General features: G+C 73.4%; 99 protein-coding genes, 1 tRNA gene, 3 pseudogenes and 1 riboswitch. Of the genes and pseudogenes, 19 read left to right on the top strand and 84 right to left on the bottom strand.

Annotated features, from left to right (window positions below; translation table 11 throughout):
• Positions 1 to 83 precede the first annotated feature (83 nt).
• Positions 84 to 1,583, bottom strand: a complete 1,500-nt coding sequence (locus IE225_RS24765) for an SCO1417 family PLP biosynthesis transcription factor (protein WP_190059807.1) — start codon at positions 1,581 to 1,583, stop codon at positions 84 to 86.
• Positions 1,584 to 1,682: 99 nt separating this feature from the next.
• Here IE225_RS24765 and yczE point away from each other — a divergent pair, with 99 nt between their 5' ends.
• From yczE to IE225_RS24745, 4 genes are all read left to right on the top strand, one after another.
• Positions 1,683 to 2,336 carry a membrane protein YczE gene (gene yczE / locus IE225_RS24760; protein ID WP_190059806.1) on the top strand — a complete coding sequence of 218 codons (654 nt, stop codon included), beginning with the start codon at positions 1,683 to 1,685 and terminating at the stop codon, positions 2,334 to 2,336.
• Positions 2,333 to 3,109, top strand: a complete 777-nt coding sequence (locus IE225_RS24755; protein WP_190059805.1) for a glycerophosphodiester phosphodiesterase family protein — start codon at positions 2,333 to 2,335, stop codon at positions 3,107 to 3,109. Before yczE ends, IE225_RS24755 begins: the two co-directional genes overlap by 4 nt.
• Before the next feature lie 56 nt (positions 3,110 to 3,165).
• Positions 3,166 to 4,515, top strand: a complete 1,350-nt coding sequence (locus IE225_RS24750; protein ID WP_190059804.1) for an MFS transporter — start codon at positions 3,166 to 3,168, stop codon at positions 4,513 to 4,515.
• 278 nt (positions 4,516 to 4,793) lie between these two features.
• Positions 4,794 to 5,168, top strand: coding sequence for an RNA polymerase-binding protein RbpA (locus IE225_RS24745; protein ID WP_190059803.1), 375 nt, complete (start codon positions 4,794 to 4,796; stop codon positions 5,166 to 5,168).
• A gap of 232 nt (positions 5,169 to 5,400) precedes the next feature.
• On the opposite strand, the gene fxsA is transcribed toward IE225_RS24745, so the two are convergent.
• The 4 genes from fxsA to IE225_RS24725 form a co-directional block, all read right to left on the bottom strand.
• Entirely contained in the window at positions 5,401 to 5,979 is a 579-nt protein-coding gene (fxsA, locus tag IE225_RS24740; RefSeq protein WP_190059802.1) for an FxsA family membrane protein, read from the bottom strand.
• Positions 5,980 to 6,062: 83 nt separating this feature from the next.
• Positions 6,063 to 6,878, bottom strand: a complete 816-nt coding sequence (locus IE225_RS24735; RefSeq protein ID WP_190059801.1) for a polyprenol monophosphomannose synthase — start codon at positions 6,876 to 6,878, stop codon at positions 6,063 to 6,065.
• A 555-nt stretch (positions 6,879 to 7,433) separates the two neighbouring features.
• Positions 7,434 to 9,038, bottom strand: a complete 1,605-nt coding sequence (locus IE225_RS24730) for an amidohydrolase (RefSeq protein ID WP_190059800.1) — start codon at positions 9,036 to 9,038, stop codon at positions 7,434 to 7,436.
• Between the two features lie 43 nt (positions 9,039 to 9,081).
• Positions 9,082 to 9,522, bottom strand: coding sequence for an Lrp/AsnC family transcriptional regulator (locus IE225_RS24725; RefSeq protein WP_190059799.1), 441 nt, complete (start codon positions 9,520 to 9,522; stop codon positions 9,082 to 9,084).
• Between the two features lie 268 nt (positions 9,523 to 9,790).
• On the opposite strand from IE225_RS24725, the gene IE225_RS24720 reads away from it, so the two are divergent.
• Positions 9,791 to 10,219, top strand: coding sequence for a hypothetical protein (locus IE225_RS24720; protein ID WP_190059798.1), 429 nt, complete (start codon positions 9,791 to 9,793; stop codon positions 10,217 to 10,219).
• Positions 10,220 to 10,404: 185 nt separating this feature from the next.
• On the opposite strand, the gene IE225_RS24715 is transcribed toward IE225_RS24720, so the two are convergent.
• The 4 genes from IE225_RS24715 to IE225_RS24700 all read right to left on the bottom strand — a co-directional run bounded on the left by IE225_RS24715 (position 10,405) and on the right by IE225_RS24700 (position 14,480).
• Positions 10,405 to 11,577, bottom strand: coding sequence for an acyl-CoA dehydrogenase family protein (locus IE225_RS24715; RefSeq protein WP_190059797.1), 1,173 nt, complete (start codon positions 11,575 to 11,577; stop codon positions 10,405 to 10,407).
• Between the two features lie 242 nt (positions 11,578 to 11,819).
• On the bottom strand, positions 11,820 to 12,485 hold the full coding sequence (locus IE225_RS24710) for a TetR/AcrR family transcriptional regulator (protein ID WP_373303269.1): 666 nt from the start codon (positions 12,483 to 12,485) through the stop codon (positions 11,820 to 11,822).
• A 246-nt stretch (positions 12,486 to 12,731) separates the two neighbouring features.
• Positions 12,732 to 12,884: an SCO1431 family membrane protein gene (locus tag IE225_RS24705; protein WP_190059795.1), complete on the bottom strand. Its 153-nt coding sequence runs from the start codon at positions 12,882 to 12,884 to the stop codon at positions 12,732 to 12,734.
• A gap of 150 nt (positions 12,885 to 13,034) precedes the next feature.
• Positions 13,035 to 14,480 carry a C39 family peptidase gene (locus IE225_RS24700; protein WP_190059794.1) on the bottom strand — a complete coding sequence of 482 codons (1,446 nt, stop codon included), beginning with the start codon at positions 14,478 to 14,480 and terminating at the stop codon, positions 13,035 to 13,037.
• Between the two features lie 440 nt (positions 14,481 to 14,920).
• On the opposite strand from IE225_RS24700, the gene IE225_RS24695 reads away from it, so the two are divergent.
• Both IE225_RS24695 and IE225_RS24690 read left to right on the top strand, forming a co-directional pair.
• A complete protein-coding gene (locus tag IE225_RS24695) occupies positions 14,921 to 15,571 on the top strand; it encodes a uridine kinase family protein (protein WP_190059793.1) in 651 nt (216 codons plus the stop codon).
• A 428-nt stretch (positions 15,572 to 15,999) separates the two neighbouring features.
• Positions 16,000 to 17,877 carry an AAA family ATPase gene (locus IE225_RS24690; protein ID WP_190059792.1) on the top strand — a complete coding sequence of 626 codons (1,878 nt, stop codon included), beginning with the start codon at positions 16,000 to 16,002 and terminating at the stop codon, positions 17,875 to 17,877.
• Positions 17,878 to 17,917: 40 nt separating this feature from the next.
• Here IE225_RS24690 and IE225_RS24685 read toward each other — a convergent pair whose 3' ends face one another.
• The 9 genes from IE225_RS24685 to IE225_RS24645 all read right to left on the bottom strand — a co-directional run bounded on the left by IE225_RS24685 (position 17,918) and on the right by IE225_RS24645 (position 25,365).
• A complete protein-coding gene (locus IE225_RS24685) occupies positions 17,918 to 19,000 on the bottom strand; it encodes a hemolysin family protein (protein ID WP_190059791.1) in 1,083 nt (360 codons plus the stop codon).
• A complete protein-coding gene (locus tag IE225_RS24680) occupies positions 18,997 to 20,346 on the bottom strand; it encodes a hemolysin family protein (protein WP_190059790.1) in 1,350 nt (449 codons plus the stop codon). The genes IE225_RS24685 and IE225_RS24680 overlap by 4 nt, the downstream gene beginning before the upstream one ends.
• A gap of 231 nt (positions 20,347 to 20,577) precedes the next feature.
• Complete coding sequence (locus IE225_RS24675; protein WP_190059789.1) at positions 20,578 to 21,054, bottom strand: PH domain-containing protein; 477 nt, start codon at positions 21,052 to 21,054, stop codon at positions 20,578 to 20,580.
• Positions 21,055 to 21,073: 19 nt separating this feature from the next.
• Complete coding sequence (hisG, locus tag IE225_RS24670) at positions 21,074 to 21,922, bottom strand: ATP phosphoribosyltransferase (RefSeq protein ID WP_190059788.1); 849 nt, start codon at positions 21,920 to 21,922, stop codon at positions 21,074 to 21,076.
• A 45-nt stretch (positions 21,923 to 21,967) separates the two neighbouring features.
• On the bottom strand, positions 21,968 to 22,240 hold the full coding sequence (locus IE225_RS24665; protein WP_190059787.1) for a phosphoribosyl-ATP diphosphatase: 273 nt from the start codon (positions 22,238 to 22,240) through the stop codon (positions 21,968 to 21,970).
• Positions 22,241 to 22,274: 34 nt separating this feature from the next.
• A complete protein-coding gene (gene ribH, locus IE225_RS24660; RefSeq protein ID WP_190059786.1) occupies positions 22,275 to 22,760 on the bottom strand; it encodes a 6,7-dimethyl-8-ribityllumazine synthase in 486 nt (161 codons plus the stop codon).
• Between the two features lie 72 nt (positions 22,761 to 22,832).
• Complete coding sequence (locus tag IE225_RS24655) at positions 22,833 to 24,125, bottom strand: bifunctional 3,4-dihydroxy-2-butanone-4-phosphate synthase/GTP cyclohydrolase II (protein ID WP_190059785.1); 1,293 nt, start codon at positions 24,123 to 24,125, stop codon at positions 22,833 to 22,835.
• Positions 24,122 to 24,766, bottom strand: coding sequence for a nicotinamide mononucleotide transporter family protein (locus IE225_RS24650; protein ID WP_190059784.1), 645 nt, complete (start codon positions 24,764 to 24,766; stop codon positions 24,122 to 24,124). Before IE225_RS24650 ends, IE225_RS24655 begins: the two co-directional genes overlap by 4 nt.
• Positions 24,763 to 25,365 carry a riboflavin synthase gene (locus IE225_RS24645; RefSeq protein ID WP_190059783.1) on the bottom strand — a complete coding sequence of 201 codons (603 nt, stop codon included), beginning with the start codon at positions 25,363 to 25,365 and terminating at the stop codon, positions 24,763 to 24,765. The genes IE225_RS24650 and IE225_RS24645 overlap by 4 nt, the downstream gene beginning before the upstream one ends.
• Before the next feature lie 149 nt (positions 25,366 to 25,514).
• A riboswitch (FMN riboswitch) is annotated at positions 25,515 to 25,645 on the bottom strand.
• Positions 25,646 to 26,057: 412 nt separating this feature from the next.
• Here IE225_RS24645 and IE225_RS24640 point away from each other — a divergent pair.
• Positions 26,058 to 26,839 (top strand): annotated as a pseudogene (locus IE225_RS24640) (SDR family oxidoreductase).
• A 133-nt stretch (positions 26,840 to 26,972) separates the two neighbouring features.
• On the opposite strand, the gene IE225_RS24635 reads toward IE225_RS24640, so the two are convergent.
• Entirely contained in the window at positions 26,973 to 28,214 is a 1,242-nt protein-coding gene (locus IE225_RS24635) for an ROK family transcriptional regulator (protein WP_190059782.1), read from the bottom strand.
• A gap of 169 nt (positions 28,215 to 28,383) precedes the next feature.
• On the opposite strand from IE225_RS24635, the gene IE225_RS24630 reads away from it, so the two are divergent.
• Complete coding sequence (locus tag IE225_RS24630) at positions 28,384 to 29,604, top strand: MFS transporter (protein ID WP_190059781.1); 1,221 nt, start codon at positions 28,384 to 28,386, stop codon at positions 29,602 to 29,604.
• Here the strand turns inward: IE225_RS24630 and IE225_RS24625 are convergent.
• Positions 29,564 to 30,022 carry an acyl-CoA thioesterase gene (locus IE225_RS24625; RefSeq protein ID WP_190059780.1) on the bottom strand — a complete coding sequence of 153 codons (459 nt, stop codon included), beginning with the start codon at positions 30,020 to 30,022 and terminating at the stop codon, positions 29,564 to 29,566. The genes IE225_RS24630 and IE225_RS24625 overlap by 41 nt on opposite strands.
• 158 nt (positions 30,023 to 30,180) lie before the next feature.
• On the opposite strand from IE225_RS24625, the gene IE225_RS24620 reads away from it, so the two are divergent.
• Positions 30,181 to 31,686, top strand: a complete 1,506-nt coding sequence (locus IE225_RS24620; protein WP_190059779.1) for a uracil-xanthine permease family protein — start codon at positions 30,181 to 30,183, stop codon at positions 31,684 to 31,686.
• A 157-nt stretch (positions 31,687 to 31,843) separates the two neighbouring features.
• Complete coding sequence (locus tag IE225_RS24615; RefSeq protein ID WP_190059778.1) at positions 31,844 to 32,530, top strand: DUF5995 family protein; 687 nt, start codon at positions 31,844 to 31,846, stop codon at positions 32,528 to 32,530.
• Positions 32,531 to 32,656: 126 nt separating this feature from the next.
• Here IE225_RS24615 and IE225_RS24610 read toward each other — a convergent pair whose 3' ends face one another.
• Both IE225_RS24610 and IE225_RS24605 read right to left on the bottom strand, forming a co-directional pair.
• A complete protein-coding gene (locus IE225_RS24610) occupies positions 32,657 to 34,354 on the bottom strand; it encodes a flavin monoamine oxidase family protein (RefSeq protein WP_190059777.1) in 1,698 nt (565 codons plus the stop codon).
• Positions 34,355 to 34,440: 86 nt separating this feature from the next.
• Positions 34,441 to 35,229, bottom strand: a complete 789-nt coding sequence (locus IE225_RS24605) for a carbon-nitrogen hydrolase family protein (protein WP_190059776.1) — start codon at positions 35,227 to 35,229, stop codon at positions 34,441 to 34,443.
• Positions 35,230 to 35,492: 263 nt separating this feature from the next.
• Here IE225_RS24605 and IE225_RS24600 point away from each other — a divergent pair, with 263 nt between their 5' ends.
• A complete protein-coding gene (locus tag IE225_RS24600) occupies positions 35,493 to 36,005 on the top strand; it encodes a hypothetical protein (protein WP_229879999.1) in 513 nt (170 codons plus the stop codon).
• A 28-nt stretch (positions 36,006 to 36,033) separates the two neighbouring features.
• On the opposite strand, the gene IE225_RS24595 is transcribed toward IE225_RS24600, so the two are convergent.
• From IE225_RS24595 to fmt, 8 genes are all read right to left on the bottom strand, one after another.
• Complete coding sequence (locus IE225_RS24595; RefSeq protein WP_190059775.1) at positions 36,034 to 36,486, bottom strand: Lrp/AsnC family transcriptional regulator; 453 nt, start codon at positions 36,484 to 36,486, stop codon at positions 36,034 to 36,036.
• A gap of 27 nt (positions 36,487 to 36,513) precedes the next feature.
• Complete coding sequence (locus IE225_RS24590; protein WP_190059774.1) at positions 36,514 to 38,001, bottom strand: amino acid permease; 1,488 nt, start codon at positions 37,999 to 38,001, stop codon at positions 36,514 to 36,516.
• A 354-nt stretch (positions 38,002 to 38,355) separates the two neighbouring features.
• A complete protein-coding gene (locus IE225_RS24585) occupies positions 38,356 to 39,798 on the bottom strand; it encodes a GuaB1 family IMP dehydrogenase-related protein (protein ID WP_190059815.1) in 1,443 nt (480 codons plus the stop codon).
• A gap of 299 nt (positions 39,799 to 40,097) precedes the next feature.
• Positions 40,098 to 40,433 carry a barstar family protein gene (locus IE225_RS24580; protein WP_190059773.1) on the bottom strand — a complete coding sequence of 112 codons (336 nt, stop codon included), beginning with the start codon at positions 40,431 to 40,433 and terminating at the stop codon, positions 40,098 to 40,100.
• A 350-nt stretch (positions 40,434 to 40,783) separates the two neighbouring features.
• Positions 40,784 to 41,830 carry a sugar-binding transcriptional regulator gene (locus tag IE225_RS24575; RefSeq protein WP_190059772.1) on the bottom strand — a complete coding sequence of 349 codons (1,047 nt, stop codon included), beginning with the start codon at positions 41,828 to 41,830 and terminating at the stop codon, positions 40,784 to 40,786.
• Positions 41,831 to 41,966: 136 nt separating this feature from the next.
• The gene (gene rpe, locus IE225_RS24570) at positions 41,967 to 42,653 is read right to left on the bottom strand and encodes a ribulose-phosphate 3-epimerase (RefSeq protein ID WP_190059771.1); all 687 of its coding nucleotides are present in this window, start codon (positions 42,651 to 42,653) and stop codon (positions 41,967 to 41,969) included.
• 311 nt (positions 42,654 to 42,964) lie between these two features.
• Positions 42,965 to 44,383: an RsmB/NOP family class I SAM-dependent RNA methyltransferase gene (locus IE225_RS24565; protein WP_190059770.1), complete on the bottom strand. Its 1,419-nt coding sequence runs from the start codon at positions 44,381 to 44,383 to the stop codon at positions 42,965 to 42,967.
• A gap of 61 nt (positions 44,384 to 44,444) precedes the next feature.
• Positions 44,445 to 45,377 carry a methionyl-tRNA formyltransferase gene (gene fmt / locus IE225_RS24560; RefSeq protein WP_190059769.1) on the bottom strand — a complete coding sequence of 311 codons (933 nt, stop codon included), beginning with the start codon at positions 45,375 to 45,377 and terminating at the stop codon, positions 44,445 to 44,447.
• Between the two features lie 238 nt (positions 45,378 to 45,615).
• Between fmt and IE225_RS24555 the strand changes: the two genes are divergently transcribed.
• Positions 45,616 to 46,176, top strand: a complete 561-nt coding sequence (locus tag IE225_RS24555; protein WP_190059768.1) for a hypothetical protein — start codon at positions 45,616 to 45,618, stop codon at positions 46,174 to 46,176.
• A gap of 376 nt (positions 46,177 to 46,552) precedes the next feature.
• Here the strand turns inward: IE225_RS24555 and IE225_RS24550 are convergent, their stop codons facing one another.
• From IE225_RS24550 to pyrR, 14 genes are all read right to left on the bottom strand, one after another.
• Positions 46,553 to 48,703, bottom strand: coding sequence for a primosomal protein N' (locus IE225_RS24550; protein ID WP_190059767.1), 2,151 nt, complete (start codon positions 48,701 to 48,703; stop codon positions 46,553 to 46,555).
• Positions 48,704 to 48,838: 135 nt separating this feature from the next.
• Entirely contained in the window at positions 48,839 to 50,047 is a 1,209-nt protein-coding gene (gene metK / locus IE225_RS24545) for a methionine adenosyltransferase (RefSeq protein WP_190059766.1), read from the bottom strand.
• A 271-nt stretch (positions 50,048 to 50,318) separates the two neighbouring features.
• Positions 50,319 to 51,536: a bifunctional phosphopantothenoylcysteine decarboxylase/phosphopantothenate--cysteine ligase CoaBC gene (coaBC, locus tag IE225_RS24540; RefSeq protein WP_190059765.1), complete on the bottom strand. Its 1,218-nt coding sequence runs from the start codon at positions 51,534 to 51,536 to the stop codon at positions 50,319 to 50,321.
• A 205-nt stretch (positions 51,537 to 51,741) separates the two neighbouring features.
• Positions 51,742 to 52,014, bottom strand: coding sequence for a DNA-directed RNA polymerase subunit omega (gene rpoZ, locus IE225_RS24535; RefSeq protein ID WP_190059764.1), 273 nt, complete (start codon positions 52,012 to 52,014; stop codon positions 51,742 to 51,744).
• Between the two features lie 60 nt (positions 52,015 to 52,074).
• Positions 52,075 to 52,632, bottom strand: a complete 558-nt coding sequence (gmk, locus tag IE225_RS24530; protein WP_190059763.1) for a guanylate kinase — start codon at positions 52,630 to 52,632, stop codon at positions 52,075 to 52,077.
• Positions 52,633 to 52,669: 37 nt separating this feature from the next.
• Positions 52,670 to 52,993 (bottom strand): integration host factor, encoded by a 324-nt coding sequence (locus IE225_RS24525; protein WP_190059762.1) that lies wholly within the window; start codon positions 52,991 to 52,993, stop codon positions 52,670 to 52,672.
• 311 nt (positions 52,994 to 53,304) lie between these two features.
• Positions 53,305 to 54,207, bottom strand: coding sequence for an orotidine-5'-phosphate decarboxylase (gene pyrF / locus IE225_RS24520; RefSeq protein ID WP_373303268.1), 903 nt, complete (start codon positions 54,205 to 54,207; stop codon positions 53,305 to 53,307).
• A complete protein-coding gene (locus IE225_RS24515; RefSeq protein ID WP_190059761.1) occupies positions 54,204 to 55,310 on the bottom strand; it encodes a quinone-dependent dihydroorotate dehydrogenase in 1,107 nt (368 codons plus the stop codon). Before IE225_RS24515 ends, pyrF begins: the two co-directional genes overlap by 4 nt.
• A 66-nt stretch (positions 55,311 to 55,376) precedes the next feature.
• Positions 55,377 to 58,685, bottom strand: coding sequence for a carbamoyl-phosphate synthase large subunit (gene carB, locus IE225_RS24510; RefSeq protein ID WP_190059760.1), 3,309 nt, complete (start codon positions 58,683 to 58,685; stop codon positions 55,377 to 55,379).
• Positions 58,678 to 59,832 (bottom strand): glutamine-hydrolyzing carbamoyl-phosphate synthase small subunit, encoded by a 1,155-nt coding sequence (gene carA / locus IE225_RS24505; protein WP_190059759.1) that lies wholly within the window; start codon positions 59,830 to 59,832, stop codon positions 58,678 to 58,680. The genes carB and carA overlap by 8 nt, the downstream gene beginning before the upstream one ends.
• Positions 59,829 to 60,404 carry a PH-like domain-containing protein gene (locus tag IE225_RS24500; protein WP_190059758.1) on the bottom strand — a complete coding sequence of 192 codons (576 nt, stop codon included), beginning with the start codon at positions 60,402 to 60,404 and terminating at the stop codon, positions 59,829 to 59,831. Before IE225_RS24500 ends, carA begins: the two co-directional genes overlap by 4 nt.
• Positions 60,401 to 61,687 (bottom strand): dihydroorotase, encoded by a 1,287-nt coding sequence (locus IE225_RS24495; protein ID WP_190059757.1) that lies wholly within the window; start codon positions 61,685 to 61,687, stop codon positions 60,401 to 60,403. The genes IE225_RS24500 and IE225_RS24495 overlap by 4 nt, the downstream gene beginning before the upstream one ends.
• A gap of 5 nt (positions 61,688 to 61,692) precedes the next feature.
• The gene (locus IE225_RS24490) at positions 61,693 to 62,670 is read right to left on the bottom strand and encodes an aspartate carbamoyltransferase catalytic subunit (protein WP_190059756.1); all 978 of its coding nucleotides are present in this window, start codon (positions 62,668 to 62,670) and stop codon (positions 61,693 to 61,695) included.
• Between the two features lie 107 nt (positions 62,671 to 62,777).
• Positions 62,778 to 63,353: a bifunctional pyr operon transcriptional regulator/uracil phosphoribosyltransferase PyrR gene (gene pyrR / locus IE225_RS24485; protein ID WP_190059755.1), complete on the bottom strand. Its 576-nt coding sequence runs from the start codon at positions 63,351 to 63,353 to the stop codon at positions 62,778 to 62,780.
• 252 nt (positions 63,354 to 63,605) lie between these two features.
• On the opposite strand from pyrR, the gene bldD reads away from it, so the two are divergent.
• Complete coding sequence (gene bldD, locus IE225_RS24480) at positions 63,606 to 64,109, top strand: transcriptional regulator BldD (RefSeq protein ID WP_190059754.1); 504 nt, start codon at positions 63,606 to 63,608, stop codon at positions 64,107 to 64,109.
• Positions 64,110 to 64,367: 258 nt separating this feature from the next.
• On the opposite strand, the gene nusB is transcribed toward bldD, so the two are convergent.
• The 18 genes and pseudogenes from nusB to IE225_RS24390 form a co-directional block, all read right to left on the bottom strand.
• Positions 64,368 to 64,808, bottom strand: a complete 441-nt coding sequence (gene nusB / locus IE225_RS24475; protein ID WP_190059753.1) for a transcription antitermination factor NusB — start codon at positions 64,806 to 64,808, stop codon at positions 64,368 to 64,370.
• Between the two features lie 2 nt (positions 64,809 to 64,810).
• On the bottom strand, positions 64,811 to 65,377 hold the full coding sequence (gene efp / locus IE225_RS24470; RefSeq protein ID WP_190059752.1) for an elongation factor P: 567 nt from the start codon (positions 65,375 to 65,377) through the stop codon (positions 64,811 to 64,813).
• Between the two features lie 56 nt (positions 65,378 to 65,433).
• Positions 65,434 to 66,540, bottom strand: a complete 1,107-nt coding sequence (locus tag IE225_RS24465; protein ID WP_190059751.1) for an aminopeptidase P family protein — start codon at positions 66,538 to 66,540, stop codon at positions 65,434 to 65,436.
• Between the two features lie 163 nt (positions 66,541 to 66,703).
• Positions 66,704 to 67,591 carry a Pro-rich N-terminal domain-containing protein gene (locus IE225_RS24460; RefSeq protein WP_190059813.1) on the bottom strand — a complete coding sequence of 296 codons (888 nt, stop codon included), beginning with the start codon at positions 67,589 to 67,591 and terminating at the stop codon, positions 66,704 to 66,706.
• A gap of 181 nt (positions 67,592 to 67,772) precedes the next feature.
• Positions 67,773 to 68,864 carry a 3-dehydroquinate synthase gene (gene aroB / locus IE225_RS24455; protein WP_190059750.1) on the bottom strand — a complete coding sequence of 364 codons (1,092 nt, stop codon included), beginning with the start codon at positions 68,862 to 68,864 and terminating at the stop codon, positions 67,773 to 67,775.
• Positions 68,861 to 69,376, bottom strand: coding sequence for a shikimate kinase (locus IE225_RS24450; RefSeq protein ID WP_229879998.1), 516 nt, complete (start codon positions 69,374 to 69,376; stop codon positions 68,861 to 68,863). The genes aroB and IE225_RS24450 overlap by 4 nt, the downstream gene beginning before the upstream one ends.
• Complete coding sequence (gene aroC / locus IE225_RS24445) at positions 69,373 to 70,557, bottom strand: chorismate synthase (RefSeq protein WP_190059749.1); 1,185 nt, start codon at positions 70,555 to 70,557, stop codon at positions 69,373 to 69,375. Before aroC ends, IE225_RS24450 begins: the two co-directional genes overlap by 4 nt.
• 154 nt (positions 70,558 to 70,711) lie before the next feature.
• The gene (locus IE225_RS24440) at positions 70,712 to 71,551 is read right to left on the bottom strand and encodes a shikimate dehydrogenase (protein ID WP_190059748.1); all 840 of its coding nucleotides are present in this window, start codon (positions 71,549 to 71,551) and stop codon (positions 70,712 to 70,714) included.
• The gene (gene mltG, locus IE225_RS24435; protein WP_190059747.1) at positions 71,532 to 73,238 is read right to left on the bottom strand and encodes an endolytic transglycosylase MltG; all 1,707 of its coding nucleotides are present in this window, start codon (positions 73,236 to 73,238) and stop codon (positions 71,532 to 71,534) included. Before mltG ends, IE225_RS24440 begins: the two co-directional genes overlap by 20 nt.
• 120 nt (positions 73,239 to 73,358) lie before the next feature.
• Positions 73,359 to 73,823: a Holliday junction resolvase RuvX gene (gene ruvX / locus IE225_RS24430; RefSeq protein WP_190059746.1), complete on the bottom strand. Its 465-nt coding sequence runs from the start codon at positions 73,821 to 73,823 to the stop codon at positions 73,359 to 73,361.
• Positions 73,824 to 73,923: 100 nt separating this feature from the next.
• Positions 73,924 to 76,596 (bottom strand): alanine--tRNA ligase, encoded by a 2,673-nt coding sequence (gene alaS / locus IE225_RS24425; RefSeq protein WP_190059745.1) that lies wholly within the window; start codon positions 76,594 to 76,596, stop codon positions 73,924 to 73,926.
• Positions 76,596 to 76,964, bottom strand: coding sequence for a hypothetical protein (locus tag IE225_RS24420; protein WP_190059744.1), 369 nt, complete (start codon positions 76,962 to 76,964; stop codon positions 76,596 to 76,598). The genes alaS and IE225_RS24420 overlap by 1 nt, the downstream gene beginning before the upstream one ends.
• 105 nt (positions 76,965 to 77,069) lie before the next feature.
• A pseudogene (locus IE225_RS24415) lies at positions 77,070 to 77,504 on the bottom strand (DUF948 domain-containing protein); the annotation flags it as partial.
• A gap of 283 nt (positions 77,505 to 77,787) precedes the next feature.
• The gene (rpsD, locus tag IE225_RS24410; RefSeq protein WP_190059743.1) at positions 77,788 to 78,402 is read right to left on the bottom strand and encodes a 30S ribosomal protein S4; all 615 of its coding nucleotides are present in this window, start codon (positions 78,400 to 78,402) and stop codon (positions 77,788 to 77,790) included.
• A gap of 471 nt (positions 78,403 to 78,873) precedes the next feature.
• Positions 78,874 to 80,274: a replication-associated recombination protein A gene (locus IE225_RS24405; RefSeq protein ID WP_190059742.1), complete on the bottom strand. Its 1,401-nt coding sequence runs from the start codon at positions 80,272 to 80,274 to the stop codon at positions 78,874 to 78,876.
• A gap of 84 nt (positions 80,275 to 80,358) precedes the next feature.
• The gene (locus tag IE225_RS24400; protein WP_190059741.1) at positions 80,359 to 81,018 is read right to left on the bottom strand and encodes a vitamin K epoxide reductase family protein; all 660 of its coding nucleotides are present in this window, start codon (positions 81,016 to 81,018) and stop codon (positions 80,359 to 80,361) included.
• Positions 81,019 to 81,437: 419 nt separating this feature from the next.
• A complete protein-coding gene (gene hisS / locus IE225_RS24395; RefSeq protein WP_190059740.1) occupies positions 81,438 to 82,700 on the bottom strand; it encodes a histidine--tRNA ligase in 1,263 nt (420 codons plus the stop codon).
• A 13-nt stretch (positions 82,701 to 82,713) separates the two neighbouring features.
• Positions 82,714 to 83,427, bottom strand: a complete 714-nt coding sequence (locus IE225_RS24390; RefSeq protein WP_190059739.1) for an MBL fold metallo-hydrolase — start codon at positions 83,425 to 83,427, stop codon at positions 82,714 to 82,716.
• A 191-nt stretch (positions 83,428 to 83,618) separates the two neighbouring features.
• Between IE225_RS24390 and IE225_RS24385 the strand changes: the two genes are divergently transcribed.
• Both IE225_RS24385 and IE225_RS24380 read left to right on the top strand, forming a co-directional pair.
• On the top strand, positions 83,619 to 84,455 hold the full coding sequence (locus IE225_RS24385) for a peptidylprolyl isomerase (protein WP_190059738.1): 837 nt from the start codon (positions 83,619 to 83,621) through the stop codon (positions 84,453 to 84,455).
• Positions 84,456 to 84,610: 155 nt separating this feature from the next.
• Positions 84,611 to 85,840 (top strand): DUF349 domain-containing protein, encoded by a 1,230-nt coding sequence (locus IE225_RS24380; RefSeq protein WP_190059737.1) that lies wholly within the window; start codon positions 84,611 to 84,613, stop codon positions 85,838 to 85,840.
• A gap of 138 nt (positions 85,841 to 85,978) precedes the next feature.
• Here IE225_RS24380 and IE225_RS24375 read toward each other — a convergent pair whose 3' ends face one another.
• The 15 genes from IE225_RS24375 to pgsA form a co-directional block, all read right to left on the bottom strand.
• On the bottom strand, positions 85,979 to 88,519 hold the full coding sequence (locus IE225_RS24375; RefSeq protein WP_190059736.1) for a RelA/SpoT family protein: 2,541 nt from the start codon (positions 88,517 to 88,519) through the stop codon (positions 85,979 to 85,981).
• A 367-nt stretch (positions 88,520 to 88,886) separates the two neighbouring features.
• A complete protein-coding gene (locus IE225_RS24370) occupies positions 88,887 to 89,426 on the bottom strand; it encodes an adenine phosphoribosyltransferase (RefSeq protein WP_190059735.1) in 540 nt (179 codons plus the stop codon).
• A complete protein-coding gene (secF, locus tag IE225_RS24365) occupies positions 89,423 to 90,532 on the bottom strand; it encodes a protein translocase subunit SecF (protein ID WP_190059734.1) in 1,110 nt (369 codons plus the stop codon). The genes IE225_RS24370 and secF overlap by 4 nt, the downstream gene beginning before the upstream one ends.
• Before the next feature lie 3 nt (positions 90,533 to 90,535).
• Positions 90,536 to 92,344, bottom strand: a complete 1,809-nt coding sequence (gene secD / locus IE225_RS24360) for a protein translocase subunit SecD (protein WP_190059733.1) — start codon at positions 92,342 to 92,344, stop codon at positions 90,536 to 90,538.
• Between the two features lie 135 nt (positions 92,345 to 92,479).
• A complete protein-coding gene (gene yajC / locus IE225_RS24355) occupies positions 92,480 to 92,983 on the bottom strand; it encodes a preprotein translocase subunit YajC (RefSeq protein ID WP_268250017.1) in 504 nt (167 codons plus the stop codon).
• A gap of 176 nt (positions 92,984 to 93,159) precedes the next feature.
• The gene (gene ruvB, locus IE225_RS24350; protein ID WP_229879997.1) at positions 93,160 to 94,281 is read right to left on the bottom strand and encodes a Holliday junction branch migration DNA helicase RuvB; all 1,122 of its coding nucleotides are present in this window, start codon (positions 94,279 to 94,281) and stop codon (positions 93,160 to 93,162) included.
• A gap of 22 nt (positions 94,282 to 94,303) precedes the next feature.
• Positions 94,304 to 94,909: a Holliday junction branch migration protein RuvA gene (gene ruvA, locus IE225_RS24345; RefSeq protein ID WP_190059732.1), complete on the bottom strand. Its 606-nt coding sequence runs from the start codon at positions 94,907 to 94,909 to the stop codon at positions 94,304 to 94,306.
• The gene (ruvC, locus tag IE225_RS24340; RefSeq protein WP_190059731.1) at positions 94,906 to 95,439 is read right to left on the bottom strand and encodes a crossover junction endodeoxyribonuclease RuvC; all 534 of its coding nucleotides are present in this window, start codon (positions 95,437 to 95,439) and stop codon (positions 94,906 to 94,908) included. Before ruvC ends, ruvA begins: the two co-directional genes overlap by 4 nt.
• 121 nt (positions 95,440 to 95,560) lie before the next feature.
• Entirely contained in the window at positions 95,561 to 96,313 is a 753-nt protein-coding gene (locus tag IE225_RS24335; RefSeq protein WP_190059730.1) for a YebC/PmpR family DNA-binding transcriptional regulator, read from the bottom strand.
• An 87-nt stretch (positions 96,314 to 96,400) separates the two neighbouring features.
• Positions 96,401 to 97,009, bottom strand: coding sequence for a pyridoxal 5'-phosphate synthase glutaminase subunit PdxT (gene pdxT, locus IE225_RS24330; RefSeq protein WP_190059729.1), 609 nt, complete (start codon positions 97,007 to 97,009; stop codon positions 96,401 to 96,403).
• 34 nt (positions 97,010 to 97,043) lie between these two features.
• Positions 97,044 to 97,955, bottom strand: a complete 912-nt coding sequence (pdxS, locus tag IE225_RS24325) for a pyridoxal 5'-phosphate synthase lyase subunit PdxS (RefSeq protein WP_190059728.1) — start codon at positions 97,953 to 97,955, stop codon at positions 97,044 to 97,046.
• Positions 97,956 to 98,128: 173 nt separating this feature from the next.
• Positions 98,129 to 98,671 (bottom strand): LemA family protein, encoded by a 543-nt coding sequence (locus tag IE225_RS24320; protein ID WP_190059727.1) that lies wholly within the window; start codon positions 98,669 to 98,671, stop codon positions 98,129 to 98,131.
• A gap of 583 nt (positions 98,672 to 99,254) precedes the next feature.
• Complete coding sequence (locus IE225_RS24315; RefSeq protein ID WP_190059726.1) at positions 99,255 to 100,418, bottom strand: glycosyltransferase family 4 protein; 1,164 nt, start codon at positions 100,416 to 100,418, stop codon at positions 99,255 to 99,257.
• On the bottom strand, positions 100,415 to 101,389 hold the full coding sequence (locus IE225_RS24310) for a phosphatidylinositol mannoside acyltransferase (protein ID WP_190059725.1): 975 nt from the start codon (positions 101,387 to 101,389) through the stop codon (positions 100,415 to 100,417). Before IE225_RS24310 ends, IE225_RS24315 begins: the two co-directional genes overlap by 4 nt.
• Complete coding sequence (gene pgsA, locus IE225_RS24305; RefSeq protein ID WP_190059809.1) at positions 101,386 to 102,120, bottom strand: phosphatidylinositol phosphate synthase; 735 nt, start codon at positions 102,118 to 102,120, stop codon at positions 101,386 to 101,388. Before pgsA ends, IE225_RS24310 begins: the two co-directional genes overlap by 4 nt.
• A gap of 288 nt (positions 102,121 to 102,408) precedes the next feature.
• On the opposite strand from pgsA, the gene IE225_RS24300 reads away from it, so the two are divergent.
• Together IE225_RS24300 and IE225_RS24295 are read left to right on the top strand one after the other, a co-directional pair.
• Positions 102,409 to 104,607 (top strand): elongation factor G-like protein EF-G2, encoded by a 2,199-nt coding sequence (locus IE225_RS24300; protein WP_190059724.1) that lies wholly within the window; start codon positions 102,409 to 102,411, stop codon positions 104,605 to 104,607.
• 265 nt (positions 104,608 to 104,872) lie between these two features.
• Positions 104,873 to 106,546: an AbeC-like domain-containing protein gene (locus IE225_RS24295; RefSeq protein ID WP_190059723.1), complete on the top strand. Its 1,674-nt coding sequence runs from the start codon at positions 104,873 to 104,875 to the stop codon at positions 106,544 to 106,546.
• Between the two features lie 131 nt (positions 106,547 to 106,677).
• Here the strand turns inward: IE225_RS24295 and IE225_RS24290 are convergent, their stop codons facing one another.
• The 4 genes from IE225_RS24290 to IE225_RS24275 all read right to left on the bottom strand — a co-directional run bounded on the left by IE225_RS24290 (position 106,678) and on the right by IE225_RS24275 (position 111,149).
• Positions 106,678 to 107,235 carry an HIT family protein gene (locus tag IE225_RS24290; protein WP_190059722.1) on the bottom strand — a complete coding sequence of 186 codons (558 nt, stop codon included), beginning with the start codon at positions 107,233 to 107,235 and terminating at the stop codon, positions 106,678 to 106,680.
• 77 nt (positions 107,236 to 107,312) lie between these two features.
• The gene (gene thrS, locus IE225_RS24285) at positions 107,313 to 109,289 is read right to left on the bottom strand and encodes a threonine--tRNA ligase (RefSeq protein WP_190059721.1); all 1,977 of its coding nucleotides are present in this window, start codon (positions 109,287 to 109,289) and stop codon (positions 107,313 to 107,315) included.
• Positions 109,290 to 109,383: 94 nt separating this feature from the next.
• On the bottom strand, positions 109,384 to 110,586 hold the full coding sequence (locus IE225_RS24280) for a hypothetical protein (protein WP_190059720.1): 1,203 nt from the start codon (positions 110,584 to 110,586) through the stop codon (positions 109,384 to 109,386).
• Positions 110,583 to 111,149, bottom strand: coding sequence for a DUF4365 domain-containing protein (locus tag IE225_RS24275; RefSeq protein WP_190059719.1), 567 nt, complete (start codon positions 111,147 to 111,149; stop codon positions 110,583 to 110,585). The genes IE225_RS24280 and IE225_RS24275 overlap by 4 nt, the downstream gene beginning before the upstream one ends.
• Before the next feature lie 180 nt (positions 111,150 to 111,329).
• Here IE225_RS24275 and IE225_RS24270 point away from each other — a divergent pair, with 180 nt between their 5' ends.
• Positions 111,330 to 112,055, top strand: a complete 726-nt coding sequence (locus IE225_RS24270; protein ID WP_190059718.1) for a 3'-5' exonuclease — start codon at positions 111,330 to 111,332, stop codon at positions 112,053 to 112,055.
• A 147-nt stretch (positions 112,056 to 112,202) separates the two neighbouring features.
• Here the strand turns inward: IE225_RS24270 and IE225_RS24265 are convergent.
• From IE225_RS24265 to IE225_RS24255, 3 genes and pseudogenes are all read right to left on the bottom strand, one after another.
• Positions 112,203 to 112,274 (bottom strand) — tRNA-Val (locus IE225_RS24265).
• A 39-nt stretch (positions 112,275 to 112,313) separates the two neighbouring features.
• Positions 112,314 to 112,835 (bottom strand): SRPBCC family protein, encoded by a 522-nt coding sequence (locus IE225_RS24260; protein ID WP_190059717.1) that lies wholly within the window; start codon positions 112,833 to 112,835, stop codon positions 112,314 to 112,316.
• A gap of 26 nt (positions 112,836 to 112,861) precedes the next feature.
• Positions 112,862 to 113,860, bottom strand: a pseudogene (locus IE225_RS24255) (ABC transporter substrate-binding protein); the annotation flags it as partial.
• Between the last annotated feature and the right edge of the window lie 16 nt (positions 113,861 to 113,876).

Here is a 113,876-nt window from a genome sequence, read left to right as displayed (position 1 = left end):
GGCCGCCCACCCGCGCCGGGTGGGCGGCCGGCCCCGCGGGCGACGCGTTCTCTCAGGCTCTCAGGCCACGAACTCTCAGGCTCTCAGGCCACGAACGTCCGCGGCGCCTCCCCCGCCCCGCTCCCGCCCGTCCGCACCAGCCGCGCCGCCGCCGCCAGCCGCGCCACCGCCTCGTCGGCCACCGCGCCGCCCACGGTGAACGGCAGCCGCACGAACCCCTCGAAGGCGCCGTCGACCCCGAAGCGCGGCCCGGAGGGGACGCGCACCCCGACCCGTTCCCCCGCCTCCGCCAGCCGCGACCCGGACAGGCCGCCGGTGCGCACCCACAGCGTCAGCCCGCCCCGGGGCACCTCGAACCGCCAATCGGGCAGCTCCCGGCGCAGGGCGGCGACGAGGGCGTCCCGGTTCTCCCGGGCCTGGGCGCGCCGCACGCCGACGGCCTTCTCCCAGCCGCCGGTGTGGAACAGCCAGTGCACGGCGAGCTGCTCCAGCACCGGGGTGCCCAGGTCGGCGTAGGCGCGCGCGGCGACCAGGCTGCGGATCACGTCGGGGGCGGCCCGCACCCAGCCGATGCGCATCCCGGCCCAGAACGCCTTGCTGGCGGAGCCGACGGTGATGACGGTGGACCCGGCCGGGTCGAAGCCGCACACCGGGCGCGGCATCCGCACCCCGTCGTCGAGCCACAGCTCGCTCATCGTCTCGTCGGCGACCAGCACGGTGCCCGCGGACCGGGCCGCCTCCACCAGCTGCCGCCGCTGGTCCTCGTCGGCGAGCGCGCCGGTGGGGTTGTGGAAGTCGGCGACGACGTAGGCGAGGCGGGGGGCGGCCTCGCGCAGCACCTGGCGCCAGCGGTCCAGGTCCCAGCCGGCCAGTCCCTCCGCCATCGCCACGGGCACCAGGCGGGCGCCCGCCTCCCGCATCAGCTGCAGGATGTTGGCGTACGACGGCGACTCGACGGCGATGCGCTCGCCACGGCCGGCGAAGAGGTGGCAGATGGCGTCGATGGCGCCCATCGCGCCGGTCGTGACCATGATCTGCTCGGGCATGGTGGGGATGCCCCGCGCGGTGTACCGCTCGGCGAGCATCTCGCGCAGCGCGGGCAGCCCGGCCGGGTAGTCGCCGTGGGTGTGCGCGTAGGGCGGCAGCGCCTCCAGCGCGCCCTGCACGGCGCGCGTCAGCCACGGTTCGGGCGCGGGCAGGGCCGCGCAGCCCAGGTCGATCATCGAGCCCAGCGCCTCCGGCGGCAGCGGCTCCAGGCCGCGCGCGGGCAGCGGGTTCCCGGCGGGCACGGCGGTCCAGCTCCCGGCGCCGCGCCGGGACTCCAGGAAGCCCTCGGTGCGCAGCGCCTCGTAGGCGGCGGCGACCGTGGTGCGGCTGACGGAGAGGGCGAGGGCGAGTTCCCGTTCGGCGGGCAGCCGCGCGGCCACCGGCACGCGGCCCTCCAGCACCAGCAGCCGGATGCCGTCGGCGAGCGCCCGGTAGGCGGGCGGGCGCCGGGTGCCGGGGCCCGCGGGCCGCTCCTGCTGGGAGGCGAGCAGCCGGGCGAGCTGCGCCGCCCCCACCGCCGAGGTCCACCGCGCCATGCGCACCAGTCCACCTTCCCCGAATTGGCCGTGGATGGCTTTTCTTTCCGAGCCACAGAGTGACATGCGCCAGTCCATTGCGACACAGGGGGGTACCTCTTGGCCACGAACAGCCGTCTGGTGCGGCGGTTGACCCAGCTCTACGCCGGGCTCGTGCTGTACGGCGTGAGCTCCGCGCTCCTCGTCACGGCCGGCCTCGGCCTGGAGCCCTGGGGCGTGCTGCACCAGGGCCTGTCCGAGTGGACCGGCCTGCCGATCGGGCAGGTGTCGATCGTCGTGGGCGCGGCGGTGCTGCTGCTGTGGGTCCCGCTGCGCCAGCGCCCGGGACTCGGCACGGTCTCCAACGTGGTCGTGGTGGGGCTGGCCATGGACGGCGCCCTGGCGCTGCTGCCGGACGCGCGCGGCCTGGCCGTACGGATCCCCGTGCTGCTGGCGGGTGTCGTGCTGAACGGCGCGGCCACCGGCCTGTACATCGCGGCCCGCTTCGGCCCGGGCCCGCGCGACGGGCTGATGACCGGGCTGCACCGGCGCACGGGCCGGTCGATCCGGCTGATGCGGACGGCCGTCGAGGTCGCGGTCGTGGCGACGGGCTTCGCCCTGGGCGGCACCGTGGGTGCCGGCACCGTGCTGTACGCGCTGTCCATCGGCCCGCTCGCCCAGTTCTTCCTGCGCCTGTTCGCCGTCCCGACGGCACCCGGCGGCAGCACGGTCGTTTCCACCGGGCAACCCGAACGGGTGATACTGCGACCGTGACCCCGCAGACCCGGCTGCCCTGCCACCCTTACCTCGACCACCCCGGCCCGCTCGCCTTCGCCCACCGGGGCGGGGCCGCCGACGGGCTGGAGAACACCGCCGCGCAGTTCCGGCGGGCGGTGGAGGCGGGCTACCGGTACCTGGAGACCGACGTGCACGCCACGGCGGACGGCCGGCTCGTCGCCTTCCACGACGCGACCCTGGACCGGGTGACCGACGGTTCGGGCCGGATCGCCGACCTGCCGTGGGCGCGGGTGCGGCGGGCGCGCGTGGCGGGGCGCGAGCCGATCCCCCTGTTCGAGGAGTTGCTGGAGTCCTTTCCCGAGGCCCGCTGGAACGTCGACTGCAAGGCGGAGCCGGCGCTGCGCCCGCTGCTGGAGCTGATCGAGCGGACCGGCGCCTGGGACCGGGTCTGCGTCGGCTCGTTCTCCGAGGCGCGCGTGGTGCGCGCCCAGCGGCTGGCCGGGCCGCGCCTGGCGACGTCGTTCGGCACGCGCGGGGTGCTCGGCCTGCGGCTGCGCTCCTGGGGGCTGCCCGCGGCGGTGCGCCGCTCGGCGGTCGCGGCCCAGGTGCCCGTCTCCCAGGCGGGCATACCGGTGGTGGACGCCCGGTTCGTGCGGGCCGCCCACGCGCGCGGACTGCAGGTGCACGTGTGGACCGTCAACGATCCGCGGCAGATGCACCGGCTCCTGGACCTGGGTGTGGATGGCATCATGACCGACCACATCGGCACGTTGCGCAAGGTCATGGAGGACCGGGGCGTCTGGGTCTGACGCGCCCGCCGCCCGGGCGCCTGCGCGGCACCGGGACACAGAAGGCGAGGGCACGGGTGGGCACCGACACCGTGCGCGCCGCGGCGGCCGGCGACGCGGCCGCCGCGCGACGGCGCGAGCAGCGCGGCTGGTACTTCTACGACTGGGCGTGCTCGGCCTACTCCACGAGCGTGCTCACCGTCTTCCTGGGCCCCTACCTGACCTCGGTCGCCGAGGCGGCGGCGGACCCGGACGGGTACGTGCACCCGCTGGGCCTCCCGGTGCGCGCCGGGTCGTTCTTCGCGTACTGCGTGTCGGCTTCGGTGGTGCTGGCCGTCCTCGTGCTGCCGCCGGTCGGGGCGGCCGCCGACCGCACGGGCCGCCGCAAGCCGCTGCTGGCGGCCGCGGCCTATCTGGGGTCCGGCGCCACCGCGGGCATGTTCCTGCTCGACGGCGACCGCTACCTGCTCGGCGGCCTGCTGCTGATCGTCGCCAACGCCTCCGTGGTCGTGTCGATGGCCCTGTACAACTCCTACCTGCCGCAGATCGCCGCGCCCGAGGAGCGCGACGCCGTCTCCTCGCGGGGCTGGGCCTTCGGCTACGTCGCCGCCGCGCTGGTGCTCGTCGCCGACCTGGTGCTGTTCACGCGGCACGCCGCCTTCGGCGTCTCGCAGGCCGCCGCCGTGCGCATCTGCCTGGCCTCGGCGGGCCTGTGGTGGGGCGCCTTCACGGTGGTGCCCCTGCGGCGCCTGCGCGACCGCCGGACGGCGCCCGCCGGGCCGGCCGCGCACGGCTGGCGGCAGCTGGCCGCCACACTCCGCGAGATGCGGCGCACACCGCTCACCCTGGCCTTCCTCCTCGCCTACCTGGTCTACAACGACGGCATCCAGACGGTGATCTCCCAGGCCTCCGTCTACGGCTCCGAGGAGCTGGGGCTGGGCCAGTCCACACTGATCCTCGCCGTGCTGCTGGTGCAGGTGCTGGCGGTGGGCGGCGCGCTCGGCATGGGCCGGCTGGCGCGCAGGTACGGCACCAAGCGCACCGTCCTGGGCTCGCTGGTCGCCTGGACGCTGACCCTGGCGGCCGGGTACTTCCTGCCGGCCGGCGCGCCCGCCGGGTTCTTCGTGCTGGCGGCGGCGATCGGGCTGGTTCTCGGCGGCAGCCAGGCGCTGTCCCGGTCGCTGTTCTCCCACCTGGTGCCGCCGGGGAAGGAGACCGAGTACTTCGCGGCGTACGAGATGAGCGACCGGGGCATGAGCTGGCTGGGCCCGCTGCTGTTCGGCCTGACCTACCAGATGACCGGGAGCTACCGTGACGCGATCGTGTCGCTCGTCGCCTTCTTCGCCGCCGGTTTCGCCCTGCTCGCCCGGGTACCGGTGCGGCGCGCCGTCGCCGACGCGGGGAACCCGGTCCCCGAAAGGATTTAGCACTCGGGGCGAAAGGGCGGTAGTGTACGCCTTTGGCCTGCCAGGCGTACCGTTACTGCGCGACAAAGATGCCGAAACGCTGGGTGACATCTGGTAGCAGATGTGACAAACCGGATGTCGGTGGGTACTGCACTGGTTGACAAGGCTGCGGCTACGACGGCGACGCATGGCCCGGAACGGGACTCGGGACGGGAATCTTTACCGCCGACCGGACGTTGACCGGATGACGACGACAGCGACACCTGTCCTGTGGGCGACAAGCCCGGGAGGCACGATTCATGAGTGAGCGAGCTCTTCGCGGCACGCGCCTCGTGGTGACCAGCTACGAGACGGACCGCGGCATCGACCTGGCGCCGCGCCAGGCCGTGGAGTACGCATGCGAAAAGGGGCACCGCTTCGAGATGCCCTTCTCGGTGGAGGCGGAGATCCCGCCGGAGTGGGAGTGCAGGGTCTGCGGGAGCCAGGCACTTCTCGTGGACGGCGACGCCCCTGAGGAGAAGAAGGCCAAGCCTGCGCGTACGCACTGGGACATGCTCATGGAGCGGCGTACGCGCGAGGAGCTCGAGGAGGTTCTCGAGGAGCGCCTTGCCGTCCTGCGGTCCGGCGGGATGAACCTCGCGGTTCATCCGCGCGACAGCCGCAAGTCGGCGTGAGGCCCCGCGGGGCCGGGGCGGTTTTTCAGCGCACGTGAAACACCACGGGCGCCGTACGCGAAAGCGGCGTACGGCGCCCGTGGTGCGCCTGGGGCCGATACCCGTGGTGTGCCTGGGGCGGGTGGTGACGGCGGCTGATGCGGCACGGGGTGGCTGATGCGGTACGGTGCGCCTGGGTGCCACAGCGCGCCGCGAGCGCGGCGGGCGCCGCGGCGCACCGCCGGGATCTCCCTCACCGCGTCAGCGGCGGCCGGTCCTCGTGCGGGGTGTCGCCGTGCGGTTCCTGCCGGATGACCTCGCCCTGGACGATCCTGCCGCCGGGGTGGTGGATGCGGGCCTGCTGGAAGGCGTCGGCGAAGCCGCCGGGCGCCGAGGCCCGCAGCCTGCGCTCCAGGGCACGCTCCGTGCAACCCCGCACGACCCTGCGCACCGGCGGGAGCAGCAGAAGCAGACCGGCGGCGTCCGAGAGCACGCCGGGGAGCATCAGCAGCAGCCCGGCCAGCATGAGCAGGCCGTTGCCCTCGCCCTTGCCCTCGCCGTCGTCCGCGGGGGCGCCGCCGCGCCGCAGCGCCTCGTTCAGCCGCTGGAAGGCGCGCCGTCCCGCCCGCTTGACCACCACCCCGCCGAGCAGGAACCCGGCGACCAGCAACAGCAGCACGGCCGGCCCGCCGGCCGCCCCCGCGACCACGGTCAGCAGCCAGACCTCCAGCACCAGCCAGGCCGCGAGGCCGAGCGGCAGGAACGTCCGCGGCCGCGAGCGCCGGGGCCGTGCGGTGGTGGAGGGGGAAGAGGGCGCGGCGCCAGTCGTCATGCTCCCAGTGTGCCCGGACCCGGCTCAGCGCGGCGTAAGGGGACGGCCGGCACCGGCCGTGCGGTGCGGCCGCGGGGCCGGAACTAGCGTTCCCGCGCTTGCGGGCGGGTCTGGTCGGTGCGGTGGGTGAGGCGGGCGACGCGTTCCCCGACGCCCCACGCCGTGACCCGCCACAGGGCCTCGACGAGGATGTCGCGGCTCATCTTGGAGTCGCCGAGTTCCCGCTCGACGAAGGTGATGGGCACCTCGACGACGTGGTAGCCGGCCTTGACGGCGCGGCGGGCGAGGTCGACCTGGAAGCAGTAGCCCTGGGAGGCCACCTCGTCCAGGCCGAGGCCCAGCAGGGTCTCGCGGCGGAAGGCGCGGTAGCCGCCGGTGATGTCGCGCAGCGGCAGGTCCAGGGCGAGGCGCGAGTAGAGGCTGCCGCCGCGGGAGATGAACTCGCGGGACTTCGGCCAGTTCACCACCCGCCCGCCGGGCACCCAGCGCGAGCCGAGCACCAGGTCGGCGCTCTTCAGCGCGGTCAGCAGGCGGGGCAGCTCCTCCGGCTGGTGGGAGCCGTCGGCGTCCATCTCGACCAGGACGCCGTAGTCGCGCTCCAGGCCCCAGCGGAAGCCCGCGAGGTAGGCGGCGCCCAGTCCCTCCTTGCCCTTGCGGTGCAGGACGTGGACGTGGTCGTCCTCGGCGGCCAGCTCGTCGGCGAGCTTGCCCGTGCCGTCGGGGCTGTTGTCGTCGGCCACCAGGACGTGCGCCTCGGGGACGGCGCGGCGGACCCGGCCGACGATCTTCTTGATGTTCTCGGCCTCGTTGTAGGTCGGGATGATCACCAAGGCGGTGCCGAGCGGGCCGAAACGCCTCCCCTGGGCCGGTGCCGCGAGAGTCCCGTCGCCGTCGTTCACTGCTGCCCCTTCATGTCCGTACGCAGGGGTCCACCATAGTGGCCGCGGCCTGCGGTGACGCGATGACTCGTCCGTACGGGGGTGTCGATTCCGCAAGAGCGGGGTAAGAACGCGCTCTTCGGCGTCGCCGGGCGGCGGTGGCCGCCGCGCCCGGTGCCGCGGACGGGGCCCGGCGCCCTTCGGGCCGGCTCGGGGCGCGCTGGCTGCGGGTCCCGGAAGCCGTTGTCTACTGAGTACCGCGGCCCCGTCCGGGTCGCACCCTGCCGACCGGCCGGAACGTTCCCTTGCCGCGCCGGACGCTGGGCCTGGCTCCCAGCGACGGTGCCCGGCGGGGACACCGTCCCTGACCCAGCGGCGCTGCGGCGCGTGCCCGGAGGCTCCCCGGTCGGGCCTGTCGGTGGTGGACTGCGCAGAACCTACCGGTCCCGCGCAGTCACCTGTCAACAACCTTCTGACCTGCGGTTTCGCGAGCCCGGGAGCGACCCGGGCGCGGGATTGCGCAGGTGGCGCGCCGGAGGCTGCGCGGGCCGGCCGGCCGTGCGCCGCCCCCGGAGATCACTCGCCCGGCCGTACGTACACCGTCCGCCCGCCGACCACCGTGCGCAGGCAGACCGGCAGGTCACGGCCGGGCGTGAGGTCGGGCAGGCCGGGCGTGCCGGAGCGCGGGTCGGTGGACCAGCGGGCGATGCGGTCGTCGGGGGCCTGGACGACGAGCTCACCGGTACGCCAGACGGCGTAGTCGGCGGGGGCGCCCGGCACCAGGACGCCCGCGTCGTCCCGTCCCACGGCCCGCCAGCCGCCGCGCGTGTGCGCGGTGAACCCGGCGCGCACCGAGATGCGGTGCTCGGGGGTGCGGTGGAAGGCGGCGGCGCGGATGGCGCCCCACGGGTCGAGCGGGGTGACCGGGCTGTCGGAACCGAAGGCGAGCGGCACCCCGGCCCGCAGCAGCGCCGCGAACGGGTTGAGGGTGCGGGCCCGCCGCGCGCCGAGGCGCCGCGCGTACATGCCGTCCTCGCCGCCCCACAGCGCGTCGAAGGCCGGCTGCACGGACGCGGTCAGGCCCAGGTCGGCGAGGGCGGCGATGGTGTCGGCGGTGAGCATCTCGGCGTGCTCGATCCGGTGCCGGGCGGCGCGCAGGCGGGCCGGGCCGACCTTCTCGGCGGCCGCGCGCATGCCCTCCACGACGGCCGTGACGGCGGCGTCGCCGATGGCGTGGAAGCCGGCCTGCAGCCCCGCCTCGGTGCAGGCGACGACGTGGGCGGCGACGGCGTCCGCGTCCAGATGGGCGGTGCCGGTGTGGCCGGCGTCGGCGTAGGGCTCGTGCAGGCACGCGGTGTGCGAGCCGAGGGCGCCGTCGACGAAGAGGTCCCCGGCCGCGCCCAGGGCGCCCAGCTCCCGCGCCTTGTGCACGTCCCGCTCGGCCCAGTACCCGACGACGCGCGGCCCCGGTTCCTCGGCGGCCAGCCGGAGCAGGCCGGTGAAGTCGTCCTCGGAGGAGATCTCCGGTCCGCCGCACTCGTGGAGGGTGCCGATGCCGAGGGAGGCGGCGTGGGCCAGGGCGGCGCGCTGGGCCTCGGTGCGCTGGGCGGGGCTGACGGAGGCCAGCGCGGCGGCCCGCACGGCGTGGTGGGCGTCGCCGGTCAGGGGGCCGTCCACGGGGCCGGGGACGTGGCCCGCGAGGTCGAGCAGGGCCGTGGTGACGACCGCCGAGTGGACGTCGATGCGGGAGAGGTAGAGGGGGCGGCCGCCGGTGGCCTCGTCCAGCTCGGCCCGGGTGGGCGGGCGGCCGCCGGGCCAGCGGGAGGCGTCCCAGCCGTGGCCGAGCAGGACCCGGTCGTGCGGCCGGGCGGCGGCGAACTCCCGCACCCGGGCCAGGGCGTCCTCCAGCGAGGCGGCGCCGGACAGGTCCAGGCCGGTGAGCGCCAGGCCGGTGGCGGTGGTGTGCACGTGGGCGTCGGTGAACGCCGGGGTGACCAGCGCCCCGTCGAGGTCGACCACCTCGTCGACGCCGTCCGCGAAGGCGTCGGCGGCGCCCTCGGAACCGACCCAGGCGACGTGTCCGCGTTCGACGACCATCGCGGTGGCGAACGGGTCGGCGGGGCTGTGGATCTCCCCGCGGCGCAGGAGGACGGTGTGCGGCTCGGCGGTGCGTTCACTCATGACCCACAGTTTCGCCTGCCCGGCGGCCGGGTCCGCACCCGGGTCAGATGCGCGGCGGACGCGCCTCGTACGGGGTGGACAGCACCACCGTCGTCCGGGTCGACACGCCCGCCAGCGAGCGGACGCGGGCGAGCAGCTCCTCCAGTTCGTGCGGGGTGGCCACGCGCACCTTGAGGATGTAGTTCTCGTCGCCGGCGACGCTGTGGCAGGCCTCGATCTCGGGCACGCCGGCGAGGCGGTCGGCGATGTCGTCGGGGGCACTGGGGTCGAACGGCTTCACCGAGATGAACGCGGTCAGCGGCAGCCCCACCGCCTCCGGGTCCACGACCGCGGCGTACCCGCGGATGACGCCCCGCTGCTCCAGGCGGCGCACCCGCTGGTGCACGGCCGACGTGGACAGGCCCGTGGCCTTGCCCAGGTCGGTGTAGCTCATCCGCCCGTCCTCGACGAGCAGCCGCACGATCTGTCGGTCCAGCTCCTCCATGGCGCAAGAACCTACCGGGCCGCTGATCCCCCGGACAGCTCGGCGGCCCAGGCCATGCCCGGTTCGTGACGCACCGGGAGCCGTCCCGTGCGCGGTCCGGGCGGCGCGGCGGCCGCGCGGGGCACCTGCGAGCGGCATGTGACGAACGACACACCGTTCGAACGGTCTCCGTGATGGTCCCGTGATTATCACCCGGACGGGGCGGGAAGTGCTTGCTGTGGTCGAGGCCGCAGCGCCTTCACGGCCCAGCCCACAGGGGGAGAATCCCATGCAGAGTGCCAAGCGCCCTGGTCGTTCCGTGCCCAAGCGGCAGCAGCCGGTCGTCGAGCCCGAGCCGGAGGGCGTCGAACCCGGCGCCTACGAGGACGACGCCTACGACACCTTCGAGATGTACCGGGTGATCTGCCCGGACTGCGCCCAGCCCATCGCGCTGCTGGCGGACGAGGACGTCCTGCCGGAGCACGCGCTGTGCGCCTCGCCGTGGAACCCGTTCGGCCTGACGGTCTGCCCCGGCACCGGCCGCCGGGCGTCGGAGGCCCGGCCCGCGGACGAGTCCTTCGAGCCGCAGGAGCAGGACACCGCCCTGCTGCTGACGCTGCCTCAGGGCTTCGACTGGCGGACGCAGCCGTTCTCGCACGTCGGCGGACCGGGCTCGCGCCCGATCCGCGTGCCGTCGATGCGCCGCCGCGCCGCCTGAACCACGCCGCCTGAACCGCGCCGCTCGGCCGGCGCCCGGGCGCCGGCCGGGCCGCACCGTTCCCGCACCGGCCGGGCCGCGCGGGCGATCGCCGTGCGTCGCCCGCCTCCGCGGCGGCCTCCGCACCCCGGCGTCCGCCCGCCGCGGTGCGGGACGTTCCCGCCCACGGCGCGGTCGGCGGTGCGTCAGCGGCCCTCGGGCCCGACGAGGTGGCGGGCGATGACCATCCGCTGGATCTGGTTGGTGCCCTCGACGATCTGCAGCACCTTCGCCTCGCGCAAGTAGCGCTCGACGGGGAAGTCGGTGGTGTAGCCGTAGCCGCCGAGGATCTGCACGGCGTCGGTGGTCACCCGCATCGCGGTGTCGGTGCAGTGCAGCTTGGCCATGGCCGCCTGCTGGGCGAAGGGCCGGCCGGCGTCGCGCAGCCGCGCGGCCGCGAGGTAAAGGGCGCGGCCGGCCTCGATCTGGGTGGCCATGTCGGCGAGCATGAAGCGCAGCCCCTGGAAGTCGGCTATCGGCCGCCCGAACTGGCGGCGCTCGGCGGCGTAGGCCACGGCCTCGTTGAGCGCGGCCTGGGCCAGGCCGATCGCGCACGCCGCGATGCCGAGCCGCCCGGAGTCGAGGGCGGACAGTGCGATGGTGAAGCCCTGCCCCTCCTCGCCGATGCGGTGGGTGTCGGGCACCCGGACGCCGTCGAAGTGGACCTGGGCGGTGGGCGAGCCCTTCAGGCCCATCTTCTTCTCCGGTGGCGCGGCGCTCACGCCCGCCGCGTCGCCGGGCACCAGGAAGGCGGTGATGCCGCGCGGGCCCTCGCCGCCCGTACGCGCCATGACGGTGTAGAAGTCGGCGATGCCGCCGTGCGTGATCCAGGCCTTGGTGCCGGTGATCACCCAGTCGTCGCCGTCGCGCACCGCCCGGGTGCGCAGCGAGGCCGCGTCCGAGCCGGAGGACGGCTCGGAGAGGCAGTAGGCGCCGAGCAGGCCGCCGCCGAGCATCCCGGGCAGGTGCTCGACCTGCTGCTCCTTGGTGCCGTAGGTGGCCAGGGCGTACGAGGCCAGCGTGTGCACGCTGGCGCCGAGGCCGACGGTGAGGCGGGCCGTGGCGAGCTCCTCCAGGACCTGGAGGTAGACCTCGTAGGGCTGGTCTCCGCCGCCGTACTCGGAGTCGTAGGGCAGGCCCAGCAGACCCGACTGCGACAGGAGGGTGAAGACCTCACGCGGGAAGCGGCCGGCGTCCTCCTCCTCGGCCGCCTTGGGGGCGATCTCGCGCTGCGCGATGTCGCGGACGAGCGAGATCAGGTCCCGGGCCTCTTCCGTCGGCAGCAGCCGTTCCACCGGCTGCGGGGCGCGGTCGGACATGGCGTCGCTCTCCTCCCTGTCGGGCGCATCGGCGGACGTGCGCCTGGGGTGGGGCGGCGCCGCCGGGTCTTTCGGGTGCCGTCCACTGGGCGCGTCCCCGGATCGCGGAGACCGCTGACCAGCGGCTGTGCGCAGTGAGTATGCCCGATCCGGGCACGGCCGTCACCGGTTAACGACCGCTTACTCCAAGATGTGACCTGAGCCTTTCGAAGCGGCGTGGACCACCGGCAGCGCGGCCCCCCTCACGCCTCCCGGCGGGCGGTCGGCGAGGCGGGGCGGGAGAGGTCGAGGTCGAGGTCCCCGATGGCGCGCAGGGTGGCGCCGAGGGTCCTCACCAGCAGCTCTCCCATCGTCTCGCGGGACAGCTCGGGGCGCGCGATCCAGTCGAGGGTGGCGCCCTCGACGCCGCACACCCAGGACAGCAGGCCCATGCGGGTCAGCGGCGCGACGGCGGCGGGGCCGTAGGCGCCCTCGGCGATGGTCGCCACGATCGCCTCGCGCACCCCGTCGCGCAGGGCGTGCACCTCGGTGTCGAAGCCGACGCCGCCGCTGACGATGGTGCGGTAGGCGGCCTGGTTGTCCTCGGCGTAGCGCAGGTAGCAGTCGATGGTGCGGCGCACCCGCTGCTCCGGCGGCAGCTCCCGGCCGCCCGCCGCGAGGGAGAGCAGATCGGCGACGGAGTCCTCGATGATCGCCAGGTAGTAGCCGCGCTTGGAGTGGAAGTAGTAGTAGATCAGCCCCTTGGCGACATGGGCCTGCCGGGCGATGTCGTCCATGGACAGCGCGTCGTAGGACGTGTCGGCGAACAACTTCCGCCCGATCGTGATGAGTTCGGCGCGACGCGCCAGGGAGCGCTCGGTACCGCGCGCCCGGGGACGGACGGAGCCGTCCGATGGCGTGATCTTCAATTCGACCCTGGTCTCCAACTGGCGGCGGGACAAGCGCAGTATGGCAGAACGGCGCCACCTGCTCGTTCGACGGCATTCGACGGCGTTCGACTGCCGTCGGGGAGCGCGATGCGCCGAGGAGCGGGCGGGCGCGGCGGTCGGCCGCCGCCGGGGCGGAGGGAGCCGGAGCGGGCCGAGCCCGTTCGGGCCGGAGCGGGCCGTTCGGATCGGAGCGGACCGGACCGTTCGGATCGGGCCGGACCGGGGTCAGAGCAGGCCGAGTTGGGTGACGAGCATCGCGAGGACCACGACGAGGGTCCAGCCGGCGAGATGCTCCAAGAGCGTCGGGCCGTCGCCTTCGTCGTGCGGGCCGCCGGTGCGGACGGTAGTACGGACGGCGGTGGCTGCGTGGGTGGTCATGGCGTCTCACGGAGGTCGGGTCGTACGGGCCGCCCCCCGCCGGGCTCCCCTCCCGGCCCGTCCACCATGCCACCTGCCGGGGCCGTCGCGGCAGAGAGGTTGGTCACAGGCGCGGGCCCCGGCCCGGTGCCGGGGCCCGCGCCGCGGTGCTCAGCGCACGCCCACCGCGGCGAGCGCGGCGCGCCGGCGCGCGGTGGGGTTGGCCGGGAAGTAGAGGTAGCAGACGCCGCCGCTGCCGGAGACGACCTTGCCGGAGGCGTTGTACCGCTTGGTGCGCAGCCAGATGTTCTCGAACTCCCGGCGCAGGTAGACCCGTCGCACCGCCTCGTCGCTGGGTGAGGCCGGGTCGTTGGCGATCACGTCGCCGCCGGGGGTGAAGCCGATGACGGTCATCAGGTGGCCGGAGGTGCCGTATCCGGCGCCGGTCAGTTCTCCCTTGAGGAACGACTGGGAGGTGATCGCCGGGATGCCGGCCGCGACGAGGGTCTCCAGGTCGGTGAGGGAGCCGAGCCGGGTGACCACGCCCTGCAGGCCGGGGAAGGTGGCCGCGTAGGCCGCGTTGAACGGCCAGTTGCCGCAGCCCTGGTACTGGTAGTCGTACGTGGAGCGGGCCGCGTGGCACACCTGCGGGTCGGCGTAGGACGGGTTCACCCAGGCGAGTTGCCCGGGGGTGAGGCGGCCGCCCCAGTACTCGATGATCATCTGTGAGGAGGTGGGGCTGCACCAGGCCTCGCCGCCGCCGTCGTACTCCGGGTACTGGCCGGCGTGGATCTCCTGCGAGTAGCGCGGCACCGCCAGTTCCCGGGCGAGGCCGGGGGTGGAGGCCGGGACCGTGAAGCGGTCGGGGACGTCGGAGCCCATCGCGCCGATGCGCCACACCGTGGGGGTGAGGCGGGTGCCGGGCCTGCGGTACAGGGTGAGCCGCAGCCGGTACGACGCCAGGCGCAGACCGCCGGACGGGTCGTCGAGGGCGAGGGTGTCCGTCCAGACGGTGCTCCGGCCGTCGGCCTGCCCGTCCACCGACGTCCGCCGGATGTCGCCGTCGCCGGCCGCCCAGCGGCCCATCACGTACCAGGGGGTGTCCGTGCCGTCGGAGTACGTGCCCTGCAGTTCGGCCTGGAGCCAGGTGCCGGCCGGGGTGTGGGCGTTCCAGGAGGCGACCGCCTCGGTGGCCGGCACGGCGAGCCGGTGGACGGGCGAGGTCCAGGTGGCGTACTCCCAGGCGGCGGTGGTGCCGGTGTGCGGGTCCCGGTACTCGGTGGTGCCCACCGGGGCGTCGATCATCAGGCCCGGGCGCGGGCCGGCGACGGCCCGGGTGCCGCGGCCCGTTCCGCCGCGCCAGTCGGCGTACGACGTCCAGGCCCGGTAGTCGACCGGGCGGTTCGGGGCGTGGCCGGCGGGCGGGACGCCGGGGGGCGCGGCACCGGTCCCGGTGCCCGTCGCGGTGGTGGTGGCGGTGGTCGGGGTGGTGGTCGGGGTGGCGGTCTCGGCGCGGGTCGGGGCGGCGGCGAGCGCCGGGCCCGTGCCGCCCGCCACGGCGGCGGTGACCGCGGCGGCCAGGACGGTTCGGCGGGACGGCTGCTGGGATCTGCTCATGGACGGATGACCCCCGGTCGTCGGGACAGGTCCGGTGCGCGGCTGACTGTGCGCCCACTATGACCGGACCCGGCCGGCCCCGCCAGGACCCCGGCGCGTGCCGCGCCGACCAATATTGGTCTCCACCAGTGGCACCATCTGCGGCGGCCCGCCGGGAGCGGCGGTGAACCGGGGCACCGGCACCGGGAGCCGCGACGAGCCGGGGTGCCGACGCCGACAGCCGCGACGAGCCGGGGTGCCGGAGCGGTGGGCGACCGGAGCCGCCCGCGGGAGGAGTCCAGGACCCCAGGACCCCAGGACCACAGGACCACAGAGCCCCAGGACCTCCAGGACCGGGCATGACCGAACATGGTTGAATACGAGACCGCCGTCTCCCCCTCCCCGGCTCCCTTCCCCGACTCCCCGAGCCCCCGGACCCCCACGGACCGTCACCGCGCACCATGCCCCCGCTCCCCCGCCCCCCCGCCGAGACCCTGCCCGGCCTCGCCGCCCGGCTGCGCCGCCTTCCCCCCTCCCTGGGCCCCGTCCGGCTGGTCGGTGTGGACGGGCACGCCGGGTCCGGCAAGTCCACGTTCGCCGGGCGCCTGGCGGCGGCCCTCGGCGGTGCGCCGGTGCTGCACCTGGACGACGTCGCCAGTCACGCGGAGCTCTTCGCCTGGGACCGGCGGCTGCTGACCGAGGTGATCGAGCCGCTGCGCCGCGGCGAACCCGCCCGCCACGCCCCCTACGACTGGCGGCGGCGGCGCTTCGGCCCGGTCCGGGTGCTGCCGCCCGCGCCCGTGCTCCTGCTCGAGGGCGTCGGCGCCGGCCGCCGTGTGCTGCGCCCGTATCTGGCGCACCTGCTGTGGATGGAGCTGCCCGCCGAGGAGGCGTGGGCGCGGGGACGCGCGCGGGACGGGGAGGAGCAACGGGAGTTCTGGGACGGGTGGGTCGAGGCCGAGCGCCGGCACTTCGCCGCCGACCCCTCGCGGCCGTACGCCGATCTCCTGGTGCGGCAGGCGGAGCACGGGTACGAGCTGCTGCCGGGGCCGGCGTCGCGCGCCGCACACCGTTCGGTCACCGACGGTGACGACCCGTCCGCGGTGTGCTGAGTTCGTGAAGGCCCTTGCGGCGGAACTTCGTTGAGTCCCCGGCTCCGCTTGACCGGGGGACCGTGCAGGACTTACGTTCTCAATGTGCGGTCGTCGAGGCCGCCGGTATACGCGAAGCCCCCGGTTGTTCCCCCGTGACCGGGGGCTTCGTTCTGCTTCCCGAACCCTTCTCCCGCGGTCACGGGCTGTGATCTCCTCGTCCCCGGCCGGCGGCCGTGTGCGCCCCCGTCTGCTCCCACCTCGCCGAGCGGCCCGTGCGGCACCCTTCGGCGGGGGACGGCACCGCGGGTACGATGCCCTCGGTGCGACCTCGGACGCCGCTTCGCGCACCTGTCAACTCCGGTCGGCCGAGCGGCGGTTCGACCAATGGCGGCCGGCGGGCGGCGGCCCGGCGGCGGACCCTGGGGGCACGGTCTGTGGGGGACGGGATGGACTTCGGCACGCAGGGCCTCAAGGCCCCGGCCGACCTCGCGTGGCTGCGAGGCGTGGACGCCTACACCATGGGCGCCTATCCGCAGGCGGAAGAGGAGTTCCGGGCCGCGGTGCGGATGGATCCCGGGATGGCGGACGGCTGGCTCGGGCTGCACGCGCTGCGCGTCGACACCACGACCGCGCTGCTGCGCATGTACCGGCACCGGGACCGCTTCGGCGAGCAGCGGGCCCGGCACCGCCGCGCCCTCAACTCCTGGTACTGGCTGGGCTGGTGGGTGCAGCCGGTGCTGGAGAGCCCGCGCGATCTGCTGCTCGCGCACGCCTCGCACTGGCTGGACGGCCGGCACGTGCCGGAGCTGGACCGGGCCCTGGCCGACCTGCCGCCCGTGGACACCGACCCGCAGGTGCGTTTCCTGCACGCCTGCCGCGCCTACCTGGTCAAGGACTGGGAGCAGTTGATCCGGCACACCGACCCGCTGCTCGACGACCCGATGCTCGGCATCGAGGCCGGTCTGTTCGGCGGCATGGCGCGGGTCCGCCTGGAGATGTACGGGCAGGCCGAGCCGCTGCTGTCGGCGGCGCTGATGCGCTGCCGCAGCGAGCAGCCGCAGCGCAAGGAGCTGCGGTACTGGCTGGCGCGGGCCCATGAGGGCACCGGGCGGTCGGCGGCGGCGCTGCCCCTGTACCGGGCGGTGCACCGGGTCGACCCCGCCTTCATGGACACCTCCGCCCGGCTCGCCGCGATCGCCGAGGGGGACGGCTACGACGGCGTCGACGGCGTGGACACCGCCGATCTCGCCGCGGTCGCGCTCGCCGGGGGCGGGCCGGACGGCGACGCGCCCGACGGCCTCGACGCGCTGTTCGGCGCCGAGGGCCGGGACCTGAGGCTGCCGGATGCGGCCCCGCCGCCGTCCGCCACCCTGCCCGGCGCGGGCGACCGGCCGCTGCGCCACAAGAGCGCGCCCGCGCCCGTCTCGCTGCCCGCCGGGCCCACCGACCCGGCGCTGCTGGAGGAGGCGCTCGCCGAACTGGAGCGCATGGTCGGGCTGGAGCCGGTCAAGCGCCAGGTCAAGGCGCTGTCGGCGCAGTTGAACATGGCGCGGCTGCGGGCCGGGCAGGGGCTGCCCGTACAGCCGCCCAAGCGGCACTTCGTCTTCTCCGGCCCCTCCGGCACCGGCAAGACCACCGTCGCCCGCATCCTCGGCCGCGTCTTCTACGCCCTCGGCCTGCTCGGCGGCGACCACCTCGTGGAGGCCCAGCGCGCCGACCTGGTCGGCGAGTACCTGGGGCAGACCGCCGTGAAGGCCAACGAGCTGATCGACTCCGCGCTCGGCGGCGTCCTCTTCGTCGACGAGGCGTACTCGCTGTCCAACTCCGGCTACGGCAAGGGCGACGCGTACGGCGACGAGGCGCTGCAGGTGCTGCTGAAGCGGGCCGAGGACAACCGGGACCACCTCGTCGTCATCCTCGCCGGCTACCCGGAGGGCATGGACCGGCTGCTGGCCGCCAACCCGGGGCTGTCGTCCCGGTTCACCACCCGCGTCGACTTCCCCTCCTACCGGCCCGGCGAACTCACCGAGATCGGCAAGGTGCTCGCCGCGGAGAACGGCGACCGCTGGGACGACGAGGCGCTGGAGGAGCTGCGGGCGATCGCCACGCACGTCGTCGAGCAGGGCTGGATCGACGAGCTCGGCAACGGGCGGTTCCTGCGGACGCTGTACGAGAAGAGCTGCGCCTACCGGGACCTGCGGCTGTCGGTGTATCCGGGGGCGCTGTCCCGCGACGACCTGGCGACGCTGCGGCTGCCGGACCTGATGCAGGCGTACGGGGAGGTGCTGTCGGGGCGGGGGCCGCAGGACCCGCCGGCGGCGTAGGCCCGGCGGTACGGCGGCGGCGCCCCGCCCCGGTTGCGGGTCACGCCATGGCCTGCTCCACCTGCGGTGCCTCCTGCTGCTGCGGTGCCTCCTGCTGCGGCGCCTCCCGGTGTGCCGGGTCCCGCACCTCGCCCACCAGGAGTTCCAGCACGTCCTCCAGGGCCACCAGTCCCAGCACCCGGCCGGAGGCGTCGGCCACCTGCGCCAGGTGGGTGGCGGCGCGGCGCATCACGGTGAGGGCGTCGTCGAGCGGCAGCTCGGGACGCAGGGTGATCATGGGGCGCCAGACCTGCTGCGGCACGGCGCGGTCGGAGTCCTCCAGGTCGAGGACGTCCTTGACGTGCAGGTAGCCCATGAAGGCCCCGCCCGGCGCGGCCACCGGGAAGCGGGAGTAGCCGGTGCGGGCGGTCAGTTCGACGATCTCCCCCGGGGTGACCGAGGGGCTGACCGTGACCAGCGACTCGCGTTCGAGCAGGACGTCGGTGACCGGGCGGGAGCCCAGTTCGAGGGCGTCCTCGAGGCGCTCCTGCTCCTCGGGGTCGAGGAGCCCGGCCTGGCCGGAGTCCTCCACCAGGCGGTTGAGCTGCTCGCTGGTGAAGACGGCCTCGACCTCGTCCTTGGGCTCGACGCGGAAGATCCGCAGAATGCCCTGGGCGCAGGCGCCGAGCGTCACGGTGATCGGCCCGCACAGGCGGGCGAAGGCGACGAGGCCGGGGCCGAGCCACAGCGCGGCCTTCTCCGGTGCGGCCATCGCGAGGTTCTTGGGGACCATCTCGCCGACGACGAGGTGGAAGAAGACCACGGCGACGAGGGCGATGACGTAGCCGAGCGGGTGGATCATTTCGTGCGGGAGGTGGATCCACGCGAAGAACGGCTCCAGCAGGCGCGCCACCGTCGGTTCGGCGACCGCGCCGAGGGTCAACGAGCAGACGGTGATGCCGAACTGGGCGGCGGCCATCATCTGCGGCAGCCGCTCCAGGCCGTGCAGCACCTGGCGGGCGCGGGCGGTGCCGAGCGGTTCGACCTGGCTGCGCCGCACGGACACGAGCGCGAACTCGGCGCCGACGAAGAAGCCGTTGGCGAGGACGAGCAGTGCGGCGAAGACGAGTTGCAGGACGGTCATCGGGCGGCCTCCACGACGGCGACGGCGGCGGCGTCCGCGGTCGGCGCGGTGCGCACCAGGCGGACGCGTTCGGCGCGGTAGTGGCCGACCTGGCGCACCACCAGGCGCCAGCCGGGCAGTTCGGCCCGGTCGCCGACGGCCGGGATGCGGCCGAGCAGGTCGGCGACGAGGCCGGCGACGGTCTCGTAGGGGCCCTCGGGGGCCTGCAGACCTATGCGCCGCAGGGTGTCGACGCGGCAGCCGCCGTCCACGTCCCAGGCGGGGTGGCCGTCCTCGGGCGGGGCGGGGGCGAGTTCGGGCACGGCGTGCAGGTCGTGCTCGTCGCGGACCTCGCCGACGAGTTCCTCGACGATGTCCTCCAGGGTGACCACGCCCGCGGTGCCGCCGTACTCGTCGACGACGACGGCGATGGGCTGCTCGCTGCGCAGCCGGGTGAGCAGGGGCTGCACCGGCAGCGTCTCGGGAACGAGCAGCGCGGGGCGGGCGATGCGCTCCACGGGGGTGCGCAGCCGGTCCTGGGCCGGCACCGCGAGGGCGTCCTTGAGGTGGGCCATGCCGACGATCTCGTCGATCTTGTCCCGGTAGACGGGGAAGCGGGACAGGCCGGTGGCGCGGGTCAAATTGACCACGTCCTCGGCGGTGGCCGACGACTGCAGCGCGCTGACCTTCACCCGGGGGGTCATGACGTGCTGCGCGGTCAGTTCGCCCAGCGACAGGGTGCGCACGAACAGGTCGGCGGTGTCCTGCTCCAGGGCACCGGCCTGCGCGGAGTGCCGGGCCAGGGAGACCAGCTCGCCCGGGGTGCGGGCGGAGGCCAGTTCCTCGGCGGGCTCCACGCCCAGGGACCGCACGAGCCGGTTGGCGACGGCGTTGAGCGCGGCGATCACCGGGCGGAACAGGCGGGAGAAGGCGTGCTGCGGGCCGGCGACGAAGCGGGCGACCTGCATCGGCCGGGAGACCGCCCAGTTCTTCGGGACGAGTTCGCCGATCACCATCTGCGCGGCGGAGGCCAGCAGCATGCCGGTGACGACGGCCACGCCGGAGGCGGCGTGGCCGGGCAGGCCGAGCGCGGCGAACGGGCCGCGCAGCACCTCGGCCAGCGCCGGTTCGGCGAGCATGCCGACGACGAGGGAGGTGATGGTGATGCCGAGCTGGGTTCCGGAGAGCTGGAAGGAGAGTTCCTTCACGGACTCCACGACCCGGCGGGCGCGCCGGTCGCCCTCGGCGGCGGCCTTCTCGGCCTCCGGCCGCTCGACGGTGACGAGTCCGAACTCCGCCGCTACGAAGAAGCCGTTGGCGAGGATCAGCAGGAACGCGGCTGCCAGGAGCAGCAGGGGGATGGTCATGATGCCGCCGCCTCCGCGTGGGCGCGGGTGCCGGTGCGGTCCGCGCTATGTCGGCAGGGGGCGGCGTGGGTACTGCAGGACGGTCCGTCCATCGCCGGAGGGTGTCACTCCTCGGGTAGCAGGAACCCCTGGCTCCGGGCGGAACTCAGGGGCGGAGGCGCAGCGAAGAACGCCTCCGCCCACCAGATTAATCAAGACACGCCCGTCCGGGGCAGGGTGGACGTGCCGGAGTCAGTCCTGATCCTCGTCGGGGTTGCTCCGGGTCGGCTCCGGGTCGGGCGCGCAGCGGGCGTCGACCAGGGCCCGCAGCGTGCGCGCGTCCCGGACGGCGTGCTGCCGGGCGATGCCGGGCTGGATGCCGAGCACGGGCAGGCTGGTGCCGTCGCTGAGGTCGAGGAAGACCCAGGGATCGCCCGGGCGCAGGTTCACCCGAAGGATCTCCGCCCAGTGCAGGCGCCGCCTGCCGACGATGTTGACCACGGTGACGCCCGAGTCGTCGGCGACGACCTTGGGCCGCGCCAGCAGGAGCAGCACGCCGGCCAGCAGGGCCGCGGTGAGGACGAAGCTGACCCGCTCCCCCGGGCTGAGCTGCTCCAGCAGCATCGCCACGGTCGTGATCACCACGAAGAGCGCCACCGCGGCGGTGAGCAGGACGGCCCGGGTGCGGGCCGGCCGGAAGGTGACGGGCAGGGCGGGCAGATCCGACATGAGGCGCTCCGGATCGCGGTCAGAGGCGGCAGGCGTGGATGGCGGTGGTCAGGATGGCCCGGGCGCCGATCGCGTACAGGTCGTCCATGATCCGCTGGGCGTCCTTGGTGGGCACCATGGCGCGGACGGCGACCCAGCCCTCGTTGTGCAGCGGGGAGACCGTCGGGCCCTCCAGTCCGGGCGTGATCGCCACGGCCTGCTCCAGGTGCTCGGCGCGGATGTCGTAGTCCATCATCACGTAGGTGCGGGCCACCAGGACGCCCTGCAGGCGGCGCAGGAACTGCTGCACCTTGAGCTCCTCGGCGTCGGCGCCGGTGCGGCGGACGACGACGGCCTCGGAGGTCATGATCGGCTCGCCGACGACCTCCAGGCCGGCGTTGCGCAGCGAGGTGCCGGTCTCGACGACGTCCGCGACGACCTCGGCGACGCCGAGCTGGATGGCGGTCTCGACGGCGCCGTCGAGGTGGACGACGGAGGCGTCGATGCCGTGGTCGGCGAGGTGCTTGGCGACGATGCCCTCGTAGGAGGTGGCGATCGTCCTGCCGTTGAGGTCCTCCAGGCCGCTGACGGTGCCGGGCCTGGCGGCGTAGCGGAAGGTGGAGCGGGCGAAGCCCAGGGCGAGGATCTCCTCGGCGTTGGCGCCGGAGTCGATCAGCAGGTCGCGGCCGGTGATGCCGATGTCGAGCTGCCCGGAGGCGACGTAGAGGGCGATGTCGCGGGGGCGCAGGTAGAAGAACTCGACGTCGTTCGCCGGGTCGACGATGCGCAGTTCCTTGGACTCGCGGCGCTGCCGGTAGCCGGCCTCATGCAGCATCTCCGCCGCAGGGCCGGAGAGTGAACCCTTGTTGGGGACGGCGATGCGCAGCATGAGGTCGGCTTCCTTCGCGTGGAGTGGGGTGGTTCGGGACGGGTTTCACAGGTGGGCGTAGACGTCGTCCAGGGTGATCCCGCGGGCCACCATCATCACCTGAACGTGGTACAGCAGTTGCGAGATCTCCTCGGCGGCCGCCTCCTTGCCCTCGTACTCGGCGGCCATCCATACCTCGGCGGCCTCCTCGACGACCTTCTTGCCGATGGCGTGGACGCCCTTGCCCACCAGTTCCGCGGTGCGGGAGGTGGCCGGGTCGCCGTGGGCGGCCTTGTGCTGGAGCTCGGTGAAGAGCTCCTCGAACGTCTTCTTGGACATGGTGGTCCTTACCCTACGCGGTGTGCGGCGTCCCTCACCGCCAGGGTTCGGATACCGAACGGAGCGTGGCCGCGGTCGCCACCGCCGCGGTGGCCGCCTCGTGCCCCTTGTCCTCGCGCGAGCCGGGCAGGCCGGCCCGGTCCAGGGCCTGCTCCTCGGTGTCGCAGGTCAGCACGCCGAAGCCGACGGGGACGCCGGTGTCGACGGACACCTGGGTCAGGCCCTGGGTGACGCCCTGGCAGACGTAGTCGAAGTGGGGTGTGCCGCCGCGGACGACGACCCCGAGGGCGACGATCGCGTCGTAGCCGCGCCCGGCGAGGACCTTGGCGACCACGGGCAGTTCGAAGCTGCCGGGGACGCGCAGCAGGGTGGGCTCGTCGATGCCCAGTTCGCGCAGGGCGCGCAGGGCGCCGTCGACCAGGCCGTCCATCACCTTCTCGTGCCACTGCGCCGCGACGACGGCGACGCGCAGGTCGCCGACGTTGCGGACGGTCAGTTCCGGTGCACCCTTGCCGCTCACGTGTCTCCTCGGTACTTGGTACTCGGTTCTCGAACTCGCCGCGGCGTGCCGCAGCGCCTACTGGTGGAGCGCTTACTGGTTGCCGCAGCCGGCCACCGTGGTCGTGGCCTCCAGCCAGGGCAGGTCGTGGCCCATCCGGTCGCGCTTGGTGCGCAGGTAGCGGATGTTGTGCTCGCCCGCCTGGACGGGCATGGGCTCCCGTCCGGTGACGCGGAGGCCGTGGCGCAGGAGCGCGTCGGTCTTGTCGGGGTTGTTGGTCATCAGGCGTACGCTGCGCACGCCCAGGTCGGCGAGGATGCGGGCGCCGGCGGCGTAGTCGCGGGCGTCGGCGGGCAGGCCGAGCTCCAGGTTGGCGTCGAGGGTGTCGCGGCCCCGCTCCTGGAGTTCGTAGGCGCGCAGCTTGGACATCAGGCCGATGCCGCGTCCCTCGTGGCCGCGCAGGTAGACCACCACGCCGCGGCCCTCGGCCTGGATGCGTTGCAGCGAGGCCTCCAGCTGGGGACCGCAGTCGCAGCGCGCGGAGGCGAAGACGTCGCCGGTGAGGCACTCGGAGTGGACGCGGACCAGGACGTCCTCGCCGTCGCCGAGGTCGCCGTGGACGAGGGCGACGTGCTCGACGCCGTCGGCGACGGAGCGGTAGCCGTAGGCGGTGAAGGTGCCGTGCGCGGTGGGCAGGTACACCTGGGCCTCGCGGCGGACGGCGGACTGCTCGCTGCGCCGGTGGGCGATCAGGTCCGCGATGGAGATGATCGTCAGGCCGTGCTTGCGGGCGAACGGGATCAGCTCGGGCAGGCGCAGCATACGGCCGTCCTCGCCGGCGATCTCGACGATCGCGCCGGCCGGGCGCAGCCCCGCGAGGCGGGCGAGGTCGACGGCGGCCTCGGTGTGCCCGGGGCGGGCCAGGACGCCGCCGGGCCGGGCGCGCAGCGGGAAGACGTGCCCGGGGCGCACGAAGTCCGACGGTCCGGCGGTGCCGCCGGCCAGCAGCCGCAGGGTGGTGGCCCGGTCGGCGGCGGAGATGCCGGTGGTCACGCCGTGCGCGGCACAGGCGTCGACGGAGACCGTGAACGCCGTCCGCATCGACTCGGTGTTGTCCTCGACCATCTGCGGCAGTTCCAGCCGGTCGAGTTCGTCGCCCTCCATGGGGGCGCAGATCAGGCCGCGGCACTCGCTCATCATGAAGGCGACGATCTCCTCGGTCGCCTTCTCGGCGGCGATGACGAGGTCGCCCTCGTTCTCGCGGTCCTCGTCGTCGACGACCACGACCGGGCGGCCGGCCGCGATGTCGGCGACGGCCTGCTCGACGGGGTCGAGGGTGAGGTCCTCGGTGCCGTCGGTGCCGTACAGCACGGGTGCCGTGCTCATGCCGGCGCTCCTTCCAGGACGGGCTGCGCGCTTCGGCGGGAACGCAGCCACCAGTCGCGCATGCCCCACAGGACGAGCGCGCCGTAGATGACGTAGACGAAGCCGGAGAAGGCGAAGCCGTTGGCGAAGTTGAGGGGGACGCCGACGAGGTCGACGAGCAGCCAGGCGCACCAGAACTCGACCATGCCGCGGGCCTGCGCGTACATGGCGACGACGGTGCCGACGAAGAGGTACGCGTCCGGCCACGGGTCCCAGGACAGCGCCGGGAAGGCGGTGAACAGGCCGCCGACCGCGAGGGTGCCCAGGGCGGCCGCGCCGAGCAGGGCGCCGCGCTCGCGCCAGGTGGCGAACCGTACGGCGATGTGGCCGTCCTCCGCCTGCCCCTGGCCGCGGTTCCACTGCCACCAGCCGTAGACCGCGACGGTCATGACGACGATCTGCTTGCCGGCGCTGCCGGAGAGGTGGGCGGTGGCGAAGGCGGCGAAGAGGATCAGACCGGAGACGAACTGCGCCGGCCAGGTCCAGATCGAGCGGCGCCAGCCGAGGGCGAGGGCGAGAAGGCCGATGACGTTGCCGGTCATGTCCGACCACTTGATGTGCTGGCCGAGGAGGGTGAACGCCTCGGAGTTGAGCCAGTTCACTTGGTCTCCTCCCGGGCGCCCAGCAGCCGCTCGACGTACTTGGCGACGACGTCCACCTCGAGGTTGACCGCCTCGCCGGGCTGCTTCAGACCCAGGGTGGTCAGGGCGAGGGTGGTGGGGATGAGGCTGACGGTGAAGAAGTCGGGGCCGGCGTCGACCACGGTGAGGCTGATGCCGTCGACGGTGATGGAACCCTTCTCCACGACGTAGCGGGCCAGGTCGGCGGGGAGGGAGATCTTCACGATCTCCCAGTGCTCGGAGGGTTTGCGCTCCAGGATCTCGCCGGTGCCGTCGACGTGGCCCTGCACGATGTGGCCGCCGAGGCGGGCGCCTACGGCGGTGGGCCGCTCCAGGTTGACGCGGGAGCCGACGGTGAGGGCGCCCAGGCTGGAGCGGTGGAGCGTCTCGGCCATGACGTCGGCGGTGAACTCGTCGCCCGCGCACTCGACGACGGTGAGGCAGACGCCGTTGACGGCGATGGAGTCGCCGTGCTTCGCGCCTTCGGTGACGACGGGCCCGCGGAGCCGGAAGCGGGAGGCGTCGCCCAGGTGCTCGACGCCGGTGACCTCGCCCAGCTCTTCGACGATTCCGGTGAACACTTCCCGGGTCCTCCTGCCTCTGGGGCACGGACTCCGGGGCTGCCGACGACGGCAGACTGTACGAGCTGCGGCACCGGGGGCGACGCCGGACGGGACCCGTCCGCGAAGGACGGGACCGGACGACGGCGGCGCACACGCGTGCCCGCTCGCCGCGCACTGCCTCCCATCCGGACTTTCACCGTCGGTCCAGGAATTCCACCTGGTCAACCGACCGCTGGAGGCGGCCGGGTCGCGGACTTTCACCGCCGGTTCGGACTTTCACCGACCCCGGAGTGCGCTGCTTTCAGGTACAGGGCCAGTGTGCCATGCCCGGTCGGCGTCCAGGCGGGCGAGTGCTGTGGAGTGGCTCACACACCGCGTCACCGCGCGTGACCCTCCCGGTCAACCGCCGCCGCCCGTTTCGGACTTGACCACGCGACGCCCCCTTGACCCCGTGGTCTAGTCCACCTAGGGTCGGCCGCGTACGGTGGGACCCCGGACCGGTCCGGCGGCGGTGACGACGGCCCTTGCCCGCCGCCGGACCGCCCACCACCGGCCCCCGCCACCCACCACCAGACCGCCCGCCGCCGGCCCGCGCCGACGTGCGGCACGTCACTCCCCCGCGCTGTCACGGATCGCGGGAGCCGCTCCGTCGTCCTACCGTGAACGGCGTTCTCCCCGGAGCGCCGGTGCGGCGAAGGGACGCGAGCAGCATGACCACGATCCTGGTGACCGGCGGAACCGGAACCCTCGGCCGGCCTGTCGTCCGGCGGCTGCGCGGCGAGGGCCACGAGGTGCGGGTGCTCAGCCGGCACACCCCTCCGTACGCTGTCGACCTGCGCCGGGGCGGCGGCGCGCCGGCCGCGGCCGTCGAGGGCGTGGAGACCGTCGTCCACTGCGCGACCACGGTCCGCGGCGGGGACGAGGCGGCGGCGGCCCACCTGATCGCGGCGGCGCGGCGGGCCGGCGTGGCCCACCTGGTCCACATCTCGATCGTCGGCGTCGACCGGGTGCCGCTCGGCTACTACCGCACGAAGCTCGCCGTGGAACGCCTGGTCGAGGAGTCGGGCCTGGGCTGGACCGTGCTGCGCGCGACACAGTTCCACGACCTGCCGGCCCTGCTCTTCGGCGCGCTGTCCAGGCCGCCGGTCCTGCTGCTCCCGGCCGAAGTGCCCGACCAGCCCGTCGAGGTGACCGAGGTCGCCGACCGCCTGGCCGAGCCGGCCCTCGGCTCCCCCGCCGGCCGCGTTCCCGACCTGGGCGGGCCCGAGGTGCGCACGCTGGAGTCACTGGCCCGCGCCTACCTCGCCGCGACGGGCCGGCGCCGGGCGCTGTGGCCCGTACGCCTGCCCGGGCGCTGTGGCCCGTACGCCTGCCCGGGCGCACCTACCGCGCCTACCGCGCCGGGGGCCATCTGACGCCGGAACGGGCCGTGGGCAAGGGGACGTTCGAGGAGTATCCGGAGCGGCGGTTCGGGGGGCGGGCGCGGGACTGAGGGAGCGGCCCGAGGAACCGGTGCGGGTGGCCGGCACCGAGGAGGCGGAGGGAGCGGCCCCGAGAGGCCGGGGGCGGGTGGCCGGGGCGGTCACCCGGCCGTCCGCACCGCGGACGCACCGGGCCGGCGGCGCCTAACGCTCCCGCCGCCCGAACAGCTCGTCCTGGGCGCGGTCGCGGGCGGTCAGGAGGGCGCCGCGCAGGACCGCGGCGCCGCCGAGGGCACTGGCCCGCACCTCGGTGGGCAGCGGCGTCATCCGCCCGATCCGCTCGGCGACCCGCGCGGCCAGCGTCCAGCCGCCCGCCCGTCCCACCTCGCCGCCGAGCACGACGCATCCCGGGTCGAGCAGGGCCACCGCCGAGGCGACGCCGAGCGCGACGCGGTCGGCGAGGGCGTCGAGGAAGCGCCCGGCGGCCCCGGCGGCCCCGTCGTCCGCAGCAGTCCCGTCGCGCCGGGCCGGGCCGGCCGGGCCGGCGCCGGTCACCGTCCGCACCGCGTACCGGACGAGCTGCTCCGCCCCGAGGGTCGTGTCCCGGCCCGCCACCCCGCACGCGGCCGCCAGGTCGCGCACCGCCGCCGCCCCCACGAGGGAGTGGAAGCCGCCCGCGCAGTCCGTCGCCGACGGCAGGCCGCCGGTCCCGGGGACCGGCAGGAAGCCGATCTCGCCGGTGCCGCCGGAGGCGCCGCGGCGCAGGGCGCCGTCGAGGACGACGGCGGCGCCGGTGCCCTGGCCGAGCCAGAGCAGGACGAAGGTGTCGCGGCCGCGGGCGGCGCCCTCGCGCTGTTCGGCGACGGCGGCGAGGTTGGTCTCGTTCTCGACGCTGACGCGGGTGTGGGGCAGCCGCTCCTGCAGGGCGTCGACCAGGCGGCGGTGCCAGGCGGGCAGGCCGGTGGTGGGGCGCAGTTCGCCGGTGGCGGGGTCGATCAGGCCGGGGGCGCCGATGCCCACGGTGTGCAGGCGTTCCACCCCGGCCTCTTTCACGGCCCGCTCGACCAGCGCGACCGCCTGTTCCACCGCCGGCCCGGTGCCCGCCTCGCCGCCGATCGGCGCGGACGCCTCGACGAGCACCCCGCCGAGCAGGTCGGAGACGACCACGGAGACGCTCTCGGTGCGCACGTCGAGGGCGGCCAGGTGGGCGCGGTCGGCGACGATGCCGTACAGCCGCGCGTTGGGGCCGCGGCGCTGCGCGCCGGCCTCCCCCACGACCGCGATCAGGCCGGCGGCCGTGAGGCGTTCCACGAGGTCGGCGACGGTGGGCCGGGACAGGCCGGTGAGCTGTTTCAGCTGACCGGCCGTCAGCGGGCCCTGGCGCTGCAGCAGTCGCAGGGCGAGCCGGTCGTTGATGGCCCGGGCGGTGCTCGGGGATGCGGGCATGCCGGGATCCTCCCAGACGGCCGGGCCGCCCGGCGCGCGGCCGGTGACCGTGCGCGGGTGGGGGACAGCTATGGCCGACCTATCTATCAGGCAGGCTTCCTGATAGTTTACGTCGGCACGGCGCGGGGACGCGACGAGGACGGCGACGGGACGGGGAGGAACCGCAGGAATGAGCGATACGCCCGACCAGGCCCGGGACTTGCGCGAGGTGCGCCGCGGCCGGTACGCCGTGGCGGCCGTGTTCGCCGTGCACGGGGCCGTGACCGGTTCGTTCGCGACCCGGGTGCCGTGGATCCAGGAGCACGCCTCGGTCGGTCCGGGCCAACTGGGCTTCGCGCTCGGCTTCACGGCGCTGGGCGCCTCCTGCGCGATGCCGGCGGCCGGCGCGATCAGCCACCGCTTCGGCAGCCGTACGGCGCTGAGCGGCCTGATGGCGCTGTGGACGCTGTCGCTGACACTGCCCTCGCTCGCGCCGAACCTGGTGACGCTGTGCCTGGCGATGTTCACCTACGGCGCGACCTCGGGCACGGCCGACGTGGTGATGAACGCGATCGGCGTGGAGGTCGAGCGCCGGCTGGGCCGCTCGGTCATGTCGGGGCTGCACGGCATGTGGAGCGCGGGCGCCCTGACCGGCTCGGCGGCCGGCACGCTCGCCGCCCACCTGGGCTCGGACGCGCGGCTGCACCACGCGCTGGCCGCCGCCGCGCTCACCGCCCTCGGCCTGGTGGCCTGCCGCTGGGTGCTCGACGTGCGCGCCGCGGCGGACGAGGAGCCGCCGCCGCGGTTCGCGCTGCCGCCGAGGTCGGCGCTGCTGATCGGCGCGGTCGGCTTCTGCGGGGTGTTCGCGGAGGGCGCCAGCCTGGACTGGTCGGCGGTGTACCTGCGGGACCGGCTGGCGGCCTCGGCCGGTCTGGCCGCCGCCTGCACGACCGGCTTCACGCTCGCGATGGCGGTGGCCCGGATCGCCGGGGACGCGGTGGTGAACCGCTTCGGCACGGTGCGCGCCGTGCGCCTGGGCGGGGTGCCGGCCACCGCCGGCGGGCTGCTCATCGTCCTGGCCGGGCATCCGGCGGTGGCGATGACCGGGTTCGCGCTGATGGGTCTTGGCATCGCGGTTGTCGTCCCGCTGTGCTTCGCGGCGGCCGGGCACAGCGGCCCCCGCCCCAGCCAGGCCATCGCGGGCGTCGCGACGATCACGTACACCTCGGGGCTGATCGCGCCGAGCCTGATCGGCGGGGTGGCCCAGGCCACCAGCCTGACGGTGTCGTTCTGCCTGGTGACGGTGCTGGCGGGCGCGCTGGTCGCGCTGGCGGGCGTGCTGCGCGCGGGCGACCGGAACCGGCCGCGGGTCAGTCGGCCGGCCGCAGCAGTTCCCGACCCACGGCCCTGAACTCCTCGCTCCACGGCGCCGGGCGCAGCGTGTCCGCGTCCAGGCGGACCAGCACCCGGGTGCCGTGGGCGTAGGTCTGCGCGCCGTCGGCCGAGCAGAAGCGGAAGCCGTAGGTCAGGCCGGTGGTGCCGAGCCGCTCCAGCCACAGATGGACGGCGTAGGTGCCGGGGCGGGTGACCGGCGCCTCGTAGGTGATGCGGAGTTCCTTGACGGCGTTGCAGGCGTCGCCGGCGGCCGCCCAGTCGCCCTCGAAGCGGAAGCCGTGCTCCTGCCACAGCCGCGCCCAGGCCCGCTCCACCATGAGCGGGTAGCGGGCGTTGTGCAGCAGCCCGAGCGCGTCCAGGTCGTCGAAGTGGACGGTGACGGGGATCAGCCGGCCGTGGGAGACGGCGGGGGCGATCGGGGCTTCGGCGGTCACGGGTGGTGCTCCTGGACGTCGCTGACGTGGGACACCCCATCCTAGACGGGCGGCCCGGAACGCCTGAGCGGGCGCTCAGCCGGTGGTCGCACCCGGCTGGGCCACCCTGGACAATGGTCGGGACCCACCCGCACGCACGACCGAAAGCGAACCGCACCATGGATCTTGGCGTCCGCTGGACACTGCACGGCGACGGACGCACCCCGGCCCCCGGGGCGGTGGTCCGCCCCGACGAACGGCTCTCCTGGCCCCGCACGATCGGACTCGGCGCCCAGCACGTGGTGGCCATGTTCGGGGCGTCGTTCGTCGCGCCCGTCCTGATGGGCCTGGACCCCAACCTCGCGATCATGATGTCGGGCGTGGCGACCGTCGTCTTCCTGCTCGCCACGCGCGGCCGGATCCCCAGCTACCTGGGCTGTTCGCTGTCGTTCGTGGGCGTGGCCGCCGTGATCCGGGCGCAGGGCGGTACGAGCGCGACGGTGACCGGCGCCGTCCTCGCCGTCGCGCTGGCGCTGTTCCTGGTGGGACTGGCGGTGCAGCGGTTCGGGGCGCGGATCATCCACGCCGCGATGCCGCCCGTGGTCACCGGCGCGGTGGTGATGCTGATCGGCTTCAACCTCGCCCCGGTCACCGCCTCGACGTACTGGCCGCAGGACCAGTGGACGGCCCTGCTGGTGATGCTCTTCACCGGCCTGGCGGTGGTCTGCCTGCGCGGCTTCTGGTCCCGCGTCGCGATCTTCCTCGGCCTGGTGTTCGGGTACGTGATCTCCTGGGCGTTCGACCGGATCTTCGGGAAGATCCACTCGGTGGACGGCAGCGGCAGGCTCACCGACCACTGGCGTCTGGATCTCTCCGGGGTCGCCAAGGCCGACTGGATCGGGCTGCCCTCGCTGCACGCCCCGTCCTTCCAGTGGTCGGCGGTCCTGGTGGCGCTGCCGATCGTGATCGCGCTGGTGGCGGAGAACGCCGGGCACGTCAAGGCGGTCGGCGAGATGACCGGCGAGCCGGTGGACGACCGGCTGGGCACCGCGATCGCCGCCGACGGCGTCGGTTCGGTGCTGTCCACCGCGGTGGGCGGCCCGCCCACCACCACCTACTCCGAGAACATCGGCGTGATGGCCGCGACCCGCGTCTACTCCACCGCCGCCTACTGGGCCGCCGCCGGCTTCGCCCTGCTGTTCGGCCTGTGCCCCAAGTTCGGCGCGGTGGTGGCCGCGGTGCCGGGCGGGGTGCTCGGCGGGATCACCGTCATCCTGTACGGCATGATCGGCCTGCTCGGCGCCCAGATCTGGAGCAACGCCCGGGTCGACCTGCGCAACCCGCTCAACCTGGTGCCGGCCGCGGCGGGCATCATCATCGGCGTCGGCAACGTCACCATGAAGTTCACCGACACCTTCTCCCTCAGCGGCATCGCGCTCGGCACCCTCGTCGTCATCACCGGCTACCACGCCCTGCGCGCCTTCGCCCCCGCCCATCTGAAGACGCAGGAGCCGCTGCTGGACGAGGGCACGTCGTCGTACGACACCGTCGCCGACGCGGACACCGACACCGACGCCGACGCCGGCATCGGCACCGGCACCGGCACCGGCACCGGCACCGGCACCGGCACCGGATCGGAGGTACCGGACGCGGCGGGCGGGAAGGTCCGGCGCGCCACGCCGTAGGCGCACGGCAGCGCACGGGGCCGGGGCCGCCCGGGGCCGGGGGCCGCGCCGCCGCACCGGTGGCTCACTCTCCCGCGCGACCCGGGTGGTCCCCCGTTCCGGGGAACCGCCGGGCCCGCCGCGCCCCGGACCGGCGCGCGGCTGGGAACCTGCCGCCATGGCGCACCCGGAACAGCTCACCCCTGCCGTCGGCACGGTCGTCTCCCGCATGCGCGCCCTGGACGCGGCGCTGGACGCCCGGGACGGCGTCGCGGTGTTCAACCGCCTCTACCTCACCGTCACCGAGGAGGTCGGCCGGCACCTGGACGCGGGCGGGTTCCCGGACGCGCGGGCGGCGGCCACGCTGGACGTGCGGTTCGCCGAGCGCTACCTGCGGGCCGTCGACGCGGCCGCCGACGGCCGCCGGCCGCCCGCCTGCTGGCGCCCGCTGTTCCAGTTCCGCGGCCATCGGGGCGTCCGCCCACTGCAGTTCGCGCTCGCCGGCATCAACGCGCACATCGGGCACGACCTGGCGCTCGCCGTCGTGGACACCTGCCACGGCCTCGGCTGCCGGCCGGCGGACCTGGAGGACGAGTTCGACCGCGTGGGCGACCTCCTCGTGGCACTGGAGGAGCGGGTGCGCGAGGAGCTGATGCCCGGTCCCGACCTGCTGCAGGTCGCCGACCCGCTCACCCACCTGCTCGGCGCGTGGAGCCTGGAGCGGGCCCGGGAGGCCGCGTGGTCGGCGGCCCGGGCCCTGTGGGCGCTGCGCGCCCTGCCGGAGCTCGCCGGGGAGTTCGCCGAACGCCTCGACGCGGCGGTCGGTTTCGCCGGCCGCATGCTGCTCACACCGCTGCCGGACTGATCCCCGGCACACGGCTCAACGAGTCCCCGGCGCACGGCCGAACGGGCCTCCGACCGGTCCTGCGAACTCCGCGCGGCCCCGGAACTCCGGTCGGCCCCGGAACTCCGGTCAGTCCCGGAACTCCGGTCAGTCCTCCGGGAGTTCGACGGGCGCGATGTCGTCGTAGACGTCGCCCGGGCCCGGGTTGGACGGGTCGGTCCCGCCGCCGAGGTGGCGCATGACGCCCCAGACCGCGTTCAGCGCGGTCTGCACGGCGCCCTCGGCCCACCCGGCGGTCCAGGAGATGTCGTCGCCGGCGAGGAACAGGCCCCGCTTGTCCTCGGGCAGCCGGTCCTGCATGAAGTGGGTGAACAGGCGCCGCTGGTAGCGGTAGTGGCCGGGCAGGTTGGCCTTGAACGCGCCCATGAAGTAGGGCTCGTTCTCCCAGGACACCGTCACGGGGTTGCCGATGATGTGCTTGCGGATGTCGACCTTCGGATAGATCTCCGACAGCGACTTCAGCATGACCTCCATCCGCTCGTTCGCGGACAGCGGCAGCCACTTCAGGCTGTCGTCGCACCAGGTGTACGACAGGCAGATCACGGCGGGCCGGTCCGGGCCGTTGTCGAGGAGGTAGGTGCCGCGGGTCATGCGGTCGGTGAGCGTCATCGACATCACGTCCCGCCCGGTCTCCGGGTCCTTGTCCAGCCAGAACGGCCGGTCCACGGGCACGAAGAGCTTGCTGGACTCCATGTAGTGGGTGCGCTCGATGGCGGTCCAGTGGTCGATCGGGAAGAGGTCCTCGTCGCACTGGATCTTGGAGAGCAGCATCCAGGACTGGGCGGTGAAGACGGCCGCCCGGTAGGTGCGGATGTCGCCGTTCGCGTCCGTCACGGTGATCCGGTTGCCGGCGGTGCGGTGCAGCCGGGTCACGGCCGGCCGCGGCTCGCCGTCGACGTGCAGGCTCGCCAGCGAGGTGCCCTGCGGCCAGTGCACGATCTTCTCCGGCGCGCGCTCCCACAGGCGCAGCGGCAGCTGCTGGGAGCCGCCGACGATGCCGCGGTGGTGGTCGTCGGCCTCGGTGTAGACGACGCGCAGGATCTCCAGGATGGAGTTGGGGAAGTCGGTGTCCCAGCCGCCGGTGCCGAAGCCGACCTGGCCGAAGATCTCGCGGTGCCGGAAGGACCGGAAGGCCTTCGAGTCGCACAGGAAGCCGTAGAAGGTCTGGTTGTCGAGCTTCTCGACCAGCTTCGACCAGATCTCCCGGATGGTGCGCACGTCCCGCTCGCGGATGGCGCGGTTCATCCGGGAGAACTCGGCGCCCTCCTCCAGGCAGGCGTTCCAGGCGTCGGCGACGTCCCGGTAGACCTGCGGCAGGTCCTCCGGCTTCTCCGCGTAGTGGGTCTCGCCCTTGAGGTCGATGACGGTGGACGGGGTGGCCTCCGCCAGCGGGTTGGGGAACGGCTTGGTCTCCAGGCCGACCAGGTCGATGTAGTGCTGCAGGGCGGTGGAGGACGGCGGGAAGCGCATCGCGCCCATCTCGGCGGTCAGCGACGGGTCGCAGCCGTCGAAGCCGACGGTGCGCAGCCGGCCGCCGATCCGGTCGGCCTCGTACACGACGGGCTTCAGGCCCATCTTCATCAGCTCGTAGGCGGTGACGATGCCGGACAGGCCGCCGCCGATCACCGCCACCTCCGTGCCGTGCTCGGTGGCGGGGACCTGGCCGAGGCCTGCCGGGTGGGCCAGGTAGTCGTCGTAGGCGTACGGGAAGTCCGGGCCGAACATGGTGATCGGCGGCTGCTGCCCGTCGGTGTGCTCGACGGCGTTGGGCACCGTGGACGTCATGGGGTACGGACTCCTTGCGCGAAAGCCGGTGAAGCCGGTGAAGAGGCTGGTGAAGAGGCTGCGGGGGAAGGCTGGCTGACGCCTCGTCAGGCGAGGGCCCCGTACAGGCCGGGGCGGCGGTCCGCCAGGTAGGGGTTGGCCGCGCGGGAGGCGGCGAGGAGAGCCGGGTCGGCGTCGGCGAGGATCAGTTCCTCGCCCCGGCCGGCCCGGGCGCGGGCGACCCCGTCGGGCCCGGCCAGCACGGACAGTCCGACGAACTCGAACTCGCCCTCGGGGCCGACCCGGTTGCAGTAGGCGACGTACATCTGGTTCTCGAAGGCGCGCACCGGGACCAGCGACTCGGGGACGAACTGGAACGGGTGCATCTGCGCCGTCGGCACCAGCAGCAGGTCGGTGCCGGCCAGGGCGTGGGCGCGGACGTTCTCCGGGAACTCCACGTCGTAGCAAATCATCAGGCCGACGGTGAGGCCGTGCAGCCGCGCCTGGACCACCGGCCGGCCGCCCGGCGCGAAGTGGTCGCGCTCGAAGCCGCCGTAGAGGTGGGTCTTGCGGTAGTTGGCCAGGCGGGTGCCGTCGGCGGAGACCAGCTGCGCGGAGTTGTACACCGCCGCGCCGTCGCGCTCGGGGTAGCCGTAGGCGACGGCCAGGCCGTGCCGGGCGGCGGTCCGGGCCACCTCGTCGGCGAGGTCGCCGTCGGCGGGCTCGGCGAGCCGTGCGACGGCGTCGCCGATCGCGTACCCGGTCAGGAACATCTCCGGCGTCACCAGCAGCCGCGCGCCCGCCCGCGCCGCCCGGGCCGCGGCCTCGTCGAGCACCTTCAGGTTCTCGGCGACCGAGCCGGGACGGCCGGAGCTCTGGAGCAGGGCGGTGCGCATGGTGTTCCTCACCGGTACGGACGGGGACGGGGATGACCTGATGAGACGGTACGACCGGCCGCCGAGGGCGGACAAGCGGCAGCCGTTGCGCTGCGGTGAGCGGTTCGTTGCGTCTGCCGGGCCGTCGGCGGTGATTCGTTGCACGCCCGCCCCGACACCGCCCGCGCAGGCCGTCCGCATCGGCCGTCCGCGCAGGTCAAAGCCGGTGTTCCGGTGCCGGCGGCGGGGCGGCGGAGTCGCCGTCGGGAACCGGTGCGCGCCGGGTGGAAGACCCCCTGAGGATCGCTGCGCTGCCGTACGCCGACGAGCACGCGACACCGGTGCGGGCGGAGGCCGGCGTCGTCCGGCGAGGACGGTGCGAGGCGGTGGAACGCTCCTTCGGCCGGCCCGGCGCCGCCCGGTACGCGCGGCCGGCGGGCTGCGCCGGCCGCACGGCCGCCGGGCCGCGGCCCCTGGCCGGGGGATCGGCCTTCCCCGGGTTCCGGGTGCTCGCCGCGGAGCCGGGGCGGCTGCCGGCGCTCGCCGGCCGCCACCGCTTCTCGAGGTACGCCCTGGTCTTCCGCGTCGAGCCGGCCGGTCCCGGCCGCTGCCGTCTGCGCGCCGGGACATGCGCCGCCTTCCCCGGCCTCTCCGGCCGCCTCTGCCGGCGCCTGGTGATCGGCACGGGCGGCCACCCGGCCGGCGTACGGCGCCTGCCGGCAGCGGCCCGCCGCCGGGCGGAGGGCGGAGGGCGCCGGACGGAGGGCGCCGGACGGAGGGCGGAGGGCGCCGGGTGAGCGGGCGGGAGCCCGCCGTGCCGGGGTGTCAGCCCGGGGCGCCCGACGAGAAGCGGCGCAGCAACGGGGAGAGGACCAGGACGGACTTGGTGCGCTCCACGAACGGCTCCCCGGCGATGCGTTCCAGGACGCGTTCGAAGTGGCGCATGTCGGAGGCGAAGACCTGGGCGATCGCGTCCGCGTCGCCGGTGACGGTCGACGCGGCCACGACCTCCTGGTAGCGCTCCAGGCCCCGCTGGATGGTCTCCGGCGAGGTGTTGCGCCGGCAGTAGATCTCGATGAAGCCCTCGGTCTCCCAGCCGAGCGCCGCCGGGTCCACACGGACGGTGAACCCGGTGATGGCGCCGGTGGCGCGCAGCCGGTCCACGCGCCGCTTCACGGCGGGCGCGGACAGGCCGACCAGCTGCCCGATGTCCGCGTAGGAGCGGCGGGCGTCCTCGGCGAGGGCGTGCACGATGCGTTCGTCGAGATCGTTCAGCACGGGGAGCGGTTCACTTCTCCGGTTCGGTCACTTCTCTGCCGTCGCCGCGAGGTCCACACCGGATGCGAGACGGGAACGGCGGTAGCCGTATACGAAGTAGAACACGAGCCCGGCGGCCATCCAGCCCCCGAACACGACCCAGGTGACGGCGGACAGGCTGCCCATCATCCACACGCAGAACAGGAAGCCCAGCGCGGGCAGCACCGGCGACAGCGGGACGCGGAAGGTGCGGTCCATGTGCGGGCGGGTCCGGCGCAGCACCACCACGGCCACGTTGACCAGCGCGAAGGCGAACAGCGTACCGATGCTGGTGGCGTCCGCGAGCTGGCCCAGCGGGATGGCGGCGGCGAGGACGCCGCAGAACAGGGAGACGATCACCGTGTTGGCGCGCGGGGTGCCGCTGCGGGGGTGGACCTTCGCGAACACCTTGGGCACGAGGCCGTCGCGGGACATGGCGAACAGGATGCGGGTCTGGCCGTAGAGCACGGTCAGGACGACGCTGGCGATGGCGACGACGGCGCAGGCGGCCAGCAGGGTGCCCCAGAAGCTCTGCCCGGTGACGTCCGCCATGATCCGGGCGAGCGTGGCCTCGGAGTCGTTGAACGTCCGCCACGGCCTGGCGCCGACGGCGACGGCCGCGACCAGCACGTACAGGGCGGTCACGATCACCAGGGAGAGCATGATGGCGCGGGGCAGGTCGCGCTGGGCGTCCCTGGCCTCCTCACCGGCGGTGGAGGCGGCGTCGAAACCGATGTAGGAGAAGAACAGCGTGGCGCCGGCCGCGCTGACCCCGCTCATGCCGAGCGGCATGAAGTGCGCGTAGTTGCCGGACTTGAAGCCCGTGAAGCCGATGGCGCAGAACAGCACCAGCGCGGCGATCTTCACGCACACCATGGCGGTGTTGGCCCGCGCGGACTCCTTGGCGCCGCCCAGCAGGAACACCATCGCCAGCAGGACGACGACCAGGGCGGGCAGGTTGAAGATCCCGCCGTCGCCGGGCGGGGCGGAGAGGGCGTCGGGGAGGGTGACGCCGATCGTCCCGTCGAGGAATTCGTTGAGGTACTCGCCCCAGCCGACGGCCACGGCGGCCACCGACACGCCGTACTCCAGCACCAGGCACCAGCCGCAGACCCAGGCGATCAGCTCGCCCATCGTTGCGTATGCGTACGAGTAGGAGGAGCCGGAGACCGGGATGGTGCCGGCCAGCTCGGCGTAGGACAGGGCCGAGAAGAGCGCGGTGAGCCCGGCGATGACGAAGGAGAGGGTGACGGCCGGCCCGGCCTTGGGGACGGCCTCGCCGAGGACGACGAAGATGCCGGTGCCGAGCGTGGCACCGATACTGATCATGGTGAGCTGCCACAGCCCCAGGGAGCGCCGGAGCGTTCCTCCCTCGCCCTGGCCGCCCTCCGCGACCAGGCGTTCCACGGGCTTGCGGCGCATCAGCCGGGCAACGGGGCCCGAGGCGGCCGAAGGGGCCCGGCCGGTGTTGTGTGGGGGTGCGCCCTGGTCGAGCACGTGCGACTCCTTCGTCACTGCCGGTCACGGGCGACGGGGACCGGCGGTGTCCCGTCCCGCAGGGACCACTCACCGAGCGGGGTCCCCGCCGCGCCACGTACAGCGCAGACCCTATGGGGCACGGGTTCACGGGCGTAATGCAGCAACCTTGCGCACCCGCGCAAGATCATTGCGTCTCTCGCGGGAGGGCGGGGGTTCGTTGCACGGAGGCTGCCGACCGTTGCACGGAAACCGCCGGCCGTCGTACGGAAACCGCCGGCCGTCGCGCGGGGCGGCCGGCCGTCGCGCCGCCGGTGACGACCACGGCCCCCGGTGTCCCGCACCGGGGGCCGTGCGCGGAAACGGCGGGGCGCGTCAGGTCCAACTGGCGTGCAGCGGCTTGCCCTCGGCGTAACCGGCCGCGCTCTGGATGCCGACGACGGCCCTCTCGGCGAACTCCTCCAGGGTGGCGGCACCGGCGTAGGTGCAGGAGGAGCGGACACCGGCGACGATCGAGTCGATCACATCCTCGACGCCGGGACGGGCCGGGTCGAGGTACATGCGGGAGGTGGAGATGCCCTCCTCGAACAGCGCCTTGCGGGCGCGGTCGTACGCCGACTCCTCGGCGGTGCGGTTGCGCACGGCCCGCGCGGAGGCCATGCCGAACGACTCCTTGTAGAGGCGGCCGTCGGCGTCCTGCTGCAGGTCGCCCGGCGACTCGTAGGTCCCGGCGAACCAGGATCCGATCATCACGTTGGACGCCCCGGCCGCGAGCGCCATGGCCACGTCGCGCGGGTGACGCACACCGCCGTCGGCCCACACGTGCTTGCCGTACTTCCGCGCCTCCGCGGCGCACTCCAGGACGGCGGAGAACTGCGGCCGCCCGACGCCGGTCATCATGCGCGTGGTGCACATGGCACCCGGCCCGACACCGACCTTGACGATGTCCGCGCCGGCCTCGATCAGGTCGCGCACGCCCGCGGCGGCGACGACGTTGCCGGCGACGACGGGCACCCGCGGGTTCAGGCCGCGCACCAGCTTCAGCGCGCCGATCATCGACTCCTGGTGACCGTGCGCGGTGTCGATGACGAGGGTGTCCACGCCCGCGTCGAGGAGCTGCCCGGCCTTGCCCGCGACGTCCCCGTTGATGCCGACGGCGGCGGCGACGCGCAGCCGGCCCCGCGCGTCGGTGGCCGGGGTGTAGAGCGTGGCGCGCAGGGCGCCCTTGCGGGTGAGGATGCCGGCGAGGCGGCCGTCGGCATCGACGGCGGGCGCGTAGCGGCGGTTGGCGGCGTCGAGCCGGTTGAACGCCTCGCGCGGGTCGATGTCCGCGTCCAGCAGGAGCAGGTCCTTGGACATGACCTTTTCGAGCTGGGTGAAGCGGTCCACGCCGGTCAGGTCGGTGTCGGTGACGACACCGACCGGCCGGTGGCCGTCGTCGACGACGACGCCGGCGTTGTGGGCGCGCTTGGGCAGCAGGGCCAGCGCGTCGGCGACGGTCTGGTGGGGGCCCAGCACGATCGGCGTGTCCAGGACGAGGTGGCGGCTCTTGACCCAGGACACGACGTCGGTGACGACGTCGATCGGGATGTCCTGCGGGATGACGACGAGCCCGCCGCGCCGGGCCACGGTCTCGGCCATGCGGCGGCCGGCGATCGCGGTCATGTTGGCGACGACGATCGGGATGGTGGTGCCCGTGCCGTCCTGGGTCCTGAGGTCCACGTCCTGCCGGGAGCCGACCGCGGAGCGGCTGGGGACCATGAAGACGTCGTCGTACGTCAGGTCGTACGGGGGCTGGATGTCGTTGAGGAAACGCACGTGCTGCACATTCCAGTCGGTCGGAGGCGGCCCCCGGACAGGTCAGCCGGGGGAAAGAGCACGTACTTCATTGTCCCATGACGACCGGAACGCCCGGCCCGGGCGGATCGTCCAGCCCGGCCGGGTCCGGACTTGGAGGAACCGCCGAGGGCGGCGGGGCGCCGGGCGGCCGGCGCGGCGCCGTGCCCGGCCCCGCCGGGTCGGCCCCGCCGGGCCGGCACCGCCGGGCCGGCACCGCCGGGTCAGTGCCGCCGGGCCGGCACCTCCGGACCGGGCCGGAGCCGCCGCGGGCGGCCCGGTCACCGGTCGGCTCCCCCGAGCGCGAGCACCACCGTCAGCCCCGGTGTCCGGTCCACCGCCTCTGCGAAGACCTCCCGCGCGATCCGCCACTCCTCGGGGCGGGTCCGGGCGTACGGCCCCCAGCCGCTCACGAGGAGGAACATCCCCCTGTCCCGGGCGCCGGCGGGCCAGACGGCGGGGTCGGCGAGGCAGTCGGCGAGGGCGTCCCAGTTGCGGCCGAACCAGTCGGGCAGGCCGAGCGCCCCGGCGCAGCGGTCCATCAGGCCCGCCTTGTCGGTCACGCCGAGCAGGTCCAGCGTGACCGGGTGCCGGCCCGCGAGGTCACCGGTCGTCATCTGGGCACCGTCCGGAGGGAGTTGTGGTGGTCGTCGTACGGTACGCCGCGCCGCCGCGCCCGGTCGGCGAGGCGCCGGATCCGCCGGGCCCCGGCGGGAAGCCGGGACTCCCGGACGGCGGGCGGGCCCGCGGCCCGGGGGTCCCGGTAGCGGGGTCCCGGTAGCGGGGATCTGCGGGTCGGGGCGTCTGCGGGCCGGACGGCGAGGCGGCGGAACGGCCCCGCCCGGCGGGCCGGGCGGGGGATGGAGCGCGGCGGCGCGCCGGGCATGCGGCCGACACCGCCGCGGCGCACCCCGCCCGCCTGCCCTCCCCCGCCCGTCTCCGTCCGTCCCGTCCGTCCCGCCCGCCGTCACGGCGCGTCGTCCGGGTCCTCCCGGTTGAGGGCGGGCCGCGGGGTCGGCCCGGCCGTCATGAGATAGTCCGCGGCGGAGGTGTCCGTGACCAGGCTGGTGACCAGCCCGGACCGCAGCACCGCGTCGATCGCGGCGGCCTTGCGCTGCCCGCCCGCTATCGCGACGACCTCGGGGATGCGGCGCAACTGGTCCGCCTTGACGGTGATGCACCGCTCCTGCAGGTCCCGGCCGACCCGGCGGCCCCGGGCGTCGAAGAGGTGCGCGGACATCTCGGCGGCGACGCCGAGGGAGGCGTAGTGGGCGCGCTCCTCCTCGCTGAGCATGTCGTGCACCGTCGAGATGCCCGGCTCCCAGGAGCCGATGGAGACGCAGGCGACGGTGACCTTGTCGAAGTACTCGAAGGCCCGGGCGATGCCGGTCTGGTGGCGCAGCGCGGCCGCGGTGGCCGCGTCCGGCAGCAGCATCGGCGCGTAGATGGGGTGGGCGTCGCCGCCCGACACCTGGGCCGCGCGCCGCACCGCCTCGACCGAGCCGCGTTCGGCGGTGCCGGCGTCGTACACGCCCGTCAACTGCACCACCGTGCACGGCGGCAGCCGGTCCAGGGCCGCGGCCATGTGGATGGTGGAGCGTCCCCACGCCAGTCCCAGCACGTCCCCCTCGTTGACCAGCTCGCCGAGCAGGTCGGCGGCCACCTCGCCGAGGTTCTCGGGGTCGGGTGTCTCCTCGGCGTCGGCCGGGGACTCCACCACGACGGCATGCCTGAGGCCGTACCGGGCGCGCAGCGCGTCGGAGCGCTCGGCGTCCAGTTCGGCCGGTACGCGGATCTCGATGCGTACGAGATCCCGTTCGAGGGCGGTCTCCAGGACCCGGGCCACCTTGAACCGGCTGACGCCGAACTCCTCCGCGATCTGGATCTTGGACTTGCCCTCGAGGTAGAAGCGGCGGGCCATGGCCGCCGCCTGCACCAGCTCAGCGGGTCCCATCCGCATGGCTGACCGGCCCGCCGACATACCCGACACGGCGCTCTCCTCACTGCTGTTCACACTCTGGATTCGCCGTTCATCCTTGCAGATCCGGCGCGGTGGATCCGCCTCGATGGGCGGCGTTCATGTTCCTGTGGCCGAGTGGTGGCCGTGTGGTCGCACGACCCGGACGTCCCGGCCGCGGTGGCCCGGGGCCTCAGTGGCCGCAGGCCCACGACGCCCTGCCCGTGGCCGCCTCCGCCCGGGCGCGCAGCGAGCGGACCGCCTCGGCCGGGTCGTTGGCCCCGTAGACCGCGGAGCCGGCGACGAAGACGTCCGCGCCGGCCTCCGCGCACCGCTCGATGGTGGCGTCCGCAACCCCGCCGTCGACCTGCAGCCAGAGCTCCAGGCCGTGCTTGGCGATGAGCTCCCGGGTGCGGCGGATCTTCGGCAGCATGATGTCGAGGAACGCCTGGCCGCCGAAGCCGGGCTCCACGGTCATGATCAGCACCATGTCCAGCTCGGGCAGCAGGTCCTCGTACGGCTCGATGGGCGTGGCGGGCTTCAGCGCCATGGCGGCGCGGGCGCCCTTGGCCCGGATTTCCCGCGCCAGCCGCACCGGCGCGCCGGCCGCCTCGACGTGGAAGGTGACGGAACCGGCGCCCGCCTCGACGTACTGCGGGGCCCACCGGTCCGGGTCCTCGATCATCAGGTGGCAGTCCAGCGGGGTGTCCGTCGCGCGGGCGAGGGACTCCACGACCGGCACGCCGAGCGTGAGGTTGGGAACGAAGTGGTTGTCCATGACGTCGACGTGGAGCCAGTCGGCCCCCTCCACCGCCTTCGCCTCCTCGGCGAGGCGGGCGAAGTCCGCGGACAGGATGCTGGGGTTGATCTGCACGGCCATGTCTCAAGCGTGCCATGCCCGGGCCCGCTCGTTGCCGCCGGTCCCCGCCCTCCGGGCCCACTCGTTGCCGCCGGTCCCCGCCCTCGGGACGACGGCGTGCGGCACCCGCCCCGCGGCGCGTGTTCCCCGGCTCGCGTCCCCGGCGCGCGTCCTTTGAAGCGGCAGGGTAAGCGGCAGGGTTCGCACTGCTGCGCGGCGGCCCGGCCCGTGGCGGCCGGTGCCGGCCGCCACGCTCTTCCCGGACGCCGACCGGCGGGTGTGGTGGCCGCACCGGCCGGCGCGCCGGGAACGGGCCCCGGCCCCCGCGGAGGTCATCCGGTCCGGCGGATGAGCGCCAGGTACATGGCGTCCGTGCCGTGCAGGTGCGGCCACAGCTGCACGTCGGGCCCGTCGCCGAGGTCGGGAACGCCCGGCAGCAGCGGGCGGGCGTCGACCAGGTCCGCCTCCGGGTGCTGCTTGAGCACGTCGGTGACGACGGCCCGGGTCTCCGCCAGGTGCGGCGAGCAGGTGGCGTAGCCGACGATCCCGCCGACCCGGACCGACTCCAGCGCGGTGCGCAGCAGCGCGCGCTGCAGCGGCGCGAACGTGTCGAGGTCCTCCGGGCGGCGCCGCCAGCGCGCCTCCGGGCGGCGCCGCAGCGCGCCGAGCCCGGTGCACGGCACGTCCACCAGCACCCGGTCGAAGCTGCCGGGCCGCCACGCCGGCCGGGTCCCGTCGGCGGTGACGACCTGGTACGGGCCGGGGTTGCCCGCCAGCGCCCGCGCCACCAGCCCGGCCCGGTGCGGCTGCTTCTCGGCGGCGAGCAGGGTCGCCCCGCGCCCGGCGGCGAGCGCGGCGAGCAGCGCGGCCTTGCCGCCGGGCCCGGCGCACCCGTCGAGCCACAGCTCGTCCCGGCCCTGAAGCGGCGCGCCGGCGAGGGCCAGCGCGACGAGCTGGCTGCCCTCGTCCTGCACCCCGGCCCGGCCCTCCCGTACGGCGGCCACGGCGCCCGGCTCGCCGCCCTCGGCGAGCCGCACCGCGTACGGCGACCAGCGGCCGGGGACGGCGGACGGCTCGGCCAGCAGCTCCTCGGTGGTCGACCGGCCCGGTCGCGCCACCAGCGTCACCTCGGGCCGCTCGTTGTCGGCGCGCAGCAGTTCCTCGATGCCGGCGCGGCCGCCGCCGAGCGAGTCCCACAGCGCCGACACCACCCACCGCGGGTGCGAGTGGACGACGGCGAGGTGCTCCTCGGGGTCCTCGTCGTACGGAGGCGCGATCCGCTCGATCCACTCGTCGAGGTCGTGCCGGGCGACCTTGCGCAGCACGGCGTTGACGAACTTCGCCCGGCCGTCGCCCAGCACCGCCCGGGCCAGTTCCACGGTGGTGGACACGGCCGCGTGCGGCGGGATGCGGGTGCCGAGCAGCTGGTGCGCGCCCAGGCTGAGCACGTCCAGCACCGGCGGGTCCACCTCGCGCAGCGGCCGGTCGACGCAGGCGGCGAGGATCGCGTCGTAGGTGCCCTGCCGGCGCAGCGTGCCGTACACCAGCTCGGTGGCCAGGGCCGCGTCCCGGGCCTCGAAGCCGCCGCGCTCGCGCGCCTTGCGCAGCAGCGGGGGCAGGACGAGGTTGGCGTAGGCGTCCCGTTCGTCGACGGCCCGCAGCGCCTCGAAGGCGAGGACGCGCACGGGGTCCTTCTGCGGGCGGCGGTGGGGCTTGGCGGGCCTGCGGGGCCGACGGGGCTGCTCGCTCACGAAAAAGGTGCTCCGGATGTCTGCGTGCGGGACGCGTCCAGCCTACGTCGGCGCCGTTTCGCTACGACCCGAGGGACTCGCCCTCGGCGATGCGCGCGCCGCGCGCCCAGTCCGCGGCCCGCATCGGCTTCTTGCCCTGGGCCTGCACCCACAGCAGCTCCACGGCGTGCGAGCCGGTGCCGGCGTAGACGTTGTTCTTGGTGACGTGGAGCGCGCCGGGGGCGAGGTCGGTGCGCTCGGGCAGCAGGGCGACCTGGACGAGCTTCAGCCGCTCGCCGCGGAACGTCGTCCAGGCGCCGGGCGCCGGGGTGCAGCCGCGCACCACGCGGTCGATCCGCAGCGCGGGCGCCGACCAGTCGACGCGGGCGTCCTCGACGGTGACCTTCGGCGCGGTGCTGACGCCGTCGGCGGGCTGCGGCACGGCCTTCAGGGTGCCGTCCTCGATGCCGTCCATGGTCGCCACGAGCAGGCCGGCGCCGGCCAGGGCCAGCCGGGTGAGCAGGTCGCCGCTGGTGTCGGTGGGGCGGATCGCCTCGGTGACCGTGCCGTAGACCGGGCCGGAGTCCAGCCCCTCCTCGATCTGGAAGGTGGTGGCGCCGGTGATCTCGTCCCCGGCCATGATGGCGTGCTGCACGGGTGCGGCGCCGCGCCAGGCGGGCAGCAGCGAGAAGTGCAGGTTGACCCAGCCGTGCCGGGGGATGTCCAGGGCGACGCGGGGCAGCAGGGCGCCGTAGGCGACGACCGGGCAGCAGTCCGGGCCGATCTCCCTGAGCCGCTCCAGGAATTCCGCGTCGCGCGGCCTCGCCGGCTTCAGCACCTCGATCCCGGCCTCCTGCGCGCGTTCGGCCACGGGCGAGGCGACCAGCCGGCGCCCCCGGCCGGCCGGGGCGTCGGGCCGCGTGACGACGGCGGCGACCTCGTGCCGCCCGGAGGCGATCAGGGCGTCCAGCGCGGGAAGGGCGACCTCGGGGGTACCGGCGAAGACGAGCTTCATGGGTGGGCACGGGCCTCTCGGGCGGGGGTCGTTGCGGGCGGCCCACCAGTTTATGGGGCGGGCCGGCGGGGCGCGCCGCCGGCCACCGCGCGCACCACACCCGGGGGCGTACGCATATGCCCTTACGCCCCCACTGCGTGACTCGTGGCGGAAAAGGACGTTGGTCAAGAGAGAGTTGACCGCTACGGGCCGCTGATGCGGCCCGATTCCTTTCAACGCCGGTTCGAGAGGCTTGTTCATGGCCGACCACGCAACCCACGACGCCCAGGCTCGGGCCAGCCTGCACCTGCTGGTGCGGGACATCGAGCGGGTCCGCCGGCAGGTGGACGCCCTGCGTACGCTCACCGCCCAGCTGGGCAACGTCTACCGCCCGCGCCGCTCCGGCCCCTCCACGGGCTTCGTCGTCTACGGACGCGCCCCCGCCCCGACGGTCCGTCTCGCGCAGGAACTGCGGGACAGCGTCGAGGCCCTGGTCACGGCCGCCGTGGACTTCGACCGTTCGCTCGGCTTCTCGTGGGACGCGGTGGGGTCCGCCCTCGGCGTCACCAAGCAGGCGGTGCACCGCCGCTACGGCTCCCGCCGCGCCGCCGCGGCGCAGGCGGCCGCCGCCGAGGCCGAGCAGCGGGCGGCGGAACCCTCGGGGACCCGCACGGTCAACGTCGGCACCGGCATCCCGGCCGTGCCGACCGTGCCGGCCGTGCCCGCGGCCCGCTCCATGCCGACCCAGCCGACGGCGGGCAGCCCGTCCCTGCGGGACGATCCCCGCCCGACGGCCTTCCCGGGCCCGCGCAACGGCTGAGCGGTCCCGCGGTACGGCGCCGCCCCTCCCGGGGCTGCGGGAGGGGTGGCCGGCGCGCGGAGGGGCCCGGGGCGGCGCGCGGTGTCCGGGGGCGCGGCGACGGCCGCGGGAGGAGCCGGCCCCGGCCGCGGGCGGGCAGCCGGTCGCGTCCGCGGCCGTCGCCTTCCGCTCCGCCCCGACGTCCCCGTCCCCTTCCCATCCAACGCCCCGGCGCCCGGCGCCCCGGCCCACAACCGGCCTCCCGGCACAGCCGATCCCCGGCCCGCAACCCGGCCTCCCGGCACAGCCGATCCCCGGCCCGCACCCCGGCGCCCCGGCCCGCAACCCGGCGTCCCGGCGCGGCCGAGCCCCGCCCGGCGCCTCGACGCCCCGGCCCTCACCCGATGTCCGGCGGATCGATCCGCACCCGGACCGCCTCCCCGCCCCTCACCGTCCGTGCCGCCTGGGCGGCCTTGAGGGCGGCGGCGAGGGCGGCCCCGCGCCCGGGCGGGACACGGACCAACGCCCGCTCCCAGCGCTCGCCGGGAGGCGGCGCCCCGGTGCGGCGGGGCCGTCCGGCCGGGGTGACCGGCAGCGGCACGGGCCCGAGCACCTCGGCCTCGGGCGGCAGCCCGGCGGAGCGGAGGAACTCGGCGACGGCTTCCGGGGCGCCCGCCACGGACGCCATCCGGGACACCGGGGGAAAGCCCAGCTCGGCCCGCTCGGCGAGCTCCCGCACCGCGTGTCCGACGGGGTCCCAGCGCACCAGCGCCTGCACGGGCCGCAGGGTCGGCTCGGCGACGACGACCACGGTCCCGCCGGCCGTCTGGGGCCGCACGAGCGCGGCGGCCGCGATCCACCGCCGCAGCGCGTCCTCCCCCGCCCGCAGGTCGGGGCGCCCGAGCATGGCCCAGCCGTCGAGGAGCAGGGCGGCGGCGTACCCGCCCTCGGCGACCGGTTCCGCGCCGGGCGTGCTGACGACGAGGGCCGGGGTGCCGGGCACGGTGTCCAGCACATGCTCGCGTCCGGAGGTGCGCACCGGCACGGCGGGGAAGGCGCGCCCCAGCTCCTCGGCGGTGCGCCGGGCGCCGACGACCTGGGCGCGCAGCCGGAAGGCACCGCACTCGGGGCAGTGCCACGCCTCCTCCTCACGACCGCACCAGCCGCAGCGCAGCGTGCCGTCGGCACCCTCGCGCGCCTCCAGGGGGCCCGCGCAGTGCCGGCACCGCGCGGGGGCCCGGCACTGCGCGCAGGCCAGCCGCGGCACGTATCCGCGCCGGGGCACCTGCACCAGCACGGGCCCGTGCCGCAGCCCCTCCCTGGCCACCTGCCAGGCGAGACTGGGCAGCCGCGCGGCCCGGGCGGCCTCGTCCCGCGCGAGCTCCTGGTCCCCCACGGTCCGCACCAGCGGCGCGGCCGCGCGCACCTGCTCCCGCCCCGCGGCAAGGGGCCGGGCCCAGCCGCTCTCCACGAGCTGGGCGGCCTCCACGGTGCAGCTCCACCCGCCCAGCAGGAAGCCGCACCTGTCCTGGGCGGCGCGCAGCAGCAGGACCTCGCGTGCGTGCGGCTGCGGCGCGTGCGGCTCGCTGTGGCTGTCGTCGCCGTCGTCCCAGATCGCGACCAGCCCGAGGTCCGACACGGGCGCGAACATCGCGGCCCGGGTGCCCACCACGGCCCGCACGGAGCCGCGCCGCACGGCGAGCCACTGCCGGTAGCGCTTCTCCGGGCCGGCGTCGGCGGTGAGCAGCACGTGCCGCCCCTCGCCGAGCAGCGCGGTGAGGGCCGTGTCGACCCGCGCGGCGGTCCGCCCGTCGGGGACGACGACGAGGGCGCCGCGTCCGGAGGCCAGCGTGGCGGCGACGGCCCGCGCCAGCTCCTCGCTCCACCGCGGCCCCGGCAGGGCGTGCCACACGGCGCGCGGCGCGCCGCCCGAGGCCAGCGCCTCCAGGAACGCCGGCCCGTGCTCGTACCGCGCCCAGGAGCCGGGCCCGGGCGCGGCGGGCGGCGGCAGCGGCGGCGGTGAGGGCTGCCGCTCGGCGCGCGCGTTGCGCGGCGGTACGGCGAGCTGGAGCACGTCGGCGAGGCTGCCGGCGTACCGGTCGGCGACGGCCCGCGCCAGGCCCAGCAGCTCGGGGCCCAGCACCGGCTCCGGCGACACGACCTGGGCGAGCGCGGCCAGCGGCCCGGCGTAGTCGGACTCGGCGCGCCGCTCGACGATGAACCCGTCGATCAGTCCGCCGCCCTCGCGCCGCCCTTCCCGCACCCGGTGCCGTCCGGCCCCGAACCGCACCCGCACCCGCACCCCGGGCTGCGCGTCCGCGTCGAGCTCGGCGGGCACGGCGTAGTCGAAGTACCGGTCGAGGTGCAGCACGCCCTTGTCGACGAGCACCCGCGCCACGGGCAGGTGCTCCGCCAGCGCGGCCCCCCGCCAGGTGCGCGGCTTGGCCCGCGGCTCCTTCGCCCTGCGCACGCTCTCCCGGATGAGCGCGAGCTGCTCCGGCGGCGCGCCCTTGGCGCCCCTGCCGCCTGCCCCGTTCTCGCCGCTCACGTCTGCATTCTTACCAAACGCCACCGACACCGCCGCGAGCGTTGCCCGGTGGCGCCCCCGGCTCGTGCCGGTGCCGGATGCGGCAGGGCCCGGTTCCCGTCCGGGGAACCGGGCCCCACCCGGGCGTCGTACGGGCTACAGCCCGGCGGCCGCGCGCAGTTCCTCCACGCGGTCGGTGCGCTCCCAGGTGAAGTCGGGCAGCTCGCGGCCGAAGTGGCCGTAGGCGGCGGTCTGGGCGTAGATCGGGCGCAGCAGGTCCAGATCGCGGATGATGGCGGCCGGGCGCAGGTCGAAGACCTCGTCGATGGCCTTCTCGATCCTGTCGATGTCGACCTTCTCGGTGCCGAAGGTCTCCACGAACAGCCCCACCGGCTCGGCCTTGCCGATGGCGTAGGCGACCTGCACCTCGCAGCGGCTCGCCAGGCCCGCGGCGACCACGTTCTTGGCCACCCAGCGCATCGCGTAGGCCGCGGAGCGGTCCACCTTGGAGGGGTCCTTGCCGGAGAAGGCGCCGCCGCCGTGGCGGGCCATGCCGCCATAGGTGTCGATGATGATCTTCCGGCCGGTCAGGCCCGCGTCGCCCATCGGGCCGCCGATCTCGAACCGGCCGGTGGGGTTGACCAGCAGCCGGTAGCTGTCGGTGTCGAGCTTGATGTCCTCGTCCAGCAGCGCCTTGAGCTCCGGCTCGACGACGAACTCGCGGATGTCGGGCGCCAGCAGCGACTCCAGGTCGATGTCGGACGCATGCTGGGAGGAGACCACCACGGTGTCCAGGCGCACGGCCTTGTCGCCGTCGTACTCGATGGTGACCTGCGTCTTGCCGTCCGGGCGCAGGTAGGGGATGGTGCCGTTCTTGCGCACGTCCGACAGCCGCTTGGCCAGCCGGTGCGCCAGGAAGATCGGCAGCGGCATCAGGGTGGGCGTCTCGTCGGTGGCGTAGCCGAACATCAGGCCCTGGTCGCCGGCGCCCTGCCGGTCCAGCTCGTCGTCGTCGCCCTCGACGCGGGCCTCGTAGGCCGCGTCCACGCCCTGCGCGATGTCCGGGGACTGCGCGCCGATGGACACCGAGACACCGCAGGAGGCGCCGTCGAAGCCCTTCTTGGAGGAGTCGTAACCGATCTCGAGGATCTTGCTGCGGACCAGGGTGGCGATGTCCGCGTAGGCCTTGGTGGTGACCTCGCCGGCCACGTGGACCAGGCCGGTGGTGATCAGGGTCTCCACCGCGACCCGGGAGGCCGGGTCCTCGCGCAGCAGCGCGTCGAGAATCGTGTCGCTGATCTGGTCAGCGATCTTGTCGGGGTGACCTTCGGTCACGGACTCCGAGGTGAAAAGGCGACGGGACACAACGCTCCCTGGGGTTGCAGCGGCTGCTGGCTGATCCTGGTCGGACGGTACGGGGCTGTGCCCGGCGGCGTCCGGGGACAGTCTATCGGTCGCGCCCAGACCACGAGCTCCCTGTCTCGTCCCTCGGGAACGCTGTGACCTGCGGCACGGGCATTCTGCCCAAGGCACCGTCGCCTTGGCCAGAGCGGCCGTGCGCCGAACCAGCGGGGCTCGAGCCGGTCTCGAACCGGGCTCGAGCCAGGCGTGAGCCGCCGGCGAGGGCCACGCGGGCTCACGTGAGGCGAGCGGCCACCAGGTCCCACACGACGTCGGCCAGGGCCTCCTTGGGGCCGTGCGGGACCGGTGTCTCGCTGCCGTCGGCGCCCAGCACAACCGCCTCGTTGTCCTCGGCACCGAAGGTGCGGCTCTCCCCCACCTCGTTCACCACCAGCAGGTCGCAGCCCTTGCGGCGCAGCTTCGCCCGCCCGTGGGCGAGCACGTCGTCGGTCTCGGCGGCGAAGCCGACAACCACCTGTCCGGGCCGCACCCGTTCGGCGGACAGCTCGGCGAGGACGTCCGGATTGCGCACCAGCACGATGGGGTCGGGGTCCCGGTCGTCCTGCTTCTTGATCTTGCCGGTGGCGTACGTCGCGGGGCGGAAGTCCGCGACCGCGGCGGCCATGACGACGGCGTCGGCGTCGGCGGCCGCCTTCAGCACCGCCTCGCGCAGCTGCAGCGCGGTGCCGACGCGGACGACGTCGACGCCCGCCGGGTCGGGCAGGGCGGTGTTGGCGGCGACGAGGGTGACCCGGGCGCCGCGGGCGGCGGCGGTGCGAGCGAGGGCGTAGCCCTGCTTGCCGGAGGAGCGGTTGCCGAGGAAGCGGACCGGGTCGAGGGGCTCGCGGGTGCCGCCGGCGCTGACCACGACGTGCCGGCCGGCCAGGTCCGGAGCGGTGACGCCCCGGGCCAGGACACCGCGGCAGACCTCGAAGATCTCGGCGGGGTCGGGCAGCCGGCCCTTGCCGGTGTCGGCCCCGGTGAGGCGGCCGACAGCCGGTTCGATCACGACGGCGCCGCGGCGACGCAGCGTCGCCACGTTCTCCTGGGTGGCCGGGTGCTCCCACATCTCCGTGTGCATGGCCGGAGCGAACACGACCGGGCAGCGGGCGGTGAGCAGGGTGTTGGTCAGCAGGTCGTCGGCGAGTCCGTGGGCGGCCTTGGCGAGCATGTCGGCGGTGGCGGGGGCGACGACGACCAGGTCGGCGTGCTGGCCGATGCGGACGTGCGGCACCTCGTGGACGTCGTCCCAGACCTCGGTGGCCACGGGGTTGCCGGACAGGGCCGACCAGGTGGCGGCGCCGACGAAGTGCAGCGCGGAGGCGGTGGGGACGACGCGGACGTCGTGGCCCGACTCCGTCAGCCGCCGCAGCAGCTCGCACGCCTTGTACGCGGCGATGCCGCCGCTGACTCCCAGTACGACCTTGGGCTTGTCGGCCTTGGGCTTGTCCATCGTCGCTCCCCGGACCTCGGATACGGGACTGCCCCCGCGCGCGCGGGGATCACTGCGTTCACGTCCCATGACACACCACGGGCCCGGCAGCGCGGCTGCCGGGCCTGTGGATAAGTCGATCACAGTGCGAAAATACGACTGCGCCGGGCCGGGTCGACCGGTGTTCCCCGGTTATCGCCGATTCCCGGTTATCGCCGATTCCCGGTCACTGGCCCGGGCCCTCGACGGCCTCGGCCGTCAGCAGGCCGGCGTTGATCTCGCGCAGGGCGATCGAGAGCGGCTTCTCGTGGACGTGGGTGTCGACGAGGGGACCGACGTACTCGAGGAGCCCCTCACCGAGCTGCGAGTAGTACGCGTTGATCTGGCGGGCCCGCTTGGCCGCGTAGATCACGAGGCTGTACTTCGAGTCGGTGGCCTCGAGAAGCTCGTCGATCGGCGGGTTGATGATGCCCTCGGGCGCGGAGATGGAAGAGGACACGCTCTACCTTCCGATGGATGGGAAAGAACGAAAAGGATCAGTCTCTACGATCCTTCACGGTCACACAACGTCCATCAAGGCTAGCAGCTCGCGCGCCACGTCCTCGACGGAGGTGTTGACCAGGGTCACGTCGAACTCCGGCTCCGCCGCCAGTTCGACCCGCGCCGCCTCCAGGCGGCGCTCGATCACGTCGGGCGGCTCGGTCCCCCGGCCGGTGAGCCTGCGCACGAGCTCCTCCCAGGAGGGCGGAGCGAGGAACACGAGCTGCGCGTCCGGCATGGTCTCGCGCACCTGCCGGGCGCCCTGGAGATCGATCTCCAGCAGGACGGGCTCGCCCGCCTCCAGGCGCTCCAGCACCGCCGTGCGCGGGGTGCCGTAGCGGTTGCCGGCGAACTCGGCCCACTCCAGCAGCTCGCCGTTGGCGATCAGCTTGTCCATCTCCTCGTCGGTGACGAAGAAGTAGTGGACGCCGTGCTGCTCGCCGGGGCGGGGCTTGCGGGTCGTGGCCGACACCGAGAGCCAGACGTCGGGGTGTTCCTTGCGCAGATGGGCGACGACCGTGCTCTTGCCGACCCCGGAGGGACCGGAGAGCACGGTCAGCCGCGGACGTTCACTCATGCAGCGATTATTCCAGCAATGCCGGCGGGCCCGGGAATCAGGACCCCGAGCCGCCGAACTCGCGCTCCAGGGAGGCGATCTGGTTGGACCCGAGACCGCGCACGCGGCGGCTCTCGGAGATCCCGAGACGCTCCATGATCTGCTTGGCGCGGACCTTGCCCACGCCCGGCAGGGACTCCAGCAGGGCGGAGACCTTCATCTTGCCGATGACGTCGTTCTCCTGGCCCTGCTTGATGACCTCGTGCAGGGAGGCGCCGGAGTGCTTGAGTCGATTCTTGACCTCGGCCCGCTCCCGGCGAGCCGCGGCGGCCTTTTCGAGCGCGGCTGCGCGCTGTTCAGGGGTAAGGGGCGGAAGAGCCACGCCTACGTCACCTCGGACTGTCGAACTGTCGGATACGGACCGGTGAGGAACCTAGTCGCCCCACACCTGGGGAGCCACGAGCAACACGCTCGCCCGTTCGCCCCCCTGCCTTGAGGGCGTGGGAGGTGCCCCCACTCGTCGGAGACTAGCGGGCAAGTGCGCCGGAGTCAGCGAGAACAGCGGAAAAGTCCTGGTCAGCCTCCGGCAGGACGGACTTTTAAGACATTTTGCCCCGGATTTGTGGATGTAATCAGACGGGCGGCTCCCCGGAAACCCGCTCGTGAGGCCCCCGGGCACCCCCCGCGAAGCCCTCAGACCGCCGCCACCGCGGCCCGGATCTCCTCCGCGAACCGCTCCGCGGCCGCCCGCAGCGCCGCCACGCCGGGGCCGTGGCGCAGCACGCCCCGGCTGACGTTCGGCACGACGTTGCGCACCGCCGGCCCGAAGACCCGGGGAAGGTCGGCGGGCGTCGCGCCCTGGGCGCCGATGCCGGGCGCGAGCAGCGGCCCGTTGATCGCCAGGTCGTACGCCGACAGGTCGCCCAGCGTGGCGCCGACCACCGCCCCGAAGGACCCCAGCGGCTCCTCGCCCGCGTTCTCGGCGGCCAGGTGCGCCAGCACGGTCGCGCCCACGCTGCGGCCGTCCCCGCGCACCGCGTGCTGCACCTCGCCGCCCTCCGGGTTGGAGGTCAGGGCGAGCACGAACAGCCCGGCCCCGCTCTCCCGCGCCAGCTCCACGGCCGGCCGCAGCGATCCGTAGCCGAGGTAGGGCGAGACGGTGAGCGCGTCGGAGAACAGCGGCGCGTCCTTGTGCAGGAAGGCCTCGGCGTAGGCGGCCATGGTGGAGCCGATGTCGCCGCGCTTGGCGTCCGTCACCACCAGCGCGCCCGCCTGGCGCGCCTGCGCCACCACCGTCTCCAGCACCGCGATCCCGCGTGAGCCGAACCGCTCGAAGAAGGCGCTCTGCGGCTTGAGCACGGCGACCCGGTCGGCCACCGCCTCCACCACCGTGCGGCTGAACCGCTCCAGGCCCGCCACGTCGTCGTTCAGGCCCCACTCGGTGAGCAGGGAGGCGTGCGGGTCGATGCCCACGCACAGCGGGCCGCGCTCGTCCATGGCACGGCGCAGGCGGGCTCCGAAGGGCTCTCCGGAAAATGTCTGCGGCCCGGAAGGCCCCGTTGAGGGGTGGTGGTCGGGGGACGGGTGGGCGGTCATGCGGCCTTCCTCGTGTCGGCGCCGACCGCGTCGGCGAGGGTGGCGTACGGGCTGGTGCGCAGGCGCGCGGCGAGCCCCTTGTGGAGGGTGCGGGCCCAGAAGGGGCCCCGGTAGACGAAGGCGCTGTAGCCCTGGACCAGGGTGGCGCCGGCCAGGATGCGCTGCCAGGCGTCCTCGGCGGTTTCGATGCCGCCGACGCCCACCAGGGTGATGCGGTCGCCCACGCGCGCGTACAGGCGGCGCAGCACCTGCAGGGAGCGCTCCTTCAGGGGCGCTCCGGACAGGCCGCCGGTCTCCTTGACCAGGGCCGGCTGCGACCGCAGGCCGAGGCCCTCGCGCGCGATGGTGGTGTTGGTCGCGATGATCCCGTCCAGGCCGAGGTCGACGGCCAGGTCGGCGACGGCGTCGATGTCCTCGTCGGCGAGGTCGGGCGCGATCTTCACCAGCAGCGGCACGCGGCGGCCGGGCACCGCGCGGTCGGCGGCCTCGCGCACGGCCGTCAGCAGGGGCCGCAGGTGCTCGACGGCCTGCAGGTCGCGCAGGCCGGGCGTGTTCGGGGAGGAGACGTTGACGACCAGGTAGTCGGCGTACGGCGCGAGGCGCTCGGCGGACTTGACGTAGTCGGCGACGGCCTCGGCCTCGGGGACGGCCTTGGTCTTGCCGATGTTGACGCCGACGACCGTCCGGAACACCGGCCGGCGGGAGGCCAGGCGGGCGGCGACGGCGAGCGAGCCGTCGTTGTTGAAGCCCATGCGGTTGATCAGGGCGCGGTCGGCGACCAGCCGGAACAGCCGCTTCGGGGGGTTGCCGGGCTGCGGCTCGCCGGTGACGGTGCCGATCTCGACGTGGTCGAAGCCGAGCATCGCCAGGCCGTCGATGCCGACGGCGTTCTTGTCGAAACCGGCGGCGAGCCCGAAGGGGCCGTGCATGCGCAGCCCGAACGCCTCGGTGCGCAGCTCCGGGTGGCGGGGCGCGAGCGCGGCGGCGAGGAAGGTGCGCAGCACCGGGATGCGGGCGGCCAGCCGGATCCAGCGGAAGGCCAGGTGGTGGGCCTGCTCGGGGTCCATCCGCCGGAAGACCAGGCGGAAGAGGAGCTTGTACATGTAAGGAGTCGTCCCGGGTCCTCATGAGGAGGGGGACACCGCCTGCGGTGTCCCCCTCGTCGGCTGCTAGTCGCGGGTCGCGGTCAGGAACGCGGCGTGTTCCTGCAGCGAGCGCACGCCCACGTCGCCGCGGTTGAGGGCGTCGATGCCCTGCACGGCGGCGGCGAGCGCCTGCACGGTGGTCAGGCAGGGCACGGAGCGGGCCACGGCCGCGGTGCGGATGTCGTAGCCGTCGAGGCGGCCGCCGGTGCCGTAGGGGGTGTTGACGATGAGGTCGACCTCGCCGTCGTGGATCATCTGCACGATGGTCTTCTCGCCGTTCGGGCCGGGGCCCTCGGAGTGCTTGCGCACCACCGTGGCGTTGATGCCGTTGCGCCGGAGGACCTCGGCGGTGCCGGCGGTGGCCAGCAGCTCGAAGCCGTGGGCGACCAGCTCGCGCGCCGGGAAGATCATGGAGCGCTTGTCGCGGTTGGCGACGGAGATGAACGCCCGGCCCTTGGTCGGCAGCGCGCCGTAGGCCGCGGACTGGGACTTGGCGTAGGCGGTGCCGAAGACGGAGTCGATGCCCATGACCTCGCCGGTGGAGCGCATCTCCGGGCCGAGCACGGTGTCCACGCCGCGCCCGGAGGTGTCGCGGAAGCGGCTCCAGGGCAGCACGGCCTCCTTGACGGAGATCGGCGCGTCCAGCGGGAGCTCCCCGCCGTCGCCGCTGCCGGGCAGCAGCCCCTCCGCGCGCAGTTCGGCGATGGTGGCGCCCAGGGAGATGCGCGCGGCGGCCTTGGCCAGCGGCACCGCGGTCGCCTTGGAGGTGAAGGGCACGGTGCGCGAGGCGCGCGGGTTGGCCTCCAGGACGTAGAGGATGTCCCCGGCCAGCGCGAACTGGATGTTGATCAGGCCGCGCACGCCGACGCCGCGGGCGATGGCCTCCGTGGAGGCGCGCAGCCGCTTGACGTCGTGGGCGCCGAGGGTGATGGGCGGCAGGGCGCAGGCGGAGTCGCCGGAGTGGATGCCGGCCTCCTCGATGTGCTCCATCACGCCGCCCAGGTACAGCTCCTCGCCGTCGTAGAGGGCGTCGACGTCGATCTCGATGGCGTCGTCGAGGAAGCGGTCGACCAGGACCGGCCGGGAGGGGCTGATCTCGGTCGACTCGGCGATGTACGCCTCCAGGCGGGCCTCGTCGTAGACGATCTCCATGCCGCGGCCGCCCAGCACGTACGAGGGCCGCACCAGGACCGGGTAGCCGATCTCGTCCGCGATGGCCTTGGCCTCGGCGAACGTGGTGGCGGTGCCGTGCTTGGGGGCGGGCAGCCCGGCCTCGGCCAGCACCCGTCCGAAGGCGCCGCGGTCCTCGGCCAGGTGGATCGCCTCCGGCGAGGTGCCCACGATCGGCACGCCGTTGTCCTTCAGCGCCTGCGCCAGGCCCAGCGGGGTCTGGCCGCCGAGCTGGACGATGACGCCCGCGATCGGGCCGGCCTGCTGCTCGGCGTGGACGATCTCCAGCACGTCTTCGAGTGTCAGCGGCTCGAAGTACAGGCGGTCGGAGGTGTCGTAGTCGGTGGAGACGGTCTCCGGGTTGCAGTTGACCATCACGGTCTCGTACCCGGCGTCGCGCAGCGCGAAGGAGGCGTGCACGCAGGAGTAGTCGAACTCGATGCCCTGGCCGATGCGGTTCGGGCCGGAGCCGAGGATGATCACCGCGGGCTTCTCGCGGGGCGCGACCTCGCTCTCCTCGTCGTAGGAGGAGTAGAAGTACGGCGTCTTCGCGGCGAACTCGGCGGCGCAGGTGTCGACCGTCTTGTACACCGGGCGCACGCCGAGGGCGTGTCGCACCTCGCGCACCACGTCCTCGCGCAGCCCGCGGATCTCACCGATCTGCGCGTCGGAGAAGCCGTGCCGCTTGGCCTCGGCCAGCAGCTCACGCGTCAGCTCGGGGGCCTGGGCGAGGTCGTCGGCGATCTCCTTGATGAGGAAGAGCTGGTCGACGAACCACGGGTCGATCTTCGTCGACTCGTGGACCTCCTCGGGGGTGGCGCCGGCGCGGATGGCCTGCATGGCCGTGTTGATGCGGCCGTCGGTGGGCCGCGCGGCCTCGCGCAGCAGCTCGTCCTTGTCGCCGGGGTCGCCGGTGAAGGTGAACTGGCTGCCCTTCTTCTCCAGCGAGCGCAGCGCCTTCTGGAACGCCTCGGTGAAGTTGCGGCCGATGGCCATGGCCTCGCCGACCGACTTCATGGTCGTCGTCAGCGTCGAGTCCGCACTCGGGAATTTCTCGAACGCGAACCGCGGCACCTTGACCACCACGTAGTCCAGGGTCGGCTCGAAGGAGGCCGGGGTCTCCTGGGTGATGTCGTTGGGGATCTCGTCCAGGGTGTAGCCGACGGCGAGCTTGGCGGCGATCTTCGCGATGGGGAAGCCGGTGGCCTTGGACGCCAGCGCGGAGGAGCGGGAGACGCGCGGGTTCATCTCGATGACGATGACCCGGCCGTCCTTCGGGTTGACCGCGAACTGGATGTTGCAGCCGCCGGTGTCGACACCGACCTCGCGGATCACGGCGATGCCGATGTCGCGCAGGATCTGGTACTCGCGGTCGGTGAGCGTCATCGCCGGGGCGACGGTGATCGAGTCGCCGGTGTGCACGCCCATCGGGTCGAAGTTCTCGATGGAGCAGACGACCACGACGTTGTCGTTCTTGTCGCGCATCAGCTCCAGCTCGTACTCCTTCCAGCCGAGGATGGACTCCTCCAGGAGCACCTCGGTGGTCGGGGAGAGCGCGAGACCGGTGCCGGCGATGCGGCGCAGCTCCTCCTCGTCGTGGGCGAAGCCGGAGCCGGCGCCGCCCATGGTGAAGGAGGGGCGCACCACGACCGGGTAGCCGCCGAGCTGCTCGACGCCGGCCAGCACCTCCTCCATGGTGTGGCAGATGACCGAGCGGGCGGACTCGCCGTGGCCGATCTTCTCCCGGACCCGCTCCACGACCTCCTTGAACCGGTCGCGGTCCTCGCCCTTGTGGATGGCCTCGGGCCGGGCGCCGATCAGCTCCACGCCGTACTTCTCCAGTACGCCGTTCTCGTGCAGCGCGATGGCGGTGTTGAGGGCCGTCTGGCCGCCCAGGGTGGGCAGCAGCGCGTCGGGGCGCTCCTTGGCGATGATCTTCTCGACGAAGTCGGGGGTGATCGGCTCGACGTAGGTGGCGTCGGCGATCTCCGGGTCGGTCATGATCGTCGCCGGGTTGGAGTTGACCAGGATCACCCTGAGGCCCTCGGCCTTCAGGACGCGGCACGCCTGGGTGCCGGAGTAGTCGAACTCGGCGGCCTGGCCGATGACGATCGGGCCGGAGCCGATGACCAGGACGGACTGGATATCGGTGCGCTTAGGCACGCTGGCCCTCCATCAGGGTGACGAAGCGGTCGAACAGGTAGGCGGCGTCGTGGGGTCCCGCGGCCGCTTCGGGGTGGTACTGGACGCTGAAGGCCGGCTTGTCGAGGAGGCGCAGGCCCTCCACCACGTTGTCGTTGAGGCAGACGTGGGAGACCTCGGCGCGGCCGTAGGGGGTGTCGGAGACCTTGTCGAGCGGGGCGTCGACGGCGAAGCCGTGGTTGTGCGCGGTGATCTCGACCTTGCCGGTCGTGCGGTCCTGCACCGGCTGGTTGATGCCGCGGTGGCCGTACTTCAGCTTGTAGGTGCCGAAGCCGAGGGCGCGGCCGAGGATCTGGTTGCCGAAGCAGATCCCGAACAGCGGCGTGCCGCGCTCCAGGACGCCCCGCATGACCGAGACGGGGTGGTCGGCGGTGGCGGGGTCGCCGGGGCCGTTGGAGAAGAACACCCCGTCGGGATCGACCGCGTACACGTCCTCCAGGGTGGCGGTGGCGGGCAGGACGTGCACCTCGATGCCGCGCTCGGCCATGCGGTGCGGGGTCATGCCCTTGATGCCGAGGTCGACGGCGGCGACGGTCAGCCTCTTCTCACCGATCGCGGGGACGACGTACGGCTCGGTGGTGGCGACCTCGGCGGACAGGTCGGCGCCCTTCATCGGGGGCGCCTGCCGCACCCGCGCGAGGAGCGTGTCCTCGTCCGCGATCGCGTCGCCGGAGAAGATGCCGACGCGCATGGCGCCGCGTTCGCGCAGGTGGCGGGTGAGGGCGCGGGTGTCGATGCCGGCGATGCCGACGACGCCCTGCGCGGCCAGCTCCTCGTCCAGGGTGCGCTTGGCGCGCCAGCTGGAGGGCACGCGCGCGGGGTCGCGCACCACGTAGCCGGCGACCCAGATCCGCTTCGACTCGGGGTCCTCGTCGTTGACGCCGGTGTTGCCCACGTGCGGGGCGGTCATGACGACGACCTGGCGGTGGTAGGACGGGTCGGTCAGGGTCTCCTGGTAGCCGGTCATGCCGGTGGAGAAGACGGCCTCGCCGAAGGTCTCCCCCACGGCCCCGTAGGCGCGGCCGCGGAAGGTGCGGCCGTCCTCCAGGACGAGCACGGCGGGAAGCGCCCGCTTTCCGGCAGCGGTTGCGCTGGTGGAGGTCGTCATCGTTCGGCGCCTTCCGTTTCCCTCGTGGTGATCATCTGGTTCAGGGTGTCGACCCACTCCCGGTGCTCGGCCGCCCGGTCGGAGCGGAACCCGGAGTCGATCAGCTTGTCGCCGTGCGCCCACGTCACGACCAGCAGGCCGCCCTCGGTGAGGACCTTGCCGGCGATGCCCTTGTCGAGCCGGGCCCCGCGCAGCTGCGCGGCCGGGACGAAGAAGTCCGTCGCCCCGGGGCGCACGACGTCCAGTCCGGCGTCCGTCAGGGTGAGCTCGACGCGGCTGCGGGCGCCCAGGCCGTGCGCGACGATGCGGTCCAGCCACTGGTGGGCGGTGGTGGAGCCGTGGTAGCGGCCGGTCATGGTGAGCTTCACCGGGCCGGTCTGCTGCGGCGCGGCCGGCAGTTCGGGCAGGTCGCCCTGGAGCGTGGCGCGCCACTTCCAGCCCTCGCGCATCAGCCAGTAGACGAGCGCGACGAAGAGGGCGAGGCCGACCAGCCAGCCGATGCGGGCGGTCCAGTCGGTGACCGGGGCGGATTTCCCCGTCGTGGCCGCGGCGGTGAGGAGTGCAGGTGTCACGTGAGCTTCCCGTCGACGAGCGTGGCCTTGCCCCGGAGCCACGTGTGGGTGACACGGCCCGGCAGCTCACGGCCCTCGTAGGGGGTGTTGCGGCTGCGCGAGGCGAAGCCCGCGGGGTCCACCCGCCCACGGTATGCCGGGTCGACCAGGGTGAGGTTGGCGGGCTCACCTGCCGAGACGGGGCGGCCGTGGCCGTGGGCCCGTCCGATGCGCGCGGGCGCGAAGGACATGCGGTCGGCGACGCCGGCCCAGTCGAGCAGGCCGGTGTCGACCATGGTCTCCTGGACCACCGACAGGGCCGTCTCCAGGCCGATCATGCCCATGGCGGCCGCGGCCCACTCGCAGTCCTTGTCCTCCTGCGGGTGCGGGGCGTGGTCGGTGGCGACGATGTCGATCGTGCCGTCGGCGAGCGCCTCGCGCAGCGCCATGACGTCACGCTCGGTGCGCAGCGGCGGGTTGACCTTGTAGACCGGGTTGTAGGTGCGCACCAGCTCATCGGTGAGCAGCAGGTGGTGCGGGGTGACCTCGGCGGTGACCCGGATGCCGCGGGACTTGGCCCAGCGCACGATCTCCACCGAACCGGCGGTGGACAGATGGCAGATGTGGACGCGGGAGCCGACGTGGTCGGCGAGCAGCACGTCCCGCGCGATGATCGACTCCTCGGCGACGGCCGGCCAGCCGCCCAGGCCCAGCTCGGCGGAGACGACGCCCTCGTTCATCTGGGCGCCCTCGGTCAGCCGCGGCTCCTGCGCGTGCTGCGCGACGACGCCGTCGAAGGCCTTCACGTACTCCAGCGCCCGCCGCATGATCACGGCGTCGTCGACGCACTTGCCGTCGTCGGAGAAGACGGTGACCCCGGCGGCCGAGTCGTGCATGGCGCCCAGCTCGGCGAGCTGCTTGCCCTCCAGGCCGACGGTGACGGCGCCGACCGGCCGCACGTCGCAGTAGCCGTGCTCGCGGCCCAGCCGCCAGACCTGCTCGACGACGCCGGCGGTGTCGGCGACGGGGAAGGTGTTGGCCATGGCGAACACGGCGGTGTAGCCGCCGCTCGCCGCCGCCCGGGTGCCGGTCAGCACGGTCTCGGAGTCCTCGCGGCCCGGCTCGCGCAGGTGGGTGTGCAGGTCGACCAGGCCCGGCAGCAGCACCTTGCCGTCGGCCTCGACGACCCGGGCGCCCTCGGCGGACAGGTTCTCGCCCACCTCGGCGATGGTCTCGCCGTCGATCAGGACGTCCTGCGGCGCGCCGCCGAGCACCTTCGCACCACGGATCAGGGTCTTGCTCATGTACGTCACTTCTCCTCGGTACGGGTGGGGGCGACGGCGGGTTCGTTGCCGCCGAGCAGCAGGTAGAGGACGGCCATCCGGATGGACACGCCGTTGGTGACCTGTTCGACGGCGGTGCAGCGGCCGGAGTCGGCGACCTCGGCGGTGATCTCCATGCCGCGGACCATGGGCCCAGGGTGCATGACGACGGCGTGCTCGGGCAGCTTCGCCATGCGGTCGCCGTCGAGGCCGTAGCGGCGGGAGTACTCGCGCTCGGTCGGGAAGAACGCGGCGTTCATCCGCTCGCGCTGGACGCGCAGCATCATCACCGCGTCGCACTTGGGCAGCGCCGCGTCGAGGTCGTACGACACCGCGCAGGGCCAGGTCTCGACGCCGACCGGCAGCAGGGTGGGCGGGGCGACCAGGGTGACCTCGGCGCCGAGGGTGTGCAGCAGGTCGACGTTGGAGCGGGCGACCCGGCTGTGCAGGATGTCGCCGACGATGGTGACGCGCTTGCCGGACAGGTCCTGGCCGAGCCCGGCGTCCCGGCCGATGAGCCGGCGGCGCATGGTGAAGGCGTCCAGGAGGGCCTGGGTGGGGTGCTGGTGGGTGCCGTCGCCGGCGTTGATGACGGCGGCGTCGATCCAGCCGGAGTTGGCCAGGCGGTAGGGCGCGCCGGAGGCGCCGTGCCGGATGACGACGGCGTCGACGCCCATCGCCTCCAGGGTCTGGGCGGTGTCCTTCAAGGACTCGCCCTTGGACACGCTGGAGCCCTTGGCGGAGAAGTTGATCACGTCCGCGGACAGCCGCTTCTCGGCGGCCTCGAAGGAGATCCGGGTCCGGGTGGAGTCCTCGAAGAAGAGGTTGACGACGGTGCGGCCGCGCAGGGTCGGCAGCTTCTTGATCGGCCGGTCGGCGACCCGGGACATCTCCTCGGCGGTGTCGAGGATCAGGACGGCGTCGTCACGGGTGAGGTCGGCGGCCGAGATGAGATGGCGCTGCATCTGTCAGGCTCCGTAAGGCAGGTCATGCGGGAGATTTCGGGCGCGGGCGGACAGGGTGGGGCGCACGCGCGGGACGTACGGCGGTGACGCGCGTACGCCGGGGCGGGTCAGTGCTGCCGCTCGCCCGGGGTGGCCGGTTTGGCGCCGAGCAGCACGGTGTCGCGGCCGTCCTCCTCGGCGAGCTGGACCTTGACCGTCTCCCGCAGCGACGTCGGGAGGTTCTTGCCGACGTAGTCGGCGCGGATGGGCAGTTCGCGGTGGCCGCGGTCGACGAGGACCGCGAGCTGCACCGCGCGCGGGCGCCCGATGTCGTTCAGGGCGTCGAGGGCGGCGCGGATGGTGCGGCCGGAGAAGAGCACGTCGTCGACGAGGACGACCAGCTTGCCGTCGATGCCGTCACCGGGGATGTCGGTGCGGGCCAGCGCACGCGGCGGCTGCATGCGCAGGTCGTCGCGGTACATGGTGATGTCCAGCGAGCCGCAGGGAACCTTGCGCTCGGTGATCCGCTCGAGCTTGGCGGCGAGCCGCTGGGCGAGGAAGACACCCCGGGTCGGGATGCCGAGGAGGACGACGTCGTCGGCGCCCTTGGCGCGTTCGACGATCTCGTGGGCGATACGGGTGAGCACCCGCGCGATATCAGGGGCCTCGAGGACGGGCCTGGCAGGGGACGCCTGCGTGTCCATGGGAAAAGGACCTCCTTCTCCGCCTCACGGGACGGACCTTAAAGGACGTCTGCAGTACGCCCCCACGGTAGCAGGCTCCGCCGGCGCCCCTCCCCGCCCCCGTGTCACCCGTCCGGCCCAGCGGTGCGCCGCCGGTGCGGGAGAGTCGGTGTGGACCATTCGGCTTGACGCGGCAGAGTAACGCTGCGTAACCTCACAGTGAGTTACCAGCCGCGCGGCCCGTTCCGCGTCGACACAGTGTCCGGGAGCCATATGTCCAGCGAATACGCCAAACAGCTCGGGGCCAAGCTCCGGGCCATCCGCACCCAGCAGGGCCTTTCCCTCCACGGTGTCGAGGAGAAGTCCCAGGGACGCTGGAAGGCGGTCGTGGTCGGTTCGTACGAGCGCGGCGACCGGGCCGTGACCGTGCAGCGCCTCGCCGAGCTGGCGGACTTCTACGGCGTGCCGGTGCAGGAGCTGCTGCCGGGCACCACTCCGGGCGGTGCCGCGGAGCCGCCGCCGAAGCTCGTCCTGGACCTGGAGCGGCTGGCGACCGTCCCGTCCGAGAAGGCGGGCCCCCTGCAGCGCTACGCGGCGACGATCCAGTCGCAGCGCGGCGACTACAACGGCAAGGTGCTCTCCATCCGCCAGGACGACCTGCGCACCCTCGCCGTGATCTACGACCAGTCGCCCTCGGTCCTGACCGAGCAGCTGATCAGCTGGGGCGTGCTGAACGCGGACGCGCGGCGCGCCGTCGCCGCCCACGAGGAGGGCTGACCGCTCGACGGGCGGGCAGGAACAGAACAGGACAGAGCAGCACAGAGCAGAAACGTGCCGCCGGGGTGGCCGGAACCGTCTGGTTCGGGCCGCCCCGGCGGCGTTTCGGTGTGCGGGGCGCCCTCTCCGCCTACCGGGGGACCACCGGGGGAAGGCACCCTCCCCGCCGCGGCCGGGACAGACCTCGGGGCGGCGGGACGCCGAGGGGCACCGCGGCACGGTGGCCGCGGGGCCCCTCGGCGTGTGTGGGACCGTTTCTCAGACCTCGTCGTCGCGACGCAGCTGGGGCTTGAGCTCCTTGAGCCGGCCGAGCAGGCCGTTGACGAACCCGGGCGACTCGTCCGTGGAGAACTCCTTCGCGAGCTGCACCATCTCGTCGATGACGACGGCGTCGGGCGTCTCGTCCACCCAGATCAGCTCGTAGGCGCCCAGGCGCAGGATGTTGCGGTCGACGACCGGCATCCGGTCCAGCGTCCAGCCGACCGAGTACTGGGCGATCAGCTCGTCGATGCGCTTGGCGCGCGGGGCGTAGCCCTCGACCAGCCGCATCGTGTACTCGCTCACCGGCGGCTGCCGATGGGGGTCGGTCCGGGAGTGCCGGATCCAGTCGGCGAGGACGGTCAGGACGTCGGCGCCCCGCTGGTCGCTCTCGAAGAGGATCTGGAAGGCACGCTTGCGGGCCGTGTTGCGGGCAGCCACGGTCAGCTGTTCACCCGGCCGAGGTACTCACCCGAGCGGGTGTCGACCTTGATCTTCTCACCGGTGGTGATGAACAGCGGGACCTGGATCTCGTAGCCCGTCTCCAGCGTCGCCGGCTTGGTGCCGCCGGTGGAGCGGTCGCCCTGGACGCCCGGCTCGGTGTGCTGGACGGTCAGCTCGACGGCGGCCGGCAGCTCGACGAAGAGCACCTCGCCCTCGTGCTGCGCGACGGTGGCCTCGAAGCCCTCGATCAGGAAGTTGGCGGCGTCGCCGACGACCTTCCGGTCGATGTGCAGCTGGTCGTAGGTCTCCATGTCCATGAAGACGAAGTAGTCGCCGTCCATGTAGGAGAACTGCATGTCACGCTTGTCGACGTTGGCCGTCTCGACCTTGACGCCGGCGTTGAAGGTCTTGTCGACGACCTTGCCGGAGAGCACGTTCTTGAGCTTGGTGCGCACGAAGGCCGGGCCCTTGCCGGGCTTGACGTGCTGGAACTCGACGACGGACCACAGCTGGCCGCCTTCGAGCTTGAGCACCATGCCGTTCTTGAGGTCGTTCGTGGTGGCCACGGTTGCGGAATCTCCTGGACTGACGTACGACCCCGGGGCAGGCGCGCAGCGCGAGGCTAGAGCGCGAGCAGCTCCTTGGTCGTGATGGTGAGTAGCTCGGGTCCGCCGTCCGCCTCGGGGCGTACGACGAGCGTGTCATCGATCCGGACCCCGCCCCGGCCCGGGAGGTGGACCCCCGGTTCGACGGTGACCGGCACGCAAGCGTCCAGTTTACCCATGGACGTGGGAGCCAACTGCGGGTCCTCGGTGATTTCGAGCCCCACTCCGTGTCCGGTCAGCGACGGCAGCCGCTCTCCGTAGCCGGCGCTGTCCAGCACCTGGCGGGCCGCCCGGTCGACGGTGCGGCAGGGCGCGCCCGGCGCGAGGGCCTCGCGTCCGGCGCGCTGGGCGGCGAAGACCAGGTCGTACAGCTCGATCTGCCAGTCGGCGGGCGCGGTGCCGATGACGAAGGTGCGGCCGAGCTCGCAGCGGTAGCCGCGGTAGGCGGCGCCGAGGCAGACGGAGAGGAAGTCGCCCTCCTCCACCCGGCGGTCGGTGGGGCGGTGGCCGCGCCGGCCGGCGTTCGGGCCGGTGGCCACGGAGGTGGCGAAGGCGGGGCCGTCGGCGCCGTGGTCGATCAGCCGCCGCTCCAGCTCCAGGGCGAGGTGGCGTTCGGTGCGGCCGACGAGGATCGACTCCAGCAGCTCGCCGAGGGCCTGGTCGGCGATCTCGGCGCCGATGCGCAGGCAGGAGATCTCCTCCTCGTCCTTCACCACCCGCTGCTGCTCGACGGCGCCGCCCAGGTCGGCCAGGCGGATCCGCGGCGCGACGGAGGCGATGGCGCGGTGGCGGGCCATGGTGAGGTGGTGCTCCTCGACGGCGAGGGAGTCGATGCCCTGGTCCCGGGCGAGTCCGGCGGCGGCGACGGCGGCGTCCCCGCCGGCGCCGGGCAGGCCGTGCACGCGCAGCGTGTCGTCCAGCCGGCCCTCCACCGGGCGGTCGTCGGGCGGGCCGCAGCAGACCAGGACGTCCTCGCGCGGGCCCAGCAGCAGGACGGCGCCGTGCGGGGCCGCGCCCGCGAGGTAGCGCACGTTGGCGGGCCGGGAGATCAGCGCCGCCGCGCTGCCGCCCGCGTTGCAGCGTTCCCGTAGGCGAATCCGGCGGGCCGCGTACACCTCTGGCATGACTCGAGCCTATGGGGGGTGCGGGGATGGCGCCGGTCGGGAGGGCCGAGTGGGGTGCGGAAGCCTCCGACAGGAGGTAGGGGCGCACCCCGGCCGGGCACCGGACCGCACCCCCGGACGCGGGAGCGCCCCCGCGTCCGGGGGTGCGGCACCGCCGTGCGGCCTACCACTTCGGCGGGCTCGTGATCGCCCTGGCCAGTACCTCGTCCAGCACGCGGGCCGTCTCCGCCACGTCCAGCTGCGAGTTGTCGATGATCGGCAGCCCGGAGCCGTACCAGCCGGCCATGCGGCCGTGGATGCGGGCGACCTCCTCGTCGGTGAGGCGGCGGTTGCCGGTGCGCTCGGCGTTGCGCTCCAGGACGACGTCCAGTCCGGGCAGCAGGACGACGGGCAGCAGGCCGGGGCCCACGTGCCGTTTCCAGCCGCCGAGGCCGACGACGGGGCGGTCGGGGAAGACGGCGTCGTCGAGGATGCAGGAGATGCCGTTGGCGAGGAAGTTGCGTGCGGCGAAGCCGCAGGTGCGGCGGGCGAGACGGTACTGCGCCTCGGAGTTGTCGTTCCAGCCGGACTGGGGGTCGGCGAAGCCGGAGCGGACCCATTCGCGGACGTCGTCGAGGCTGATGTGCGCGGTGGGCGCCCGGCGGTGGTCCGCCCAGTACTTGGCGACGGTCGTCTTGCCGGCGCCCGCGGGCCCGATGAGCAGCACGGCGAGCGTGGCGGTGGACGGGTCGGGGGCGGCGGGGGCGGGCGGTGGGCCGGGCACGGCGACCGGGCCGCCCGGAGGCAGCCGCAGGTGCCCCGTGGTGTCCGGGGGCGGCGGGGCGAGGGGTGGCTGCGAAGCCGTGTGCGGCGGTGGCGCGGGCGGCGGGGCCGCCGGGGGCGGGGTGAAGCCCGGCGCCGGTGGCGGCGGGGGCACGGGCGCGGGCGCGGGGCCCTGGTGGGTGCCGGGGTGATGGGGTCCCGGCTGCCGGGCGGCCGGGGACCAGCCGGCGAGCGGTCCGTGCCCCGGCTGGTGGGGCGGCGGCAGCGGAGACCCCACTGCGTGCTGCATCCGGTGCCACTCCGTCTCGTCGTACAGGCGTTGGGCGCGGGCGGCGGGGACGGGCCCCGCCGTCACCGAACGGTACCTTCCCCGGCCGTCGTTCGGTGAACGGCCGGGAGCGGCGTGAAGTGCCCTGCGCGGTAAGGGAATCGGGCGGAAGGAAAAGCGGCGGGCGTATCGCTCCCGCGTCCTACCGGCCCACCTCGCCGTAGGCGGCCAGCAGGAGGGCGGGGTCGGGGCCCTCCAGGACGGTGGGCTTGGCCAGGCCGTCCAGGACGATGAAGCGCAGCAGGTCGCCGCGGGACTTCTTGTCGACCTTCATGGTCTCGAGCAGCCTGGGCCACTGGTCGTGGCGGTAGTGCAGCGGCAGCCCGACCGCTTCCAGGATCGTGCGGTGGCGGTCGGCGGTGGCGTCGTCCAGCCGGCCCGCCAGGCGCCCGAGTTCGGCGGCGAAGTGCATGCCGACGGCGACCGCGGCGCCGTGCCGCCACTGGTAGCGCTCGTTCTTCTCGATGGCGTGGCCGAGCGTGTGGCCGTAGTTGAGGATCTCCCTGCGGCCGGACTCCTTCAGGTCGCAGGAGACGACCTCGGCCTTGACCCGGATGGAGCGCTCGATCAGCTCGGCGGTGTGCGGGCCCGCCGGGGTGCGCGCCGCCTCGGGGTCGGCCTCGATCAGTTCCAGGATCACCGGGTCGGCGATGAAGCCGGCCTTGATGATCTCCGCCAGTCCGGAGACGTAGTCGTGGACCGGGAGGGAGTCCAGCGCGGCCAGGTCGCACAGCACGCCGGCCGGCGGGTGGAAGGCGCCGACGAGGTTCTTGCCCTCGGCGGTGTTGATGCCGGTCTTGCCGCCCACGGCCGCGTCCACCATGGCCAGCACCGTGGTGGGAACGGCGATCCAGCGCACCCCGCGCAGCCAGGTGGCCGCCACGAACCCGGCCAGGTCGGTGGTGGCGCCGCCGCCGACGCCGACGATCACGTCGGTGCGGGTGAAGCCGGAGGTGCCCAGCGCCTTCCAGCAGTAGGCGGCGACCTCGGCGGTCTTGGCCTCCTCGGCGTTGGGCACCTGGATGGCGACGGCCTGGTAGCCCTGCTCGGCGAGGTCGGCGCGCAGCGCGTCGCCGGTCTCGGCGAGCGCCTCGGGGTGGATCACCGCGACCCGTCTGGCCTGCTGCCCGACCAGGCCGGGCAGTTCGCCCAGCAGGTGACGGCCGACCACGACCTCGTACGGTTCGGTGCCGGCGCTGCCGCCGACCGGGATCCGCGTCACCGACTCGCTCATGCCTGCTTCAACTCCAGTGCGTCCAGGGTGGCTTGGGTGACCTCTTCGGGGGTGCGCCGGTCGGTCGGCACGACCGCGGTGGCCACCTCCTCGTACAGGTGCCGGCGGGCCTCCATCAGCTCCCGCCACTGCCTGCGCGGGTTGACCGCGAGCAGCGGCCGGGCGACGTTCAGCCCGGTGCGCCGGACGGCCTCCTCCACGTCCATCGACAGGTAGACGACGCGCCGCCCGGCCAGCAGGGCGCGGGTGCCGGCGTCCAGGATCGCCCCGCCGCCCAGCGCCAGCACCCCGTCGTGCTGCGCGAGCGCGGCCGCGACGGCCTCCTTCTCCAGCGCCCGGAAGGCCGCCTCGCCGTCCTCGACGAAGATGTCGGCGATGGCGCGGCCCTGCGCGGCGACGATGTCGTCGTCGGTGTCCCGGAAGCCGACCTCCAGGCGCTCGGCCAGCAGCCGCCCGACGGTGGACTTGCCCACCCCCATCGGGCCGACCAGCACCACCAGCGGCCCGCTCACCGGATGGCCAGGTTCTCGAGGTAGCCGCGCACGTTGCGGCGGGTCTCGGCGACGCTGTCGCCGCCGAACTTCTCCGCCACCGCGTCCGCCAGCACCAGCGCCACCATGGCCTCGGCGACGATGCCGGCGGCCGGCACCGCGCACACGTCCGAGCGCTGGTGGTGGGCGGCGGCCGGCTCACCCGTGGCCACGTCCACCGTCCGCAGCGCCCGCGGCACGGTCGCGATCGGCTTCATCGCCGCCCGCACCCGCAGCACCTCGCCGGTGGACAGGCCGCCCTCGGTGCCGCCGGAGCGGCCCGAGGCCCGCCGGACGCCCTCGTCCGTGGCGACGATCTCGTCGTGCGCCTGCGAGCCGGGCACCCGCGCCAGCTCGAAGCCGTCACCGACCTCCACGCCCTTGATCGCCTGGATGCCCATCAGCGCCGCCGCCAGCCGCGCGTCCAGCCGCCGGTCCCAGTGCACGTGCGAGCCCAGCCCGACGGGGACCCCGTACGCCAGCACCTCCACCACGCCGCCGAGGGTGTCGCCGTCCTTGTGGGCCTGGTCGATCTCGGCGACCATCGCCTTGGAGGCGTCCGCGTCCAGGCAGCGCACCGGGTCCGCATCCAGCCGCGCCACGTCCCCCGGCACCGGGTACACCCCGCGCGGCGCCTTCGCCGCGCCCAGCTCCACCACGTGCGAGACGATCTCGATCCCGGCCGTCTCCTTCAGGTACGAGCGGGCCACCGCGCCCAGCGCCACCCGCGCCGCCGTCTCGCGGGCCGAGGCCCGCTCCAGCACCGGCCGCGCCTCGTCGAAGCCGTACTTCTGCATCCCCGCCAGGTCGGCGTGGCCGGGTCGCGGCCGGGTCAGCGGCGCGTTGCGCGCCAGCCCTTCAAGCACCTGCGGGTCCACCGGGTCGGCCGCCATGACCTGCTCCCACTTGGGCCACTCGGTGTTGCCCACCATGATCGCCACCGGGGAGCCCAGGGTGAGCCCGTGCCGCACCCCGCCCAGGAAGGTCACCTCGTCCCGCTCGAACTTCATCCGCGCACCGCGGCCGTAGCCCAGCCGCCGCCGCGCCAGATGGTCCGCCACCATCTCCGTCGTGATCGGCACACCGGCGGGAAGACCCTCCAGTGTCGCCACGAGTGCGGGACCGTGCGACTCCCCCGCGGTCAGCCAGCGCAACCTGCTCAACGGTGCTCCTCAGTGCTCGCGCCCTGGTTACTGCCTGTGTACGCGTGTCCTCGCGTACGGCGACGGCGCGACCGGGTGCGCGACCCCCGGCCCACCGTCCTACGATCCTCCCACGTCCGGGGGTGGGCCCGGCCGCCGGTCCAGCAGACGGACGTCAGCGCTCGGCGAGCGCCTTCTCCCCGGCCCGGCGCATGGCGCCCAGCGGCGCCGGGGAACGGCCGGTCATCCGCTCGACCTGGAGCACCGCCTGGTGGACGAGCAGGTCGAGGCCGCCGACGACGGCTCCGCCGGACATCGACCAGCGGGCCGCGAGCGTGGTCGGCCACGGTTCGTAGAGCACGTCGAAGAGGGTGGCGGGCCGCTCCGGTACGGCGGCGGCGAGGGCGTCGGTGGCGTCGGCCGGCGTGGTGGCGACCACCAGCGGCGCGTGCAGGGCCCGCTCGGCGTCGGCCCAGTCCGCGGTGCGGACCGCCACGCCGAGCCGTTCGCCCCACTGCCGCATCTCGGCGGCGCGGGCCGCGCTGCGGACGTAGACGGTGATGTCGCCGGTGCAGATGCGGGCCAGGGCGGCCAGCGCGGAGGAGGCGGTGGCGCCGGCGCCGAGGATCGCCGCCTCGCCGACCTGCTCGATGCCGCGCTCGCGCAGGGCGGCGACCATGCCGGGGATGTCGGTGTTGTCGCCGGTGCGCCGGCCGTCGCCGGTGAACACGACCGTGTTGACGGCCTCCACCGAGGCGGCGGTGTCGCTGATCTCGTCCAGCAGCGGGATGACGGCCCGCTTGAGCGGCATGGTCAGCGACAGGCCGGCCCACTCCGGTCCGAGCCGGTCGAGGAAGCCGGGCAGGGCCGCCTCGTCCACCTCGAAGCGGTCGTACGTCCACCCCGTGAGCCCGAGTTCGGCGTAGGCGGCGCGGTGCAGCACCGGGGAGAGGGAGTGCGCGATCGGCGAACCGAGCACCGCGGCCCGGCGGGCGTCAGTTGCCCGAGCTGGCATTGAACTTTTCCTTGAGCCTCTGGAATTCGGCGTACGTCTTGGCGAATTCGGTGTTGTTCTCGCCGTCGGTCGCCACGAAGTAGATCCAGCCGTCGTGCGTGGGGTTCAGAGTCGCCTCCAGCGCGTCGTCACCGGGGTTGCCGATGGGGCCGGGCGGCAGGCCCTTGTGGGTGTAGGTGTTGTACGGGTCCGTGTTGCTGTTGATCTCGGACTCGCTGATGTGGATGGTGCTCTGCCCCTTGAGGTAGTTGAAGGTCGAGTCGAACTGCAGCAGCTGGTTGGTCTCCGTGTTCGTGGGCTTGAGGCGGTTGTAGACCACTTCCGCCATCTTGCGGTAGTCGTCGTGCGTCTTGCCCTCGGCCTGGACGAGGCTGGCCACCGTGACGACCTGCAGCGGGCCCTTCAGGCCGAGCGCCTTCGCCTTCGCCGCCAGGTCGTACTTCCCGTACGCCTGGTTGGCGTGGGACACCATCTCCTTCAGGACCGCCTCGGGCTTCATGCCCTTGGCCGCGGGATAGGTGCCCGGGTAGAGGAAGCCCTCCAGCGGGTCCTTTATGTCGGTGTCGGTGTTCGCCCAGTTCGGCAGGCCGAGGCTCCGGTACTGCTTCTCGGCGATGCCCTTGGTGGTGCCGGCGGGCAGCCCGAGCTTGGTGTCGATGTCCGCGTAGACGCGCGCGTTGCGCTCGCCCGGTGTGACCAGCACGTTGGCCTGGCTCTTGCGGTCGAGCATCATCGCCACGGCGCTCTTGGCGGACATGTGCTTGCGCAGCAGGTAGGCCCCCGCCTGGATCTTTTCGCCGTCCGGGTTGTCCTTCTGGGCGGCCACGAAGGCGTCGACGCTCTTGACCACGCCGGCGTCCTTGAGTTTCCGGCCGATCACCGAGCCGAAGGAGCCCTTGGGGATGATCACGGTCACCATCTCGCCCGTGCCGTCCCCGGCGTAGTCGGGCGGCGCGGCGAAACGATCCTTGTAGTAGTGGTAGCCGAGGTACCCGGCACCGCCCAACCCGCCGCCGAACACCAGCACCACCACCAGGCAGGCGCAGCCGTTGCGGCGCTTCTTGCCCTTGCCGCCGCGGCCCCGCCGGCCGGCCCGCCCGCGGCGCCCGGTGTTCTCGCCGTTCTCGCCGTCCCCGTCGTCCCCGTCGTCCCCGTCGGCGCCGGGCCGCTCGGGGTGGTCGTTCCGGCCGCCGCCCGCGAAGAAGGCGTGGTCGTCCTGGCCGGGTTCCGGGTCCCAGTCCGGGCGCGGCTCCGGTTCGGCGTCCCGGCGGCCCGGCGGCTCCGGCTGCGGGTACGCGTCGGGGCCGCCGCCGTAGGGGCCGGGCTGCTCCCCGCCGTAGGGGGCGCCCTGGTGGGCGTAGGGGTCCGCCGGGTAGGGCTGCGCGGTGCCGTCGTTCCAGCCGGACTGGGGGTACTGCTGCGGCGCCCCGGGGTGGGACTGCTGCCGGCTCGGGTCGAACGGGGGCTGCTGGTGCGGGTCGGTGTAGTGCTGCTGCCCGTACTGCTCGCCGTAGTGCTGCTGGTCGCCCCAGCCGCCGTACTGCGGCTGGGGCGGATGGTGCTGCGGCCGGCCGTCGTAGGAGGACTGCGGATCCGTGTGGGTCTGCTGCCCTCCCCATCCGCCGTCCCCGTACGGGTCCTCCGGATGCCACGGTGCGGAGCCTGGGCCCCGGCCATACTCAGTCATCGATCCCCTAGAGCCGCGAGGCGGTGGTCGCGCGGCTTCGCTCCGGCTCCCGTTCCGCCTCTTTCTGTGCGGCGGCTGTTCGAACACCGCCGCATCGCGCGGAACGTTACCGTATCGCGATCAGATGACCACTTCGACGCCCTCGCCGGGTGGTTTGCCCGACACTCGTTCGGATTCGAGCGCCTGCTGCAGGATGACCACCGCCGCCGCCTGGTCGACCACGGACCGTCCCTTCTTCGACCGCACCCCGGCGGCGCGCAGCCCCTGACTGGCCGTCACCGTCGTCATGCGCTCGTCCACCAGCCGCACCGGAACGGGCGCGATCATGCGGGCGAGGGTCCCGGCGAAGCCGCGGACCTTGACCGCGGCGGGACCCTCGCCGCCCCGCAGGGAACGCGGCAGGCCGACGACGACCTCGATCGGCTCGTACTCCTCGACGAGCTGCTTCAGCCGGCGCTGGGCCGCGGGCACGTCCCGCCCGGGGACCGTCTCCACCGGGGTGGCGAGGATCCCGTCGGGGTCGCAGGAGGCGACCCCGATCCGGGCGTCACCGACGTCGATCGCGAGCCGGCGTCCTTTTCTCATCACTGCGGCTTCTTCATCGCTGCGGCTTCTTCATCGCTGCTGCTTCTTCGTCACTGCGGCTTCTTCGTCACTGCGGCTGCCTCGCCGTCCCGGCCGCGCCTCACGCGGCCGTGTCGGCGACCAGGCGCTCCACGGCCTCGATGGCCTCGCCGACCGCGGCCGGGTTCTGGCCGCCGCCCTGGGCGACGTCCGGCTTGCCGCCACCGCCGCCGCCGAGGGTCTTGGCGGCCGTGCGGACCAGGTCGCCGGCCTTCAGGCCGCGCTCGCGGGCGGCATCGTTGGTGGCGATGACCGTCAGCGGCTTGCCGTTGGTGACGGTGAACAGGGCGACCACGGCCGCCCGCCCGCCCTGGATGCGGCCGCGCACGTCGAGGACCAGCTTGCGCAGGTCGTCGGCGGTCGTGCCGTCCGGGACCCGGCCGGTGACCACGGCGACGCCCCGGACGTCCCGGGCGGACTCGGCGAGCCCGGCGGCGGCCTGCAGCACCTTCTCGGCGCGGAACTTCTCGATCTCCTTCTCGGCGTCCTTCAGCCGGGCGAGCATGCCGGAGATCTTCTCGGGCAGCTCCTCCGGGCGGCCCTTGAGCAGCTCGGTGAGCTGGTTGACGACCGTGTGCTCACGGGCGAGGAAGTGGTAGGCGTCCACGCCGACCAGGGCCTCGATACGGCGCACCCCGGAGCCGATGGACGACTCGCCGAGCAGCTTGACCAGGCCGAGCTGGGCGGTGTTGTGCACGTGGGTGCCGCCGCACAGCTCCTTGGAGTAGTCGCCGATGGTCACCACGCGGACCCGGTCGCCGTACTTCTCGCCGAACTCGGCGATGGCGCCCTGCCGCTTGGCCTCGTCCAGGCTCATGATGTCGGCCTGCACGTCGAGGTCCCGGGCCAGCACCTCGTTGATCTTCTGCTCGACGTCCAGCATCACCGACTGCGGTACGGCGGAGGGGGAGCCGAAGTCGAAGCGGAAGCGGCCGGGCTGGTTCTCGGAGCCGGCCTGGGCGGCCGTGGGGCCCAGGGCGTCGCGCAGCGCCTTGTGGGTGAGGTGGGTGGCCGAGTGGGCGCGGGCGATGGCCTTGCGGCGCGGGGCGTCGATGGCGGCGTGCGCCTTGGCGCCCACGGTGACCTCGCCGACCTGGACGACGCCCTTGTGGACGTAGACGCCCGGCACCGGCTTCTGGCAGTCGCGCACCTCGATCACGGCACCGGCGTCGGTCCTGATGCGGCCGGTGTCGCCGATCTGGCCGCCGCCCTCGGCGTAGAACGGGGTGCGGTCCAGGACGACCTCGACCTCGTCGCCCTCGGTGGCGGCCGGGGAGGACACCCCGTCGACGAGGATGCCGACGATGGTGGACTCGCCCTCGGTGTCGGTGTAGCCGATGAAGTCGGTCTCGCCGGCGGTGTCGGCGATCTCGCGGTAGGCGCCGAGGTCGGCGTGGCCGGTCTTCTTGGCCTGGGCGTCCTTCTTGGCGCGCTCCCGCTGCTCCCGCATCAGGCGGCGGAAGCCCTCCTCGTCCACGCTCAGGCCCTGCTCGGCGGCCATCTCCAGGGTGAGGTCGATGGGGAAGCCCCAGGTGTCGTGGAGCAGGAAGGCCTTGTCGCCGGGCAGGACGTTCTTCCCGGCGGCCTTGGTCTCGGCGACGGCGGCGTCCAGCACGTTGGTGCCGGCGTTGAGGGTCTTGAGGAAGCGCTCCTCCTCGGCGAGGGCGACCTTCTCGATGCGCTCCCGGTCGGTGACGAGCTCGGGGTACTGCCGGCCCATCATGCCGATGACGGTGTCGATGAGGTCCTTGACGACCGGGCCGGTGGCGCCGAGCAGCCGCATGTTGCGGATGGCGCGGCGCATGATGCGGCGCAGCACATAGCCGCGGCCCTCGTTGCCGGGGGTGACGCCGTCGCCGATGAGCATGACGGCGGTGCGCATGTGGTCGGTGACGACGCGCAGCGACACGTCGGAGTCGTGGGCGTCGCCGTAGCGCACGCCGGTGAGCTCCGTGGCCTTGTTGATGACGGCCATGGAGGTGTCGATCTCGTACATGTTCTGCACGCCCTGCAGAATCATGGCGAGCCGCTCCAGGCCGAGGCCGGTGTCGATGTTCTTGCTCGGCAGGTCGCCGAGGATCTCGAAGTCCTCCTTGCCGGTGCCCTCGCCCCGGACGTACTGCATGAAGACCAGGTTCCAGATCTCCACGTACCGCTCGTCGTTGACGGCGGGGCCGCCCTCGGGGCCGAACTCGGGGCCGCGGTCGTAGTTGATCTCCGAGCAGGGGCCGCACGGGCCGGGCACGCCCATGGACCAGAAGTTGTCCTTCTTGCCCAGACGCTGGATGCGCTCGGCCGGCACGCCGATGACGTCCCGCCAGATCTGCTCGGCCTCGTCGTCGTCCTGGTAGACGGTGATCCACAGCCGGTCCGGCTCCAGGCCGTAGCCGCCCTTGTCCTGCGGCGTGGTCAGCAGCTCCCAGGCGAGCTTGATGGCGCCCTCTTTGAAGTAGTCACCGAAGGAGAAGTTGCCGCACATCTGGAAGAACGTGCCGTGCCGCGTGGTCTTGCCGACCTCTTCGATGTCGGGTGTGCGCACGCACTTCTGCACGCTGGTGGCGCGGACGAACGGCGGCGTGGTCTCGCCCAGGAAGTACGGCTTGAAGGGCACCATGCCGGCGTTGACCAGGAGCAGAGTCGGGTCGTCCGCGATGAGCGACGCCGAAGGGACGACGGTGTGCCCGCGCTCCTCGAAGAAGCTCAGCCAGCGACGGCGGATCTCAGCCGACTCCATCAGTGGTCCTCATTCCGGTTGTACGTGTACGTCGTGGTGTCGGCGACGTACGGCTTCGGCTTGTCTTGGTTCTTGACGGCGTTCTCGATGGCGGCGTACCGCCTGGGCGCGGGGAGTTCGGGCTCGACGGGGGCGTTCAGGCCGAGCGCCTCGCCGAGTTCGGCCTCCCGCCGGGCCATGTGGTCCCGGACCTCGAGGGCGAAGCCCACCGCACGGTCCTTGAGCCGGTGGCCCGCCTCGATCGCCCTGTCGGCCGCGGCGGCGGCCAGGTTCTCCGGGGTGAGCTGCTTCAGCTTGCGGTTGACCTTGGTGGTGGCCCACACACCGGTGGCGACACCCGTGGTGAACCAGAATGCGCGGCGGAACATGCTCGGTCAGGTCCTCTTCTCCCAGTCGTTCCCCCGGTCGTTGCCCCAGTCGTTCCCCCGGTCGTTGCCCCGGTTGTTGCCCCGGTCGTTCACCCGGTTGTTGCCCCGGCTGCCGCGCTGTCGTCCCCGCGTGGTCGTCACGGTGCGGCCGACGATCACGGTACGCCTCGATGCCCGGGCGGGTGCGTCCTCCTGCCTGCGGCCGGCCAGTGCGCGGCGCACGCCGTAGCCGAAGGCCGCGACCTTGACCAGGGGGCCGCCGAAGGTGGAGGCCACGGTGGTCGACAGCGCGGAGGCGTTGGACGTGACCTCCTGGACGTCGGAGGCGATCGCGTCGACCCGTTCGAGCTGGGTCTGCGCGGAGCGCACCGCCGCGGAGGCGTCGGCCAGCAGCGGGACGGCCTGGTCGGTCACGTCCGCGACGAGCTTGGTGGTCGCCCTGAGCGTCTGGGCCAGCCTCGCCAGCGCGACGGCGAGGAAGGAGACCAGGATCGCCCAGAAGACGGCCACCAGGATTCCGGCCACCTCTCCACCGGACACTTGGCGCACCTGCTCCCTGAAAACGTGCCTGTCGAGCGTCTGCCTGAGCATCGGAAAAAGTCGTGCACCGAGCCTATCGCGCCGGGACTCGCGCCCCGTACCGGATTAGGCACCGGAACAACGCCCCGCAGGAACGGGCGGCCGGCCGCCGGGCGCGAGGGGCCGGGCACGGGCCGCCGGCGGCGGGCTGCGGCGCAGACACCGCAGCCCGCCGCCCCGTCCGCCGGGACGGCGGGGGGACGGCGGGCTGGCAGGCGAAGGGCCTACGGCCGCCGGCGGGAGATCAGCGGGCGTAGTACTCGACGACGAGCTGCTCGTCGCAGATCACCGGGATCTCCTTGCGGTTCGGCTCGCGGTCCAGGCGGAACGCCAGGGCCTTGAGGTTCACCTGGAGGTAGCGCGGGGTCTCGCCCTCGGGGGCGAAGCCGCCCTCGCGGGCGATCTGGAAGAGCGTCTTGTTGCGGCTGCGCTCGCGGACCTGGACCACGTCGTCCGGACGCACGCGGAAGGACGGCTTGTCCACCTTGTGGCCGTTGACCTCGATGTGGCCGTGGACGACCATCTGGCGGGCCTGGTAGATCGTGCGGGCGATGCCGGAGCGCAGGACGAGGGCGTCCAGACGGGTCTCCAGCTCGACGATCAGGGCCTCACCGGTCTTGCCCTGCACCTTGGAGGCGCGCTCGTAGGCGCGCACCAGCTGGCGCTCGGAGATGTCGTACTGCGCGCGCAGACGCTGCTTCTCCAGCAGACGGACCTTGTAGTCCGAGTTCTGCTTGCGGCCACGGCCGTGCTCACCCGGCGGGTAGGGACGGGCCTCGAAGTACTTGACGGCCTTCGGGGTCAGCGCGATGCCGAGGGCACGCGACTTCTTGACCTTCGGGCGGGACTGGTTCGCCATGAACCAAACACCTCATGTTTCTGTGTAGTACGGCTTCACCAGGGTTAAGGGAGGTCGCATCCGCAGCCGGGGAATTCCCCGCGGGTCCGCCGGACCCGCCGGGCAGCCGCTCCCCCGGTCTGGGCACATCCGTGCAGCACGCGAGTGGCCCACCGACCTCTCCCGGGGCGTGCCGGGTGGTGGTGGGCTGCCCGCGACACCGTTCGTCGGTGCGCGACGCTCCTGGATCCCCGTGCCTGACGGCGGTGGGGTTCCGGCTGAATGTCCCGCTCTGGTGGTGCCGGCCCCTCTCGGGAGTCCGGACACGGGACGCAGCGCTTCCAGGAAGTCTACCGGGTCGGCGGGAATGCCCCGTACCAGGGCCGGACCGGGGCCGCACTGGGGCCGGGCCGGGCCCCGGCCGGCGCCGTCACCCGCGCGCCGGGGAGCGTCCGTGCCCGTGGCCGTCCACCGGCCCCGCGGCCGCCCCCGTCACGGCTCCCGCGGCTCCTCCCGCTCCCGCTCCCTCGCCCGCGTCGGCGCCGGGGCGCCCCGCAGCCGCTCGCGGACGCGTTCGACGACGTCGGCGTAGCGGGACTCGGCGCCGTAGCGGGTGGGCTCGTAGTAGCGGCGGTCCTTGAGGGCGTCGGGGGCGTACTGCTGGGCGGCGATGGCGCCGGGGACGTCGTGGGGATAGACGTAGCCCTGGGCGTGGCCGAGCCGGGCGGCGCCCCGGTAGTGGCCGTCGCGCAGGTGGGGCGGGACCGGGCCGGCCAGGCCCTTGCGCACGTCCTCCAGGGCGGCGCCGATCGCCAGGGTCGCGGAGTTGGACTTGGGGGCGAGGGCGAGGGCGATCGTGGCGTGGGCCAGGGTCAGGGCGGCCTCGGGGAAGCCGATCATGGCGACGGCCTGCGCGGCGGCGACCGCGAGGGGCAGGGCGTGGGGGTCGGCGAGCCCGATGTCCTCGCTGGCGGAGATCATCAGGCGGCGGGCGATGAAGCGGGGGTCCTCGCCGGCCTCGATCATCCGGGCCAGGTAGTGCAGCGCGGCGTCCACGTCGGAGCCGCGGATCGACTTGATCAGAGCGCTGGCGACGTCGTAGTGCTGGTCGCCCGAGCGGTCGTACTTCACGGCGGCCCGGTCGACCGTCTCCTCCAGCGTCTCCAGGCCGATCTCGCTCTCGCCCTTGGCGAGCGCGGCCCCGGCGGCGGCCTCCAGCGCGGTCAGCGCGCGCCGCGCGTCGCCGCCGGCGATGCGCAGCAGGTGGGCCTCGGTGTCCTCGGGGAGGGTGACGGCGCCCTTCAGGCCGCGCTCGTCGGTCAGGGCGCGCCGCACCAGGTCGCGGACGTCGTCGTCGGTGAGGGGTTCGAGGGTCAGCAGCAGGGACCGCGACAGCAGCGGGGAGATGACCGAGAAGTACGGGTTCTCGGTGGTCGCGGCGATCAGGGTGACCCAGCGGTTCTCCACCGCGGGCAGCAGGGAGTCCTGCTGGGCCTTGCTGAAGCGGTGGATCTCGTCGAGGAAGAGGACGGTCTCGGTGCCGTAGCCGCCGCTGGCGCGGCGGGCGCCGTCGATGACCGCGCGGACCTCCTTGACGCCCGCGGTGATCGCCGACAGTTCCACGAACCGCTTGTTGGTGGCCTGGGAGACGACGTACGCCAGGGTCGTCTTGCCGGTGCCGGGCGGACCCCACAGGATCACCGAGGACGGTCCGGCCGGCCCCGGCGCGCCCTCGCCCACCAGGCGGCGCAGCGGCGATCCGGGCTTCAGCAGGTGCCGCTGGCCGACGACCTCGTCCAGGGTGCGCGGGCGCATCCGTACGGCCAGGGGGCTGGCGGCCGGGTCCTTCTCCCGGCGCTCCTCTGCTGCGGCGGTGAACAGGTCGGGCTCCACGTCGGCAACCCTATGTCACCGCACCGACAGTGCCCGGGCCCGGGAACCGGCGGGACTGAACCGGCGGGACTGAACCAGCGGGACTCAGGCCCAGAGCTGGCTGCCCCAGCGGGTGAGGATCAGCATGGCGATGATGCCGACGTGCGTGACGGGCAGGACCCAGGTGAACTCGGCGAGGAAGGTCTTCACCGGGCGCGGTGCCGGCAGGAAGTCGTTGCGGACGTTGAAGGAGGTCACGTACCAGAACATGAGGAGCGTGGCGATCCAGGCCAGGGTGCACCACAGGCACAGCGCGTTGATCCGGTACAGCGACTGGAACATCAGCCAGGTGACGAAGCAGACGCCGAACAGCGTGCCGGCGTTGAAGGTCAGCCAGTACCAGCGGGGGAAGCGGGCGCGGGCCAGCAGGCTCATGCCGACGCAGACGACGATGCCGTAGCAGACCAGGCCGAGCATCGGGTTGGGGAAGCCGAAGACGGCGGCCTGCTTGCTCTCCATGACGCTGCCGCAGGAGATGATCGGGCTGATGCTGCAGCTCGGCGTGAAGGTCTTGCCGCTGACCTTGCCCTCGAGGATCTTGAACTTGTCGATCGTGATGACCCACGAGGCGAGCAGGCCCGCCGCTCCGGTGATCACCAGCAGCAGGGCGAAGGCGCGGCTGCCGCCCACCGTGCGCGGCGCGGTGTCGGCGCGCTCCGGCTGAGGCTTCGTGGAGACGTCGTCCCGGACTGTCGTCTTGCTCATCACGCCGATTCCGTCACGTTGGGGGTGGGCCTTCTTCGGGTCGGGGCCATTGTGCCGCACGCACCCGTGCGTCCACCGTTCGATGGACATAAGGAGGTACGCGAAAGCGCGGCCGAACGTTCGATTCCGGCCGATGTCCGGCGGTGTGACGCGCCACGCGGACGAGGTCGCGGCGGGTGTCCGGGGTGAGGCCTCGTACAGCGCCTGGCCGCGGCGAACGCCCAGGTCGGCGCCGCCGGCGACGATGGTGTCCCGGCGGTGCTTCCGCGTCCGGGGCGCGGGCGGGACGACCGGCCCCGGGTCCGCCCCGGATCCGTCCCGGGTGCGGGCCCGGGGCGCGGCGCACGCGTGGCGCCCGCCCGCCGGAATCGTCCGGCAGGACGAACGCGTGCCCGCGGGGTTGACGGCCCGCGGGACCGTCAGCCCAGCAGCGCCTCGAGTTCCGCGACGATCTCGTTGATGCCGACCGCCCGCTGCTCCCCGGACTCCATGTCCTTGAGCTGGACGACGCCCTCGGCGAGGTCGCGCCCGCCGGCGACGACGGCGTAGCGCGCGCCGGAGCGGTTGGCCGATTTCATCGCCGACTTCAGGCCCTTGTCGCCGTAGGCGAAGTCCGCCGCGACGCCCACCCGGCGCAGTTCGGTGACCTTGGCGAACAGCACGCGGCGGGCCTCCTCGCCGAGCGGGACGGCGTAGACGGCCGTCGGGGCGGGCAGGTCCAGCTCCACGCCCTCGGCCTCCAGGGCGAGGACCGTGCGGTCCACGCCGAGGGCCCAGCCGACGGAGGGCAGGGCGGGGCCGCCGATCATCTCGGACAGGCCGTCGTACCGGCCGCCGCCGCCGACGGCGGACTGGGAGCCGAGGCCGTCGTGGACGAACTCGAAGGTGGTGCGGGTGTAGTAGTCCAGGCCGCGCACCAGCTTGGGGTCGTCCTCGAAGGCGACGCCCGCCGCCGTGATCAGTTCGCGGACCTCCTCGTGGTACGCCTTGCAGGCGTCGCACAGGTAGTCCCGCAGCAGCGGCGCCTCCCGCAGCTGCCGCTGCACCGACTCGCGCTTGTCGTCCAGGACGCGCAGCGGGTTGATGTCGATGCGGCGGCGGGTCTCCTCGTCGAGGTCCAGGCCGCGCAGGAAGTCCTGCAGGGCCGTGCGGTAGACCGGGCGGCACTCCTTGTCGCCCAGCGAGTTGAGCAGGATGCGGAAGTTCCGCAGCCCCAGCGAGCGGTAGGCCTGGTCGGCGAGGATGATCAGCTCGGCGTCCAGTGCCGGGTCCTCCGCGCCGATCGCCTCGGCGCCGACCTGGGAGAAGTGCCGGTAGCGGCCCTTCTGGGGGCGCTCGTAGCGGTAGTACGAGCCGGAGTACCACAGCTTGACCGGGAGGTTGCCCGCCTTGTGCAGGTTGGCCTCCAGGGCCGCGCGCAGCACGGAGGCGGTGCCTTCGGGGCGCAGGGCGAGGCGGTCGCCGCCCTTGGTCTCGAAGACGTACATCTCCTTGGTGACGATGTCGGTGGACTCGCCGACACCGCGCGCGAACAGCTCGACGTTCTCGAAGCCGGGCGTCTCGATGTAGCCGTAGCCGGAGGCGCGCAGCGGGGCGGCGATCGCCTCGCGGACGGCGAGGTACTTGGCGCTGTCCGGCGGAAGCAGGTCGTAGGTGCCCTTGGGTGCCTTGAAGGTGCTCACGGAAGGTCTCTCGTCACATTCCTCGTCGGGGAGCCCCGGCTTGGCGGGCTCCCTGGCCGGCGGCCACCTGCTGCAGATAGGGGTTGGTGGCGCGTTCACGGCCGATGGTCGTCTGGGGGCCGTGTCCGGACAGCACCACGGTCGAGTCGTCGAGGGGCAGGCACACGCGGGCCAGCGAGTCGAGCATCTCGGCCATGTCACCGCCGGGCAGGTCGGTGCGTCCGATGGAGCCGGCGAACAGCAGGTCGCCCGAGAACAGGATCGGCGGGACGTCCGCCGCCTCGGGCAGCCCGAAGGTCACCGACCCCTTGGTATGGCCGGGCGCGTGCGACACGGTGAGCTCCAGGCCCGCCAGCCGGAGCGTCGCGCCGTCGGCCAGCTCGCGGACGTCGTCCGGCTCCCCCACCGTCAGCTCGCCCATCAGCGGCATCCCGATGGAGCGGCCGAGGGCCTTCTCCGGGTCGCTCATCATGTACCGGTCGGCGGGGTGGATCCACGCCGGCACGTCGTGGGCGCCGCATACGGGGACGACCGAGGCGACATGGTCGATGTGGCCGTGGGTGAGGACGACGGCGACGGGCTTGAGCCGATGCTTCTTCAGCGCCTCCTCGACTCCGGGGGCGGCCTGGTGGCCGGGGTCGATGATCACGCACTCCTCACCGGCGGCGGGGGCGACGAGGTAACAGTTCGTCCCCCAGGCCCCGGCGGGGAACCCGGCAATGAGCACGATCGTCCTTCGTTGTGTCGGTCTGTACGTCGTTGCTGTCGGATGCGGGCGGCTACGGCCTGCCGTCAGAGCCTACCGGCGCTGCCGATTCCTCAGCGAACCCATATACGGTACGGGGCACACGCAGGCGGTCGTCTCACCGGACGCACGCGTATCCGTCGACCCATCCAGACGCATGAGGAGTCAACCCGGTGGTCAGCCAGGAGCAGCGGCGGCGTCAGCTCGCCCGGGAGAAGTTCTTGCGGCAGCAGCAGCGGCGTATCGAGGCCCGGCGCAAGGCACGGATCCGCAACTCGGTGATCGCCTCGGTGCTGGGCGTGGTCCTGGTGGCCGGCGTGGTGTCGTACACCACCGGGGTCTTCGAGAGCGACGACCAGCAGAACGCGAGCGCGGACGCCAGTCCCAGCGCCTCGGCGACCAGCAAGGCCCCGGACCCCTGCGCCAAGCCGGCCAAGGGCTCGGTGAAGAAGCTGACGTGGAAGAAGGAGCCGGCGATGACGATCGACACGTCGGCGAAGTACACGCTGAAGCTCGCCACGACCTGCGGTGGGATAGACGTCGCGCTGAAGGCGTCGGCGGCGCCGCACACGGTCAACTCCTTCGCCTTCCTCGCCGGCAAGGGCTACTTCGACCACACCAAGTGCCACCGGCTCACCACCAACGGCATCTACGTGCTGCAGTGCGGCGACCCGACCGGCACCGGCACCGGCGGTCCCGGCTACACGCTCCCGGACGAGAACCTGAAGGACAAGAGCCTCAAGGGCGGCGTGTACCCGGCGGGCACGGTGGCGATGGCCAACCAGTACAACGCGCAGACCAAGCAGGGGCGCCACACCGGCGGCAGCCAGTTCTTCCTCGTGTACCAGGACAGTCCGCTGCCGCCCAACTACACCCCGTTCGGTACGGTTTCCGCATCCGGCATGAAGGTGCTGAAGAAGATCGCCGCCGCCGGGGAGAGCACGGGCCAGGGCGACGGGGCGCCCAACGCGACGGTCGTGATCGACAAGGCGACGGTGACGAAGTCCTGACCCCGTCCTGCCCCTCTCCCGACCCCGAACTGCGGAATTTCGGTCGCGCGGGATGCGGACAGGCAACCCGCCGGTCGCCTATGTTGGCCGTGACGAAACTGTGGACGATGCCCAGGGGTGAGCGAGACCCGCAGGCATCATGTGGAGGAGGCGCTGTGAGCAGCAGCCCGTGGGGCCGCGTCGACGAGACGGGGACCGTGTACGTGCGGACGGCCGACGGCGAGAAGGTCGTCGGCTCCTGGCAGGCCGGCTCCCCCGACGAGGCGCTGGCCTACTTCGAGCGCAAGTACGAGGGCCTGGTGGTCGAGGTCGGCCTCCTCGAGAAGCGGGTGCAGACGACCGATCTGTCCGCCAAGGACGCCCACGCGGCCATCGATCACCTGCGCGAGCAGGTCGACGCCCACCACGCGGTCGGCGACCTGGACGCCCTGCGCGCCCGCCTGGACAAGCTCGCCGAGCTCGTCGAGCGGCGCCGCGAGGAGCGCAAGGCGCAGCGGGCCAGGCAGGCCGAGGAGGCCCGCCGGGCCAAGGAGGCGCTGGTCGCCGAGGCGGAGCGGCTGGCGCAGTCGGACCAGTGGCGGGCGGCCGGGGAGCGGCTGCGCGCGCTGGTGGACGAGTGGAAGCGCCTGCCCCGCCTGGACCGCAAGTCGGACGACGAGCTGTGGCACCGCTTCTCGCACGCCCGCTCGGCGTTCTCCAAGCGGCGCAAGCAGCACTTCGCGCAGCTGGACGCGCAGCGCGAGGAGGCCCGCCGCGTCAAGGAGCGGCTGGTCGCCGAGGCGGAGGCGCTGTCGGGCTCGACCGACTGGGGGCCGACGGCGGCCCGCTACCGCGAGCTGATGGCGGAGTGGAAGGCCGCGGGACGCGCCCAGCGGGAGCACGAGGAGGAGCTGTGGAACCGCTTCCGCGGTGCCCAGGACGTCTTCTTCGCGGCCCGCAGCTCCGTCTTCGCCGAGCGGGACGCCGAGCAGGCGGAGAACCTGAAGCTGAAGGAGGAACTGGCCGAGGAGGCGGAGAAGCTCCTGCCGATCACGGACCTGAAGGCGGCGCGGGCCGCGTTCCGCTCGATCAACGAGCGGTGGGAGGCCATCGGGCACGTGCCGCGGGACGCGCGTCCGCGCATCGAGGCCCGGATGCACGCCGTGGAGCGGGCGCTGCAGGAGGCCGAGGAGGCCGAGTGGCGACGCACCAACCCGGAGGCCCGTGCGCGCGCCGAGGGGCTCACCGGCCAGCTCCAGGCCGCCGTGGACAAGCTCAGGTCCCAGATCGAGCAGGCCCGCGCCCAGGGCAACACCGCCCGGGCGGAGAAGCTCGAGAAGGAACTGGAGGGCCGCCAGGCCCTGCTCGACCAGGCGCTGAAGGCGCTGCAGGAGTTCGGCAGCTGACGGCCGCCTCCTCCTGACGACCGCCTCCTTCCGGACACGGCGAGGGCCCTGTACGCGTCGTACGGGGCCCTCGCCGTGTTTCCCCCGGCGCACCGCGGCCGGGTGCGGGCCGGTGTCCTGTGACCGGGACGGGGCGTCCTACGACCGGTTGCGGGCCGACGTCACCCGGTACACGTCGTAGACGCCCTCCACGCCCCGTACCGCCTTCAGGACGTGCCCCAGGTGCTTGGGGTCGCCCATCTCGAAGGTGAAGCGGGAGGTGGCGACGCGGTCGCGGGAGGTCTGCACGGCCGCGGAGAGGATGTTGACGTGCTGGTCGGACAGGACGCGGGTGACGTCCGACAGCAGGCGGGAGCGGTCCAGGGCCTCCACCTGGATGGCGACCAGGAAGACCGAGGACTGGGTGGGTGCCCACTCGACGTCCAGGATGCGCTCGGGCTCGCGGGAGAGGGACTCCACGTTGAGGCAGTCGCTGCGGTGCACGGAGACGCCGTTGCCGCGGGTGACGAAGCCGATGATGGGGTCGCCGGGGACGGGGGTGCAGCAGCGGGCCAGTTTGACCCACACGTCGTCGGCGCCCTTGACGACGACGCCGGGGTCGGCGCTGGTCCGGCGCTTGCGGCCGCGCCCGCGGGTGGGCGGCACCGCCTCGTCGATCTCCTCGGTGGCGGCCTCCTCGCCGCCGAGCGCCTGCACGAGCTTCTGCACGACGTTCTGCGCGGAGACGTGCCCCTCGCCGATCGCCGCGTACAGCGCGGAGATGTCGGGGTAGCGCATCTCGTGCGCCAGCGTCACCAGCGAGTCGCCGGTGAGGATGCGCTGGATGGGCAGGTTCTGCTTGCGCATGGCGCGGACGATGGCGTCCTTGCCCTGCTCGATCGCCTCGTCGCGGCGCTCCTTGGAGAACCACGCGCGGATCTTGTTGCGGGCGCGCGGCGACTTGACGAAGCCGAGCCAGTCCCGGGAGGGGCCGGCGCCGGGTGACTTGGAGGTGAAGACCTCCACCAGGTCGCCGTTGTCGAGGGTGGACTCCAGCGGTACGAGCCTGCCGTTGACCCGGGCTCCTATCGTCCGGTGGCCGACCTCGGTGTGGACCGCGTACGCGAAGTCCACCGGGGTCGCCCCGGCCGGGAGCGCGATGACGTCGCCCTTGGGGGTGAAGACGAAGACCTCGTTGCGGGAGAGGTCGAAGCGCAGGGACTCCAGGAACTCGCTGGGGTCCTCGGTCTCCTTCTGCCAGTCCAGCAGCTGCCGCAGCCACGCCATGTCGTTGATGGCGTCCTTGTCCTTGCCGGACGTCCTCGGGGCATCGGTGCGGATCTTGGAGGCGCCGGCGACGGCGTCCTGCTTGTACTTCCAGTGCGCGGCGATGCCGTACTCGGCGCGCCGGTGCATGTCGAAGGTGCGGATCTGCAGCTCGACCGGCTTGCCCTCGGGGCCGATGACCGTCGTGTGCAGCGACTGGTACATGTTGAACTTGGGCATCGCGATGTAGTCCTTGAACCGCCCGGGAACGGGGTTCCAGCGGGCGTGGACGGTGCCCAGTGCGGCGTAGCAGTCGCGGACGGTGTCGACGAGGACGCGGATGCCCACCAGGTCGTAGATCTCCGCGAAGTCGCGGCCGCGGACGATCATCTTCTGGTAGACGCTGTAGTAGTGCTTGGGGCGGCCGGTGACGGTGGCCTTGATGCGGGCGGCGCGCAGGTCGGCCTGGACCTCGTCGATGACCTTGGCGAGGTACTCGTCGCGCTTGGGGGCGCGCTCGGCGACCAGGCGGACGATCTCGTCGTACATCTTGGGGTAGAGGATCGCGAAGGCGAGGTCCTCCAGCTCCCACTTGATGGTGTTCATGCCCAGGCGGTGGGCGAGCGGCGCGTAGATCTCCAGGGTCTCGCGCGCCTTCTTCTCCTGCTTCTCGCGCTTGAGGTAGCGCATGGTGCGCATGTTGTGCAGGCGGTCGGCGAGCTTGATGACCAGGACGCGGGGATCCTTGGCCATGGCGACGACCATCTTGCGCACGGTCTCGGCCTGGGCGGCCTCGCCGAACTTGACCTTGTCCAGCTTGGTGACGCCGTCGACGAGCAGGGCGACGGTGTCGCCGAAGTCGCGGCGCAGCTGGTCCAGGCCGTACTCGGTGTCCTCGACGGTGTCGTGCAGCAGGCCCGCCATCAGGGTGGGGGCGTCCATGCCGAGCTCGGCGAGGATGGTGGTGACGGCGAGGGGGTGGGTGATGTACGGGTCGCCGCTCTTGCGCTTCTGGCCGCGGTGCCAGCGCTCGGCGACCTGGTAGGCGCGCTCGATCTGGCGCAGGGTGGCGGCGTCGATCTTCGGATCGTTGCCGCGCACTATCCGCAGCAGCGGCTCCAGCACCGGGTTGTAGGGGTTGGCGCGCTGGACGCCGAGGCGGGCGAGGCGGGCCCGGACGCGGTTGGAGGAGCCGGAGCGCGCGGGCGGGGAGGCCGGGGTGCGGACCGTGGGGGGCTGGGCGGGCCGCTCGGGCGGGGCCGGTTTGGGGCGCGCCTGCTCGGCGGTCTTGTCCACGGGCGCGGACTGGGCGTGCTCGACCGGCCCGCGGGCATCGTTCTGCGCGTGCGCCGCCGCGTGCGGCGCGGGCTTCGCCGCGGGTCCCGAGGCACCCTCGGGCTTGGCGGCGGTCAGTGGCTGGGCCTCGTCTGGCAAGAGGACTCCTCGTGCGCGTTCCGGGTCCCCCGGTCAGGCTCCGGAAACCCCATGGTAGCGATCCCGTGTTCCGGGGATCGCCTTCCGGCCGAAGCAGGGGCCGTCCCGCTCCCGGAACACGGGAGGCGGTCCGGGGATTCCGGCGGGATTCCGGCGATGATCCGTGCGGGGCGGAAGCCGGTCCGCGGAGCCCGGAGGGAGCCGGCCTGCAATGAGCCGGAGGAAGCCGGGCCTGCGGGGCTCGGAAAAAGGTCCGCACCCCCAGGGACGTCCCCGGGGGTGCGGACCATGTCGGTGCGCCCTCGGTCCCGGACCGCGAGGTCCCGAACCGTGAGATCCGGACCGTGCAGTCCCGGATCGTGCGGTCTCAGACCGTGAGCAGGGCCTCCAGAGAGGCCCCTCCCAGGGCCGGTTCGAGGCGGGCGCGGCCGCCCAGGAAGCCGAGTTCCATGAGGACCGCGACACCGGCGACCTGCGCGCCGGCGCGGCGGATCAGCGTCAGGGACGCCTCGGCGGTGCCGCCGGTGGCGAGGACGTCGTCGACGACCAGCACGCGGTCGCCGGCGCTCAGGTCCTCGGCATGCACCTCGATCTCCGCGGAGCCGTACTCCAGGTCGTAGGACTGGCGCAGGGTGGCTCCGGGGAGCTTGCCCGCCTTGCGGACGGGGACGAAGCCCAGGCCGGCGCGGACGGCGACCGGGGCGCCCAGGATGAAGCCGCGGGCCTCCAGGCCGACCACCTTGGTCGCGCGGCTGCGGCCGGCGATCTCGGCGAGGGCGTCGGTGAGCGCGGTGAAGGCGGCCGGGTCCGCCAGGAGCGGGGTGATGTCCTTGAACATCACGCCCGGCTCCGGGTAGTCGGCGACGTCCCGGATACGGCTGAGCAGCAGTTCCTTGATGTCGGTCATCGGCGCTTCCCCGAGGGTCGGCCCCGGCCGCGGCTGCGGGAGGCGGGCTGGCTGCGCGGGCCCACGCCGGCGGGAGCCGCGTCCTCGGCGTCCTCGGCGTTCCCGGCGCCGGAGCGGGCGTCCACGAGGTCTCCCTCCGCGGCCTGGGCGCGCTTGGCCAGCACCCGCCTGCGCAGCGCCCGCATCTGCGGCTCGCGCTCCTTGAGGTCGGCGACGAGCGGCGTGGCGATGAAGATCGAGGAGTACGCGCCGGCCGCGAGGCCGACGAACAGCGACAGCGAGATGTCGTTGAGCGTGCCGGCGCCGAGGAAGCCGCCGCCGATGAACAGCAGGCCGGCCACCGGCAGCAGCGCGACCACCGTGGTGTTGACGGAGCGGACCAGGGTGCCGTTGATCGAGCGGTTGGCGATGTCGCTGTAGGTGAACCGGGTCTGCTTGGTGATGTCCTTCGTCTGCTCCTTGAGGGAGTCGAAGACGACGACCGTGTCGTAGAGCGAGTAACCGAGGATGGTCAGCAGACCGATGACGGTGCCCGGGGTCACCTCGAAGCCGACCAGGGCGTAGATGCCGGTGGTGATGGTGATGTCGTGGATCAGGGCGACGAGCGCGGCGACGGCCATCCGCCATTCGAACGCGATCGCCAGGTAGATCACGACGAGCACCATGAAGATCGCCAGGCCCTGCCAGGCCTTGTTGGCGATCTGGTCGCCCCAGCTTGGGCCGACCAGGTCGGCGCCGATCTTCTCCGGGTTCATCCCGAAGTCCTTGGCGAGGTCGTTCTTGACCTCGTCGGACTGCTGGGTGTCCATGCCGGCGACCTGGATGCGCAGGCCGCCGGTGCCGAGCTTTTGCACGACCGCGGGGTGGCCGGAGGCCTCCTGCGCGTAGCGCTCGGCCTGGGCCACGGAGACGCCGGTCTTCGGGGTGGTGAAGACGGCGCCGCCCTGGAAGTCGATGCCCATGTTCAGGCCGCGCACCGCCAGGCCGAGGACGGCCGTGATGGTGATGAGGACGGAGATGCCGTACCAGATCTTGCGGTGGCCGATGAAGTCGTAGCTGACCTCGCCACGGTGCAGTCGGGCGCCGAGGTTGCCGATCTTCGACATCTCTCACGCCTCCTTCGTCTCGACGGGGCCGGCGGCGGGACCGGCGGGGCGGCGGGTGCGGCGCAGCGGCGGCTTGGCTCCCAGGCTCTTCGGGTCCAGGCCGGACCAGCGGTGTCCGCTGGCGAAGAACTTCCGGCGGGCCAGCAGGGTCATCAGCGGCTTGGTGAAGAAGAACACGACGACCACGTCGAGCAGGGTGGTCAGGCCCAGGGTGAACGCGAAGCCCTGCACCTTGCCGACGGTGACGATGAACAGCACCGCGGCGGCGAGGAACGACACGAAGTCGGAGACCAGGATGGTGCGCCGGGCGCGCGGCCAGCCGCGTTCGACCGCGGGGCGCAGCGTGCGGCCCTCCCGGATCTCGTCGCGGACGCGTTCGAAGTACACGATGAACGAGTCCGCCGTGATGCCGATGGCGACGATGGCGCCGCAGACCGCCGGCAGGTTCAGCGCGAAGCCGATGGTGGGGCCGAGCAGCGACATGATCACGTAGGTGAGGACGGCGGAGACGATCAGCGAGGCGATCGCGATGACCGACAGGCCGCGGTAGAAGGCCACCAGGTAGATGACGACCAGCGCGAGGCCGATGGCGCCGGCGATCAGGCCGGCGTGCAGCTGCTCGCCGCCGAGCGCGGCGGTGACGGTGGTCACGCTCTGCTCCTTGAAGGAGAGCGGGAGCGCACCGTACGACAGCATGTTGGCGAGGTTCTGCGCCTCCTCCTGGGTGAAGCTGCCGGAGATCTCCGCGCTGCCGCCGGTGATGGCGGAGCTGACGTAGGGGTGGGAGACGACCTCGTCGTCCAGGACGATGGCGAACTCGTTCTGCGGGGTGGTCTTCTGCGCCAGCTTCCCGGTGACGTCGGCGAACTTCTTCGAACCGCTGGAGTCGAAGTTCATCTGGACCTGCCAGCCGCCGCCGGTCTGGGTGTCGAGGACGGCCCGGGCCTTCTTCACCTCGGTGCCGTCGACGGCGACCGGGCCGAGCAGGAACTTGCTCCAGGTCTTGCCGTCCTTGCCGCAGGCGACGGTGGGCTCGCCGGGCTTGGCGCCCTTGCCCGCGGTGGCCCGCTGGTCGGGCTTGCTGCAGTCCAGGGCCGCGTACCGGGCTTGGAGCCGGCTGCTCGCGTCGCCGTTGCCGGAGCCGCGGCTCGCGGAGGGCGTGGCGGAGGCCTTGGCGGACGCGGAGGTCTTGGCGCTCGCGGAGTTCTTGGCGGACGCGGAGGTGCTCGGGGTCGCGTCGGCCTTCAGCGCGTCGGTGACGGCGCGGCCCTGCGAGGTGGCGGAGGCCGACGGGCTGGGGGAGCCGGAGCTCGCCTTCTGCTTGCCGTTGGTGCCGGTCTTGCCGGTCTTGCCGGTGCCCGACGCGCTCGGCGAGGGGCTGGGGCTCGTGCCGGCCGCGGCGCCGCTGACCTCGCGCTGCAGGACCGGGCGGAAGTACAGCTTGGCGGTGGTGCCGACCTGCTCCCGGGCCTCCTTGGAGTTGGTGCCCCGGGGGATGTTGACGATGATGTTCCGGTCGCCCTGCGTCTGGACCTCGGCCTCGGAGACACCCAGACCGTTGACACGGCGGTTCATGATCTCGACCGCCGTGTCCATGTTGGTCTTGTTGATCGCGTTGGGCTGCCCCGGCTCGTTGACCGCCTCCAGGGTGATGCTCGTGCCGCCGGCCAGGTCGATGCCGAGACGCGGAGTGGTCTGTCCGGAGGCGAACATGCCTCCGGTGAGCGCCACGATGGCGATCAGGATGAGGGCCAGCGAGCGCCACGGTTTGCTCTGGGCGTTCGCGCTGCGGCCCCTCTTGGGTGCTGGCACCTTCTCGTACTCCCTCTCGGGCCGCGCCGGCGCCGTCCGGGCGCGGCGGCGGCCATCACATGGTCTGGGGCTTGTGGGCGAGGCGCGCACGCTCCCGCGGCGCGCGGACTGCCGGCCGCGCGCCGCGGGAGGTGGCTACTTCGCCTCGGGCCCGCCGTCGGTCTTCTTCGGCGCTTCGTCCTCCGCCGTCTTGTCGTCCCGCGCGGCCGGGGCCGCGGTGTCGGACGGCTCCTCGGCCGCGTCCTTCTTGCCGAGGTCGAGGGGCTTGTCGTCGGAGGCGTCGGCGGCGGGCTCGTCGGTCTCGGTGAGGGAGGGGGCGTCGTCGGGGACGACGTCGGACTTCAGGTCGTGCTCGATGCCGTGGACGATGCGGTTGTACTCGTCGTCGGTGAGGACGGCACCGATCGCGTTCTTGGCGAACAGCAGTTCCACACCAGGGCCGGCGTCGAGGAGGACCGTGTCCTCGTTGACCTCCTTGACCGTCGCGTACATGCCACCGATGGTCCGGACGCCGGAACCGGGCTGCATCTGGTTCCGCATCTCGGCGGCCTGCTGCTGCTTCTTCTTGGCCGACCGAGTCATCAGGAACATAACCCCGATGATCGCGATGAACGGGAGGAAGGTCACGAGGTTATTCACGGGACGAGTTTTTCCTTCGCACGACCGCGGCGATGGGCGGCCTGGTGGATGGGGGTGGGCGCACCGCCCGCAAAGGCGGCATCGGCGGAGTCTAAGCGAGTCCGCGCACAGGGAACAACGCTCAGCATGGCACCCCGGTTCCGGCTCCGGCCAGCGCGCACGGCGCCGCGGCACCGTCACGCCCCGAACAGGTCCTGTTGTCCGTTTCCGGCGGTGGCGGAGCGGGGCGGCGTGAGGCCGAGATGCGCCCATGCGGCGGGGGTGGCGATCCGGCCGCGCGGGGTGCGGGCGAGCAGGCCCTCGCGGACCAGGAAGGGCTCGGCGACCTCCTCGACGGTCTCCCGCTCCTCCCCCACCGCCACGGCGAGGGTGGACAGGCCGACCGGTCCGCCGCCGAACAGTTTCAGCAGCGCCTCCAGGACCGCGCGATCGAGCCGGTCCAGGCCGCGGGAGTCGACCTCGTAGACGGCCAGGGCCGCTCGGGCGATCTCCCGGGTGATGACGCCGTCGGCCTTGACCTGGGCGTAGTCGCGCACCCGGCGCAGCAGGCGGTTGGCGATGCGGGGGGTGCCGCGCGAGCGGCCGGCGATCTCGGCGGCGCCCTCCGGTTCGATCTCGACGTCCAGCAGGCGCGCGGAGCGGTGGATGACGCGCTCCAGTTCGGCCGGTTCGTAGAACTCCATGTGCGCGGTGAAGCCGAAGCGGTCGCGCAGCGGGGGCGGCAGCAGGCCGGCCCGGGTGGTGGCGCCGACCAGGGTGAACGGGGGCAGTTCCAGGGGGATGGCGGTGGCTCCGGGCCCCTTGCCGACGATCACGTCGACGCGGAAGTCCTCCATCGCCATGTAGAGCATCTCCTCGGCCGGCCGGGACATGCGGTGGATCTCGTCGAGGAAGAGGACCTCGCCCTCCTGCAGGGAGGACAGGATCGCGGCGAGGTCGCCGGCGTGCTGGATGGCGGGGCCGGAGGTGATGCGGATGGGGGCGCCCATCTCCGCGGCGATGATCATGGACAGGGTGGTCTTGCCGAGGCCGGGAGCGCCGGAGAGCAGGACGTGGTCGGCGGTGGCGCCGCGCGCGCGGGCGGCGCGCAGGACGAGGTCGAGCTGTTCGCGGACCTTCTCCTGGCCGATGAACTCGTTCAGGTCCTTCGGACGCAGGGCGGCCTCGACGGCTTGGTCCTCGCGGTCGGCGACCGAGTCCACCAGCCGTTCCGCGGCCGAGTCCACCAGCCGCTCCGCGGCGGGGTCGACGAGCCGCTCGGCGGCGGGGGCGGCGTCGGTGGTGTCGTCCCAGTTCATGTGGTGTGCCTCGGGGAGATCGTCAGCGGGCTCGGTTCAGGGTCTGCAGGGCCGCCTTCAGCAGCTGGCCCACCTGGGGCGGGCCGCCGGCGGTCTCGGCCAGGGGGGTCACGGCGGCCACGGCCTCGTCGGCCTCGCGGGCGGCGTAGCCGAGGCCGACCAGGGCGGCGTGCAGCTGGTCGCGCCAGCCGGAGCCGCCGGAGGCGTTGGCGACGGGCGCGCCGGCCGGCTCGCCCAGGCGGTCCTTCAGCTCCAGCAGCAGTTTCTGCGCGCCCTTGCGGCCGATGCCGGGCACCGCGGTGAGGGCCTTCTCGTCGCCGGTGGCGACCGCGCGGCGCAGGGCGTCGGGGGTGTGCACGGCCAGCATCGCACGGGCCAGCCGCGGGCCCACGCCGCTCGCGGTCTGCAGCAGCTCGAAGACCTGCCGTTCGTCGTCGTCCGCGAAGCCGTACAGGGTGAGGGAGTCCTCGCGCACGACGAGCGAGGTGTAGAGCCTGGCGGTGTGGCCGACGCGGAGCGTGGAGAGCGTGGTGGGGGTGCACTGGACGGCCATGCCGACGCCGCCGACCTCGATCACCGCGGCGTCGGGGGCGAGGGCGGCGACGGTGCCGCTCACGAAGGCGATCATGGCGTGGTACGGCCTTTCGGTGCGTGCAGGGCGGCGGCCCGCTGCAGGCGGTCGAGCGCGGGGGCGCGCCAGATGTGGCAGATGGCGAGCGCGAGGGCGTCGGCGGCGTCGGCCGGTTTCGGGGGCGCGGACAGCCGCAGCAGGCGGGTGACCATGGTGCCGACCTGGGCCTTGTCGGCGCGGCCGGTGCCGGTGACGGCGGCCTTGACCTCGCTGGGGGTGTGCAGGGCGACGGGGATGCCGCGCCGGGTGGCGCACAGGAGGGCGACCGCGCTCGCCTGGGCGGTGCCCATGACGGTGCGGACGTTGTGCTGGCTGAACACCCGCTCCACGGCGACGTACTCCGGCCGGTACTCGTCGAGCCACTGCTCGAGGCCCTGTTCGACGGCGAGCAGGCGGTGCCCGAGGTCGGCGTCGGCCGGGGTGCGGACGACACCGACGCCGAGCATGGTCAGCGGCCGGCCCGCGACCCCCTCGACGACGCCGACACCGCACCGCGTCAGCCCCGGGTCCACCCCCAGTACGCGCACGCGCCCCCTCCCTTCGATCGCCTGTTTGTGCAGGCTATCGGGTACCGCTGACAACGGCGGCAAAGGGACGGGCCGACGGGTGTGTGTCCCGTTGGCCCGGTCGGTCAGGCCCGCGCCGGCGCTACGCGCCGACCTTCTCCATGATCTCGTCGCTGACGTCGAAGTTGGCGAAGACGTTCTGCACGTCGTCGCTGTCCTCGAGGGCGTCGATGAGCTTGAAGATCTTCTTGGCGCCCTCCTCGTCCAGCTGCACCTGGACGGAGGGGACGAAGTTGGCCTCGGCGGACTCGTAGTCGATGCCGGCGTCCTGCAGCGCGGTGCGCACGGCGACCAGGTCGGAGGGCTCGCTGATGACCTCGAAGGTCTCGCCGAGGTCGTTGACCTCCTCGGCGCCGGCGTCGAGCACGGCCGCGAGCACGTCGTCCTCGGTCAGCTCGCCCTTGGGGACGATGACGACGCCCTTGCGGTTGAACAGGTACGACACCGAGCCCGGGTCGGCCATGGAGCCGCCGTTGCGGGTCATGGCGACGCGGACCTCGGAGGCGGCGCGGTTGCGGTTGTCGGTGAGGCACTCGATGAGCACCGCGACGCCGTTGGGCCCGTAGCCCTCGTACATGATCGTCTCGTAGTCGGCGCCGCCGGCCTCCAGGCCCGCGCCGCGCTTGACGGCCGACTCGATGTTCTTGTTGGGAACCGAGTTCTTCTTGGCCTTCTGGATCGCGTCGTACAGGGTCGGGTTGCCGTCGGGGTCGGGGCCGCCCAGGCGGGAGGCGACCTCGATGTTCTTGATCAGCTTCGCGAAGAGCTTGCCGCGCTTGGCATCGATCACGGCCTTCTTGTGCTTCGTCGTGGCCCATTTAGAGTGGCCGGACATCTGCCTGTCTCCTTCGCGTAACCCAGCTCTGTACGAACTCCCCCAGCTCCCCCTAGAGGTGAACGGCCGGGGGGACCCCCAGAGATCCTACAAGGACTCCGCCGCCGTGCTCGTGCGCACCATGTCGACGAACAGGCGGTGCACGCGGTGGTCGCCGGTCAGTTCCGGGTGGAACGACGTGGCCAGCGCGTTGCCCTGGCGGACCGCGACGATGTGGCCGTCGTGCTCGGCGAGCACCTCGGCCGCGGCGCCGGCGGACTCGACCCAGGGGGCGCGGATGAAGACGCCCTCCACGGGAGGGCCCGCGATGCCCTTGACGTCGACCGCCGCCTCGAAGGACTCGTTCTGGCGTCCGAAGGCGTTGCGGCGCACGATCATGTCGATGCCGCCGACGGTCTCCTGGCCCGAGCGCGGGTCGAGGATCTTGTCGGCGAGCATGATCATGCCGGCGCAGGTGCCGTAGACGGGCATGCCGGCCCGTACCCGCGCGCGCAGGGGGTCCATCAGGCCGAAGAGGACGGCCAGCTTGGAGATGGTGGTGGACTCGCCGCCGGGCAGCACGAGGCCGTCCACCTCGGCGAGTTCCTCGGGGCGCCTGACCGGCCTGGCCACGGCGTCGGCCGCGGCCAGGGCGGTGAGGTGCTCCCGTACGTCGCCCTGGAGGGCCAGGACGCCCACGACAGGAGTGTTGTTCATCGGGTGATCACCAGGGTTGGACCGGAGGGCCGGGTCACCAGCCGCGGTTGGCGTAGCGCTCGGCCTCGGGCAGGACATCGCAGTTGATGCCGACCATGGCCTCGCCGAGGTTGCGGGACGCGTCCGCGATGATCTTCGGGTCGTCGTAGAAGGTGGTCGCCTTGACGATGGCGGCGGCGCGCTTGGCCGGGTCGCCGGACTTGAAGATGCCGGAGCCGACGAAGACGCCCTCGGCGCCGAGCTGGCGCATCAGCGCGGCGTCGGCCGGGGTGGCCACACCGCCCGCGGAGAACAGCACCACCGGGAGCTTGCCGAGCTCGGCGACCTCCTTGACCAGCTCGTAGGGGGCGCGCAGCTCCTTGGCGGCGGCGTACAGCTCGTGGTCGTCCAGGCCGCGCAGGCGGGCGATGTCGTTCTTGATCTGACGCAGGTGGCGCACCGCCTCGACGACGTTGCCGGTGCCGGCCTCGCCCTTGGAGCGGATCATCGCGGCACCCTCGGAGATGCGGCGCAGGGCCTCGCCGAGGTTGGTGGCGCCGCACACGAACGGGGTGGTGAACGCCCACTTGTCGGTGTGGTTGACCTCGTCGGCCGGGGTGAGGACCTCGGACTCGTCGATGTAGTCGACGCCGAGCGCCTGCAGGACCTGGGCCTCGACGAAGTGGCCGATGCGGGACTTGGCCATCACCGGGATGGAGACGGCGTTCATGATGCCCTCGATCATGTCCGGGTCGGACATGCGGGCCACGCCGCCGTCCTTGCGGATGTCGGCCGGGACCCGCTCCAGGGCCATGACGGCGACGGCGCCCGCGTCCTCGGCGATCTTCGCCTGCTCCGGGGTGACGACGTCCATGATCACGCCACCCTTGAGCTGCTCGGCCATGCCGCGCTTGACGCGCGCGGTGCCGGTCGCGGGGGCCTGGTCGGTGGAAGACGTGGTGGACACGGGTTGACCTCACTCGGTGAAGAGGGTTGCTGCATCCCCGAGGAAACGAGAGAGGCCCAGGCCACAGCAAGGGCCAATGGGAAGCCAGTGGCTCGTTTTCTCCCGCCCGGCTCCGCCGCGGGGCCCCACCGCGGGGCTCAAACCGCCCGCTCGGCCAGGGCCGCGGGCGGCTCTCAGACGGCCCGCTCCGCCAGGGCCGCGGGCGGTTCGTCGTCCATCTCGAACGCCAAGGGGAACGGCGCGTGCCCGGCCAGCCGGAACCACCGCACCTTGCGGTGCTGCCGCAGCCGCCGCACGGCGCCCACGGCGTCGTTGTGGAACCGCCGGGCCATCGGGACACGCCGCACGGCCTCGCTGAGCTCGCGCACCGCCTCTTCTCCCCCGGGCGCCTCCCGTACGGCCTCCACCTGCCGCGGGTCCTCGAACACCGCCCGCAGGGCCTGGCTCAGCTCGCTCTCGGCGACCTCCCGCTGCTCCTCCTCCGCCTGCCGGGCCGCGTGCGCGGCCTCGTACAGCACGATCGAGGCGGCCGGGTCCAGCACCCCGGACGTCGCCAGTTCCTGCGCCACGGACGCCCGGCGCAGCAACTGGGCGTCCAGCGCCGCCCGCGCGGCGTCGATCCGGGCGTGCAGCCGGTCCAGCCGCCCCGCCGTCCAGCTCAGATACAGGCCGATCGCGACGAGGACGGCGAGGATCCAGATGAGGGTTGCGGTCACGGGCGGCAAGGCTACCGGGGCGCCGCGCGGACGGGGTCCGGCGGGAGGCGCCCGGCGGGAGGCGCCCGCGCGGCCCCGGCCCGCGGGGCCGGTGTCCCGGCGCACGCGCGAGGGACCCCGGCACAGGCCCCGGTGAACCGAGGGCAGGACCGGTGTCCCGGCGCACGCGCGAGGGACCGGACGGCGGATCGCGGGGCGCCGCCCCGCTCCGTACTCCCGGTGCTCCCGCGCGCCGGCCCGGGTCCGCGCGCCGGCACCGGACCCGCCCGCCCTTCCGGGCCCACGGCCTGCGCGGCGCACGCGCGAGGGGCGCCGCCGATGTACCAGGAGTACCGATGTACCAGGAGTACAAGGAGCCGCTTGCCCGTGCGGCGCACCCGCGTGGGGCGCCGCGACCGCGGCACGCGCGCGCCCGTCACGCCCCGCGCCGTGGAACCGCGCCCGGCGCACCCCCCGCGGCCGCGCCCACCCGGCGCCCGGCGTCCGCGCACGGCCCGCGGCAGGCGTGCCGCCGCCCCTGCGCGGGCAGCACCGCCCCCGCGCGGGCAGCGCCGCCCCGACGGGCCCGCCCCCGGCCCGTTCCTCAGTCCCGCGCCAGCCCGAGCCGCGCCCGCAGTCCCGTCGCCCGTTCGTCCGCGCCCACCGCGGTCGTGCCGTCGGTCACCGTCTCGTAGACGGAGAGGATGTCGGCGCCGACGGTGGACCAGTCGAAGCGGCGGACGTGGACGGAGCCGCGGGCGCGCAGCTCGGCGCGGCGGCTGGGGTCGCCCAGGAGGCGTACGGCGGCCTCGGCGAGGGCGTCGGCGTCCTCGTTGGGGAACAGCTCACCGGCCGCGCCGTGGTCCAGCACCTGGGCGAAGGCGTCGAGGTCGGAGGCGAGCACGGGCGCGCCCGCCGACATCGCCTCGACCAGGATGATCCCGAAGCTCTCGCCGCCGGTGTTGGGCGCGACGTACAGGTCGATGCTGCGCAGCAGGCGCGCCTTGTCCTCGTCGCTGATCATGCCGAGGAACTCGACGTGCGAGCGCAGCGGCTTCGGCAGGTCCGCCACCGCCTCCTCGGCGTCCCCGCGCCCGGCGACCAGCAGCCGGGTCCGCGGCCGGGCGGCGATGATCCCCGGCAGGGCCCGCATCAGCACCGGCAGGCCCTTGCGGGGCTCGTCGATGCGCCCGATGAAGCCGATGGTGTCGCCCTGCCACTCCGGTTTCGGCTCGGCCTTGGCGAAGAAGTCGACGTCGACGCCGTTGGGTATCACCACCGCGTCGCCGCCCAGGTGCTCGACGAGGGTGCGCCGGGCGTATTCGCTGACCGCGATCCGGGCGCTGATCTTCTCCAGGGCGGCCTGCAGGATGGCGTACGCGGCGATCATCGCGCGCGAACGCGGGTTGGAGGTGTGGAAGGTGGCCACGATGGGCCCCTGGGCCGCCCAGCAGGCCAGCAGGCCCAGCGACGGCGAGGTCGGCTCGTGGATGTGGATGACGTCGAACGCGCCCTCGTGCAGCCAGCGCCGCACCCGTGCCGCGGAGAGGAAGCCGAAGTTCAGCCGGGCGACCGAGCCGTTGTACGGCACCGGCACCGCGCGCCCGGCGGAGACGACGTAGGGCGGCAGCGGGGTGTCGTCGTCGGCCGGGGCGAGCACGGACACCTCGTGGCCCTGGCGGATGAAGTACTCGGCGAGGTCGCGGATGTGGAACTGGACGCCGCCCGGCACGTCCCAGGAGTACGGGCAGACGATGCCGATCCTCACGGCCGCTCCCCGTCACCGGCGGCGTCACCGGCGGCGTCACCGGCAGCGTCACTGGCGGTGTTCCCGGTGCCCGCCGGGCGGGGCTCCAGGTCCGCGAGCCACAGCCGCTGCAGCATGTGCCAGTCCTCCGGATGGTCGGCGATCCCCGAGGCGAAGGCGTCGGCCAGCGCCTGTGTCATGACAGACGTCTTCTCGGCGCGCGTGCCTGACTCGGGCACCTCGACCGGCGGGTGCACGCGGCCCCGCATCACGGGCGTGTCGTCGTACCACAGGGTCACCGGCAGCAGCAGCGCGCCGGTCTGCTGGGCGAGCAGGGCGGGTCCGGCCGGCATCCGCGCGGCCTCGCCGAAGAAGGACACCTCCACGCCCGAGGCGGACAGGTCGCGGTCGGCGACCAGGCAGACCAGGCCGCCCTCGCGCAGCCGCCGGGCCAGCCGGCCGAAGGCGGCGCCGCCGTTGTGCGGCAGCACCTCCATGCCGAGGCCCTCGCGGTAGGCGACGAAGCGGTCGTACAGGCTCTCCGGCCGCAGCCGCTCGGCGACGGTGGTGAACGGGATGCCCAGGTGGGTGGTGACCCAGGCGCCGGCCAGGTCCCAGTTGGCCATGTGCGGCAGCGCCAGGACGACGCCGCGGCCGGCGGCCAGGGCGTCGGTGAGGTGGTGCACGCCCTTCGGGTCGACGCCGTCCCTGATGCGCTCCGCGCTCCACACGGGCAGCCGGAAGGACTCCATCCAGTAGCGCAGGTAGGAGCGCATGCCCGCGCGGGACAGCTCGGCCAGCCGCTCGGGCGTGGCGTCGGGCACCACGCGCGCGTAGTTGGCCTCCAGCCGCCGTACGCCCGGGCCGCGCCGCTTCCAGGCGAGGTCGGCGATGGTGCGGCCGAGGCGTGCGGCGGCGGGCTCGGGGAGCTTCTTGACCGTGGCCCAGCCCAGCCCGTACAGCGTGTCCGTCAGCTGCTCCCGCACGTTCACGTGGCCGCCCCGCTTCCGTGCGAGGCGCCGCCCTGCGCCGCGGCCGCCTCCGCCTCCGCCGACTCGCGGCGCACGGTGACCACGCGCTGGACCAGCGTGACGAGGCTGCCGACGGCGACGAGCCACAGGGCGATCGGCAGCAGCACCTGGATGCCCGGCACGCCGAACTTGTGCATCCCGGCGAAGCCGGCCGCGACCAGGGAGACCACCAGCCGCTCGGCGCGCTCCACGAGCCCGTTGACGGCGACCGGCAGGCCGATCGACTCGCCGCGCGCCTTGGTGTACGACACCACCTGCCCGCTGGCCAGGCAGAAGATCGACACCGCGCACAGCACGTTGTCGTCCCCGCCGCCCGCGTACCACAGGGCGAAACCGCCGAAGATCGCGCCGTCGGCGACCCGGTCCAGGGTCGAGTCCAGGAACGCGCCCCAGCGGCTGCTGCGGCCGATCTGGCGGGCCATGTTGCCGTCGACGAGGTCGGAGAAGACGAACAGCGTGATGACGACCGTGCCCCAGAAGAACTCGCCCCGGGGGTAGAAGACCAGCGCGCCCGCGACCACGCCCGCGGTGCCGATGAGCGTGACCGTGTCGGGGCTGACACCCCGGCGGATGAGAAACGCGGCGAACGGTGTGAGGACACGCGTGAAGAACGCACGCGCGTACTTGTTCAGCATGGCCTTCCCGAGGGTCGGTGTCGCCTGGCGGCCCCTGCTGGCCACCGGCGGGCCCATCGTAGCCACGCGCGCCGGCGCGCGAGTGCCGGGCACCGGACCTCGTCGCGCACCGTCCGGCGGGCGGCCCGCGGCGGGGAGCCGCAAGGCCCGCGGCGGGGGCCGCACGGCCCGCGGGCGGCGCCGGACGGCACGAACGCGTCCGTCGTATGGACGCACCGTGACGGGAGTGGAAAGCTCGAAGAACCGCGGGCGTCGACGGAGCCGCCACCGCCGGGGTGTCCCGGCGGAGCGCAGGGGGAGGGGCCGCGCGCCCGACCGACCTCACCGTGCACGGGAGGCAAGGCCATGGGCGACAAGGCGAACACACACCCCGGAGCCGCCGGCAGGGCAGTGGCGGCCGACCACCCCGCGTCCGTACGGAATGTGGTGCTGGTCGGCCACACCGGATCGGGCAAGACCACTCTGGTGGAAGCTCTCGCGCTGACCGCGGGGGCGATCAACCGGGCGGGCCGCGTGGAGGACGGCGGCACCGTCTCCGACCACGACGAGATCGAGCACCGCCAGCAGCGCTCGGTGCAGCTCTCCCTGGTGCCCGTCACCTGGGACGGCATCAAGATCAATCTCCTGGACACCCCCGGGTACGCCGACTTCGTGGGTGAGCTCAGGGCCGGGCTGCGGGCGGCGGACGCGGCCCTGTTCGTCGTCTCCGCCGCGGACGGCGTGGACGGCTCGACCCGCATGGTGTGGGAGGAGTGCGCGGCCGTCGGCATGCCGCGCGCCATCGTCGTCACCCACCTGGAGTCGGCGCGCGCGGACTTCGACGAGATGACGCGAATCTGCGCGGAGGCCTTCGGCGCCGACGACCCCGACGCCGTACTGCCCCTGTACCTGCCGCTGCACGGCCCGGAAGGGCCCGACGGGCACGCGCCCGTGACCGGTCTGGTCGGGCTGCTGTCGCAGAAGCTGTTCGACTACTCCTCCGGCGAGCGCAAGGAGTCCGAACCGGGCCCGGACCGGCTGCCGCAGCTCCAGGAGGCCCGCAACCGGCTCATCGAGGGGATCATCTCCGAGAGCGAGGACGAGACCCTCATGGACCGCTACCTCGGCGGTGAGCAGGTCGACCTCAAGACGCTCGTGCAGGACCTGGAGCGGGCCGTGGCGCGCGGGGTCTTCTTCCCCGTCCTGGCCGCCGCCCCCGCCGCCGAGGGCGCCCGGCAGGGCCTGGGCACCGTCGAGCTGCTGGAGCTGATCACCGGCGGCTTCCCCACCCCGCTGGAGCGCGAGCAGCCCCAGGTCACCACGCCCGACGGCAGGCCGCGCGAGCTGAAGCCGTGCGACCCGGACGGGCCGCTGGTCGCCGAGGTCGTCAAGACCTCCTCCGACCCCTACGTCGGCCGGCTCTCCCTCGTCCGCGTCTTCTCCGGCACCCTGCGCCCCGACGAGACGGTGCACGTCTCCGGGCACGGCCTGGCCGACCGCGGCCACGAGGACCACGACGTCGACGAGCGCATCGGCGCCCTGTCCACCCCGTTCGGCAAGCAGCAGCGGCCGGTCGGCCACTGCATCGCGGGCGACCTGGCGTGCGTGGCCAAGCTGACCCGCGCCGAGACCGGCGACACGCTGTCCGCCAAGGACGACCCGCTGCTGATGGAACCCTGGGAGATGCCCGACCCGCTGCTGCCGGTCGCCATCCGGGCGCACAGCAAGGCCGACGAGGACAAGCTCTCCCAGGGACTGTCCCGGCTGGTCGCCGAGGACCCCACCATGCGCCTGGAACAGAACCAGGACACCCACCAGGTGGTGCTGTGGTGCATGGGCGAGGCCCACGCGGACGTCGCCCTGGAACGGCTGCGCAGCCGCTACGGCGTCCAGGTCGACGTCGTCCCGCACCGGGTGTCCCTGCGGGAGACGTTCGCCGCCAGGGCGACGGCGCGCGGCCGGCACGTCAAGCAGTCCGGCGGGCACGGGCAGTACGCCATCTGCGCCATCGAGGTCGAGCCGCTGCCGGAGGGCTCGGGCGTGGAGTTCGCCGAACGGGTCGTCGGCGGGGCCGTGCCGCGGCAGTTCATCCCGTCCGTCGAGAAGGGCGTGCGCGCCCAGGCCGCCAAGGGCGTCGCCACCGGCAACCCCCTGGTCGACGTCCGCGTCACCCTCGTCGACGGCAAGGCGCACTCCGTCGACTCCTCCGACGCCGCCTTCCAGACGGCGGGCGCCCTCGCCCTGCGCGAGGCCGCCGCCGAGGCGAAAATCCACCTGCTCGAACCGGTCGCCGAGGTCGGCGTCCTCGTCGGCGACGACTACGTCGGCGCCGTGATGAGCGACCTCTCCTCCCGCCGCGGCCGCGTCCTGGGCACCGAGCAGGTCGGCACCGGACGCACCCTCGTCCGCGCCGAGGTGCCCGAGATCGAGATCAGCCGCTACGCCGTCGACCTGCGCTCCCTCTCCCACGGCACCGCCCGTTTCAACCGCCGCTACGTCCGGCACGAGCCGATGCCGCCGCAGATCGCGGAGAAGGTGAAGGAGCAGATGAAGGAGGCGTCGTAGGCGCCGGCCCGCCGGCGGGCCGGTACGCCGGCCGTCCCGCGCCGGCGGCGCGCCCCGCGCTTCGGGCGGGGCGCGCCGCGCCCGGTGCGAGCGGGCGCACAACTCGGCGGCGGAACACGCTTCTTCCACTTCCGCGGGCGGCTTTCCGGGTCCGCCCACGGACGCCGGTGGCTGCGGATACGCTGATGACCTGATCAACAGGTGTGCGGAGCACGGAAGTCGGGAAGTGCCGCAGCAGTGACACCGGCAGCGATCGGGGGCGGGCATGTCAGTTCCGGGCGGTATTCCGAGCGGTATCGAGGACCTCTTCGGCCCACAGGTGCCACTCGCCGGGGAGGAGGGACAGAAGGCGACGTACGCCCTGGCCTCGGCGGCCTACCGGGACTCCAAGGTCACGGAAATCCTCAAGGCCGACAACGAGTGGCACAAGTCGACCGTCAAGCCGGGCCGGAAGTTGACCACCCTCTTCGAGCCCAACCTCGGTGAGGCGTTCTCCCAGGCGGTCATCGACCGGATGCTCGGCGTCGGCCGCGAGCCGCTCATCCAGTCCTTCGGCATCGAACCGCAGGTGGTCGTCGAACACTGCCTGGCCGCCAACGGCATCCGCCGCCGCCGCGACAGCGCGCTGCGCATCGTGATGGTGCTGTGCGGCCTGCTGTTCCTGCCCGGCCTGCTGGTGTGGCTGCTCGTCTTCCAGCTGCGCCGCATCATCGCCCGCAGCGAGGACCGGCGCACCGGCGCCCTGGGCAACGTCCTCCTCGTCGCGGTCGGCGCCCTGGCCGTGCTCTTCCTCCTCAAGATCCCCTTCTCGGGCTTCTGGGGGTGGTACGCGCGCGCGGCGGTCGTCGCGCCCGTCGCCGGCTGGTTCTGGGCCAAGCGGATCTGTGAGAACACCGCCCGGGACCTGCGGGAGCGCTGGGACGCCCTGCTGTCCGGCGGCGGCATAGGCGCCAAGATCCCCGAAACGGTGCCGACCGGACCGCAGGAGACGGCGGCCGAGAAGCTGCGCCAGGCCCTGGCCCGGCTCAGCGCCGAGCAGCAGTCCAACTCGGTCTTCTACGCCGGCCCCAAGGGCATACTCGGCATGGGCACCCGGTGGGGGAGCTGGCAGCTCGCCGAGGAACTGGTGCCGGCCGACCCCACCCGGGAGATCCACCCCTTCCGCGCCTGGGACGTGATACGCGCCATCCACGACCAGTTGCGCATGCTGGAGCGCGGCCCCCTCAACACCGGCGGCTTCCCCACCCCGTCCATACGGCACTGGATCGTCACGCCCATCGCCGAGGGCGCCACGGCCGTCTCCCGGCCCAAGGGCACGGACGTGGAGGCCTTCCAGGTCAAGCCGCACGCCATACAGGAGATCTGCAACCGGCAGCAGTTCGGCAGCGGCGACCGGCACTACCTGGGCGTGCAGTGGGTGCTGTGGGACGGCCAGCTCGTCCTCACCATGCTGATCACAGTGACCGTGCTGCACCACACGCTGCGCATCGAGGTCACCGGGCATGCCCTGGGCCCCGTGCACGGCCTGTTCACCTCCAAGCCGGAGCCCAAGGAGAAGACCGTGCAGAAGTCGGTGCGCTTCTGGGAGACCCGCACGGTGAAACTGCCCCTCGTCGACGCCGACGAGGTGGTCCGCCTCTCCGCCCGCGCCCTGTTCACCTGGTACCCCCCGCTGCTGAACTGGCTCGGCGGCCAGCTCGTCCTCCCCGAGCCGTTCGGCCTCCGGCACGCCTGGGCCGACCAGCCCTGGCGGCACCGCTTCATGGCCGACGACGCGTTGCGCGCCGCCACCCCGGTGCTGCGGGTCGTGCACGCCGCGGCGCTCCGCGTGCTGAAGGAGAACGGCGTGGACATCGAGAAGTTCGGCGCGCGCTCGGCCTCCCTCAGCGCCCAGGTGCAGGAGGTCTCGCCGCACAAGGCGGACGTGTACGACGCGTAGGGACGGCGGGGACGCGGGGGACGGTGACGGGACGCCCCGGGCGTTCCCCGTCACCCTCGGGCGTTCCCGTCACCGCGGGCTCACCACGGACTCACCGCGGACCGGGACGCCCCCGTCGCCGCGGACGCGGCCTACGCCGGCCAGGCCTCCGCCAGCATCTTCCGTGTGTCCGCCAGCAGTTGCGGCAGCACCTTGGTGTGGCCGACCACCGGCATGAAGTTGGTGTCGCCGCCCCACCGGGGCACGACGTGCTGGTGGAGGTGGGCGGCGATGCCGGCACCGGCCACCGCGCCCTGGTTCATGCCGATGTTGAAGCCGTGCGCGCCGGAGGCCGTGCGCAGCGCCTTCATCGCCTGCTTGGTCAGCTCCGCGAGCTCGGCGGTCTCCTCCGCGGTGAGGTCCGTGTAGTCGGCGACGTGCCGGTAGGGCACCGTCATCAGGTGACCGCCGTTGTACGGGTACAGGTTGAGCACCGCGTACACCTGCTCGCCGCGCTTGACGATCAGCCCGTCCTCGTCGGACTTGGCCGGGATCGAGCAGAAGGGGCATCCGTCGCCGGCCCCCGGGCCGGTCGGCTTGTTCTCACCCTGGATGTAGGCCATCCGGTGGGGCGTCCACAAGCGCTGGAACGCGTCCTGCGTCCCCACTCCGAACTGCTGCTCCGGCTCACTGGTCATGAGGTGCAGCATAGGGCGTCGCCCGTGCGCGGCGCGTCGCCGGGGCCCCGCGGGACTCGGTTCCGCGGGGCCCCGGCAGAGCGGATCGATCAGACCTGCGCCCGCTCCTCGACGACCTTGACGATCTTGGCGATGGCCTCGTCGGCCGGGATGCCGTTCTCCTGCGAACCGTCGCGGTAGCGGAAAGAGACGGAGCCGTTGCTCATGTCCTCGTCCCCGACGATGACCATGAACGGCACCTTCTGCTTCTGGGCGGTCCTGATCTTCTTCTGCATGCGGTCGGAGGAGGAGTCCACCTCGACCCGCAGGCCCTTCTCCCTGGCCTGCGCGGCCCACTTCTCCAGGTACGGCACGTGCGCGTCGCCGACCGGGATGCCCACCGCCTGCACCGGAGCGAGCCACGCGGGGAAGGCGCCCGCGTAGTGCTCCAGCAGCACCGCGAAGAACCTCTCGATGGAGCCGAACAGCGCGCGGTGGATCATCACCGGCCGCTGCTTGCTGCCGTCGGCGGCGGTGTACTCCAGGTCGAAGCGCTCGGGCAGGTTGAAGTCGAGCTGGATGGTCGACATCTGCCAGGTGCGACCGATGGCGTCCTTGGCCTGGACGGAGATCTTCGGGCCGTAGAAGGCGGCGCCGCCCGGGTCGGGCACGAGGGGCAGGCCCTGCTTCTCGGCGACCTGCCGCAGCGTCTCGGTGGCTTCCTCCCAGGCCTCGTCGGTGCCGACGAACTTCTCCGGGTCCTTGGTGGACAACTCCAGGTAGAAGTCGGTCAGGCCGTAGTCGCGCAGCAGCTTCAGCACGAAGGTGAGCGTCTTGTCGAGCTCGCCTGCCATCTGCTCGCGGGTGCAGTAGATGTGCGCGTCGTCCTGCGTGAAGCCGCGGGCGCGGGTCAGCCCGTGCACCACGCCCGACTTCTCGTACCGGTACACGGTCCCGAACTCGAACAGCCGCAGCGGCAGTTCACGGTACGAACGGCCGCGCGCCGCGAAGATCAGGTTGTGCATCGGGCAGTTCATGGGCTTGAGGTAGTAGTCCACGCCCTCGTCGAGCTGCATGGGCGGGTACATGCCGTCGGCGTACCAGTCCAGGTGGCCCGAGACCTCGAAGAGCTTCCCCTTCGTGGCGTGCGGGGTGTAGACGAACTCGTAGCCCTCCTCCTCGTGGCGGCGCCGCGAGTAGTCCTCCATGACGCGGCGGACGATGCCGCCCCGGGGGTGGAAGACGGCGAGACCGGAGCCGATCTCCTCGGGGATGGAGAACAGGTCCAGCTCGCTGCCGAGCTTGCGGTGGTCGCGCTTCTCGGCCTCGGCGAGGAAGTCCAGGTACTGCTTCAGTTCGTCCTTGGACGGCCAGGCGGTGCCGTAGATGCGCTGGAGCATCGGGTTCTTCTCGCTGCCGCGCCAGTAGGCGGCCGCGTTGCGCATCAGCTTGAACGCCGGGATCAGCCGGGTGGAGGGCAGGTGCGGACCGCGGCAGAGGTCCTTCCAGCACAGCTCGCCGGTCCTGGCGTCCAGGTTGTCGTAGATCGTCAGCTCGCCGGCGCCGACCTCGACGTCCGCGCCGTCCTCGCTGGAGGCGGAGCCCTTCAGGCCGATCAGCTCCAGCTTGTACGGCTCGTTCGCGAGCTCCTCGCGAGCCTGCTCGTCGGTGACCACGCGCCGCGAGAAGCGCTGCCCGCGCTTGATGATCTCCTGCATCTTCTTCTCGACGGCCTTGAGATCCTCGGGCGTGAACGGCCTCTCGACGTCGAAGTCGTAGTAGAAGCCGTCCTTCACCGGCGGGCCGATGCCCAGCTTCGCCTCGGGGAAGAGTTCCTGCACCGCCTGCGCCATGACGTGCGCGGTGGAGTGGCGCAGGATGTTCAGGCCGTCCTCGGAGGAGATCTCGACGGCCTCGACGGTGTCGCCGTCGCGCAGCTCGTACGCGAGGTCCTTCAGCTCGCCGCCCACGCGCGCGGCGACGACGCTGCGCTGCCCGTCGAACAGGTCGGCCGCCGTAGTGCCCGTCGTCACCACGCGTTCTTCCCGCTCGGAATCGCGTTGGATGATCACACGGACGTCTGACACCGGTCTCTCCTGACGTGACGGGGGACACGCGCACCGGCATGTGCGCAGGCCATACAGGAGCGATCGTACCGACCCGCGCAGGCCCCTGGTGAACTCATTCCCCGCCGCAGGCGTCCCCGGGGAAGTCGAGGTCCTCCCGCAGCGCCTTGAGCAGCCGCTCCCGCTCCCCCTCGTCCACCTGCACCGGTACGACCCCGCGGGGGTCGGTGAGCCGCCGGAAGCCGTCGCGGCTGTCCAGGTGCCCGTCCACCCGGACCGGGAGCCCGACGAGGTGGGCGTGGCCGGCGACGCGGTAGGCCTCCTCGTCGAGGGTGACGCGGACGTGCGGCACGTCGGCGCCGGTGAGGACGCGCAGCCGTACGGTGCCCGGGCCGTCCGGCCGGGCCCGGCGCATGCGGACGACGGTGCCGGTGAGGCGGACCGGCACGGAGGGCTCCGCGCGCAGGTAGCGGGCGCCGGCCTCGCGCAGGACGGGCAGGTCGCCGGGTGAGAACTCGACGGGTTCGGCGACGGCGGCGCAGCCGTCGGGGACGTCGGCCGCGGGTGCCCAGGCGACGGCGACGCGGGCGCCCTCGGTGCCGCGGACGAGGGTGACGAGGGCCTCGGTGAACTCGCGGCTGGCGCCGGCTCCCACGGCTCCGTCGAAGGCGTCCATGCCGCCGGTGGCCCGCCGGTAGTCGATGGCCTCGCGGGTGGCGTACAGGGCGTGGTGGAGGCGCACGGCCAGCGGGCGCGCGCCGGCCACGGGGACGAACGCGGTGAGCCGCCGGCCGTCCGGGGCGGGGTCGAGGAGGACGTCCTCCAGGCACGCGGCGGCGGTGCGGCGGTGGCGGGCGCCGAAGTATCCGGCACGCGCGCGGGTGGCGAGCGCGGCGGCGAGGAGCATCCGCCGGGCGCCGGTGCGCAGTTCCTCGCCGGCCCGCCAGGCGGCGGCCCCGCCCGCGCCGGTCGCGACGTCCCGGGACCAGTGGATCTCGTCGCTGGGCGCGGCGAGCGCGAGGAGCACCTGGCGGGCGGCGGGGGTGCCGCTGCGGTGCAGGGCGTGCAGGGCCTCGCCGAGCAGGTCGTCGCTGTCGGGGAAGGCGCGGCTTTCGGGGACGAGCAGGCTGGTGCGGCCGCCGTCGGGGCCGGGCGGGGTCCAGCGGCCGTAGCGCCCGGCGGCGCCGCCGCGCCGCCGCCAGCCGTGCCGGCGCAGCAGCGCGGCGAGCACGGCGGGGTCGACGCCGGCCGGGTCGGGGGGACGGTGCCACGCGGGGTCCGCGGGGTGCGGCGGCCTGCGCGGCGGGCGGTGCGTCATGGTCTGCCTCCCGTCCCGACCCGCGTCATGATCTCGCACAGCGCCCGGTCGTCGAAGATCCGTGAGGTCGGTATCCGTACGGTGGTGCGCTGCCGGCCGGTGACGGGGTGGCCGGCGAGGTTGGTCCAGTAGCAGCAGTGCCTGAGGTCGAGGTGGTCGTGGCCGGCCCGCAGCCACTGCTCCCGGGAGCGCGGGACGATCATCACGACGAGGATCTTGTGCACCGAGACCGGGGTGCGGGCGAGCTTGGCCAGGTGGGTGTTGTCGAGCGTGAAGGAGAAGAAGGGGCCCGCCGGGTGGGGTGCCACCTGGTAGGTCGCCTTCAGCTGCACCTTGATGGTGACCTCGTCGTCGACGGTGTGGCCGGGCGCGCTGTGGCTGACGTGCCAGTCGATGCCGTTGTCCGGGAAGGGCTGGGACAGCGAGCAGCCCGCGGCCGCGGCGACCGCGTGCAGATAGCCGACCTGCAGTGTCTCCATGCAGGCGGTGGTGGCGAGGGTGCCGCGTCGGGGGCCCGCCCGTGCGGGCAGCAGCCCGCCCCGTTCGGGCTGCGCCATTGCCATGACCAACTGCCTTCCGTGCCGGGGGAATCCCCGCTGCGGGTCGCTGAACTGCAAAGACCCGTACTCGTGTTGTCTCCTTCCGGCGTACGGCGCAAACAGCCCGGGTATCACCGAACAGGGCGGAAACGGCGCAGTGGACGGTGTGTCACCTGCCGAGGGCGAGCGAGGGGTTGTGTGGGGATGACGTGCTGGTACGAAGGGCCTCTGGCCGCGTTCGACACGGAGACGACGGGCGTGGACGTGGAGAGCGACCGGATCGTGTCGGCCGCGGTCGTCGTGCAGGAGGCGCCGGGCATCCGGCCGCGGGTGCACCGCTGGCTGGTGCACCCGGGGGTGCCGGTGCCCGCCGCGGCGACCGCGGTGCACGGGCTGACGGAGGAGCACCTGCGGCGCAACGGCCGCTGGCCGGCTCCGGTGATGCACGAGATAGCCGAGGAGCTGGCCGAACACGCGGCGCGGGGCCGCCCGCTGGTGGTGATGAACGCGCCGTTCGACCTGACGCTGCTCGACCGCGAGCTGCGCCGCCACCGCGCATCCCCCCTGGACCGCTGGCTGCGCGCGGCCTCCCTGCGGGTGCTGGACCCGCTGGTCCTGGACAAGCACCTGGACCGCTACCGCAAGGGCCGCCGCACCCTGGCCGACCTGTGCGCGCACTACGGCGTGCCGCTGGAGGACGCGCACGACGCGGCGGCGGACGCGGTGGCCGCGCTGGAGCTGGTGCGGGCCCTGGGCCGCCGGTTCGCCTCCCGCCTGGAGCGGCTGACCCCGGCCGAGCTGCACTCCCTGCAGGCCGGCTGGCACGCGGCGCAGGCCCGCGGTCTGCAGGCGTGGTTCGCCCGCACGGGTGCGGACGAGCAGGTGGACGCCTCCTGGCCGCTGCGGCCGGGGCTGTCGGCGGCGGCCTGACGCCGCGGTTCCCGCGGGCGGTGCCCGCGGGCCCGGGTGCGGGGGTGCGGGCGGCGCGGCCGCCCGGAAGCCATCCGAAAGCCGTCCGGAAACGGCGAGAGCGGCGCGGCTCGCGTTTGACGCGAGCACACGCCGCTCTCCTTCCGGTGGGCGATACTGGGATCGAACCAGTGACCTCTTCGGTGTGAACGAAGCGCTCTCCCGCTGAGCTAATCGCCCGGGAACGCACTGAACAATACAGGTGCCGGCGCCCTCGCATCAAACCGCTTCGAGGCGGGCGGCCAGTCCGCGCCGCCCGGCCCGCATCATCAGGGCGTGGTTGGCCCGCAGCAGCGGCCGTCCGGGCACGGCCAGGCGCCGCAGCAGCGGTTTGCGGACGTCGACCTCCTGGTCGTAGACCGCCCGGGTGCCGGACCCGGCGGGGGTGATCGTCCAGCGGGCCCAGCCCTCGAGGTCCCCGGTGATCAGGACGCCCAGGACTCCGGCGGCACAGTCGCGCCGCTCCTCCCGCAGGGTGAGGACCAGGTCGTACGGGAGGAGGGCGCGGATGCGGACGGTGCCGCTGGTGTCGCCGCGCCGGGTGACCTCCCGGATCTGGGGCCACCAGCGGGGGTAGTCCTCGATGCGCTCCAGGACCCGGTAGACGGCGGGGGCGGGCGCGGGCAGGGTCCACAGACTGCGGAAGCGGTGGCGGTTCCGGTCCGGGTGCTTCCGGTCTGGGGGTTTCCGGTCCGGGGGTTTCCGGTCCGGGTGGTTCCGATCGGTGCGCTTGCGATCCATGGACGCAGTGTGCCCGCGCCCGCGCCGAGGACACCGGCCTCGGCGGTGTCCTCCTCGTACCGCGCGATCTCCTTGTTCACCGGGTCGGTCGGCCGGCAGGCCCGGTACTGGCCGGCGGTGGCGAGGATGCCTCGGTCGTAGCCCATGATCCTGCCGGCCTCGGGGTCGTGGACCATGAAGTCGATGAATCGGGCCACCTCCTCGGGGTGCGGGGTACGCGCGGAGGCGCTCGGCATCAGGGAGGCGAGGTACCGGCCGGTGTGCTTGCCGGTGTGCCTGTCGTCCGTGGCGGGGATCGGGGCCAGGCCGTGCTCGCTGTCGCCCTCCGCCGTGCAGCGGACGGTGAAGTCGCCCCGGGTGAACTCCGAGGCGCCGCCGCCCGCGGCCAGGGAGGACTTGGGCCGGTCCTGCCCGGCCACCTTCGGGAGGTGACGATCCCGGTCTTGACGCGGCGGTACGCATCCGTCCACCGCTCCGTCAGGTCGGCCCGGCCGAAGCCGAGTCCGCCCTTGGTGAGAAAGGCCTTGCCGTACTCGTCCCAGGTCCAGCCCGCCCGGGCGCGACGCCCGCCTTGCGGAGGACCTTCCTGTCGACGACGAGCGTCATAGTGGGGGAACCGATGGGGACACCGAGTTGCTCTCCGTCCACCCGCCCGACCCGAAGGACGCCCTCGCGGGAGTTCTTCAGGTTCGGATTCCCGGCCTGTGCCGGGGACTTGAGGTCGAGCAGGACGCCTCTCCTGTCGCACTTCCGGAGAAACCCGACGGCATTCCGGAAAACGTCCGGCGGATTCCCGCCCGCCGCCTGCGTCCGGAACTTCTCCCAGAATGACCGGTGGTCCTGGAAGTCGGTCTTCACCTTGGTCTTCGGGTACATCTTCGGGTGCTTCTTCTCGAAGAGCGCGATGGTCCGGTCGATCTTCTTCGCCCGTTCGCCGGCCCCCACCGCGAGTAACGAATCGTCACCGTTCCGTCCCCGGAACCGTTCCCGCTTCCGCAACCCGCCGTCGCGCTCGCCCCGTACACGACGGCGGCCCGCCTG

Source organism: Streptomyces echinoruber, assembly GCF_014651135.1.
GTDB lineage: Bacteria > Actinomycetota > Actinomycetes > Streptomycetales > Streptomycetaceae > Streptomyces > Streptomyces echinoruber.
Note: the sequence above shows the minus strand (reverse complement) of the source record. Positions and strands in the feature narration are given on the sequence as shown.

What these genes read in the sequence shown, in the direction of transcription:
- IE225_RS24765 (WP_190059807.1), bottom strand. Translation starts at nt 1,583, where the DNA reads ATGGCGCGGTGGACCTCGGCGGTGGGGGCGGCGCAGCTCGCCCGGCTG.
- IE225_RS24745 (WP_190059803.1), top strand. Translation starts at nt 4,794, where the DNA reads ATGAGTGAGCGAGCTCTTCGCGGCACGCGCCTCGTGGTGACCAGCTAC.
- fxsA (WP_190059802.1), bottom strand. Translation starts at nt 5,979, where the DNA reads ATGACGACTGGCGCCGCGCCCTCTTCCCCCTCCACCACCGCACGGCCC.
- IE225_RS24730 (WP_190059800.1), bottom strand. Translation starts at nt 9,038, where the DNA reads ATGAGTGAACGCACCGCCGAGCCGCACACCGTCCTCCTGCGCCGCGGG.
- IE225_RS24725 (WP_190059799.1), bottom strand. Translation starts at nt 9,522, where the DNA reads ATGGAGGAGCTGGACCGACAGATCGTGCGGCTGCTCGTCGAGGACGGG.
- IE225_RS24720 (WP_190059798.1), top strand. Translation starts at nt 9,791, where the DNA reads ATGCAGAGTGCCAAGCGCCCTGGTCGTTCCGTGCCCAAGCGGCAGCAG.
- IE225_RS24715 (WP_190059797.1), bottom strand. Translation starts at nt 11,577, where the DNA reads ATGTCCGACCGCGCCCCGCAGCCGGTGGAACGGCTGCTGCCGACGGAA.
- IE225_RS24705 (WP_190059795.1), bottom strand. Translation starts at nt 12,884, where the DNA reads ATGACCACCCACGCAGCCACCGCCGTCCGTACTACCGTCCGCACCGGC.
- IE225_RS24700 (WP_190059794.1), bottom strand. Translation starts at nt 14,480, where the DNA reads ATGAGCAGATCCCAGCAGCCGTCCCGCCGAACCGTCCTGGCCGCCGCG.
- IE225_RS24695 (WP_190059793.1), top strand. Translation starts at nt 14,921, where the DNA reads ATGCCCCCGCTCCCCCGCCCCCCCGCCGAGACCCTGCCCGGCCTCGCC.
- IE225_RS24690 (WP_190059792.1), top strand. Translation starts at nt 16,000, where the DNA reads ATGGACTTCGGCACGCAGGGCCTCAAGGCCCCGGCCGACCTCGCGTGG.
- IE225_RS24685 (WP_190059791.1), bottom strand. Translation starts at nt 19,000, where the DNA reads ATGACCGTCCTGCAACTCGTCTTCGCCGCACTGCTCGTCCTCGCCAAC.
- IE225_RS24680 (WP_190059790.1), bottom strand. Translation starts at nt 20,346, where the DNA reads ATGACCATCCCCCTGCTGCTCCTGGCAGCCGCGTTCCTGCTGATCCTC.
- IE225_RS24675 (WP_190059789.1), bottom strand. Translation starts at nt 21,054, where the DNA reads ATGTCGGATCTGCCCGCCCTGCCCGTCACCTTCCGGCCGGCCCGCACC.
- hisG (WP_190059788.1), bottom strand. Translation starts at nt 21,922, where the DNA reads ATGCTGCGCATCGCCGTCCCCAACAAGGGTTCACTCTCCGGCCCTGCG.
- IE225_RS24665 (WP_190059787.1), bottom strand. Translation starts at nt 22,240, where the DNA reads ATGTCCAAGAAGACGTTCGAGGAGCTCTTCACCGAGCTCCAGCACAAG.
- IE225_RS24655 (WP_190059785.1), bottom strand. Translation starts at nt 24,125, where the DNA reads ATGAGCACGGCACCCGTGCTGTACGGCACCGACGGCACCGAGGACCTC.
- IE225_RS24635 (WP_190059782.1), bottom strand. Translation starts at nt 28,214, where the DNA reads ATGCCCGCATCCCCGAGCACCGCCCGGGCCATCAACGACCGGCTCGCC.
- IE225_RS24630 (WP_190059781.1), top strand. Translation starts at nt 28,384, where the DNA reads ATGAGCGATACGCCCGACCAGGCCCGGGACTTGCGCGAGGTGCGCCGC.
- IE225_RS24620 (WP_190059779.1), top strand. Translation starts at nt 30,181, where the DNA reads ATGGATCTTGGCGTCCGCTGGACACTGCACGGCGACGGACGCACCCCG.
- IE225_RS24615 (WP_190059778.1), top strand. Translation starts at nt 31,844, where the DNA reads ATGGCGCACCCGGAACAGCTCACCCCTGCCGTCGGCACGGTCGTCTCC.
- IE225_RS24610 (WP_190059777.1), bottom strand. Translation starts at nt 34,354, where the DNA reads ATGACGTCCACGGTGCCCAACGCCGTCGAGCACACCGACGGGCAGCAG.
- IE225_RS24605 (WP_190059776.1), bottom strand. Translation starts at nt 35,229, where the DNA reads ATGCGCACCGCCCTGCTCCAGAGCTCCGGCCGTCCCGGCTCGGTCGCC.
- IE225_RS24580 (WP_190059773.1), bottom strand. Translation starts at nt 40,433, where the DNA reads ATGACGACCGGTGACCTCGCGGGCCGGCACCCGGTCACGCTGGACCTG.
- rpe (WP_190059771.1), bottom strand. Translation starts at nt 42,653, where the DNA reads ATGGCCGTGCAGATCAACCCCAGCATCCTGTCCGCGGACTTCGCCCGC.
- fmt (WP_190059769.1), bottom strand. Translation starts at nt 45,377, where the DNA reads ATGAAGCTCGTCTTCGCCGGTACCCCCGAGGTCGCCCTTCCCGCGCTG.
- IE225_RS24555 (WP_190059768.1), top strand. Translation starts at nt 45,616, where the DNA reads ATGGCCGACCACGCAACCCACGACGCCCAGGCTCGGGCCAGCCTGCAC.
- coaBC (WP_190059765.1), bottom strand. Translation starts at nt 51,536, where the DNA reads ATGGACAAGCCCAAGGCCGACAAGCCCAAGGTCGTACTGGGAGTCAGC.
- gmk (WP_190059763.1), bottom strand. Translation starts at nt 52,632, where the DNA reads ATGAGTGAACGTCCGCGGCTGACCGTGCTCTCCGGTCCCTCCGGGGTC.
- pyrF (WP_373303268.1), bottom strand. Translation starts at nt 54,207, where the DNA reads ATGACCGCCCACCCGTCCCCCGACCACCACCCCTCAACGGGGCCTTCC.
- IE225_RS24515 (WP_190059761.1), bottom strand. Translation starts at nt 55,310, where the DNA reads ATGTACAAGCTCCTCTTCCGCCTGGTCTTCCGGCGGATGGACCCCGAG.
- carA (WP_190059759.1), bottom strand. Translation starts at nt 59,832, where the DNA reads ATGACGACCTCCACCAGCGCAACCGCTGCCGGAAAGCGGGCGCTTCCC.
- IE225_RS24495 (WP_190059757.1), bottom strand. Translation starts at nt 61,687, where the DNA reads ATGAGCAAGACCCTGATCCGTGGTGCGAAGGTGCTCGGCGGCGCGCCG.
- IE225_RS24490 (WP_190059756.1), bottom strand. Translation starts at nt 62,670, where the DNA reads ATGCAGCGCCATCTCATCTCGGCCGCCGACCTCACCCGTGACGACGCC.
- pyrR (WP_190059755.1), bottom strand. Translation starts at nt 63,353, where the DNA reads ATGGACACGCAGGCGTCCCCTGCCAGGCCCGTCCTCGAGGCCCCTGAT.
- bldD (WP_190059754.1), top strand. Translation starts at nt 63,606, where the DNA reads ATGTCCAGCGAATACGCCAAACAGCTCGGGGCCAAGCTCCGGGCCATC.
- IE225_RS24465 (WP_190059751.1), bottom strand. Translation starts at nt 66,540, where the DNA reads ATGCCAGAGGTGTACGCGGCCCGCCGGATTCGCCTACGGGAACGCTGC.
- IE225_RS24460 (WP_190059813.1), bottom strand. Translation starts at nt 67,591, where the DNA reads ATGCAGCACGCAGTGGGGTCTCCGCTGCCGCCGCCCCACCAGCCGGGG.
- aroB (WP_190059750.1), bottom strand. Translation starts at nt 68,864, where the DNA reads ATGAGCGAGTCGGTGACGCGGATCCCGGTCGGCGGCAGCGCCGGCACC.
- IE225_RS24440 (WP_190059748.1), bottom strand. Translation starts at nt 71,551, where the DNA reads ATGCCAGCTCGGGCAACTGACGCCCGCCGGGCCGCGGTGCTCGGTTCG.
- mltG (WP_190059747.1), bottom strand. Translation starts at nt 73,238, where the DNA reads ATGACTGAGTATGGCCGGGGCCCAGGCTCCGCACCGTGGCATCCGGAG.
- ruvX (WP_190059746.1), bottom strand. Translation starts at nt 73,823, where the DNA reads ATGAGAAAAGGACGCCGGCTCGCGATCGACGTCGGTGACGCCCGGATC.
- alaS (WP_190059745.1), bottom strand. Translation starts at nt 76,596, where the DNA reads ATGGAGTCGGCTGAGATCCGCCGTCGCTGGCTGAGCTTCTTCGAGGAG.
- IE225_RS24420 (WP_190059744.1), bottom strand. Translation starts at nt 76,964, where the DNA reads ATGTTCCGCCGCGCATTCTGGTTCACCACGGGTGTCGCCACCGGTGTG.
- rpsD (WP_190059743.1), bottom strand. Translation starts at nt 78,402, where the DNA reads ATGGCGAACCAGTCCCGCCCGAAGGTCAAGAAGTCGCGTGCCCTCGGC.
- IE225_RS24400 (WP_190059741.1), bottom strand. Translation starts at nt 81,018, where the DNA reads ATGAGCAAGACGACAGTCCGGGACGACGTCTCCACGAAGCCTCAGCCG.
- IE225_RS24370 (WP_190059735.1), bottom strand. Translation starts at nt 89,426, where the DNA reads ATGACCGACATCAAGGAACTGCTGCTCAGCCGTATCCGGGACGTCGCC.
- secF (WP_190059734.1), bottom strand. Translation starts at nt 90,532, where the DNA reads ATGTCGAAGATCGGCAACCTCGGCGCCCGACTGCACCGTGGCGAGGTC.
- ruvB (WP_229879997.1), bottom strand. Translation starts at nt 94,281, where the DNA reads ATGAACTGGGACGACACCACCGACGCCGCCCCCGCCGCCGAGCGGCTC.
- ruvA (WP_190059732.1), bottom strand. Translation starts at nt 94,909, where the DNA reads ATGATCGCCTTCGTGAGCGGCACCGTCGCCGCCCTCGCCCCCGACGCC.
- IE225_RS24335 (WP_190059730.1), bottom strand. Translation starts at nt 96,313, where the DNA reads ATGTCCGGCCACTCTAAATGGGCCACGACGAAGCACAAGAAGGCCGTG.
- pdxT (WP_190059729.1), bottom strand. Translation starts at nt 97,009, where the DNA reads ATGAACAACACTCCTGTCGTGGGCGTCCTGGCCCTCCAGGGCGACGTA.
- pgsA (WP_190059809.1), bottom strand. Translation starts at nt 102,120, where the DNA reads ATGGGCCCGCCGGTGGCCAGCAGGGGCCGCCAGGCGACACCGACCCTC.
- IE225_RS24300 (WP_190059724.1), top strand. Translation starts at nt 102,409, where the DNA reads ATGGGCGACAAGGCGAACACACACCCCGGAGCCGCCGGCAGGGCAGTG.
- IE225_RS24295 (WP_190059723.1), top strand. Translation starts at nt 104,873, where the DNA reads ATGTCAGTTCCGGGCGGTATTCCGAGCGGTATCGAGGACCTCTTCGGC.
- IE225_RS24290 (WP_190059722.1), bottom strand. Translation starts at nt 107,235, where the DNA reads ATGCTGCACCTCATGACCAGTGAGCCGGAGCAGCAGTTCGGAGTGGGG.
- IE225_RS24280 (WP_190059720.1), bottom strand. Translation starts at nt 110,586, where the DNA reads ATGACGCACCGCCCGCCGCGCAGGCCGCCGCACCCCGCGGACCCCGCG.
- IE225_RS24275 (WP_190059719.1), bottom strand. Translation starts at nt 111,149, where the DNA reads ATGGCAATGGCGCAGCCCGAACGGGGCGGGCTGCTGCCCGCACGGGCG.
- IE225_RS24270 (WP_190059718.1), top strand. Translation starts at nt 111,330, where the DNA reads ATGACGTGCTGGTACGAAGGGCCTCTGGCCGCGTTCGACACGGAGACG.
- IE225_RS24260 (WP_190059717.1), bottom strand. Translation starts at nt 112,835, where the DNA reads ATGGATCGCAAGCGCACCGATCGGAACCACCCGGACCGGAAACCCCCG.